Source organism: Candidatus Poribacteria bacterium (genome assembly GCA_021295755.1).
In the GTDB taxonomy this organism is placed as follows: Bacteria; Poribacteria; WGA-4E; order WGA-4E; family PCPOR2b; genus PCPOR2b.
Genome location: JAGWBT010000002.1, coordinates 1 through 93,122, shown reverse-complemented (window position 1 = coordinate 93,122; position 93,122 = coordinate 1). Strand labels below are relative to the sequence as shown.

The window sequence follows — 93,122 nt, the reverse complement described above, 5'->3', positions numbered from 1 at the left end:
CATCGTGGGTCAACAGTAGGAATGCGTTTAGCTGTGAATCAAGTTTATCAATACGATCAAAGTACAGTTCGGTCAGTTCTATCGGGGAAATCTGTTTTGTTGAGATCAGATCCAAGAGATCGGTCGCTGATGCGAAAGCCAATTCCCCGTCTATCATGATATCTCCTTTCTTTGTCACGTCTAACTACTTACCTGATGAGGCGACTCTGAAATAGTACCTCGGTACGTGGCATGATGTAATGCTGCCCCTTAGTGGCTTCAGGAGCACGTCGCTGGAATTCTTTAGTAACTCCATAACCACTGTCCACAGAAAGTGAATGCCCACCTACCCGCGTAAGGCCCCCGACGACGTTGACTTGCGCGCCAGCCTGGTGGCAGACTTCGATCGCCTTTGTAAATGTATATCCTGTGTCTGGCCCACTAGTAGAGGGTTCATCAGTAACGACAAAAAGTACGAGTTTTCGATTGTCAGGCGTTCGGAGTTTGGGTACACCCTCCATAATTGCGTCCAACAGATGTTCATCGCCACGCCTAGGTCTCCGAAATAGTTTTTCGACCTGCTCAGCACTTAACGGCGGTCGTGTTGTTGTAATTGAACTTTCGCCGCCACCCGACTGTGCCCAGAACCGGATGATGCCAAGTCGATAATCTAGACCCTCGCTATCCAGAACCCCGATCAATACATCCAGTGCTGTACAGATTTCATCTACCTTATCATCCATACTTAAGCTAGAGTCATAAACAAACACCAAATCAACTGGTTGCTCTATCGTTGCAACGATATGTTGAGCAACACGTCTGAAAATCCCATCAATTTTGAGTATAGACTTATCTATCATAGGTGCTTGGCCAACCTTACGTTGATATTTGTCGATTGCGTACCATTTGCCGCCGGTGTAGTCGGTTAATTGTACCTGTACCTCTTCGCTGATTCCGATGATGTTAATCCGAATCTTGTCTTGCTTACACCGATCCAGGATCTTCCCGATAACCTGATTTTTTTGGTCACCTAGCCCCCAAGACGTTTTCAGTTTTGAATTTGTCACAACAACGAGGTGCTTGTCGGCATCCGGTCGGAAATGCAAAGTGTCAAGTCCTTCCATCATTGCGTCAAGTCCGTGTCCGGTAGCCTTGCCCTTAAATCTCGGCGGCGGCACCGTGCTAAAGCTTTCTTCAATCTCAGCCAACCCACGCTGCAACCGTTTAACCGTGATCTCTGATGTTTTGCCAGCATTTTGAAACCAAATAAGCCCAAACTGATAATCAACCACCGATTCTTCAAAGGCACTTGCCATATCAACCAGCCGTGCTTCAACTATCTCACCTGGTCCCCTCATCTCCGAGCTTCCATCAATAACAAACACCAAGTCAACCATCTGGATCTTGCTTTGACGGCTTGCGCGTTGTGCAATTTCCACGAGGCTTTTCCCAATATCAACCGTTGGTTCTTCCTTTTTCTTTAAGGCCTCCGGACTGATCATCACGCCTCTTCTTCGGCGGGGAGGTCGGACCTCTGCTTGTGTGATCACTTCCACGCCATCAAGGCAGATCCAAGCTACCAATGTTATCAACGCAATTCGCCATTTCCAAAGGTGCTGATTAGGTAATTTCATCGATTCCCTCCATGTATGCAACATATAGCGCGAAACAACAAACCCGATATTGAACTCATCCGGTATCTTCACTGTTTGTAGTCTATTTCTCAGCCTTTTTCCTCACGGATCAAAAACCAAAAATAAGGCTTGTTTTGTTATGTTGATATGCTATAATTTATTCTTCACCCAATTTCCGATCAGGAGCATTTGAGCACACAATGAATTACAGAGATCTCCTTAAGAACGCCTCCAAAGCGTATTGTCAACGAGTCGCCCGCCGGATAGGATTAACGGATCGACTTCCTGCATCACAGCTGCGCCATCAAATTGTTGAGAGATTTCTTAATTCATCGTCCTTGAAAGACTCCGTGGCACGCCTCAACTCCTACGAGCGTTTATTGCTGATGATCCTTGCCTTCTCCTGTGGGGAAATGGGGGTTCCATTCCATCTGTTCAATCGGAAGGTCAATCAAATGAGCCGCGGTTGGTCTAGCAGAGGCACCGAGATTCTGCATACGCTCGCCGAATCAGGATTTATCTTCACATTCGCAGCAAGCGGCATGCAATATCACTATATCGTCCCAACTGACCTGCGTTTGTTACTACAAGAAATTTTCGCGAACGATATGAGCGCTACCCTTAGGCACCCCAAAGAAACGCCCAAGAATGTTCGCAATGACGGTTTTGCACTGGTCCGAGATACTTTTACCTTCCTCTGCTTTGCTTCCCAATATGGAATACGGCAGACCCAACAAGGCAGCATCTACAAGCACACACAGAAACAGCTGCTCAAACGCTTTGAAGTACCGGACGACACACCAAAAGTCTACGACCGAATCAATCCAGCGGTGGAAAATCCGGATCGTTTAGCTTTGATCTTTCATTTTTGCCGGCACCAAAAGCTAATTCGTCGACAGGATTCTGACCTAGTATGCAGTGAAGCCGGTAAGGAATGGATCCAAAAAACCGATCCAGACAAACTCTTGGACATATACACCTATTGGCTGGGACACGGCGTATCGAAAGACCCATCAGTGTCAATTGCACAATCCATTGCGCGTATTCTCGCCCCAGAACAGTGGGTCCTGCTTTCCTCGATCCAAGAGCAGATCTCTAAATTCGCGGTGAGCGCCACTTGGATGCAAACGCTTTATTCCCAACTTGAACGTTCCTTGGTTAACTATTTAACCTATATGGGTGGGATTACATTTGCTCATTTGGGGGATGATGTTGCGATTCAAGTGACAGATATTGGACGCCGCCTTTTCTATGGGGAGCCGATTGAGAGTTACGAGTTTGAGTCATCGTTTATTGTTCAACCCAATCACGAGGTGCTTGCCTCAAGTTATCTAGCACCCGAACTCCGCTGGAAACTCAATCATATTGCAGAACTCCATCAAGCAGATCAGATGTCCACCTATAAACTCTCCGCCGAATCAATCTACAAAGGTTTGCGTTCGGGCTTCTCCCTTGACGAAATCTTGGTATTTTTGGAAGCCTATTCCAAAACGGGCATTCCACAAAACGTTGAGGTATCAATCAGAGATTGGGCGGAACGGTATGGTCAAATCTATTTAATGGATGTGATGCTGCTACGCTGCAAAAATGCACATATCGCCCAAGAAATCAGAACCTCCAAACAGATTCAGAAATATATTCTCGGCGAGATTTCCCCAACAGATTTCGTGGTATCCCGTCGGCAATCTCAGGAACTGATCACACTCCTTGAAAAACAGAACTATATGCCATTACCCGAGGTTGTTACGCTTGAGAAAGGATAGGACCACATACACACGAAAAAGAAATTGAAAAATAGAAGTGACACGCTACTACACTGACGCGTAAAATCGAGCAGTACTATCAATCCTTTCTAACAGTGTTGGCAACAAAAGCGGAACCAGCTAACAGCAGAGCTATGGCACGCGAGGGCCGACTCTGCTTCATCGAAACCCACCGCACTTATCCGATCTGAGCTGCCCCCAATAGAATCGGTCTGGACCTTTGGTGCTTCACCGGCTGCCTTGACGTTTTATTGGGGCTGTTATCCTTGTGAGTATTATGAACTCAACTACGTCCCTATCTTACCACATCCATAATCAAGTCTCAATTAAATAAGGCGGCGCGTTATGCTCAACAAAAGCGTTATCGGCAATGCCAAAAGGTTGATGTCTGGCAACATCATGATCTTTTCTATCACTGGGCTGCTGGGCAACTTTGCCCGTGCGATGGTTTTTCCTTACGCATCACTGTATGTTCTGGCTCTCGGTGGGGATGCCAGAACTATCGGTTGGGTAAACTTTCTCAGACCACTGGCTGGGTTGATTGTATTTCCCATCGCCGGCTTTCTGTCCGATCGCGCCAGTCGAGTTAAACTCATCGTGCTGAGTAACTATCTCTCCGTCGCCTTCCTTCTAATATATGTCCTTGCGTTTAGATGGGAAGTGGTTGCCATCGCTTCACTGATGAGCGGTTTGGTGGTTTTGGGATTTCCACCCCGGTCCGCGCTGATTGCCGACTCATTGTCCCCAGAAGACCGTGGCAGAGGCATCGCGACGATGGACGTCATTTCGAGCGGTCTTTCCATCTTCGCGCCTTACATCGCTGGTCTCGTTGTAGAGTCCTCTGGTCCAAATACTGGTGTCCGGACGCTGTATGGGGCGATGCTGGTATTGTACTTCGCTTCCGCTGTTATACATGTCCGCTTCCTCAAAGAATCGAGATCGAAGCGCCATACCCGCCTGACGGTTTCTTCCTTCCCAAAGCTGCTTACCGAATCGTATGGTGGAATGCCCACATTGTTGCGGGATTTACCCGCCTCTCTGAAGGCATTAGCCGGCGTCATTATCCTCAGTTTTATGGCCAATGGAGTGGCGAGTCCCTTCTGGGTGGTCTACGCTATAGAGCAAATTGGCTTATCTTCATCGCAGTGGGGACTGATCTTGCTTTGTGAGACAGCATTGCGACTTTTGATACTCATCCCAGCAGGAGTTGGCGTTGACCGTTGGGGCAGGACGACCTCACTGTTGGTAGCCTTGCTCCTTTCAACGGTAGCAGTACCACTGTTCATCCTTGCGAAAGGTTTCACCGCTGTTCTTCTGATACGGTTAGTGATTGCAGTGGCATCTGCCATTACTCTCCCTGCGTGCACTGCGCTAGTGGCAGACATCGCGCCACGAAAGATTCGGGGACAGGTGATGGCAGCGTTGGGACAAGGTGGAGTCATGATTGGTGCCGCAGGGGGCGGAACTGGTGGTCCTGGTACCGGTTTTCTCATCACCCTGCCCTTGATGATAGCATCCCTTGCGGGAGGCTACCTCTACGCCCAAAACCCAACCTATCCATGGATCTTCGTTCTTATCGTCGCTACACTCGCGACCATCTTGACTGCGCTTTTCATCCGCGATCCGAAGCAGGCAGAGATATAATCAGAATATTTGCAATAGATTTTCAACCGACCCTTGCGGTGACCGTACCCACCGTTAAACTAGGGCATATCAATCCCCACAATTAACCACCCGATCCAATTCCCGGAACGCCTTTCATCATGCTCTGAATTCGCGGTCGATCACTATTCACAAACGCCGCATTGGGCTTCAGGGCATAGGGCGACCAACGCCGTAAAGAAGCCATGTGTGCCTCAGTTGTCGGTTTGGCGGCAAATTTCAGAGCGATATAGCGACGACCCGACCAACCACCAAACATCCCGTGCCACAGACAGTGATTGAAGAACACGACATCGCCGGGCTGCGCTTCGAGAGGAAAGCACGGTAATTCTGATCCGGAAACTCCGAAGGTCGTTGGGCTCGAATCCGGTTTCTGGGCGATCAGCGGCTCAAGATCCATGTGGAGGGGCAGCCGGTGTGAACCCGGGATAACGCGTAGGCAACCCCGTTCCTTCGTCACTGGATCGAGATAGATCATCACCTTAATCCGCAGGTAATCAACCTCCGCCACACCTTGCCGATCCGCATGCCATCGGTGCTCGCTATGGGCGGTAAGGTTGCCTTCAGAGCCAGACCAGATGAACTCACCCGGCATCAACTGTCCAATGATCTTGTAGATGCGATCAGCCTCGACAAGTTGTGTGAAAAAGGAATTTTGCTCAACGATGGTTGTCGTATGCTGTTCCTCCCCGGTAAAGGGCTTGCCACCGCTCTCTTCCGTTAGTACCTTGTCGAATTCATAAGTAATCTCGCTCATCTCCTCCGATGAGAAGTAACGCCGCATAAAGAGAAAACCAAAAGTGTCGAAATACGATTCCTGCTCCGCTGTTAACATTGCACGCCTCCTTAGTTTTATTCAACTTCTCGCATTAACCCTTGGCGCGAATTGATGAGGATGTTGTTTCCCCATCGGTTAGCGTCCAAGAGTTCAGAACTTCATTCAATGAATCAATGTACTAATGAACCAATGACCAAACGCGCAAACTACCAGTCGATCACCGACCCATCATCTGGATCATAAGTCTGACCGTTCTGCCAGTCATGGTCGATCTTATCCTCCATCGCATCCTCATCAAGTTCAATCCCCAAACCGGGACCGGTCGGTAACTCCACGAAGCCGTCCTTGAAAACAAATGGGTTCTTGAGGTAACCCTCCCCTAACGTCGTATGCTCCTGCGCGAGGAAGTTGGGAATCGACGCATCCAGCTGAATGCACGCCGCAAGTGAAATCGGGCCCAACGGATTGTGAGGCGCCAGACCAGCGTAGTATGCCTCCGCCATGCCCGCAATGAGTCGGACTTCACTGATTCCACCCGCATGGCACAGATCCGGTTGCAGAATAGAAGCAGCACCCTTCTCCAATATTTCACGGAAGCCCCACTTAGTGAAAATCCGTTCTCCAGTAGCAATCGGCAAATGTGTGCCACGCGCAATTTCCGCCATCACATCTACATTCTGACATTGACACGGTTCCTCGACAAACATCGGCTGGTAAGGTTCTAACGCACGAATCAGTAGTTTTGCTGTCTGCGGACTGATTGCACCGTGGAAGTCAATTCCAATATCGACATCAGGCCCAGCGGCTTCGCGCAATTCGGCAACAAATCCCTTCGATTCAATTAGCCGGGCGGGCCTCCCGCCAGAAACACCTGTCTTAAATGCTGTGAACCCTTTATCGACCCACTCTTTGATCGTCTCAGGATCACCGCCACCTTTGTACAAACGGATGCGATCGCGTGTGGGACCACCCAACAACTGGTAGACAGGAACACCAAGTGATTTCCCAGCAAGATCCCAGAGCGCTTGATCTACGCCACTCAATGCGCTTGTCATGATGGGACCTCCACGGTAGAATGCGTGGCGATACATTGCCTGCCAATGATGGACAACACGCCGTGGATCTTTCCCAATCAGATAGGGCGCCAGCTCATCAACAGCTTGTGCACAGGTCTTGGCGCGTCCTTCGAGGATTGGTTCACCAAGCCCCACCAACCCCTCATCGGTGTGAATCTTCAAAAAGAGCCAACGGGGTTTAACTAAAAATGTCTCGACCTTTGTAATTTTCACTTAATAATTCTCCTCTAAAACATCTGATCTGAATCAAATCTACACTAATGCCTACGTTTCGAGAAACCCATATCGTACGTTAAGTTGAACTCATGACGTGATAAACAACCCTTCAAAATTTTGTGTCGTTATCTCACCAATTTCTTTCTTCTCCGCTGTAGCGCGAACATAAGCCGGCTCGTTACGCTTCCCACGTCGAAATTGTGGCGCTAGCCACGGACAATCCGTTTCCACCAGTAAGGCGTCCGCAGGGACTTTTTGCGCGACCTCCTGCAAAGCGTCTGACTTGCGATAAGTCACCGGACCACCGATGCCGATGTGAAATCCGAGCGCGAGACTCTGGCGCATAATTTCAACATCAGCCGAAAAACAGTGCATTACACCACGCACCCTGCCGCGGCGTGCTTGCAAAATTGGGAGGATGTCGTGGTAGGCTTCACGGTTGTGGATGACAATCGGGAGGTCCAATTCCTCCGCCAGATCTAGCTGACGTTCAAACGCCGCTTTCTGAATCGGACGAGGCGAGAAGTCACGATAGTAATCCAAACCCATCTCACCGAGTGCTAATACCCTCGGATGGGCAGCAAGGTCACGAAAGATGTGTATAGTCTCGTCATGCAAATCCTTCGCATCATGTGGATGCATGCCAACAGTTGCATAGACTTGGTCATGTTTCTCCGCGAGTGCAATCGCCCCACGGCTAGTCTCTATATCAAACCCAATAACTAAAATTGCGTGCACCCCAGCTTCTTGCGCCCGTTCTAAAACAACTTCCCGATCTGCATCAAATCTATCTAATTGAATGTGGGCGTGCGAATCTATGAGCATGATAAACTGTGTAATCTTCCTATCTTAATCTGGATACAAGATGCAAGATTCAGGCCTCAAGTACTTCGCTTTATTCCCCACGCTTACCTTCAGCGAATTGGGTTGATAGAGCTTGCAAAATCCTGTCAACATGCCGACGGTTTTCCCGATCGTTGAACGTCTGTGCCGCCTCCGCTGCGCGATAACGGTTCCCCATATAATAGCGATAAGATAAAAAGAAAAACGAAAGGAGCGCATCGTCATAATCCCGCTCGATTGCAGCGTCAAGGGTAACGTAACCGAGCACTCCATTGAGAAGCAGGGCATTCAACCCATTTTTCCAGTTCCCAGCGTAAGTCTGTCCTAGCCCCGGCAAAAAGGTAGAGAGCAGCCGCGCCACCTTCTCTGATTTCTGTGACCGATAGTGAGCATCTAAAAAGAGTCTGTCAATCTCAGCAGCAGCTCCCGCTGCACTGGGAATTTCATCGAAATACGCGTGAAACACCGATTGCGCCTGTTCCCACTTGAACTGATACAGATAAGCCACTCCCCGTAAGAAACGGGCGCGTTGACGCAACCGATCCGATCGACTGACCAGCGCGAAGTCGTAGGCACCACTGGCAATCAGTGTCACAGCGAGCTCAACTCGCCTTTCCGCCTGCAATTCGGTTTCCGTTGTCAATTGGACAGCCGCAATCATCGCTTCAACCGCTTCTGTCCACCATTCCTGAGCGCGGTATGCCAAGCCGATTTTGAACTGCACCTCACCCGCCTGCGGATGGTCGGCATCGAAAAATAGGAACCGCTTGTATTCCGTAATTGCTGCGTCATAGTCTCCCAACGCAAAGAGGTGATCGCCAAGGTCAAGGGCAAGATCGGAGGCGGAGACAGTGACAGCGGCGAAAAACAGAAGTGTAACCGCTACTGTAGTGAAATGACTCATCGACTAATTTCCTATGTTCCTACAACCCCATGTTATCAAATCATCACCGAAGTCTACACCCTCGATGCGAGAGGGAAAAACTTCTTACAGCCCCATGTTATCAAATCATAACCCCAGATGCAAGCAATAAAAAAAGGGGCGAGCATTTTCAGCCTCGCCCCTCTTAACATCGTTAAGGATGCGTGATATACGCATCACATTTTTTTAGTATACTGGACGGTCTTTAACATGTCCCCACGTTGTTGTCATCTTGCCACCGGGTTCAACAGCGAACGGCTCAAAAGGTTGGTCATCAACTTCTTGGAGTTCAGCTGCCCCTTCAAGCGTAGCATCTGGACACGGGTTAGCATGGCCACCCTCTTTGGCAGCATTTACAATCGAGGCTGCACCTTCAACTTCATTGAGATGATAGATGGCTGTCGTATCTGCATCCGGCACAAACTCGGTTTCAGGCACCTCGTAGTCGCCCTTGTAGCGTTGACCCTTCGAGATACGTACCTCATCAATCAGTCCGAAATAGACAGAGTGGGTCGCGCCACCACGTTCACGCCTACCCATCTTGAAGGTATCCTGATGGTCCCACGTCAGTTCCTTGCCGCCCCATTCGTGTATTGCTCCTTCTTTGCCGTTGAGATACATTTGGACCTTCGGCGGATCCCAGCTCATTGCGCCATGGTTCCAAACATTGACGCCGACACTGAGTTCGCTATTATGCCATGTCCAACCATCATTCCTACCCACATCATTGGCACGTGCCACAGCAGATTGGAAGAGGCCATCTTTGTTAGCGGTTTCCCACGTGTCCTCTTTATTGAGAATCATGCGTTCCCCTTGGGAATCGAACGGCTTGAACCACGCTTCGATGGTGAATGGGCAACAGATATCTTTATCAAAACATGGACCAGCAGGTGCTGACACGTAACTCTCAAAGTCGGCACCATCAATAAACACTGCCATTTGTGCTGCTGCGTAAGCACCTGTAAGGAAAGTTATTGCGAGTGCAACAAATAATAGGCGTTTCACTTTAATTCCTCCTTCATTGAGTTTAATGAGATTCTAGAGTCGAAATGTGAATGCCAATCAACTCCAGACGTTCATGATGATGGAAATCCACCATCATGTGAGAGGGGGTGATCCAATAAGTACAATCATCGGTTAACCCCCTAAAATCCGTGTTGAATCTATTGCTGTATGAGACGCTAGACAGTATATCATAAATGGAAATAAAAAGCAATACTTTTAGGTCTAGATTAAGACGAGCAATCTTGGGAAATTTCTATTCCAATTTGCCCATAACTTTGTAACCATTATTCAATCAAAACCCATAGGTCGCTTCTACGAATAAGGAAGGGTAGCTATTTTAGGATAACCATGCGGCGGGTATCTGAAAACGCGTCCGCTTTGAGCGTATAGAAATAAACACCGCTCGATACCGATTCACCCAATAGGTCCTTACCATTCCAATAGACAGCCGCCTCTCTACTGAGATAGCTGCCTGCAGGCTGTTGACCAACGTCCAACTGACGGATTAGCTTGCCTTGGACATCGTATATACGAACACTCACGTCCGCATCATTGGCTAGGGTGTAAGGTATCCACGTTTCAGGGTTAAACGGGTTCGGAAAGTTTTGAAGTAAGGCAGTCCGTTTGACGTCCCCGAACATCGTCAGTGCTAGGTCACCGCGCGGCTCAACGGATAACGGCAGATTAAGACTCGCTTCATCTTCAGTATCAAAGATATACACGGAACCTGCATCATCGCCATGACCAGTAGCATCCCACTGTACGCCTACGGCAGCGAAGTTGAAGTTTCGGCCGAATTCCCCGTCAATCGCAACGGCACTGCCCATGTTGTCACCGCTGGTCAGACCTGCACCTTCATTCCCTCCCTTTTCAGGTATGATTTCCGCCTGCAATACCCAGTCGGCACCGACCTTCAAAAAGGCGTAAGCCGCACCGGAATCGTCACCCGATTTCGTGTCGGTCGAAGGCGCGCCGACAAGCGCACGATTGACACTAAGCGAAACCGTCAACCCGAAGCCAGCATCTTCCTGAAGCTCTTTAGCGTTCAATTTGGCTTCCTGTGTATAGGTATCCCCAACGCTGCTAAAGATATAGGCAGAGCCGGAACCACGTTTCTTCGCTTCGTTCTCATCTTTGTTTGCTCCGACGATAACACGACTCTTGCTAACGTCAACAGAAACACCAAACGTATCACCACCGTCCCCATCTTCAGGGGTTAACTTTGCCACCTGCACCCAATCATCTCCCTGCCGCTTAAAAACATAAGCAGCACCGGAGTTTCTGTCCGGTGCAGCAGAAAGCGGTGCACCAGCAATGATAGTGCTTCCATCAACACCGACATCCCAGCCCAACCGGGCTCGTGGCGCTGCGTCGTCTGCCTGAAGTTTGGCTGTTTGTTCCCATTTGCCTCCTTCTTGAGTGTAGACATACACAGCACCCTTCTGCTCGTCATGATAGGGAGATCCAATAGCGAGGAGATCTTCTCCACCGAGGTCAACGGCATATCCGAACCGGTCGTCGTTTTGAGCATCAACGGCTTTGAAGTCTTGCACCGGAATAAAACCTTTAGTCCCTTCACGCTTGTAGGTATAGACTTTTCCCGGACCGCCTCCCAAAACATCACCAGCGGTTTTCTTTTTCCCACCAAATTCATAAGCACTAATGACAGCGGTGTTTCCACTGACAGCAACAGCATGCCCGAACCAATCCCTCATATTTCCATCTTGTGTCCTAAATTGATTCAAAACAGCCCACTTCTTCCCCTTCTGTTCAAGGATAAAAACACCGCCACCATTTCCGACATACGAGGTATACCCGGAGATGAGAATTTTTCCACTGATATCAACGGAATGTCCCCAGTTGGTATCTCCGCCTTCCGGGGCAGGAACAATCACCGGTTCAGGGGCTTTGGCATCACTTAGTAAAACCTGTCCAACCAATAGAACTAGACAGGCAAAGATAACTTGCAAGTTTTTCATTAAATAAAGTTCCTTTCAATTGGCTTTTAGGATTCTAACACAAGCTGCAAGTTGAATATCCATGGGATCTCCGGCAGAGTATTTGTCAGCCAAAGCAAAACTCTTAAACAGGAAGATCCCATGGACCTAATCATCGTACTTTATACCCTTTGTGACAATCTTTTCATTCAAAGCAGACATCAAGACAATCCAAAAGCCAAAATGTCCGCCGCTGACCGGATGCAAACCGCATTAATCATCCCCACAAACAGGGGTGATTATTTCAGGATAACCATACGGCGGGTATCTGAAAACGCGTCCGCTTTCAGTGTATAGAAATAAACACCACTCGATACCGACCCGCCCAACCGGTCCTTACCATTCCAATAGACAGCTGTCTCTCTGCTGAGATAGTTGCCCGCTGACTGCTGACCGACGTCCAACTGACGAACTAGCTTGCCTTGGATATCATAGATAACAACGCTCACCTCCGCATCATCAGCTAGGGTGTAAGGTATCCACGTTTCAGGGTTAAACGGATTGGGAAAGTTTTGAAGCAACGCCGTCCGCTTGATATCTCCGAACATCGTCAGTGCTAGGTCACCGCGCGGCTCAACGGATAACGGCAGATTAAGACTGTCTTCATCTTCAGTATCAAAGATATACACAGATCCCTGATCGGCGCCATTATCGGTGGCGTCCCACTGTACGCCGACAGCAGCGAAGTTGAAGTTTCGGCCGAATTCTCCGTCAATTGCAACGGCACTGCCCATGTTGTCACCGCTAGTCAGACCAACAGCTTCGTTCGGTCCTTTTTCAGGTATGATTGTCCCCTGCAACACCCAGTCAGTACCGACCTTCAAAAAGGCGTAAGCCGCACCGGAATCGTCGCCCACTTTCGTGTCGGTTGAAGGCGCACCGACAAGGGCACGGTTGACATCAAGCGCAACTGTCAGCCCGAAACCAGCACCTTCCTGAAGTTCTTCAGCGTTTAATTTCGCTTCCTGTGTATAGGTATCCCCGACGCTGCCAAAGATATACGCGGAACCGGAACCACGCTTATTCTCTGCGTTCTCATCTTTGTTTGCTCCAACAATAACGCGACTCTTGCTGACATCAATAGAAGTGCCAAAAGCATCGCCACCATCTCCGTCTTCAGCGGTCAGCTTTGCTACCTGTACCCAATCGTCTCCCCGACGCTTAAAGACATAAGCGGCACCGGAGTTTCTGTCGGGTGCAGCAGAGAGTGGTGCACCAGCAGCGATAGTGGTTGCATCAACGGCGACATCCCACCCCAACCGGGCTCGTGGCGCTGCGTCGTCTGCCTGGAGTTTGACTTTTTGTACCCAGTTGTCCCCTTCTAACTCGTAGACATATACTGCGCCTTTCTGCTCGTCATGATAAGGGGAACCAACAACAAGGAGTTTCTCTCCACTAAGGTCAATAGCATATCCGAACCGGTCATCGTTTTGAGCATCATCTGCTACAAAGTCTTCCACCGGGTCAAATCCCTTCGGACCTGTGCGCTTGTAGATATAGACCCTTCCCTTACCTGCTCCCAGACACGGACCCGGTCCGCAGTTGCCCGCGGTTTCCTTCTTTCCTCCAAATTCGTAACCACTAACGACAGCAGTGTTGCCGCTGATAGCAACAGCATGCCCAAACCAATCTCTCATTTGCACATTGGGGGTTTGAAAGTGATTCAAAAGGTCCCACTTCTTCCCCTTCTGCTCAAGGATAAAAACACCTCCACCATTTCCGACGTACGAGGTGTACCCGGCGATGAGGGTCGTTCCACTGACATCAACGGAATGACCCCAATTGGTACTTCCGCCCTCCGGAGCAGGAACAATCACCGGTTCAGGGTCTTTGGCGTCACTCAGCACAACCTGTCCAACCAATAAAATCAAACAAGCGAAGGTTATTTGCAAGGTTTTCATTGATAACGCTCCTTTCAGATTGAGAACTCCTTTCAATTGACTTTTACGATTCCAATAATCCTTCTTATCGGACAACCCTCTAGATTATACGCTAATTATTGTAGCACACTTTTACTTTTAGGTCAACAGCCATTTTTTAATTTAATTTGCTAGTAAAGCACATCGGACAAACGCTGCGCTTATCTTTGCGGCATCCCCTGTAAAACCTTCCGCACCCCAGCAAGATTGTGCTTGGCTTCAACGTAGTCAGGATCCAATCGGATTGCCATCTTGAAGTGCTGACGCGCCTCAACGAAATCTCCACGTTTAGCCAAGGCAAGTCCGATGTGATTGTGTGTCTCGGCGTGGTCGGGGCGTAGGCGCAACGAAGCCTGATAGTACGGGATTGCTGCCTCAATTCTATTGAGACGGTAGAGTGTGTGGGCGATGCCGTGCAGCACATGGGGATCCTCCGGACGAATTCGGTTAGCCTCCACATAGTGGCGCCCTGCGGCTTTGTTCTGCCCCTGCCCTATAAGCGCATCGGCAACTGGATTCCAACCTACCGCTTCTGAAAGCAACTTGATAACCTCGTCGGCTGCATCGTCTCTCGAAAGTGTCAGTAGCTCCGCTCGCCGGAGAATGGCTTCTGCGATGATCGTCCCTAGATTTTTCTTTTGGACCTCCTCAATAGCTGCAATCTTTTCGGCAGAAAGTGTGAAATCAATGACCTCCTCTAGGGAACCGGTATGCTTGAGCAGATGATCTTTAACAATCGGAATCTCATTCATCCCGGTGATGTAGTCCAAACTGGTTGCGTAATCAAGCACCGGCAGATCGTCGCGGTAAAGATGAGCTTCCGATGCTAGCGCAGCAAGTTCACGCGGACCTGCCAGATAGCCTCCAAGAAAGACAGGAATCCAGTTAAGCCAATGTTGAGGACCTCCCCAAAAGGTATAACGCAAATCCCGACGCACGGATTCATTGGAGGATAACTGTTCTAGGACAGCGCGACTGATCTTGAAATCTATGTCGTTCACACCAATCAGAAGTAAGTCGGAGGAATTGTACCACAGGAAACTTTGTGGGAAGGCATCAAGGAAGGTTTTAATCACGCCCCGGAATTGGTCCGTTGTGAGCGATGGTATTCCGGGACGGAGTCGTTGCCGGGAGCGGTGGTAGAAATCAGCAGTGTAGAAAAACGCGATACCGGGGCGAAAGATTTGACCGACCTCAATGGCAATCACATCATACATAGCATCACTGTGATTCAGATAGTTGAGTCCATCCTCACTGATCAACTTGACCCGTTCGTCCTCCATCCACTTTGAGTCGAAATGGTCGCGGATAAATTCAAACAACGTCGGCTCGATATCGACACAATCGAGACGGTCAATATCGTACATCAGAAAGCGACTCGGCGTTTGGCCCGTACCGGCACCTACGACGAGAATATTCTTGGGATTCGGGTGCAACAGCGTTGGAATATGCGCCCCAACCACCTGCTGATTTTTTAGATTGCTTCCTTGCCACCATCGGTCAATCTCCAGTTCAATCCACTCCTTGCCTCTCCGGATAACAGCTAAATCCCCGTCAAACCCCTCGCGGAAAGCCACCAGCTGCCGACCAGCCGCAAGAAAGTCAGCAGGAATCCGAGTCCCTGAGGCAAAAGGGATGCAGACCCAGATCAATAATGCTCCAGCGACTGCCCCTCCTCGAAAGAGCGGTGAGAAGGTTCTGTCAATCCAGAACCATGCAGCGAACCCAGTTAATAAGCTAATACCTGTAATAAACAAGAGACTGAACTTTATCCCAAAGATAGGTAGCCCCACAAATCCGATCAGCAGCGAACCGAGAATTCCACCCAGCGTGTTAATCGCTGCCATCCGCCCCGTTCCGATACTTGCCCTTGACGCATCTTCAACAACCATCCGCACCGCAAGTGGAAATGACGCGCCCGAAAGGATCGCGGGAGGCAATAGTAGGAGGAAATACATTCCCAACTCATTCTTGATACCCGCCCAAAAGGTCTGTGGAAGGGTCATAACGGTTACCACCGATAACCCTGTGAGAACTTGAAACAAACCAAAATATCGTGCACGCGGTGTTGACCGATCGAAGAGACGGGAAGCGAGGAAACTACCGAGGACAATACCAACTAGTACCACTGTCAGCGTCAAGGTGTAGGTATAGACGCTATTCTGACGGGTCAAGAGTCGCAGGTAACGTGTCCAAAGCACTTCACTTCCAAGAACGACAAAGCCAACGGAAAAGAACAGGATGGCAATGGGAAGTTGCGTGGCGGTAAATCGTTCTGTAACTATTTTACCCTGACTCGCAGATTGCTCTGAATTTCGATCCAATTGAGAAAGTTGCTTTTTAGTGATGGGTAATAACCAGACGGCAATGCCACACAAGATGTTCAAGGCAGCCCCAAGCTGAACAGTGAGCCGAAGCCCGAGTGTCGGCAGTAAGAAGAGCCCTGCTGCTGCACAGCCCACCGCTGCTCCTAAGGTGTTCACCCCGTAAAGCATTCCAACACAATTAGCAACCCTTGCATCACTGCGAACAAATTGGCGACAAAAGAGGGGAAGTGTGCTGCCCATGAGGATAGTAGGTGGTAGGATAACGAGAGACACTAGCACGCCGCGTGCTACGAATAAAATAGCGGCATGCCCCGCTAGGACGCGATAGATTGGTCCGTAGAGGTTTTCCGTGAAGTCTAGGAGGTAAGGACTTGCCATAGCAAACAGTCCAAGTCCGATTTCGATCAGTGCGTAAAGCCTCAATGGTCGCAACGTTCTTTGACCGATTCGTCCGAACAGGTAACTTCCACAAGCCAGTCCAAGAAAAAAGACCGCTAATACCGTGCTAACGGCAAACGTCGTAGATCCAAAGACTAGGGAAGCCTTGCGTATCCACGACACCTCGTAGACTAGCCCCGCGAAACCAGAGAGGAAGAAACAGATAATTGCAATGCCGTTTTGGATTTTCATAATGAGGTCATCAAATACAAATCAGGTCTTGCAACCAATAGGTTGTTAACTCATCCGTATGGATTGAGCCTATTCAGGACGCAGATATTTTATTTAGTCGCCTTAAGAGAGAATATTTGTGGGACTGAGTCATTGTGCGATGTAAACCGCCACCAGCCATCCTTACCTCTTTCCATGCATGAAAAGGCTTTATAGCCACTGCATGCAAATTCGTGGAAGAATTGGATCCGCAATCCAGCAGCCAAAATGGCATTCAGTATCTCACCGACGCTGTGCTGCCATTCGTAACACCCAGCTTCTATGATGTCCGACCCCGCATAAGTGTGCTGACCACCTTTGTAGAAATCACCTTCGTTTTTTTTGAAGTACGAGTGTCGTACTTGTAGCTCTTGAACTCCATCTGTGTTCTCTTCGGATTCAAATACGTGCGAGAACGGGTGACCATCTAAGATGTAGAAAATGCCGTTGGGTTTGAGAAATCTAGCAATGATATTCGCCCATCCAGACAAATCTGGCAACCAACAAAGCACCCCCATCGCCGTATATACAATATCAAACTTTTCATCCAGCACATCAGGTAGGTCGTAGATGTTGGAACAGATAAATCGGGTATTCAATTGCAGCTCATCATTCAATGCCTTCGCTAGGTCAATTGCAGCATCTGAGATGTCAACCCCTGTCGCCTGCGCACCCAAACGATCCCACGACATAGTGTCCATACCAAAGTGACACTGAAGATGCAGCAAAGACTTGCCTTCGACAGAACCTACCTCAGTTCTTTCTATGTCGTTCAACGTTATCCGACCATTGCGAAATCCCGCCACATCGTAAAACTCAGAGGCTGCATGAACAGGGGTGCGCTCGTTCCAGTTTTTTCGGTTGGCTTCTATGCGATGATTCATAATTGTGTTCCTCTAGTACCACGATTCACTGACGAATCAGCATGAACACGTCGAACACTCTGATAGGGAAAGGGGGCCGCGTCTTCACTGCAACGTTCATGATAGACCGCCGTTGCTAGTACTCGCATCAACGAGTGGAATGCGATCGATTTCTACGTGCAAGGCTAAATTGACATCTCCGACAAGCTATGCTAAAATTAGGCTCTCAGTTGGAAATTATAACGCATTGAAGGTGGGAGTTCAAGGAGGGAAAACAGTTGATGCAAAAACAGGGCAGGGGGCAGATCCTCGCAAAAGGGCTGCGCTTAAGGTGTCCAAGATGCGGTGAAGGTCAAATGTTTGCAGGTATGTTCAAAATGTGTTCGGAGTGCGACAGGTGCCACTTCAGATTTGAACGTGAGGCAGGATACTTCGTCGGGGCAATGTATATTAACTACGGTGTGACTGTTTTTATTGCATTCGCCAGCTATTTTGCATTGGACTATTTCACTTCTATCTCTTTTTTGCCGAACTTCATTCTGTGGGGAGGCTTCAGCGCCCTTTTCCCCATCTTTTTCTTCCGCTATTCTCGCAGCCTGTGGTTGAGCTTCGACTATATTTTCAATCCTTCCGAACCATCAGACTCACAACAGGAAAGGCCGAGGCAACCGCCTTCCTCCTAGGCTATAGGTCTTCAAAATCCCGGAAGTGCTCGCAACGGGCAGGGTGACGTAGTCGATTCAAGGCTCTCATCTCAAGCTGTCGAATTCGTTCTCTGGATAGATTCAGGAGTGAGCCAATTTCCTGTAAGCTGTGCTCCTTCCCATTTTCCAAACCATATCTCAAGGAAACGATTTGCTGTTCGCGCGGTGGTAGCTCGGTCAGCGCTATCTTCACTTGATCCACCAAATTTTGTCGTATGAGTTCTGCTAGCGGATTTGGGCTCTTTTCACACGCGACAAAATCCTCCATCCCACCTTGACCTGAACTAGTATAGCTTTCCAGCGATACGGTATTAGCGGTTAGTTGATCGAGTAGCAGAAGCCGGTCTACAGTGAGTTCTGATGCTTCGGCGACCTCTTTTCGACTCGGTTCACGATTGGTCTGCTGATGCAGGCTTGCTTCCACTCGATTCACCTTCCGAATCTCATTGAGGATATACGCGGGCAAACGAATCGTTCGCCCATAATTGGCAATACTACGCCCAATTGCCTGCTGCATCCACCACGAAGCATACGCTCCAAATTTGACACCACGCTGCCAATCAAAGTGACCAACCGCCTGAAGAAGCCCAATGCCCGCCTCTTGAACCAGATCGAGTAAATCAAGTCCACGCTCCCGATATTTTTTGGCGATGCAAACTGCTAGTCTTAAATTCGCTTCAACAATGCGGTTTTTAGCAGTGTCAATCTCCGCATTGTATAACTTTATGTGTTCTACCAAATCCAAAAGATACGCTTCGGTGGACTGTGGGAAGGATTCAGCGATAATTTTGCGGTTCAGAATAGCACTAGAAAGCAGGTTGTCCAGAGAAAGATCAGGCAGGTAGGTTGCCAACTCCTGGTAGAGTTCATCAACTTGCAACTGACGCTTTTCAATCTTGATGAACAGATTGGTCTCCTCTTCTTGAGTTAAACGTGGGATTTTTCCAATCTGGTGAAGGTAGGTACTTAATAAACCGTCCTCCTGATCTGAATAACGGGTTTCAAATGTTTTGGTGTTATCATTAGCTGCGTCAATTGGAAATTCTTCTGGTGACTCTTGTATCTGTGCATCGGTGGGTACAAAACGCAGCTTCGGGATTGGTAAATCGTTAACGGGCGTTTCAGTAGGACCTTCCAACCGTGTAACTTCATTCGTCTGCAGAGCCATTCTTTCCCCCCAACACTTGAATCTTTGCTTGCACATAAATTGCCTTATTAACCAACTAGGCAATATATGTGCCACATTGTCACAAAATGGAAATTGGGAAGAAATAGGAAAGGGAAATCGGGCATCATCCAACCACGAAAACAGCCAGAGAGAAGATTGGTGACTATTAATTGACAAACATTAATTTTTTAATGATCGTGTTTGATCAACAATTCCAAGTTGGCTTACGCGTCGCACCACCGTCACCTGAATATGACGATGTAACACAAAAGTGACACAAATTGCCATTAATTCTTGCTCAAATCTCGCTGCAACTCCAATTCATTAATCTTACGGTGCAACGACTGGCGCCGAATACCAATTTGCTCCGCCGTTGCCTGAATATTCCAGTGATTCTGCTTGAGTTTGTGCTCCAAGAAAATTCGCTCAAATCCCTGTGAAGCCTCCTTAATCGTTGCGGCATCAAGTAGGCTGCGAAAATCTGTTTCCTGCGAATCTACATTCTCGTCCCCTGCATCCCTTCCCTGATTAAGGAGTTCAGGGACAGACTGAGCGTTCTTTTCAAAGATTTCTGGCGCCAAATCGCGTATGGAAATCCGTGGTCCTGTGCAGGTAAGGATTGCATATTCGATCGCTTTTTCCAATTCCCGCACATTCCCCGGCCAATGATACTGCTCAAATGCTGCGAGCACCACATCGTCAAAACCAAAGGCACGTTTCTGTTCGAGGAGGTGAGAATATTTGTGAAGAAAATGCCACGCCAACAATTCAATATCTCCTTCACGCTCGCGCAATGAAGGCAAAGCAATTATCGGTTTCAAACGATAGTACAGATCGCTGCGAAACTTCCCTGCCTCTACAGCCGCCCCAAGGTCACGATTAGTTGCAGCGATAATCCGAACATCGACCCGTTGCACTCTCACCCCAACACCCTGAATCTCTTTATAATCCAGCACACGCAGTAATTTCGGCTGCATCTCCAGACTCAAATCGCCAATCTCATCGAGAAAAATAGTCCCACCATGTGCCTGCTGAAATTTGCCTGGACGTTGGTCAACTGATGTCGCCACCCGTCTCCCGATTCCGAATAGTTCTGCCTCAATTAACTCTGCTGGAATTGCGCTGCAATTAACGACCTCAAAGGGGCCCTCGGAACGTGGACTATGCTTATGGATGGCGCGTGCGACAAAATCCTTTCCAGTGCCACTTTCGCCGTAGAGCAAGACATCTGTTTCTGATCGCGCAACCCGCCCGACCGTTGTCATCACTTCAATCATGGCAGGACTTTTGCCGATAATTTCATAATCGTCCGCAGAACCTATATTATCATCTTGAGCAGGAGGTTCATGATCGCGCTGGCTCAACACCTCCTTGACGACTTCGATCAGGTGGGTGTAGTTGATTGGCTTGCTAACATAGTCGTAAATCCCCAATCCACTTGCCTCAAGTGCAGTTTCCGAAGAGCTGTTGGCAGTGATAACTATGGCTTGCGGTATCGGCTGTCGTTTCTTGCTCTGCTTAAGAACCTTTAGCCCTGCTTCTCTATCCAATATGCCCTGCGCGTCCGGCATCCAGAGATCAACCAGAATCAAGTCATAAGGCGGATTTTCGTCTAACTGTGCAATTGCCGCATCCCGATTATAAGCAAAGTCAACGGACGCATCAATTGATGTCTCCATCTTGAGTTGGGCATCAATGTATTTACAGGTCGCCTGTTCGTCGTCTGCGATTAAAATTCGTGCGTGTTTCATGATTTGTATCCATTCATGCGTAATTGCCTAAGAAAACAGCGGAAATTGGCTACAGCCGAACGAAAAATGTCGTTCCGATGCCAACCTCGCTTTCCACCCGTACTGTTCCACCATGCGCTTCGACGATGTTCTTTACATTGACCAGACCAAGGCCCAATCCACGTGGTTTAGTTGTATAAAAAGGTTCAAAAATTCGATAGAGTTCATCCGCAGGGATACCCCCTCCCGTGTCCCTGACGATGACAGTAACTCTGTCCTGCTGAAGTATCGACACCTCTACGACGATTTCCAATGTTCCTCCCGACGGCATCGCCTGACAAGCATTTTTAATTAAGTTCGTAAAAACAATACGCATCTTATCATCATCAAGGCGCAGTGGCGGAATTGTCGGTGGCAGATTCATCCGAACTTCAATCTGATTCTCATCAATCACCGGTTGTACCATCTCCACCGCAGATTTCAGGAGGGGTTCAAGCGCCTGTTGCTGAAAATTCATGTGGGAATCTTGGAAAAAACTGAATTCATCTTCAATCATTTCATCCAACTTTGTTACCCACCCAATAATCTGATCCATTTCACTAACAATCTCTTTGGGCTGCTCTCTCAACTTGAGAGGGTCTTGCTTTTGGAAGTTAACCCGGATCATTTCTGCAGGAGCCCGGATCAGGTTCAGGGCATTTCGTAACTCATGGCGAACACGTGCCGACATCACACCAAACACAGCTTCTTTTTCTGATCTGACCAACTGATCTTGCGTCGTTTGTAACTGCCCTAGCAAATGCCGCAGCCGAAGATGCGCTAGGAGTAAGCTGCTGATCCCACTACTAAGCAGCAATGCCAGACTTGATCCGGTAACTTCAATCCAAAGGTCAAAGAGAACAAACATCCCACCAACAAAAAGAAGGTGACATAGTATCAATCCGCTGCCAAAAAGTAGCATAGATCGGTAACTATGTCCGCTCCGGTAGATTAATATTGTTGCTACAGCAGAGAGAATCGCAAGACAAACAATATAGAGCCGATTTCCACCTCGACTAAATTGCCAAACGAAATCTTGATTTAACAGACCGTTGAGAAGATTTGCCCGCAGAGCCAGTGCTGACAGTTCACCCAAAGGTGTCGCCCTTTTGTTGACACCTTCCGTCGTGATACCAATCAACATGCACTTATTGCTAAATTCGTGCCGAAATCGGTCCGTCTCATTATCCGACATTGATAGGGCATCAACAAAAGAAACAGGTTGAAACACCCCCTCATCACCGGCAAATCGAATGAACAATCGCCCCCGTGAGTCAATAGGAATACGAACCACCTCTCCCGCCGGCGAGTTGAATTCCAGATGTTTTCCAATCCAAAATCCCTCCCGCACTTTTACGGCGGTCGGGAAAACACCATAGGTTTGATACAGGATCGACATTACGAGGGAGTAACGATAGGTCCCTGTGGCACGATCTTCGACGACAAGTTGAGCAGAGCGGCAAATGCCATCGGAATCACTCAATGGAAAATAGCTAAAGCCCCAACCCTGCGCTTGTGCTAAACTATCGGGTAAGGTGCGCCAATCGGTGACTTTTGGCAGCACATGACGGTCTACGGTCTTCGGCTTAGGGTAGGGCCGGATAACAAATAGCTTTTTACCGGGAATCCGCTGTGCGTCTGGCCACTCACGATTGAATGATGCAACTAAACCGATTGCCTTCGGATCTACTTGCTGGAGAGTTCTTATCAACGCAGCGTAAAGATCGGAACGCCATGGCATCGGCCCAAGCACCTCCTCACTCTTGGCATCAATCGTAACCAACGCAACTTGAGAGGAAATTGGCGGAACAGGAGGCGCAGTCCACCGTAGTCGGCTATCTAGCGTCTTCAGTTCAATAAACTCAAAAGTACCCAGATCACGTAGAAACCCAACTACTATGAACGGCAGCAGGCTCACGATGCCGATCAGGAGATATACTTTCTGAGATCGCGCTAGTTTTGAGAGCATAAAGTTGGGTGAGGCGTAAAATGTGCAATCAACTTATTTGCTCACGGGCTCACTCCCCTGTTTTCCCTCTACTACTGACTCCCTTGATACCACGCTGTCGTGAAATTCTGTTGAGACGATTGGATCTGCACAGCAATCCAGACCGTATCTTCCCCCTGCCTCTCGTGGATTAACTGCTGATTTGCGGCAATCTGTTTGGCGTTGTTGGAGAGGACCTCACTGTCAAAAACAACGAACAGCTGCCCTTTTTCATTTACGTCGAGATCAACATTAAGACCAGCATGGTGAAGCAGTTGAGCATACAGCAAAGGACGACGTGATATTTTCACCTCAATCTTGTTGAGTATACCGTAGATTTTTCGAGCTAAGTCCAGATTGGGCGCAGGATACACAGGATCTTCCGCATTTTCTCGGACAGAGTTAACGAGGACAGGAGAGACCAACGATGCAATCTCATCGGGAAGCAGATCGATTTTGTGCCGGAGGGTTTCCAGTTCACTCTGGCTTACCTTCACCGCAGGTAGTCCCTCAAGAGCCGAAGCGCGATTCCGTGTTTTTCGCTTATTGCCAACGGGCAGCACATCCGTTGCGGGATCTTCATCAAAATCTTCACTAATCCGCCTCCCTTTTTGGGCTTCCCGGTGCTGAAGTCCTTCATTGATTAACGTACGAACAAGGACCTCACGTCCACCTGACAGGGTCGGTAAGCGGGTGTCATCTTCTATTTTTAATCGCATCAGCGAGAAAGGTGGCATTCGCACTAAATCGTCTGCAGCGAGGACCATGCCTTTCTCCAGAAAACGCCACTCCTGTTCGCCAGTTTTTAGAATTTCTATCTCACCAAATGTAAATGTCGCTGTTGACTCTCCCGATTCGGCATACGAGGTGTACGCCAGCATCATACAGAGTAAACAGATTGTAGAGGTCAAGGTTTTGTGGGCTATCATTGAGTTTCCTCCTAGTGTAACCTATTTTAGTTCATTGGTTCATTCGTTTACAGGTTCATTAATGAATGTACTAATCTACTAATGGACTAACGTCGGAGAGTGCGTTCAAAAATTCCATCAGCCATGGAGTGGCGAGGTCCGCATCGATCCGTTTTTGGGTGAGGTCTTTTGGAATAGAAAACTGGATCGGTTTTCCCGGCAAGGAACTCTCACCATATTTTTCCCAGGCATCCTCAACAGTTTCAGCCCGGATATTTACCGCTTGGAGCGATCGACCCCCTTCCTGCCATGCAGCGGCAAAGCCTTTGTTGATAAGGGTTGTCTCAATCGGAATCCAAGCCTGCCCGTTGACTGTCTCGTAGTAATCGTTGGGCAAGCCTATCTCCTGCGCTTGTTTAACAGAAATATTGCCTAGATTGAATGCCATCAACACATGACTTTGTAATTGAATGAGTGCTGTTTTGATGCCAACTGATTCAAGCAGAGAGCAGTAAAGGACTGTGCTGTCATCACAGTCGCCAAAGGTCGATTTATCGTCATCTCCTGAGTGCTGCCCCATGAGGCTCTCCAGCATTTCATGGGGATACTTAATTTCATCAATTGTCCCCCTCTGCCGTGGTATATTTGGATCCCGCGCATACGATACACCGTGCAGAACATTAAATAACAACATGGCGACATACAAATTCTCTGGCATATCCACAGTATCCATCTCCGTCTGAAATGCAGTACGCACCTGATTGATGAACGCACCAATTGCCGAATCCGCCGCCGAACTTTCCGAGGAAATGAAACAAGCAAGTTTCGCAACATCATCCAACTGGATTGAATGATTATCGTGTAACAAAAATGTTACAGGAAAAGTTCGGTAGGCGGAGCCACCGCTCTCAATCACTTGAATCTGTGCCTCGACAGGTTGATTTTGCGACAATTGCAGCGCCTTCGGTGTTAAGACCAGTTGTTGTATTGGCACCGAAGCGCGTTCTAACGGCTGCATTTCAATAACAGAAGCAACTTCCGTGCCGTTTTTGCTGACAAATTCAGGAATAAAGAGTTTGATATGAACGGTTATCTCTTTGTTGCTCTCGTTTTTGAGCCAAATCCTTCCAATCTGATTCGCTCTCTCAAGTGGATAGTAATACTCTCGATCCGCCTCTGTAATTACGAGCGGCGTAGCACTATCCAAGATCTCCTTCTCTAGATCTCGATTCGATGTAGCATAATACCGACGAAGAACCGGATAGAGATCTCTTATGCGAACATCCTCAATGAGCACCGGCAACTTCCGAAAATCGAAGCTGAGTGAAAGCCCAACATAGGCAGTTGGTGGCAACGTCGGAGGGAGAAGATACGCAACGTTAAAATCCATCCATCTATATCTTATGCTTCCGCCTATCGAATAGGTCGGCGGCTCCGATGTATACAAATCTTTCTGGAATCCTGCACGGAGGGCAAAATTTTGAGTCGGCCCAAATTCTGTGCCGAGCTGCAACCGGTCTGTCAGATCTGCCGAGATTAGCCAATCTGAAACGGGACGATATGCGATACCAAATTTGTATGCAGTTGGAAAGACCTTTTCGCTGACATCTGAATCGTGACGTATCCAAGTGCCGTAGCTCAATCCTTCCCTAGATCCAAAACCGATAAAATCTTGCGCAAGTATCCCCAACTTCCAGCGGGGGTGCGGCTGGTACAGAAGACCAACATCCGTGCCCCAACCTGTTGCTGCCCCTCTTGATCGACCATCCAGTGCAATTGACCACGTAAAGTATTTTAGATTTGCCCCAAGGGATAGTTGAGACAAGGGAGCATAACTATAAGCGAAGTTGAAGCTGCTACGACTTGAATCAAGCTCTTCGTCTTCAATACCAACCTGCAGCCAATCAATGCCGAGCGCCATCTTCTCGGAGGTTGGCAAAACCGCGCTGAGATAGCTTGTTTCCAATGCCTTGAACAACCCAGAGGGCGTCTGTTCAAACCCTACAGCATATCTATCCAAACGGGGCAGTCCGGCGGGGTTTCGACGCACGGCGTTTTCATCGTCCGCAACCCCGATGAATGCCCCTCCCATACCGATGGCACGGGCACCTATTGTCGCCTGCTCCTCAGCACCATATATCGTAGTTGTCACGCATAACATGAAACATACTGAAAGATAGCATCGCACTCCGAATATCACGTGAAGTGCACTCAGTTTTGTTAAGACTATTTCGGTAATCCATATCATTGAGACTGAAGACTCTTTGACGTACTCCCCCACCCTGAGGGGAGGGGATTCTTACACGCTGTGCTAGCCGAGTTTAAATAGGTGTGGATTGAACCGGACACCTATCGGGGACGCCATCGCCCCAACTACGGGACTCAGTATGAATCCCGATACTTTATTCCAGAGGTTGATTGCACCTACACCATCTCGGTGATATTCAAAGCCGCAGTGATTGCACTGATAGTTCCGGCTGGTTGGCTTCTTTCGATTGCCACACTGCGGACAGGTCTGAGAGGTGTATGCCTCAGATACAAGCTGGACTTTGAGTCCTGCAAGTTCTGCTTTGTAGCATATCATGAATTGGAGTCGGGCAAACGCCCACTGGTGCACCTTCTGGTTAGCCTTCTTACTAAACTTCGCTTGGTCACGGATGCCATTTAGGTCTTCCATCACTATCGTATCTGCCTTCGCCTTGATGCAGTCAGATATGAATCGACTCGTGATTTTATGTTCAGCATCATTGATTTGAGCATTCAATTTTGCTAACATCTTCTGCTTAACTCGCTTGAGATGATACCAACGTTTAGACCGTTTCTTGCACTTGTCCATTTTGGATTGGAAAATGGTCTTCACTTTGTTCAGATATTGCTTAATAGCACGTAAAGCGCGCCCGTTGTAGATTATGGTGTGGTCGCCGTCATGAGAAACTATCGGGTGGATTTCACCCATGTCTATAGCAACCACTTTACCCGTCTCACGCTTGGGCGGTGTTTGTGCTTTGTAAACCAATGAAAAGTAGTAACTGCCCCGTTGGAAGTACTTCTACATACACTGGCTTTACATCTGATTTGAGGGGGATAGCCGCATTACCTTTACCATTTGACAGTCGGATAACACCATCTATGAAGGTAATACCATTTTGTATCCAACGCACCTTGTAGAAACGGCGAGTCCGAAACGGTGGTTTGGCATCTCAATTACTCTTGACAGCACGAAAGTAACTCTTGAGTGAGTCAAAATAGGATTGGATTATCGCTTGCACTGTCTGTGAATGAAGATTGCATCCACGCAAGCGCATATACTTTTGGACGGCTCCTTGAGATAGCCAAAACCCTTTTTTCTTTCGGACCTTGTGAATCAGCGAAACTATCTTTGAATAGCAACAACCTGATTCATGGGCAAGCGTATCCAATTCAGGGGTCGGTGACACTTTGAGTTTCTTAGTTGTATACATGAGGATTGTTCTTTCGGTCTTTCATATCCTGTATCAAAGGGTGTGGGAAGCACCACCGAGCGGTGGCGTGATACCTTCCCACCGAAAGACAACACATGTATACCACATTTTACCATTGGAATCAAGGCTAAAGCCTTGAAAGAAACTATGCTAAAGCATGGGTGTATCCCCAACCTAAAGGATGAGGACTTACCCCTAAAGTGATTTTTTGTTAATAGGTAACGAGACGCAAATTCTAAAATCTATGACAATAGAAATTCCCCACGTACCCGCTGGCGAGAAATTTACCCTGTGACAAGAAAAGTTTTGACAGCCGGCAACTTTGATTTTATAATTTTACCATATTTCTAACCGTTTTAGCCATTTGCTTCAGCTTCCAGAATCCCCTCACTCACGTCTTACGTTTCACGCTTCATTCATTAATCATTCTGTACTACAACAACTTTTGTCCCCAACGCTCCCTCGCTCTCAACGGTGACGAAGTAAAAATTGCTGACGACCCGCCGGTTGTCATCATCATGCCCGTCCCACTCGAAAACATGTCCTCCCACCGACAAGGGTTCCGATTCTCTTAGTAAACGTCGCAAGCGTCCGGCTTCATTATAGATTTTAATCGTTATATCATCAGGACGATTCAATCGAAATGAGATCCACGTTGATTCCCGGCTAGGTGAGAATACCCGTGGTTGGCAGGTTAAATCGGAGATAATTGTGTTTTCATCCGTTTCTACAGCAGGTCTTGTTGTGATGGCATATCGTCCAAGGACCGAAACCACCGTTGAGATTGTTCCGCGCTGTGCATTAATTGTCCCACCAATAGGACGCCATGTTTTGCCATCCCAGTGAGTGATTGTCAAGGCCTCTTTTATTTTAGAGCTCGAAAGTAGTGCTGCATCTTCAACGGAAAATTGGAGGGTCGCCGGTTTCAACTGGTGTAGCCGTAAATCCTCAGGCGCAAAATCGTAAGCCTGAAAGGGTATCGGGGAAACAGGGAGCGAAGATTTCTCTGCCACCGGATTTATTGTCACAACAGTTGTCCGTGGCAAGCTGTTCGGCGGAAAAGTGATTTTGGCACGATTGTCATGGCTTGCCACTATGCCACCGATTTCACGATCTATATTCGGATTGAAAAATATATGCACCTGATCAACTTCTCTATGTCCTGCTGTATCTTCCACAATCAACCGCAAGGTATATCGTCCTGATAAGTTCGGTGCATCCCACAGTGCTAGTACATCACGGGTGACAGGGTTGGAAAACGCCGGCGGTTTGGAGATAGGCAACCAAGTATCAGGAGATTCCCCGGCCCCATATTCAAGGATATATTCCTTGAAATTTCGGTCATCTGCGGTGCCACGGATCTCGATTCTCTGTCGCACCTGTTCGTTCTCAGCGGGAGAAAGGATTTCGACCTGCGGGCGGAGTCTATCAACTTCGACCGTAACCGACGTAGTCGCAAGATGCGGTTCCTTATCGTAATCACCATTCGGAGTATCCCTCGCTATCAACTCAATCGTGTATAAACCGGCGGCCGCCGTTCGTGTATCCCAACGATAAAGTGTGTCGTCTGTAACAGGCGCTGTTGAAACAAAAGGAGGCAGGGATTCACCTGAAATAGAATCACCGGGAAAGATACGGATCTGGTAATCCAGAAAATCTGTTGCATCAGTCGCAGTACCTTTGATTTCATAAACGTCGCCAATCACAGCGTTTGCTTTTGGCGCGGTAATGATCACGGTCGGAGCGAGGGAGTCAATCACAAACTCCCTGCTTGCCCCCGTCAAATCCCGGTTGCCTTCCCTATCAATGGCATAAACCGTAAAACGATGCGGTCCCTCTGTGAGACCTGATAATACTGCCCGTTTATCCTCGCCCTCATCGTCAGTGGGGATTAGCGGTCCATCGTCAAGTTGGTAGAGATAACGAAGTTCCCCAGTTGGCGTACTAGCATCGCCTCCTTCAAACTTAAAGACAACACTTGTCTCTCCAACAATCTCGCCGTTTTGCGGACTATCATCGGTAATTCTTGTACGAGGTGGAGCCTTCTCCGGACTGAAGATGCTTAACCCACCGTTATCCCTACTACCAAACCAGAGTAGCCCATCCACTTCGGCGATTGCAGAAATGTTGTTGCTGTTGAGTCCATCATTCGCAGTCAGTGTCCGTTCAAACCGGCCGTTTTGGAATAAACTGACACCATCTGCGGTTCCGATCCAGATTCGATTATCTCCATCGCGGTAAAGTGCCTGCACACGGTTATCTGCCAATCTATCGGTGGTTGTCAGCGAAACAGTGAGATTCAAAGTCTGTTTGTCAAAAATCTGGATGCCGGTATCTGTTCCAACCCAGATTTCGCCGCTAGGCACCTCTAAAATTGTGTGAATCGAGAATGGTTTAGGCAGGCTGTAAAAATTGTGTAAATTTCGTCCATCGTAAACCCACAAATCGCTACCACCTTCTTCGTTGCCAACCGTACCAAAGTAGAGCCGCCCCTGCGAGTCTGTGAACATAACGACGATTGTTCGGTCAATTTCCAGAAATTGATTTCTTTCCCACTGTTGCCCATCATAACGGTCCAAACCGGGGAGGTCATCGGTCGGCAAGAAACCCGTAGCAGCCCAAACATCGCCAACTGAATCGGCAATAATGGATTGAACACTATTGACGTTGATATCTGGAATCCGAAAAACTTCCCACGATACTCCATCGAAAATGCCTATACCAGCGTTCGTACCAACCCAGATTCGATCCCGAAGATCCTCGGCTAACGCCCGAACCTCATTTCCCGGTGTCTCGGTGACCAACTCAATCCTATTCTGCGTATAGTAGCTCAATCCACTGCGTGTTCCGATCCAAAGCCTACCCCGCCGGTCCTTCAGCATCGCTGTCACACTATTGTGACTTAATCCGTCATCTATAGTAATCGATGTCCAAGATCGATCTGAAAAATTGACCCCATTATCGCGTGTCCCAACCCAGATCTCGCCGGTTCGTGTTTCAAACAGGGCTTGAATATTGTTGCTTGCCAAACCGTTCGCTCTGGTCAGATGCCGCCAACGTCCTAAATCACGGAGTGCCGTTGGGGAAAATTGTGCAAGCGGGTAAAATTGGCTGATGCCAGCAGTGGTCCCAATCCAGATTGTTCCTTCCCCATCGCTCATTATGGCTTGCACATTGCTTCCGATCAGAAGCCCATCTTCTGCCGTTACAACATGCCAAGCTGAACCATCGTAAACCGCCGCACCAGCCGTTGTACCGATCCAAAGATTGCCGAATCTGTCCTCCAAAATCGCCTGCACATCACCATTCGGTAAGCCATCGTTCACGCTAAAAATTTCCCAGCCCCCGTTATTGAAACGACTGATAAGATTTCCACTTTGGAGACGGTTGCTCTGTGAAAGACCAAACCAGAGGACCCCAGCCTTATCTTCATAGATAATCTGTACGCCTTGATTGAGTTGTCCAACTTCTGCGCTATCCACAGAGTGCCAAGCCGAACCATCAAACCAGTTGACCCCAATCGGCGTCCCAACCCAGATTTCGCCATTTTGGCGTTGGATCATTGTCACAACACGCTCACCGATACCGATCAATCCCGTTCCCTGGGTATAATGTTGTAACCAATCAACCTGTCCTTGTGAATTGTCCCATACTCCTCGATAAACTCCCGCCTCCGTCGCAACCCAAATGAAGCCCATATTGTCTTCAAATACCTTGAAAATATCAGCACTTTGGGGTCCCCCATTCGACCTACCGGCTTCGTGCCAGAAGCCGTCTAAACGGCTTAATCCCCTGTCTGTTCCTATCCAAATTTGCCCGGACCGATCCTCAACGATAGTTCTCACATTGTTGCTGATTAGATTATTATCGCTGAATCGTGTGAAATTTCGCCATTGAAAGTTTTGCTGGGCAAATGTGGTGTCAGGTACCAGAAGGAAAAGAATAATAGAGAACGCGACAGGTGAAAGGCGAAACGGGAAGTGAAAACTATATTTGGAAAATAAGTCGATGCGTAGATGAAAAGATTGAAAAAAATAGAGAAATGCACTCATTGTGTAGATATCCAAACTAACAATGCTAATTACTTTTAGGACTTACGCAGTTGAACGGTAAAATCCAACCCCTTCGGCTAGTCCCGATACTCGGTTCCGTTTCAATGCCCCACCGGCACGATTCGGCAATTTGGCAGGGCCCTGTTAGGTCCCAGAAAAAAATTCACCCTCCCATCGGGGGTTCATCTTTGGTGGATGTCTCTTTGAACCCTGATGGGGCCTAGCTTCAGGGCGTTTGTAGATTTTTACCACGCAACAGAAGGTGCGTGTAGATGGCTTTTTGAACTGCCAAATACACAATATTTATGAACCGTTTTTCACTGAAATGGCACCATAACCTCGCCAAATGTCAGGGATTTGTCAGGTCCCTTACAGGTCAAAACTCTGAAGTGCGTAAGTCCTAATGTGTAAAAATCATGTAATGATCCGTCCTAGCACCTTGCGTTATTATAACCTATTTTTTGACCATGTGCGTAAGTCCTAACTTTATTACCATTTGTTGTCTTGGTCAACAGTTACTTGAAGCGCGTGTCCGACGAATTTCACAATCAAACCACTGTTCTTGAAAGTTGACGGCTTTGGCGATTTCGCCGTCCGTTAAATCTATGTGGGTTTCAGGAACAACAATTAACTTGTCATCGTCGTCGTTCAACCGATGGATAATGGCAATACATCTACCTTCTGCTACACGTAGAGGTCGGCTGACCCCTAAATAATATGCATCTAATTCTTCACCGTCAGCGGATTGTGTTCCGGGAACATAGCCGTAATTGACCTCATAGACGAAACCGTGTTTAGGATGGTTGCTGCCGAGAGGTCTGTCCATAATAATTGAGACCTCCTTACCGAGATATTGCTCTGCAAGCAATAAAGAACGAGACCTGTTCTTCATTGAAATACTTCTCCTATTTGCCGATAATCATTTTCCGGGTTGCATGGAAGGACGCTGTGGAAAGTGTGTAGAAATAGATCCCGCTGGCGACAGGCTCACCATATACATTCCTTCCATCCCAGTACGCTGCCTTGCCTCGAGTCAGATAGTGTCCGGGCATCAGGTATCCCAAGTCGAGCTGACGGATAAGCGTCGCAGTAGTATCATAGATCCCAATCGTGACCTGACCGGCTGAAGCAAGGTGGAAAGGAATCCACGTTTCTGGATTGAATGGGTTAGGATAGTTTTGCAGCAACTGATTATGCACCGGGACCGGTGGGAAAAGGAGATATTGCAAAACCTGTCTAGCCCGGATAAACTCTGGAGAATTGTTAGGCATCAACAAGAGTTCGCGGTAAATTGATTCAAGCTGCTTGCGTATCGATGGTGGAATTAAGTACAGGGATTCACCGGCGGCTTGCGGAGCAGCACGGGTTTCATCAGTCTGATAGGATTCACCAAAATGTGCACTTACTAGTACAGAATCGTTGATATCGATAACACCGTCACCATTGACATCTGGATAAATATCCAAGTCTGTCGGAATTGGCTGCCCTATGGATCGCACGACAATGCTAAGATCGAAGATGTTCACAACCCCATCGACGTTGACATCCCACGGTTGAACGGGGTCTTCGACAATCACTTTTAACTCGTGAATTTCACAATCGATTCGCTCCTCATTTGAGTCGACAAGAATAAGATTTCGCAACTGAATTTTGCTCAATCCAACGGCTTTTGCCCGAAATGAAGCGCCCAACATGATGCCGCTACCAGTTATTCCGCTAGCGCCTGTTATGGCAGCACTGACATCTTTGTATATCCCATTTATCTGGTCTGGTGGCTCTGTCGGCTGATGTCCAATTCCAGATTCTCCAAAAATAGTTCGGAACTTGGTGACAGTCACAAACGTTAGCGCATCAGGATTGGTCCATTGCAAATCGAACTCAAACCCTCTTAAGTCGATGACGGATTCGACGAAAACGTCAACCGCAAACTCCTCTCCTAAATTGATCCGCCGAACCGAGGGAACTATCCTCACCACACAACCTAGGGCTTGGAAGTCCCGGACCTCAGACCAATCACTGACTCTGCCGAAGCTGCCGGTACGAACGCGCCACCAATAGTGGGAGATATTGTTCTCAGCATCAAAGGATAGCTCGTTGACAGTAGCAGTTATTAATCGTGTGTTCGCAGTAATAAAGTTTGAATCGCTGGAAATTGCAATATCGTAGTAGACTGCATCTTTAACGGCTCCCCATTTCAAGTTGATTTGTGAAGGTTTGACAAACTTGCCTCCTTGTGGTTCAACGAGCACCGGCCTTAAATGACTTGAATTCCAGATAATGATCGTTCCCTCGGCTGCCCCTACGACTGCTAGTTGAGGACTAGTTGGACTGAACGAGAGATCGTGTATGATTTGCGTGTCGAAAGATTGGAGTTCAGAGCGGGTAGAAACATCCCACAGTTTGAGGGTGTTGTCAGCCGGTGAATTTAGTAGCCCCACAGCGAGGAGGCGTCCGTTAGGATTAAAACGAACTGACATCACTTGGCGGTCATAGGTCGCAAACGGTTCCGTCTCCCCGATCCTGTCACCGGGTGCCGCCGTATTGATGTTCCACAGTCGGACAGTTCCATCCCTAGCCCCCGACGCGATGAGATTACCGTCCGGATGGAATGCAACAGAAAGAATCCCTTGCATATGTCCAGTCAAGCTATGAAGTTGTGAACCATCAGAGGCATTCCACAGACGCACAGTGCCATCCTCTGATCCGGAGGCGATTATGCCGCCATCTGGACTAAATGCAACAGACCAGACAACGTCTGTATGCCCTTCAAGAGTTGTTATAAGTGCACCAGTGTCCGCTTCCCACAGTTTGAGCGTCCGATCTCGTGATCCAGAAACGATGCGGCTCCCATCGGAATTAAAATCCACAGACGTGACCTGTCCAACATGTCCCTCAAACGCACGAATCTCTTGTTGCGCCTGTATATTCCACAATCGCACCGTTCCATCAAGGGACGCAGATACAAGATTGCCGTTGGAGCGGAAAGCGAGGTCTTCGACTTTGCCTGTATGTCCAGTCAGGGTATACATTGGTTCACTGACACCGATTTCCCAGATGAGAATTTCATTTGCACCACCAGAAGCGAGCCACCTTCCATCAAGACTAAACGCAACGGAAAGCGCCCGTCCAGTATGTCCAAACAGAAATTGGTGAGAGAACTCAGCATAGCTGTTTACACAGAAAAGGACGGCGAAAAAGACTGAAAATGATGAAATCAAGCGTTTCATGGTATCCCCCGGAAACGTCAAACGTAAAAATACGGTTTGTAAGGCAAGCACAATCTATGCCAACATAAACTGTTAACCGTAAAAATACGCCGAGGAGGTATCAGGAATTTGTAGATCCGAGAGGAGATGCGTCGGTTTGAGCGTGAGAGTCTACCAAGGGCCAAATCTTACGTTACGGGTTCCACCAATAAGTCATCTTTCCGACAAATGTGGATTCCTCCAACTTGGCACCTGCGCCGCTGCCGTCATAGATTTGATTGAAAACAAGGTAGAAGTCGCTGCCGGGGCGGTAGATGTAGTTAAGCAGAAAGTTAGCGGAAATCTCACCGCTATCGCTGTTCCATTGGGCAAACAGTTTAGTAAAGAATCTTGTGGAAAAGGAATAGCTTACACGCGTACCGAAAATGCTCGCATTGAATGAACCCGCAGGAAGGGTAACCCGATTAAATTGGAAACGCGGCTCAAGACTGAAGTGCCCATTTGGCTTGAAATCCGGTCCGATATCAAAACCGACCCTTTCCCCATCGAAGAACCCCCCAAAATTCGTTCCTAATTGGAGAGACACCATCTGTGAGTCATCGGTATTAATCGAAACCCGGAAGGAATTGAAATGATATTCGTCGATCGGAATCGTGATGTCATCTCGAATTTCAAAATCCTCGTCGAGGCGTTCAAAGGTTCGCTGCGCCTGAAAACCAAACCAACCTCCGCCTTCTAGCTCAAACCAGTTCATATATGTAAACTCTCGGGTTGCTAGCTCATTATCTCGATTGAGGATGAAGTCAACTTCAGGGCCCGCCCAAATTTGACGAATCCCAAATTTAGCAAGCATAGGTGTAAATCGCATTTCACCGCGGAAGCGGCGGACATCTTGCCGCCGGACATATCCAACTCCGGGTTGAAAGTTCTCGCCGATATCTATGTATGAACCCTCTAGGCGTAAATTCTCATTCCGCCAATCACCCCCAAAGTACAAAGCATCCCTTTGATCGAACACGCCCTCTTCAAACGTGCGAGCCCATAGCCCACGAAAGTTGATATTATCGGAAGGACGATACGCAACGTCAAATCCACCTGCGCGGTTGTATGTGTCAGCGTTTTGTTTATTGACCGCAATCAATCCAACAGTCGAACCGCTGAAGAGATCTCGCCTCATGCGCAATACCGAGTAGTTCATACGCGGCTCATCAACGATTTCATCAGGGTCAGTAACAGAGGCATCAGTGTGAAATTTATCCGTAAAAACATTTAATAGACCGATGCCGTAAGGTCCCATTTTACCGGTAATCTTGCCACCAGTGATAATCGGGACAGCATGTCCCTCCGCAAGACCGATGCGACGGCTATAAAAGAGGAGTAGTGGCGGTGGGCGGCGGAAACTAGTGCGGGGGATACCGAAATCAAACAGCCCGGCACCTTCTAAGAAGAAAGGACGCTTCTCCGGGAAGAACAGGCTGAAACGGGTTAAGTTAACCTGTTCCTCATCGGCTTCGACCTGCGCGAAATCAGTGTTGAAGGTGAGATCCGCGATAAGATTTGAGGTAATCCCATACTTAGCATCAAGGCCGAGTTCAAGCTCTCCATTCGTATCGTCATCTACCTCGATTCGACTCACCCCCGGCAAAACGTAAGGCAACAACTCGAGATTCCGGGAGGGCGTAATTCCTTTTAAGCCTACCAAACGTCCAATATTAGCAGTGCGATATCTGGCTCGCCAACCATGTGCTCTGGAAACCGGTGCCCACATCCCTTCTTCTTGGTTGCGCATGAGGCTCCGTCCCATATTCATGCCCCATGTCATTACATCACCACGATCAAAACGGAGTTGACTGAACGGAATACCAATCTCTGCTGTCCAGTACTTCTCATTAGCTTTTGTGCGACAGTCCCAGACTGCATCCCAGTTTTCGTTCCGGCTGTCTCCATTGTCCATTATAGCAACATCTTCCATTGCCCCCAATGGATTGACACGGAAGAAAAACCCGCTCCGCTGGTCGTTATAGGTATCTAAAAGTACAAAGACATTGTCGTTGTCCCATAGGTTGCCGTCGCGGCGCATCTCGTTGGCGGCCACTTTAGAAATATCCGAGTCAAAACAGGTAAAACCAAAATAGATGTTTTTGTCATCATAAAGAATGCGAACCTCTGTTGCCTCCGTCATCGGCTTGCCCTCGTCCGGCTCCATCTGGACAAACTGACCAATGCGCTTGGCGTTCTGCCAATCAGGTTCAGTAAGATCGCCATCAATCTCAATGGCTTGAAAGGTCCGGTACGCCTCTGCTTTGTACTCTATCGGGGAGGGATCTGCGCTCACAATTAGCGGAAATGACAAAAAGATGGTCAAACAGATTGCTTTGAATCCCAATCTTATCGCGGGAAATAATCCTCGATTTTGAGCAATTCTACATAGTGAAAGTTGATTCCAAAGACTAAAATAAGCAGTCATTGCTTGTCTCCCGTCTTGATTGTTCAAATTAGTAATCACTGGACCAACCTACAGATGTCGCTGAATTTGATTAAAACTGTTTGAATCGAGTCTGTGATAGTCTGGAATATCGTACCGATTCCCACGGACATCTGTTACAAGCAGTCGCGCAGGTGGAAAATGTCTAACGTTCTGATGAAGCCCCTGCACAGAGAACGTGATTCGTCCACGCGATGTTTCAACCTCCCAGTCATGGATGCCGAATCGCTCCTTGACGCGGTAAACCTTCTGTATGATAGGTGTGAAGTATCGTTTATCGAGCTCCTCGCGCAGGATTTCGAGACTTTCGGAGTCGAGTCGTGATGGGTCTTCAATGATACCGATTTCTACCTCCTCTCCAATCCCAAGCGAGATATAACGATTGGGGTCGCTCAACGGGAGGATGCGGCGCACCGCCACACGAGTGTAGCAGACCTCTTCTAGGATCTCCAGACGCGGAGTTCCCATCGGTGACCGAAATAGGCGTATCTTCTCCGGATCCAAATATCTCGGCGTGAAATCATCATCGTCAAGCGAGAGTGGGAGTGGAGGCCCCGATTCCAAGGCGGCGATACCCTTAGACATCTTTTCTTTTTCTGTGTTCATGTTTATCCCTTGACAATCTGTGCCTCTGCGCGAAGTTCGGAAGCTTGCCGCTGTGTCTCGACGAGGTTGTAGTAAATTCCCTTCTTCTCCATCAATTCTTCATGTGACCCACATTCGACACCTCGGCCCTTGTCTATAACAAAGAGGCGGTCTGCGTTCCGCAGGGTGGAGAGCCGATGGGCAATGGCAAAGGTGGTACGGTTTTGCACAAGTCGATCAATCGCCTGCTGGATTTTGCGCTCCGTCTGAACGTCAACCGACGAGGTCGCTTCATCGAGAATCAGGATGCGCGGATTGTGTAGGATTGCCCGTGCAATTGATATTCGCTGCCGTTCTCCGCCGGACAGCCTACCACCCCGTTCACCAACCTCCGTGTCATATCCATCAGGAAACTTCACAATGAACTCATGGGCGTTGGCAGCTTTTGCGGCGGTAATGACTGCTTCCATCCCCGCGCCCGGTTTTGCGTAGGCGATGTTCTCCGCAATGGTCCCATTGAAAAGGTACGGCTCTTGGAGCACGACACCAATCTGTTGCCGCAGGTCCTCAAGGCGAATTTCCGTTATATCTATACCATCAATGGTGAGACTCCCTGAATCCGGCATGTAAAACCGGCAAATGAGATTAATTAGTGTCGATTTTCCTGCCCCAGAATGCCCAACTAAGCCGATCATCTCACCCGGTTTGACGTGGAGATTGATATCTCGGAGGACAGGCTTATGCGAATCATAACCGAAGGTCATATTGTGGAATTTGACCTCTCCTTGGAGTTTTGATTTCGAGACGAGCCTAGTGTCATCTAATTGCTCTGGCTCAGAGTCGATGACCTCAAAGATCCGTTCCGCTGCTGTCATTGCCCGCGACGCCCAGTTAACCATTGGACTCAGATGTCGTAACGGTCCGTAAAACATCGCCAAATAAAAGTGAAACGCCATCAACGTACCGAACGTCATTCCGTCGATGAGAATCTGCAATCCTCCAGCATACCAGACGATAATCGTTCCTAACTGAACAGCAAACTGCAGCAACGGATAATAGGTTGCCCAAACCTTTTCGGCAACCGTGTCGTAATTGCGGGCATCTTCGTTCGTATAGGAAAACCGTCCAACTTCACTCTTCTGCTGACCGAATGCCCGAACAACACGGATACCGGAGACCGAGTCGTTCACAATATCGTACATCTTCGATCTTCGCCGCCACGCCCGATGCCAGAGTCCACGAACCTTCTTCCAGAACCACCTCGCGCCAAGGACTACCAACGGGATTGGAATTAGGATAAAGCACGCCAATCTCCAGTTCATCGAAAATAGGAAAGCACCAATGCCAAGAAGCATCAACAGGTCAATAACGAGGAACTGAAGCCCATCTAACAGAAACCACTGTAGGCGCGTACTATCCTCTGTGATATGGGAGATAACGGTCCCTGTCTTGCGCTTATCGAAGAACCGAAGCGAAAGCCCGTGCAATCGCTCATAAATCTGGTCACGGATGTCTGCTATCATGCGGAAGGTCAACCACGCAGCCAAACGCCCACGAAAAATATCGAGGATATGGGTGAGGATATGTGCTACCACGAGACAACCGACGGCAACCGTCAAGGCAAGTGCTGCTGTCTCAAACGACCGAAAGAATTGACTCACCGCCGTTTTTGCAGCACCTTGCGCTGCTGCGAGGTCTTCGTTTAGCTTCAACACATCATCAATGAGAATCTTTGTAAAATAGGGCGGCATGAGCGCAATCAGTGTTGAGACAAGCATGAGCAACACCACCACAGCCGCGCGCTTTTTATGTGGCTTGAGATAGGAGAGAATGCGCAACATAACACGATGCTTCTTGGTGCACGCTGGACACGGCAAAAACACATCGGGAAGCGGCAAGCCACACGCCTTGCAGAACTTCTGCTCCTCTTCGTACTCCCACATCGGTGCTTCGTCGCGTTTCCCTTGACGGTGCTCGATCTCTTCACTGAGAAATTTCGCTATATACCCAAACTTCGGCATCAGACCGTTTGAGTAACGGATGAGATCCAGGGCATCTCCCATCATCTCCAGAACGAGAATTCCTCCGTCAACAACTGCTTCCGAACGCACTTCTACCACTTCGCTATATAGCACGCGATGGAGAACAACGCCTCCCGCATCAAGTGCCAAGATCTCTGTATCGGTCAGGACGAACCAGCTTTCACCGAACAGACCGTCGGGATTGAGATCACTCTGTGCGGCGAATCTTACCTTGTCTAAAGAAATGTTCGCTGCCTTTAAAGCTGTTTCTATTGAGGTGGGTAATGTATCTAACATCTCTTGATATGCCAATGGTATTACTTTCTCCTACGGGTAGATTTGTAGCTGCTAAGTAAAAGAAAACCGAAATCTCAAGCCGCTTGCGGCATTTGAACGACGAGTCCACCGAACAACCTCGGATAATCGGCTACCTTTTGCCAATTTAGCCCGTAGTCGTCGGTCTGGTACAGCGTGGTGTCGTCCACAACAACCAGCGCGTTCGCCTTACCAAAGGTAATAATCTGAAAGGTGTCAATATTCTCACCGATCTGTTCCGGTAGACCAGTGACCAACGTCCAGTTTTCGCCTGCGTCATCGCTTCGATAAAGTTGGGCATCTACCCTGCTGTGGGGACCTCGTGAGGTGGAAACTAGATATACATCACTTTCAGGAAAGCAAGCGCATGCCCGTTGATAATAGTAGGGCATACCACTCCGCTGGTGCGCAAACGTATCACCATAATCTCTACTGAGATAGAACCCGTGAGCGGTCGCAGCGAAGACGGTTGCCGGATCGGTTGGGTGCGTAGCGACCTGATGCACATCCATCTCCAACCCTTCCTGAAGATTTTCCCACGTCTTTCCACCGTCACGCGAGCGGACAACCCAACCGACATGAATGTTCGCGTAGATGGTTCCGTCTGTGGAGACAGCCAAAGAGCGTACATCCGGAGGTCCACCCCACGGCGTTTTCCACAGCCTGCGTTCCGGCACAGCGTCAAAACCGTCGATAAAATTCAACTCGCCATCGGCAACCCATGCGAGCCGAGCGCGCTCCGTACCCACGAGTAGCCGATCGTCGGACGTCCAACACACGCAGTTCAGGGTGATATCCGTTGAAACCTGCTGATCCCATACCCCCGAAGCATACGTCCAAACCTCATGGTCGTTGGCAATAACAGATAACCGATCTTGCCCCACATCTCCCGCAATGACCGATGCAGGCTGAAATGGAGCATCGTGAATCGGTTCGCCGTTGAAATCTAATATGCCCGTTTCTGAAAGTAACCAAACTGTTTCTTGATTCATAGGTAATGCTCCTTTCTCGAAATATGTTAGTTCATTAGTACATCCGTTCATTAATGTACCAATTTACGGATTCCACCAATACGTTAGCTTTCCAACAAGTGTGGATTCCTCAAGATTGGCGCCTCCACCGTTGCCGTCATAAATCTGGTTAAAAACAAGGTAGAAGTCACTGCCGGGGCGATAGATATAGTTGAGCAGAAAGTTGGTGGAAACCACATTATCGTCGCTGTTCCACTGGGCGAACAGTTTCGCAAAGAGTTGGGTCGAGAAGGAATAGGCGAAGCGACCTCCAAACACATTTACATTGAAGGGGTCTTCCCCAGGGAGGGTTACCCGGTTAAATTGATATTGGGATTCAAGGGCGAAACGTCCGCTCGGCTTGAAGGTCGCCCCGATGTCAAAGCCGCGCCTATTACCATTGTAGAACTCACCAAAATCCACATCAAATTCCGCAGCAAGCATTTTACTTTCATCGGTCTGAATCCCTGCCCTAGCTGATGTAAAACTATACTCATCAATGGGTATGATGACATCATCTCGGATTTCAAAATCTTCCTCAAGGTGTTCAGCAGTCTGCCGCACCTCAAATTGTAAGCGACCACCTCTTTCCAGTTCAAACCAGTTGCTGTAGCGGATGGAGCGGGTCTCTAAGTCACCGTCCCGATTGAGGACAAGATCAAATTCCGGACCCGTCCAGATGCGGCGAATCCCAAACTTTCTGGGCCAAGGGGTAAAACGCAGGTCACTCCGGATTTGACGCATGCCCTCCCGCCGGATGTATCCAACTTCAGGGTTGAAGTCCTCACCGATGTCCGTGTATGAACCACCTACTCGAAGTAAGTCATTCCGCCAAGTGCTGCCGACATACCACGCATTATCGCTCCCATCTTCCTCATCCGAATCGGAAGTATACGCCCACAGTCCGCGCACATCGAAATTGTCTGCCGGACGGTATGAAAAATCGAATCCGCCAGCACGATTGTAGGCATCTCCATCTTGCTTATTGATCCCGATTAATCCGACACGTGAGCCGCTGAACAGGTCTCGCGTCAACCTCAACACGGAGTAATTGGTGCGTGACACATCAACAATTTCCTCCGGATCTGTATCATCGTGAAATTCATTTGTCAACACATTCAGCATACCGACGCCGTAAGGTCCCATTTTGCCGGTGATCTTACCCCCTGTAATAATCGGGATGGCGCGTCCCTCCTCAAGACCGATGCGGCGGCTATAAAACAGAAGCAGCGGCGGCGGACGGCGGAAACTACTGCGACCAATACCAAAATCAAATAACCCCGCCCCTTCTAAGAAAAAGGGACGCTTCTCAGGAAAGAATAGGCTAAAACGGGTGAGGTTGACCTGTTCTTCATCAGCTTCAACCTGGGCAAAGTCGGTGTTAAAGGTCAAATCCGCAGTAAGATTAGAGTTGATACCGTACTTGAGGTCCAAGCCGATATCAAATACTCCATCGGTGTCCTCATTTTCTTCGGTACGGCTCATCCCCGGCAAGACATAAGGCAGCAGTTCCAGGCGACGAGATGGGGCAATCCCTTCTAAACCAGTAAGGCTGCCGAGGTTGCCGAGGCGGTATTTCGCCATCCCTCCATACTGTCTCGGCACCGGCACCCATATCGCTTCCTCATTGTTCTTACGAACTCCCCGTCCTACATTCATCCCCCAAGTCATCCTGTCACTTTTATCAAAACGGAGTTGGCTGAACGGGATGCCGAGTTCGGCTGTCCAGTGGTCCCCATTGATCTTCGCCTGACATGCGACAACCGCATCCCAACTCCGATTCAAGCTGTCTCCACCATTCGTTACAGCTCTGTCTTGGTATGCCCCCAGCGGATTGATGCGGAAGGAAAACCCGTTGCGCTGATCGTTATAAGTGTCTAATATCAGAAAGACATTGTCATTTTCATGTAGATCTTGTGCGTCATGACGCATGTCGTTGGCAACCAGTTTTGACATCTGTGATTCAAAACAGGTAAAACCGAAGTAGATATTCTTGTCATCGTACAGGATGCGGACTTCCATCGGTTCGCTTATCGACTCGCCTTCATCGGGCTCAATTTGGAAAAACCGATCAATCGGACTCGCGTGCTGCCAATCAGATTCATTGAAATCACCATCAACTTCAATGCTCTGAAACGTTCGGTATGCTTCAATCTTGTACTCTACGGGACCAGGGTCAGCACCCACAGCGAATGGAAATACCAAATAGCAGATAGCTAACAGAAAAAAACATTTTCCATGTCGCAGAATACTACCACTTGACAACTGATACCAAAAATTGAGGTGATAAATCACAAACGGTCTCCTTTCAAAATGGCTCCGGAATTGATTCTAAGGTAAGGATCTGTGGCAATGCGAGTATATCAGTCGTCTCCCCGATTGAATCGGGGGAATGCAGTATACTGATCATACGTTTCACATTTTACGTTTCAAGTTTACGGGTTCCACCAGTAAGTCATTTTTGCAACAACTGTGGATTCGTCAAGTGCTGTTTTTGTACCGCCAGTATTATAAATCTGGTTGAAAACGAGATAAAAATCACTACCAGGACGGTAGATGTAATTCAGCAGAACATTGGTAGCGATTATGTCATCGTCGCTGCTCCATTGGGCGAATATCTTTGCAAAAAGCGTTGTCGAAAAGGAGTAGCCGACACGGGCACCAAAAATGCTTGCATTAAATGCCTCTTGGGGAAGCGTAACACGGTTAAACTGAAATATAGGTTCAACATTCAAACGCCCGTTCGGTTTGAAGCTCGCGTCGAGGGTAAATCCCCACCTGCTTCCATTGTAGAAGTTACCAAAATTCACACTATACTGCCCTGCGAGGGCTTTCGTATCATCGGTGGAACCTCTAATCATCATTTCAGTGAAGCTGTATTCGCCCGGAGGGATAGTAATCCCATCTCGGATTTCAAAATCCTCATCAAGGTGTTCAGTGGTTCGTTTAGGTAGAAACCCAATGTAGGCACCGCTTTCAAACCGAAAATAGTTGGTCAATGTGATTTCTTGAGTTTCCAGTTGGTTGTCTTGATTGAGGATAAAATCAAACTCCGGTCCTGTATAGATTTGGCGAATCCCAAATTTGCCGAGCCGGGGACTATAACGGATTTGACTATTGATTCGGCGGATTCCCTCTCGCCGGATAAATCCGACCTCGGGGTTAAAGTTCTCACCGATGTCCATATATGAACCCTCCAAGCGAAGATCCCTGTTTCGCCAAGTGCTGCCGAGGTACAAAGCGTTGTTCTGACCGGAGACATCCGCTTCAAATGTGCGAGCCCAGAGGCCACGTACATCAAGGCTATCGGTTGGACGATATGTGAAGTCAAGTCCGCTTGCCCGGTTGTATGTGTCAGTATCTTGCTTGTTGATGCCAATTAATCCAATCCGAGAGGTACTGAAAACATCCCGCGTCAACCTCAACACGGAATAATTGGTGCGCTGCACATCAATAATCTCCTCAGGATCGGTCTCATCAAGCAATTTATTCGTGAACACATTCAGCATACCGATGCCGTAAGGCCCTGCTTTGCCTGTAATCTTGCCCCCACCGATAATCGGGATGGCACGTCCCTCCTCAAGACCGATGCGGCGGCTATAAAACAGAAGCAGCGGCGGCGGACGGCGGAAGCTAGTGCGGGGAATGCCGAAATCAAACAGCCCCGCACCTTCTAGGAAGAAGGGACGCTTCTCCGGGAAAAACAGGCTGAAACGGGTGAGGTTGACCTGCTCCTGATCCGCCTCGACTTGCGCAAAATCGGTGTTAAACGTCAGGTCCGCTGTCAGATTGGAGGTCACACCGTACTTAAGGTCCAAGCCGATGTCGAATACTCCATCAGTTGTCTTTTCGGCTTCAATACGATTCACCCCCGGCAAGACATAGGGCAGCAGTTCCAGATTCCGAGGGGGAGTAATCCCTTGCAACCCGACCAAATCACCAATAACATCAGTGCGGTATCTCGCAAAGAATCCATGCGCTTTGGAAAGCGGTGCCCATGTTGCGTCCTCTTGGTCGCGCATAAGGCTTCGTCCCAAATTCAGCCCCCATGTCATATCGTCACTCTTACTGAAACGAAGTTGGCTGAAAGGAATACCTATCTCTGCTGTCCAATGGTTATCATTGATTTTGGTCCGACATTCCCAGATCGCATCCCAAGCCTGATTTCGACTCTCTCCGCTGTTTATTAAAGCGATGTCTTCCTTTGCTCCTAGCGGATTGACACGGAAGTAAAATCCATTGCGCCGATCGTTATAGGTATCCAGAAGGATAGAGACATGGTCATTTTCACGCAATCCGTCCTGACCACTGCCATCGCGGCGCATCTCATTGGCAACCATTTTGGAAATATCGTCGTCAAAACAGGTAAATCCAAAGTAGATTTCCTTCGCGTCATAAAGAATGCGTATCTCTGTAGGTTGCGAAATTAACTCTCCCTCGACAGGTTCATATTGGATGAGTCGAGTGATAGTTTTTGCATTCTGCCAGTCTTCCTCGTTGAATTCTCCGTCAATCTCAATGCTCTGATATGTTCGATATGCTTCAGCGCGGTATTCCATAGAGTCCGCATCTGCATTCACAATGAACGGAAACAACAGACAGCACATAGACAAAATAAGAAAAGATTTTCCACACCTTGACGTTGTAGGTATTCTGTTAAAATGATAAATCATAGACAGTTTCCTTTGCGAAAAAATCAAATATTTAAAAATGTGCTATGTTTCATGCGTTACGGATTCCACCAATAAGTCATCTTTGCAACAACCGTAGATTCCCCAGGTGTCGTTTTCGCGCTACCACTATCATAAATCCGATTGAAAACGAGGTAGAAATCGCTGCCGGGACGGTAGATGTAGTTCAGCAGGAAATTGGCGGAAATCAGTTCATCATCGCTGTTCCATTGGGCGAACAACTTCGCAAAAAGAGTTGTGGTGAAAGAATAAACAATACGGCTCCCGAAAATATTCACATTGAAAGGATCTTCACTCGGGAGATTCACCCGGTTAAATTGATATTGCGTTTCAAAGGCGAGGCGGCCGCTCGGTTTAAAGTTCGCTTGGATATCAAACCCACGATTTGTACCGTTAAAAAAGGTACCGTAATTTGCCCCGAATCGACCCGAAATTTTCCTTCCTTCATCCGTATCGATCATCGTTCTGAGGGTAGTTAAATTGTAATCGTCAACTGGTATGATAACGCCCTCTCGGATTTCAAAATCCTCGTCGAGAAATTCAGAGGTTCGTCGAATCTCAACGTTGATCCAACTGCCCTGCTCAAGTTGAAACCAATTGGTGAGTGAAAACTCCCGCGTTTCCAGTTCATCATCTTGGTTGAGGATATAGTCAACCTCCGGTCCCATGAAAATGCGGCGAACACCGAATTTTCTGGGCCAAGGGGTAAAACGCATCTGTCCACGGAATCGTCGGCTGCCCTGACGACGGACGAATCCGACCTCAGGGTTGAAATCCTCACCGATGAACGTATATGTTCCATTAAATCGAAGTAGACTGTTTCGCCAAGTACCGCCAAAGTACATCGCATCATTCTTGCCAGAAACCTCCTCCTCATAAGTCCGTGCCCACAGTCCACGCACATCAATACTGTCGTTTGGACGATATGCGAAGTCCAATCCTCCCGCGCGGTTGTATGTATCCGTATCCTGTTTATTAATCGCAATCGCCCCGATGCTAGAACCACTGAAGAGATCTCGCGTCACACGCAGCACGGAGTAGTTTGTCCTAGACAGATCAACAATATCGTCTTCATCCGTAACCGATGGATCCGTGTGAAACTCATCTGTCAACACATTCAACAGACCAATGCCGTATGGTCCCATTTTGCCTGTAATCTTGCCCCCACCGAGAATCGGAATGGCGTAACCTTCCTCAAGACCGATGCGACGACTGTAAAAGAGAATTAACGGAGGAGGACTAAAGAAACTGGGGCGAGGAATACCGAAATCAAATAATCCGGCGCCTTCCAAGAAGAAGGGACGCTTCTCCGGGAAATACAAACTGAAGCGCGTCAAGTTGACCTGTTCCTGATCCGCTTCAACTTGCGCAAAGTCGGTGTTAAGAGTCAGATCTGCGGTAAGGTTCGAGGTTAAACCGTACTTGAGATCTAATCCAATGTCGAATACCCCATCGGTGCCCTCCTCGCCCTCGATTCGGCTCACCCCCGGTAAAACATAAGGCAGAACTTCAAGCCGCCTAGACGGAGTTATGCCTGCCAAACCAACTAGGCTGCCGAGGTTAGCGGTTCGATATTTCGATCGACTGCCATACTGTCTCGATACGGGAACCCACGTTGCCTCTTCATTCTTTTGCCGGATGGTTCGTCCAAAATTTATACCCCAGACCATCGACTCGCTTCTGTTGAAACGGAGTTGACTAAAGGGAATAGCAATCTCCGTTGTCCAATGGTCATCATTGATCTTGGAGCGACAGTCCCATACGGCATCCCAACTCCTGTTCTGGCTATCTCCGCTGTTTGTCAACGCTATATCCTGCATCGCACCTAATGGATTGATGCGGAAGAAAACCCCATTACGTTTATCGTTGTAGGTATCCAAAAGGATGAAAACATTATCGTTCTCACGCAAATTTTCTGCATCTCGACGCATTTCGTTGGCAACAATGCTATCACGCCATGAACTTGAACAGGTAAAACCGAAGTAGATGTTTTTCTCATCGTAAAGGATGCGGACCGCTGTCGATTCAGTTATCGGCACGCCTTCATCAGGTTCGGTTTGGACAAACTGATTTATCAGTTTTGCATGCTGCCAATCGGTTTCATTGAAATCCCCGTCAATCTCAATGCTCTGAAAAGTTCGATACGCCTCGGCTCGATATTCTATCGGTTCAGAGGCAGAGCTTATGCAGATCGGAAATAAGAATATAAAACTTAAAAGAAACAGGTATCTTCTAATTTCAGGGAATTGACGCAGATCGAAACTCATACTTTCTTCTTTTGGTGCTTAGGGGTTCGGCTATAGTGTATATTTAGCTATTAGAATGACGAAAAAAGGGAAGAAGGGATTAACTAAAATTGTGTGATAAGAATTCAGGAAGGTTAATCGAATAAACATAGGGAGAGAAAATATTGGAGATTGCTGATTAAATTAGGGCACCCGGCTATAAATCTGTGCCTTCCCCAGAGTATCCTTAAATGGCCCCTGTTTGTCCGTTTGCAATGTGACAATAATCACGCCCCTCCTCGTGTCACGCTGCTCATCTTCTTCAATCAGCCGATGGGGTATTTCTGCAAAAAGGACCCTACGGTTTCCACCGAGTGCCCCCCATCGCAAATCTATGGGACGTCCATCGTAGACTTTTTTGCTTCTAGCATCATTCCGCATTGAGTAGATCTCGACATGTGCTGTGAATTTGGACTCCGAGAGGCTCCTAGGACCAGTTCCCGGTGTCAAGATACTTCCAGTCTGGATCAACGGCCGACCGTTCTCATTCAACAGAAAAATGTCGAAATCAATCCGATCAGGCCGAAAAGTGGTTTCGACCTTGATACCTTCGAAATTGTCTATTACACCGGTCTCACAACCTAAAATTGCGATTAGACATGCCCAAGCGAGCCAAGGCAAGATTTCTCTAGCTGTTTTATCTTTCAAAGAATCCGCGTTCAACTTCATTCTCCTCAGAAGTGTAGTCCAATCCCCACGCCAATCGCTGTGCCGTCAAAATCAAGATCGAAGGGAAGCGCCCCGCTCCCCTTGAACGTCTTAAGGATCCGCTTTGCCTCAAGGGTAAGGGTAAGCCGATCGTCGAGAAGTAGATAGGTTAACCCAATCTGCACATACCCTGTCAAACCAGAATTCCCGTTATCAAGAACGATTCCTTGTTCCGCCAATAGGACAAGACCGCTGCCGTCAACACTCAAGTGTGAATACCCAACGCCACCCCCAACATAAAGCGGCAGAAAGTCATAAAGCATCACCGGACGGTAGAGCAAACTGAACGAAATGGGGATAAAGGTCGCGGAAAGGTCCGCAGCAGTTGGCGGCGGTAGTACCGTTTCATTCGTCCAATACCCAAGTGCTATTTGGGAAGATAGCTCCGTCGTGTGCTTCAGTTTCACCGAAGCAACGGGCATCAACCCGGCGTTGAGCGCTGGCGCACCGAGACTGTTCAGCAACCCTGTGAGCTGCTCTAAGTTTGGCTTGTAGGAAAAGAAAGCGATGTGAAACGATGTGGATTCGACGCCACGCCTCATAAAATCCGGCAATAGGTTCGTCTGTTCGCCTTCAGTTGGCGTCTCTGAGACAACCGCTGATTCAAGTGAGATATTTCCCACGAAACAGCCAATAAGCACTATGAGCAACAATGGAGGTACTGTATAAGATCTGTTCATTTCTTGCGAATTGTCAACGGTCCCATTCTGTTCTTGGTTGTCACTACATTGCACATATCAACGTCATCTCGGTTGGCATCGGTAGATGGCTCTACCTTTTGTTCCACCGAGCGGCGTCACCATAAAGTACGTCTCCAACAACCTGCGAATTGGCTGATCGACTCGGTAACAGATTAGGAGCGTAGCCACATTTGGCGCTTCTGCAATCTGTTGAAGAAACGGCTCAAGAGGACCAAAATCCGCTGATTCAGGTCCATCTTTTGGATGCCAATGGTCATTGTGAGCGTAAGGCGGATCCGTGACGAGCGCGACCTTGCCATCAATCAAAGCCAGATGATCCTGAATCCGAGTTGCATCATGTTGCAAGAGTTCCACCTCAAGGTGAATCTGTTGCGCGTGATTGAAGATTAATCGGCACCGCTTCTGATAGGACCTTTTCAGTTCATCATTCTCGGTTTTGTACGCCTGGATTGCGTGTAACCGTTGCTCAAGGGCGTTCTGCTCCTTCATCCACTGAAAATTTTGCTGCGCTGTTTCTAACACAACTGGATGCAGGTCTGCCCCGATCAATTTTTTTATTTTCCGCCAAAAAAGAAGGTATGCTGTGCAGAGGATGACGCCGTTACCGCAGAACGGATCATACACCGTGATTGGCTCCCGCTCTTCCTCAAATAGCGAGTTAAGCATCACATACGCAACACGAGGCGGAAATCGCGGTGTCCGCGTTGACACCGCTTGATAGAGTGTCTTACCAACCTCTACATATTTATAAGTGACAGGACCCTGTGGGAGGTGCATGGTGCGCGAAACGGCAATCGATCAGTCTGGCACTGGATTGACCAAAATCTCCTCAAACGATGATTAAGATGACGCTGACCGCCACGGGATACAGTGTGCAGCAAAACGTTTGAGCGCGCCACTTTTAACGATAATTGCTTCGGGCCGCAGCACAGTCGCATACATCATGAGTAAAGAAATTGTATCAAGCAGAGACCGGTAGCCGGATAAACCGGATATATCAATATAAATCTTGTTAAACTGTTCACCAAACTCAAGCGCTGCTTTAACATCGAATCCATCTAGGACCTCAAAGTGCAGGTCAGGATGCATTTCCCGTGCACGCTCGATACACTTAGAACTGATGTCAGTACCAATGACCTTCTTACAATGTGGCGCAATCAACGCAGTTGTTGTGCCCCACTCACAACCGATTTCTAGCACAACATCACTTGTATTCACCCAAACAGGGATGGTCTCACGGTACTCTCTAACGCCGCGTGTGCCGATAAATTCTGTTTTTGTTTCAAATAGTTGGTTCTTACTTGCCATGTGCTTTCCAGACGGTAACTTACAATTGGTACTCTATATGCCACTGAGTGTTGGCAGCGCAGGTTTCCTAGTCTGACTCTTAAAGTTCCAGCAGAACAACAGATATATATTATTCGGATGACGTATGATAAGCCCGGAAAAACAATGTTCCTTGCACAGCAACTCTTCTAGTCACTATTGAGTATAGAAACTCGATCTACGAACTTTTTAGCACCTTAATTACCATAAAAAAAGGGAAATTGGGATGAAGCAGATTCCATCCAATTTCCCTTAAAGCTAGATACAGTGTGAAGTGCTACATCATCGAACCAGCTGGCAAGATAATGACTTCTGCTCGCCGGTTCTGGGCGCGCCCCTCTCTCGTCTTAACTGGAGCGATAGGTTCCGTATGTCCAAGTCCACGAGATTGAATTGTATTCGTTACGCCTTTGCTCTGGAGATATTGCACAACCGAATCTGCGCGGGCTTGAGAAAGATCCCAGTTGCTGCGGTATCTTCCCCTTAGTACAGGGCTGCCATCCGCGTGCCCTTTGACGAGTACCGATGCCTCAGCATCTGCTTGAATCTTTGCTACTGCTTTATCAAGGGTTTCCATGGCAGCCGCAGTCAAGCCGATTTTCCCACTGGGGAACTGAACTGTAGCCACCATCATTGGTTTGGCAGCAGCCATCTCTTTAGTTGCAGTGAGAGCCTTTTTTGTCTCCATGAGTGCAGCTTCCAAATCGGATATCTTTTGGGCTTGCATTTTGGTTGTATCCTCAACTGCAGCAATCTGGTCTTGGAGTTTCTGATCTCCAGATGCGGCGGCCTGTTGCGCCTTTTCGCTAACCATATCTGCGGTCTGCATGAGTTCCTCACGCAGTTTGGCATCCCCACTTTCAGCTACCTCTTTGGCGGCTGAAATTGTATCCGCATCACCTTGTTGAGAGGCGGTAATAGCGGCTTCTTTTGCCATAGACACCTCCGACCTCAAAGCATCCCCTTGAGCATCAACCTTGCCACTAAGCTCAGAGACTTGGTTGCCCAAATCGGTGTGTGCCGATGCATTTTCTTGGTTGTATTTATCCATCTCCATGGCAAACTCTTCTTTGCTCAATTTGCCGCAGCCACTGAGGATAATACTAAAAACAAAAATGCTAACAATTGTTATTCCTGCTATACTTCTCATTGTTACCTCCTCGAAGAGATAATTCATTCTAAAGTGAATGAATATGGTTTATGGTATGACAATTTGTATGGATAGGTAGGATAAATCGTTTTATCTTTCTCCCTATCAGAACCGTGCGTGCGACTTTCACCGCACACGGTTCGCCGATTTATAAATGATGATTGGCGGCAATCAACCCATTGGTTGTGTTCAGATATTCGATATTGAAGAATCGAAAATGTCGAATTGTAGGAATACCCAAAGGACACTGTTTGCCCTCGGATTTGGGTATGTATACCCGCCTTATGGGGTCGGATTCTTTGGTTATATCAAGATTATAGAACAATTCTGTCATAAAGTCAAGGCGTTCTGCTTTTGTTCACGGAGTAGAAACTCCATCAACTCCAGCAGTATACTTGCCAGTGTTCACTCGACAGATTCGGTCTATAGCCAAAACCCTCAATGCTGATAACTGCATATTGGAAACATCAACCTAGGTTCAATACCTTATTGGTTACAAACTTATTATTGTGGATTCACCTGTTCGGTATTTATGAGGCTTCCGACATCAGTTCATCTTTCAATTTAGTCATGCCACTCTAACCTGATGTGCATGAAAGAGTCTACATTCTCTCGTTGTATTCACCGTTTCCCCCTGCTTCCCACGATGACTTTTCAGTTGGTAATATGATGATCCAAGTGATCGATGTGGGCTTTATTCAGAGCTGCAATACTATCGGACAATTCTGATAGCCTCTTTTCGATATTGTTGAATCTAACTTCGATATGTTCAAACCTTGTGTCAACTTGTTCAAACCTTATGTCAACTTGTTCAAACTTGGCATCAAAATATCTCGTTGTTGATTTGTGCAGACTGAATAGCAAAACCCCCAAACCAGTGAATCCACCTAAGACTGCAAATAGCCCTATAGACAGGGCTATCCAGTGAGATGTCTGCATGATATATTTCCTACTGAAACATTCAAGTTGTAGAATCATGGGTTCTACTAAACCATCAACCAATCGTGTATCAATACACAAACATCACAGTTGAGGTTAGGTTTGCTGGTGCAAGTTACTAGAGCAGGAATCTAACCTGCAATACAGCATGATACGCTAAAGCGCACCCAAAGATTTGTCATATTGTAGCACAAACCGAATTTTTATACAAGCAAAATTCTATTGTTCGATATAATTGCTTCAGTAGCCTTGCGTTTTCCCTAAAAATCCATTAAAGTTAACCCAAGTCGCTGGTATTAGGCATACTTCGTATGCCGTAACTTCCGCCCCATGAAATCATTGAGTTTAAGAGTTCATTAGTTCAAAAATTCATTAATTGCATCGAAACAGGAAGGATAGCAACATGGAAAAAATTGGCGTCGGTATTATTGGATTGGGAATGGGGAAGTCAATGTTTGGGATTCGACAGATTCCCGATACTGATCTGGAAATCCGAGGGATTTGTGATACAGATGCGAATCGGCTCGAAAGTATCCGTACCGAACATAACGTCCCGTTCGCAACGATAGATTATCGGGAACTCCTCCAGCGGGATGAAATTGACATCGTAGGCATCTACACACCGGATCCGCTCCATGCACAGCACTGCCTTGATGCCCTCAATTGTGGTAGACATATAATCTGTACAAAAGGCTTCGTTGACAGCCTCGACGATGCGGTTCGTGTATTACAGAAGACGCGTGAGACCGGTTTGAAACTCATGGTGGGACAGACCTGTCGCTTCCGACCAGACTTCATGCACACGCACCGATTAATGGAGTCTGGAAAACTTGGCAATATCGTCGCAGCCGAAGCCCATTATGTACATGATATGCGCAGTGTGCTTACAGCGACACCTTGGAGACACCAGATGCCTCAGAAAACGCTCTACGGTGGTGTGTGCCATCCGATGGATCTCATTATCTGGTTTCTCGGTTTCCCTAGTGCCGTACAGGCAATTGCCCACGAAAGCGGAATTGATGAGCGATATCCGTCAGGCGAGGGACATTTCAACGACAACTGGATGGTCAATCTGATCTATGAGGATGGACGGCTCGGACGTGTGCTTGGGCTTTACGGTATCTGCCATGCACCGATGCCAATGCTAGGGCTATCGGTCTACGGAACTGCCGGCAGTGTTGTCAATGGACAGGCAATTTTCGATGATGACCATCGCAGCGTCATCCCCGTCGAAGATGCTGTTGCTATGGAGACAGATGAGATTGCCGATGTCGGACATATCGGCGAAGTGGTGCGCTATATGCTACATTTTGAAGACTGTCTCAAGCACGACAAACAGCCACTAATCAACGCAGAGGTCGGTACGAAGGTCATCGCTGTGTTAGATGCGTGCGAGCGGTCTGCAAGGAGTGGCAAGACGGAAAGGGTGCAATCCGCTTTTTAGCCAACCCGTGAACACAAATCGTAGTTGTGTGAAATGAGAGAATAAACAAGCTACAATAGAAAAAATTACCCACGCGAAGGTTCGCTCATTGTTTCCTGCGCTTTACGAGAAAGTTCAGCGAGATGCCCATCGTTAGCCATCACCTGTTCTAGGTGCACCAACCGTTCTGGTCCCGCAGTACCTACCATCTTCGGACCATATTTGCGGTCAATCCAGAACCGCGCTGAGTTACCAATGTAGGTGCGTAGATCCTCCAAACGGTCTTCAGGGTAACGTTCACAGAGATTCATGGTAAACATCCGTCGGCGTGTACCACCGCCAAACGCAGCATGCTTGGTATTGTGATTGAAACAAACCACATCCCCCGGCTGTGTCTCGAATGCGATTGCTGGTACGTCCCTGCCATGAACACCCCAGTCTGTCTCACTCTCCCGAATCTCTTCCTGAAGCCGATCTGCGTAACCATCCCCAAAGAGATGGCTGCCTGGAATAACTCGCAGCGCACCGGTGTCGCGGTTTAAATGGTCAAGGTAAAATGCAATTTTGAGGTGGGTAGGATCCTCCGGTTTGTGTCCCCCATCGGAATGCCAGCGTGTATCGCCGACGTAGTAGTTTCCATCGCTACCCATATAGTTGAAATCGTCGCCGAGAAGAGTGGTCGTTATCCCCAATATACGGGGGTCGTCCAACAGAGAAGATAAGTATTCGCTCTGATCAATGAACGGAACAATACAGGAGCGTGCTGTCCCCTCGTGAGGTTTTCCGTTATGACCGCCTCCACGTTCCCCCCAAACCGCCTCAAACGCATCAACGATTTCCTCGCTACGGTCTGCTAGAAGTCCGGGAAAACTTAGATAACCAAAGGTCTGAAAAAAATTGATTTGCTGATCCGTCAGTTTGAAATCTTGATTTTTCATGTGAACTCCTTTCCAAGTTTCGACACAACTTAACTGATATACCTAAAAACTGAATTGGAACTCTAACCAAGCGGGTCATGCGTAACAAATCGAGACGTCGCAAACGGCATATGTGTCGTCCCACGCGCAAGAATATGATTGTGATTGCCTTCGCCCCATTCGGTATAAGATCGGGCGTTGGCATAGTGGCAGACGTACGATCGCCGAAATCGGTTGTTTGACCGGTTCTGCTTAGATCTGTGGATGAGGTGACCGTGGAAAAAGATAACATCTCCAGCATTAGCAGTTGCCGCTACCTCGCTATTTTCTTTCACACCTACAATTTCGGTCAACCTTTCCTGAAAATCCTCGGTATTGTCCGGTAGTGCTACCTCTTCATAGATTGGGTGCAAGTGGGAGCCGGGAACAACATACATGCAGCCGTTTTCCTCATCACAATCATCAATGGCTATCCAAGCTCCGCACAGCGTGTCCGGGGCAGTTTTGATGTAAAAGGAATCCTGATGATAAGCCTGACCGGATTTCTTCGGTGGCTTAAGGAAAAGCATTGACTGCATTGCCATTACATCGGGCCCAATCAAGGTTTCCAACACATCGAGGATGCGGAGGTGTAACAGAAACCGCTCATGGATCTCCAGATGACGGTGGAATTGGATGAAGCGGAAAAACTTGTCCTCCATCTCCGCGGGGGTGTTACCCTCACTTCTCGGTGTAACCCCTTCCAGTTGGCTGAAGTCAACCTTCCCCAGCGCCATATCCATCGAATGGCGATCAAGCTCGCGAAGATCTTCTGCACTCAACAATCCTTCGACTTTGAGATAGCCTTGTGTGCCAAAGAAGTGCCGCTGATCAAGGGTGAGTTGATATTTATCTCGTAGTTGCTGTTCCATCAGCAATCTCCTGTTGTTCTGACTAGAAAGTTTCTCATTCCATACGGCAACTATCCTGTTACCATCAGTATCGAAACTGAAAATTAACATTACAAAACATAAATTCTAGAATATTTTCTTAACACAGCAAATAGAACTATTAAATGTTAGCAAATTCTCCGTAGATACTATGCAGACGATGTCCAGTGCATCTTCTCATCAATAGGCCAGATCGGACGGCGCAGATAACGATAAGGAAGACTGGCGTAGTTCACGGTACTGACACCCGGGGTGTTTAGTTCAATCGTACCAGCGACGACCGGATCAAAGGAGGCACGATGTGCTTGATTGGATTTGACAACAAGGATCTGTTTCTCTTCCAATAGGATACCGGCACTCTTAAAAAAATCTCGGTCTTTGCCGGTCCCCCGTTGAGAAAAGATAACGTCGATTTTATTCCCGGTGCGCAGCACAACCCGCTTACCGACATTCGCTTCACGAAATGTTTCCTCGTTGACTTCACGCCCCCAACCACCATGGGTGGGACCGCAGATCATGTATCTGCCATCGTCAATGGATTTGACCTGAGCCGTTATTTCCAGCGGTTGGTAGAAGCGTTGATCTATCTTGCCTCCCACCCTGATGTTGAGTTCTGCGCCCACTCCGGCTGCTATACCTGAGCGCACCACCTCCGCATCACGGATAGTGAGCGCGCAATCCTGTGCTCCACAGCGGAGGAGACTTTCGAGCACCGCCGGACTATCGGCAGGACAGGCGCTGCCGGGGTCGTCACCTAGATCAACCAAGAGAATCGGTTTTTGCGAGTCAACCATCGCCATTTTCACCCCTTCGTCAATGGACTGTACCGGTCGCACCGTTTTCAGTTGCTTGCGTTGCTCCCACAGATCCTCTGCCAACTCTTGAGCCAACCGCTTGGCGAGTTCAGGTTCGCCGTCAGTCGTCGCTATGATTGACATACCGGCATCCGGGGAATCACCATACCCATAGCCGCCGAGAATGGTGATATTGATAACCTTGGGAGTCTTCTCCATCTCCGCGCGCTTTTCGTTCAACTGATAGAGCAGCAGTCCCTGTTCCTCTTGCGGCAGGTGTGACCAAGTGCTCTGACCGATATTGGGACCGATGATCGGCACAAACACCCGATGGGTAACCGGATTGATTTTTCCGTCTAACATTTGTAGGAGACATTCTGCCGCCTCCACTCCCCGCTCGTAACCATCGATATGGGGATTGGTGTTATTGGGAAACGGAACTAGTGCTTCAGCCTCTTGATCGCTCATGATAGTGTGAAAGTCGTAAGTGCCGACCATAGGGATATTCCCTAGGACCCGGCGCGCTTCCTGCACCAATTCGCCTTCGGCATCGGTATAGGGCGTCTCGGCGACCATCGCTCCATGAAGTGCAAAGTAGACGCCATCTAACGGTTGCGCCTCCTGCAGGCCTGTCACAATCATATCACGACACCGTTCGTAAACTTCGGCATGGATAATGCCGCCGTGCGCAAAGCCAATTCCGACGGTCGGAACCAATTCTACATCGCGTCGCTTGGCACCTTCCACAAAGCCACCGATAAAATTCATAGGTTGTGCGCGCCTAAGCGACTCTCCGCGTTGGATATGAACAGTGTCCATACTATCGTTCTGCTCTACAGCAAAGGTGTTAGTCTCGTGCCAGAGACTCGCGATACCAATCCTCATTTTTCCCTTCCTTAACTAAAAACGAATCTCTGCAATCGTTTTACCGTTTAGTACCTGTTCGGTTATCCGAAGCGTTTTCTGGTAAGCGGCATTAATCTGCTCCTGCCGCGAATGGATCTGGTTGTCGATTTCGTCTAGCTTTGCCTCAAACTCACCCGCCATTCGTTTCACCTCCGTAGGCGATGTACCACCACGGCTCTGGTTATTGTGGAGAGAAAGTTTCGGATTAAGAATGCGTTGGAGTTGTGGGATAGCTAGGTCAATACCTTCGGCATGCAACAGTTCTTGCGTTTCCTTCCAAGCTCCAAAGGTTTTCCTCTGCTTCGCCAAGCCTCCTACAATGTTCCCAACTATCTCATGACATTTGCGGAATGGCAATCCCCGTTCACTAACGAGGAAATTGGCTAATTCTGTTGCCGTTGCAAAGTTCGCATTGGCGAGCAGTTCCAACCGGTCCGCGTTAAAGTTAAGTGTTTTGAGAAGACCGGGCAGAATCCCCAAACAGGATTGAACCACATCAAACGCACCCCACAGTGGCGGTTTGTCCTCTTGAAGATCGCGGTTATATCCTGTAGGCAGCCCTTTGAGATTCGTCAAGAGATCCATAAGCGCTGCATAAACCTTCCCCGTCCGTCCACGTGTCAATTCCGCGATGTCCGCGTTCTTTTTCTGGGGCATGATCGAGCTGCCCGTCGCATACGCATCATCAAGCGTTGCGATGTTAAATTCATAAGTTGTCCAGTAAACAATCTCCTCACCGAGCCTTGAGAGGGTGGTCATCAGCAGCGTCAGCGCAAAAAGCGGTTCAGCGATAAAATCGCGGGAGCTAATTACATCCAACGCATGTTCATGCGTCCTATCAAAACCGAGTAACTCGGTCGTCAATTTTCGATCGATTGGGAAAGAGGTCCCCGCAAGCGCACAAGCACCGAGTGGATTGAGATTGGCAAGTTCGTAAGCAGCGTTCAATCGCTTCTGATCACGGAGGAACATGCTGACGTAGGCTGTCGCCCAAAACCCAAGGCTGATTGGCTGTGCGTGTTGTGTGTGCGTGTAGCCCGGCATTACTGTTTCGGTGTGCTCCTGCGCGATAGAGAGAAACGCACGGCACAAGCGCGATACGCCCTTCTGTGTGTCGAGAAGCTGTTCGCGGATGTAGAGATGCGCATCGACGAGCACCTGATCGTTTCGAGACCGCGCAGTGTGCAGCTTTCCACCATACTCACTTCCGGCACCTTCGATAAGGTAGGACTCCACATTCATGTGGACATCTTCCTTTTCGGGTTTGAGGACAAACTTCCCATCACGAAAATCCGATTCCGCTTTGCCCAGCCAGTGCAAGATCTGCCGAAGATCCTCATCGGAGATGATACCCTGCCGCGCCAACATGATCGCGTGGACTTGACTTCCCCAGATGTCATGTGCGATCAAGCGGGAATCAACCTCAATGGATTGTGTGAAGTCTTCGGTTTCAGTTGACAGATCGGAGCGAAATCGACCGCCCCAGAGCTTGGTAGAAGTGTTCATTGTTGACTGTACCTGAAAATAGGGAGTTGCGGTAGCCTGTTAAATCTCTGCTATCAAAACATCGGATTGGGCGGTATTATAGCACGAAGCAGGTTGGGTTGACAAGCGGCGATTGTACTAACGTCTACAATACAATCGCGAGCGTATCATTACCCAGCGAGAACAAAACAAGCCCACACCAATTCATTGGTAATGGGCTTGTTTCGTGAATATATTCAAGTTGGCAACAGACTACTCCATCGAACTTTTGAGACATTCTATTTGAGACGCTTTAGAAGTATTGCCGTCTGTTCACGAATTTCTTCATTTTTAGCATCAGTCAACTTCTCAAGCGTTGCAATTGCCAATTCGGATTTTTCTTGAATTGCGTAGGTAATCCCCAAGTAATATTGTGCATCCTCGTAAAACTTGCTGTCGGGATAGGTGTCAATGACCTTCTGGAAAAACGCTTCCGCCTTCTGGAAATAGTCCTGCGCATTGTCGCCAGCAGCGCTATTCCCATAATGGAGCCCAAAATTCACATACAACTCCGGTAAAAGCCCCGTTGCATTTCTTGGATCCTGTTTTGTAACCTTATCAAATAGCGGTTTTCCCAGCTCAAATTCGCCGCGCTTGATGTAAATTAGCGCGAGTCCAGCGTTAGCCTTTACGTCACCCGGATTCTTCTGAACCGCCACCTTCAACGCCTTAAATGCCTCCTCCTCTTTGAAGATGCCTTCCATCACTCCGAAAAATTCCTCTGGAGGGCTATAGCCAGGATTGAGACCAATTAATTCTCCCTCGGAATTGACAAATGCAACCGTTGGATATCCACTGACACCGTATTTGATACGGACCTCCTCGTTTTCGGGATGGTCTGTATCTTCAGGATTGACCTTGAGGTTGACAAAGTTTTTCGATAGAGCAACAACTTTTTCATCCGTAAATGTTTCGGCATCCAGCCGCTTACAAAAGCCTCACCATTCGGTGTAGAAATCCATCATGATTGGTTTGCCCGTTTTTTTGGCTTCTGCAAATCCTTTCTCGACTGATTCCACCCACTGAATCTTCTCCTTTGCCAGTGCCATCGGACTTGCACAAACAACCAATAGCAGAGTGACAAGCACGATAGACTGTCTGTGTTTCCAAACAAAACTTAACATCGTTTTTCTCCTTTGTAAGGAATTTAGGGATAAAAATAAAAAATCCAAGTAAAGTCTATTACTATCTTAAACGAATGGAGACCCAAAAAGTGTGACTTGCATTGCAAATTAGTTGCTAATTATTCTTCAGAGGTCGACTGGCTAGCAGCAGATTCTATTTGCGTCTGTTCAAGAGTTGCAGCACTAACTGTTTTGCTAGTCAGTGTTATTCGACACTTTTGGCAGGTTGTGACAAGTTGCACTAGATTGCCGCGCCTACCCAATTTATTCTGCTTCTGTTCCGTCTCAACATAGCGTTTGCAGCGAGGACACCACTGCTGTTGCTGTGTCAACATTTCATATCCCTCCTTCACTATTCTTAATATGTTGATTTTCTACCGCTTCATTTTACTTTCCAACACAGAATTGGGAAAAAATTCTACCCAGAATATCTTCCGTCGTTGTTTTGCCAACAATTTCACCGAGACAATCTAAACTGCTGTGCAGATCGACCGCTACAAGGTCTGGAGGCATATGTTGGGCAACGCTCTCTATTGCGTGTCCAAGCGCAAGTCTTCCGCGACGCAGCGCATCATGGTGACGGACATTGGTAACAATCGGAGAATCACCCCATACCGCATCTCCTTCAAGGAGTTCTTGATGAACTGCCGATTTCAACTCTTCAACCCCTTTGCCATTGAGAAGAGAGATCTGGACCACCGGCTTCTGAGCCGCATCGGCGTGTAGGTCTACGGGAGTTGTAACGATAGGTAGATCGATTTTGTTTAGAATCAGGATTGATTTACGGACTTTCGCCGCACGGAGTAACTCTCGATCTTCCTCAGTTAAGGCCCGAGACGAATCAAACATGATCAAAAGCAAGTCGGCTCGGTCAAGATAGGCTTTGCTCCGCATTACCCCTTGCTGCTCAACAACATCTGTGGTTTGATGTATCCCAGCGGTGTCTATTAAATTGAGTGGAATCCCACCAAGATTCAGTGGCGCTTCAATTGTATCGCGTGTCGTCCCCGGTATTTCTGTAACTATCGCTCGATCTTCCTGTAACAAAGCATTTAGTAAACTCGATTTTCCAACGTTCGGTCGTCCGAGTATTGCGATGTTCACACCTTCCCGCAGGAGTTTGCCCTCCGATGCGGTCGCAATTAACCGGTCTAAGTCATCGAGGATGTCTTGAGCAGTCTGCCTCATTACCGTTAAACCCATGAAATCGAGCTCTTCTTCAGGAAAATCGATAGATGCTTCGACTTCTGCAAGCAGATTCGCAAGCCGATCGTTGAGTGCGTTAATCGTTTGAGACAACTTGCCGGACAACTGATCTATCGCAATTCGACGGGTGAGGTCAGTCTTTGAGCGAATGAGATCTATGACCGCTTCTGCCTGCGCTAGATCTAGCCGACCATTGAGAAAAGCGCGTTTGGTAAATTCACCCGGTGCCGCGAGACGCGCTCCGGCTTTCACCGTTAGCTCAAGCACACCTCTGAGGGGGACAATACCGCCATGGCAGTTAAATTCAACTACATCCTCTGCCGTATACGATTTTGGAGCCCGCATGATACCGAGCACTACTTCATCAATAACTTCTCCTGATAATGGTTGGACAACATGCCCGTAGTTCAGTGTGTGGCTCGGCAACTCAGCCGCGGAAACGCGACGAGACGAACGAAAAATCTGGCAGGCAATGGGAATAGCAAGACTACCACTCACTCGGACAATACCGACACCACCTTCGCCCCGCGGTGTCGCAATGGCTGCAATTGTATCCCATTCAATCATACTGCTTTGAGTTTGACTCATACCTTTCGCGTGTGGTGACAGCAACGCGCCGCATCATCCCCTCACCCCGGCTGTACGTGCGAATATCCTCATCTGATTGTAAGGTGACGTGAATAATTCGGCGGTCACGAGGCGGCATCGGGTCTAGGACGATTTCTTGATGGGTCTGCTTGACCTTTGCAGCAGCACGATAAGCCAGATCTATCAGCATCTGCTCACGGCGTTCACGGTATCCCTCCGCATCAACGAAGACTTTTTTCTTCACAAGAGATGATCTATTTAATATACAATTCAACAAATATTCGACAGCGTTTAGCGTCTGACCATGTTTGCCGATTAGTATGCCGGGGTTATCAGAACTCACCGTAAGATGTACACTTCCATTGATGATTTGAGATTCAATCTCCGCCTCAAGCCCCATATGACTTAGAATTTCATGAAGCACCACCTCTGGCGTCGAAGAAATATCCTCTTTTAACGTTACACGGATTTTAGCAAGTTTTGCCCCTAAGCCAAGGATGCCTTTTGTGGGTTCATGTATAACCTTCACACTAACCTGTTCACGATTAACACCAAGCTCTTTAAGGGCAACCTCCAACGCTTCTTCTGTCGTATCTTCTTCAACTTCAATATATTGGTGCACGATTCAGTGTCCTCCCGAATAACCGCATAATATCTATAGTTATTTGAATGGTGTTATTGGAATCGATGATGCGCGTTCCGCATCTCATGTTTTACGGTTCGCGTTTGGGAACTGTCGTTTCTTGGATTGAGGTTGTTTTTTTCTGGATGAGGTATTAACAGAGGTGACTTCCTCTGCTTCATCGGACTGCCATAATTTGGGTAAGTATTGTTGACCGATGGTAAAAATATTGTTACATAGCCAATAGAGCGCCAACCCCGACGCAAAATTATACAGGATAAAAACAAAAATCAAAGGCATAAATTGCATAATCTTTGCTTGTACATTATCGGTCGTAGGTGCCATACCGCCTGACGTTTTCTGTTGTAACCAAGTAGTAAAACCGTTGACAATCGGTAGAAATCGAAATGCATTTCCAATGAATGGAATCGTAAAGGGAAGCGTAAATAGGACATCAGGGGCAGCAAGATCATCTATCCATAAACAGAAAGGTGCCCCTCGTAATTCAACTGCGTTACCGAGAAGTGCAAATAGTGCAATGAAGACCGGAATCTGTGGAATCCAAGGGATACAACCACCGAATGGATTCACGCCGTGTTCTTTGTATAATTGCATCGTCGCCTTATTGAGTTTCTGCGGATCATCTCGATGCTTTTCACGGATCTCCGTAAGCAAGGGTTGGAGTTTCTGCATCGCCTGCATCGACTTGTAACCCTTACGGGTCAGCGGGTATGAAACCACTTTTACTAACAAGGTCAGGAGAATAATGGCAACTCCATAGTTTTTGATGATACCATAGAAGAAATTCAGAAGCCAAAGCATTACCCAAGCAATATACCAAAAGAAACCGAAGTCGATAATATCGGCGAGTTGGAGGTCTTCCTCCTGAGTGCCCGGTGGCACGATTGCCTTGAGAACTTTGTACTCCTTTGGACCAACATAAATGCGGAATTGATCTGCCCGGCTGTTGTTGGAATCTAATGAAAACCCAGGAACAATGAGGCTTGCAGCTTCAGATGGGGCGGTAATAACTGCCGGCGCCGTTGCTCCGTTGTCTGAGAGAGTTTCCAGTTCGTATGTCGCGTTAATCACTCCATCTGGAATCATGAGCACAGCAAAATACTTATTATTCATGCCTGCCCACAAGACCGAATCCATATTTTGAGAATCATCAAGTTCTTTAACAGGTTTGCTAGCCCCACTGCTCAAGGCTCTGGCACCCTCGTTTTTGGAATGGTGTCTCCCACGTTTGCCATCTTTGCGTTCATGTGCAAGAAGATCCGCATTAATCCCAGGACCCCAACGAAGTTTATATCCGTTACGGTTATCGCTCATCGAATCAAGAGAAATTAACGGTTGATTCGATAAATTTTGGAACGTTAATTCAAGGTCAACGTAATACCCATCATGATAAAATGTAAATTGCTTGAGGACCCTGAGGTGTTCTCCAATCTGCTTGGTAAACGTAAGGGTGTCTTGCGGATTTTGATCTGTAAGAATTAGCTCCGTTTTGTCCGCTGCCCAGAAGCTGTCCATTGCATCAACCGTCAGGCTCTGATTAAAAAAGTGGACTGACAAGCAGTTTTGGGCTGTTTCTGGAATCAGGTTAAACAATGATTGATCCACACCGGATCTGTCTGGATATTCTTTTAGTGCCCATTCATGTGCATAAGCGAATCGTCCAACCGAAAATATAATATGATATTTCCCAGTTTCAACTTGAACCGTTTGACTCTCTCTAACCGGTTGTCGGGGACGCGATGGGGAATCTACTTGCGCTGATTGGACTGTATCAACTGTGGATTCACTAGAAAATGACGATGAATCTGGTGAGAGGGGTGAGGCTTCCCTCGATTGCTCAGTCACTTGCTCAGTTGTTTGTTCAGGCTTGGGGAGTTTTCGACCATAAAACCAACTCCAACCAAACATGACAGCAACCATGAGTACAAGGGCTAAGACATAACGTTTCTCCATTTAACGAATCTCCTCGGGGCGATCTTTTTGACAATAGAATTTTACTTCAAGGGATGGTAACCACCAGGGTGATAAGGGTGACACTTAGATAGCCGTTTAAGCGCAAGCCACCCTCCTCTTATAGCTCCATACTTTGTAACTGCTTCAAGGGCATATTGCGAGCATGTGGGATAAAACCGGCAGGTTGGCGGAAAGAGAGGTGAAATCAGTTTGCGATAGCAGCGTATGGCGTAGATGAGTAAGATCTTCATGGTATTGACAAGGTTTACAGAGTTGAACAGGTTTACATAAGTATGGAACTACTCGGATCTGCAAACCTTGGCTTGTTGTAGCAGTTGCAAGAAGGACGCTTGAATTTGCTGACATTTTACACCGACCGCCGCAGACCGACCAACAACAACAATATCATACCCTTGAGGTATTTGCTGTTGTGATAGCCTAAACGATTCCCGGATCAGACGTTTAAGGCGGTTCCGTTTAACACTGTTTCCAATCTTTTTACTGACGGTAATACCCAAACGGGTGGAGGAGAGAGATTGTCTGAAAACATAGATAACAAGATGGCGATTCCAGTACTTTTTCCCCTTTTTATACCCCCGTTGAAATTCCAACTTTACGCGCCATATTAAAATCTCTGGAGTCGAAGTCGCTGCTCCCACTGCTGTCCGTCAATTTTCCCTTGCAAATAGGCAGTATAATTTACAACTTGAGCCTCCAAACTCATCTGCGGTGTGCCGTTTTCGTCCTCTGCCATCACCCGTATGACATCAATTGTGTCCGCCTCTGTTTGTGCCGCATGCACAAGCGCAAAAATCATGAGGAACTCTTCCTTGATCACGCGTTCGGAAAATGCGCGTGGAATAAAGTTAAGCAGCACAACGTTCTGATCGTCCCTCAGACGACCATTCCTCAGCCGCCAATGAACAACCCGAATCTGTTTCTCATTAAAGAGTTGCTGCAATACTTCACCCCGTAATGAAATTGGCACTTTCGGAGTCGCAATAGTAGATGGTTGATCCACCTCCGGTAAATCTGAAACATCATACGGAATAAAACCGAGTAACGCTGCAGGTGGTTTACCAACTTCAAATGCAATAACAAGCGGTTCGCTGTTTTCTGGATGACGTATGACTTCATGAAGCTCTCGTCCAGTTTTCTGTCGGTTCGTTTTTCCCCACCCTTCCATCAGGGCGAATTCATAGTAATAGTCTTCCGGAGCGTGTAGCGTACAACCCAGCAGTAGGAATGAAAGGCTCAATATCAACGCATTAGAAATACACATACGAGCACACGAATACATAACCAAAGGAACAGAAAAGCATTGGCGACTTTTTGCGATTTTTCTCAATAGGTACAATATTGGCCCCCGCTGAGATAGCATCTGCCGTTTTCGGCCCACTTTGTTGATTTCCATCAAGACAAAACCTTAGTTGATGTATAGGTACTTTTTCCAAGATTCGTCATAGGACCGACCATTCCGGCTCAGGTGCAGATAGGAAATAATTGAGGGTGCCTTGGGCGAACGCTTGGGGAACATACCCGCTTCATGGGGCGTGCGATCGCCCTTCTTGGCGTTACACCTTTTACACGCGGTCGCCACATTTTCCCACACGGTCGTTCCACCTCTCGAACGAGGTTTGACATGATCAATTGTTAGCGTTGACGGTGGAAAATGTTCATCGCAATATTGACATGTGTATTGATCTCGAGTCAAGACATTCTTACGTGAAAACTTCACGACGCAATGAGGGATATGGACATAGTTCACCAGACGAATTACCAACGGTATCTTCATCGACATGGTCGGCGAACGAATCTCAAGATCAGAAACTTTGACAAGCATCTTCATTGCACGTCTTAGGTTGCAAACGTTAATTGCTTCATAGCTTGCATTTAATACCAGTACATTTGCTTCCATGGTTCCCGTTCCAATTATGAAGCCTAAATTACCGAAAACATGAAAATTGAGATTATTGTAACACACCCCTCTTTGAACCTGCAAGCAAAAATCTCTATTCTCCATCCCTTAGCTGACTTGATCTCAAGCGGGATTTCCTTTGACAGACAGAACGCTTGGTGATAAAATCGCAGCGCGCAAATTGGCGAGTGAGGAATCCAATGAATTGGCGAACCATATTTACCCGTCGCATATCGCGATTTAGATTTTATAGAGGCAGTGCCCTGGTTGACTTTCAACGCTCTGCGTCGCACGCTTCTCGCCCCACGCCCGAAAATCTCCGATGGCCACCGATGTCCAATCGAGCCAGAGCGAATCGTCGCACACGTTTCTCGTTTTTTACCTCCTTGCTGCTGCACCTGATTGCGGTCCTTATGGTTAGCGTCAATTTGCCGCGATGGTATCGACCACCTCCGCCACCAGATTCGATTATTGCAGAACTTATTGAGGTCGAATTTCATTCCCAACGTCTCCATCCCGTAGAAATCAAAAAGCCAATCTTTCATGCTGACATCCCTAACCAACTTTACGCAAACAGTGTGCATTCTACACCAACAATGTCCCCAAAGGATTTAGCAGTGCAGGTAAACCAAGTAACCCCGCCGGTTCAGTCAACCGCTAAACCGCTGAGTACAACGGCTCACCTACTCCCCACATCAGATACGCCGTTTGCAGAAGCCTCCGAAGACGATTGGCATTTACAAGAATCAATTGCCGAACCACTAGAAACCGTGGCCGAAATTCCTCAATCAACCTCCACTGAAGTTGAGCAAGATCTGTCGCAAATAGAAAGACCGCAAACTGACAGTGCTAAGACACCATCGCTTGATCGCGATGCACAGATTGGCTCGCTTCTTCAGACAATTGCCAGCGGTATCGCGAGCGGGAAAGATACACCAACCGTAGATATCGTCTTTTTGTTAGATACTAGCGGAAGTATGGAAGATAATATTCGCGCAGTGGGAAGGCGTTTGGTTGATATGGTGGAAATCTTCCAAGCAGAACAGCTAGATTTCACAATGGCAATGGTGCCGTTTAAGTATCTGGCACAGCATTTTCATCAACCAACAAAGGATTATCAGAGGTATGAACGTCTTCTAGAAAATCTCGAATGCAGTGGGGCTGAACGGGCTTATGAGGCGATTGTCAAATCGATCACGAGGATAAAATTCCGTCCGGGGGCACGACGGCGTTTTATCCTCATCACCGATGCACCGTGCACAGGTCCCTATACAATTCAAGAGGTGCTACAACGATGCTGGGCAGCAGAAATCACATTGGATATAATTGGGGGCGTAACTGATAGAACCGAAGCCGACGATCCGCTCAAAGCTGAACGTGAGCAAAAGGCGCTAGCGAGAAAAACTGGTGGGATGTGGTTGCCAATACCAAGTAATTAATATTCCTTCAATCCCCCATCTGGCGTAATGAGTGGTGGACGCACATACGGCTCCGGAGGGTAATGCTTGAACGCCTCTTCGTTGAGTTCAATTCCAATTCCGGGGGTGTCCGGAGGAATTAAATATCCACCTTCGCGCTTAATCGGTTCTTTGACAAGATCGTCCTTGGGGGATTTATCTTCACCCAGCGGATACTCTTGCATAGCAAGATTGTGAATAGCTGCATCAATCTGCACACACGCGGCAGTGAGGACACAACTCAACGGGTTGTGCGGCACCACACCGATGTAACTCGCCTCTGCAAGGGTCGCGATTTTCTTGACATTTGTGATGCCCCCGGCGAGCGACAGGTCGGGACGGACGAATGCAGCGCCGTTGTGGTTCAGCAGGTCCCGGAACTGGTAAATTGTGTAGAGCCGTTCCCCCATCGCAAGCGGCATAGGAACGCTAGCCGCAACGTACTCCCATGCGTCCATATTTTCAGGTTCAATCGGATCCTCGAAAAAGTATAGGTTATACGGCTCAAGTGCACGTCCCACAGCGATGGCTTCCGCTGGGGTAAGTCGGTTGACAACATCAATCATGACATCTACATCCGGACCCACCGCGTCTCGAACCGCTCCGACCCGCTGTTCAGCGTTACGAACCATCGCGGTATAGCTCATGCTTTCCAGACCGCGTCCCTCCTCGAAATCAAACACGCCAAAATCACCAAACGGATACAACCTCACAGCAGTGAACCCCTCTTCAACCCGCGCGGCAGCTTGCTCTGCCAATTCTTCGGGTGTGTTTCCGCCCAGATGTGTATAAAGACGAATTTTCTCTCGTGTGGGTCCCCCAATTAGTTCATAAACCGGTGCATCGAGCACCTTGCCCTTGATGTCCCACAACGCGATGTCAATCGCACCGATGGCAGACATCACGTCTGCGCCGCCACGGAATAAACAGCGACGGAATGTATGCTGCCAGTGCCGTTCGATGTGTAATGGGTCCTTGCCAACGAGGTATTCGGCGCAATATTCAACCCCTGCGATCGGCAAAAATGGAGTGCCACCAGTACCACTAGCAGGATGAAGCTCACCAACCCCTGTGATGCCTTCATCTGTTTCAACTTTGACGTACATGAATCGGCTCGCCCGAAGTGTATCAACTTTAGTGATTTTCACGCGCTTACACCTTTCCTGAATCAGTTTTTACGTCGAACTGACTGTATTCTAACGCGATTAAATCTCAATAACAACAAGATTCACGCATTTCACAAAAATTCTCATAGCGGTTAACTTGGTTGTGGAAATGTGTACCCTGATTGACGATGCAGTGGTTGTATGCTATCATAATTATTAGAATACTACCTATCGGAAATTAAGATATTTTGCATCTTTTTTTACCCTTTTGCGTTGTATGCTATAGCCTTGTTCAGCCTAGATAGAAAGATCTAATCCAGCCGAGGGTGGTGGAAGTAAAATTGCTTATCCAGCGAACCCTTGTGTGTATTGTTTTTTGCTTAGATTCTCTTTCGTCTAACTGCGGCATATCCTATGCGTAGCAAGCCACGTTATTCAATCTTTAGTTTTACGGCGTAATTAACAACCAATGAAATAAATTTGACGTCGTTTAGCCTTACTTTATCAATTCAAACAAAAATGGGTATTAGAAGACATTTCAGAAGTACACTAATCACAGGAATTTTAACGCTGATACCGTTGGGTGTCACCATCTTTGTACTGAAGTTCCTTTTCACTACAATTGATGGCTGGCTTAAGCCGGTAATGTCGCCGATATTGTCACAGGTCTTGGAGGAAAGATATCACATCGGTATGGGAGTGCTAGCGACGCTCCTGCTCGTCTACCTAGTGGGTTTAATCGTCTCCAATTTTTTGGGACAAAAGCTACTTGGGGCAGGAGAGAAAATTTTAACAAAGATTCCGCTCGTGCGTGAAGTCTACGCCCCTGTCAAACAGGTGGTGCAAATGGCTTTGATGACCTCAAGCTCAAGCGAATTCTCACGAGCGGTTGCGGTTAAGACTCCCGGATCGACGATACGTGTTATCGGCTTCGTTACAGGAGAGTTCCACGAAGAAGGGAATCCCGTTCCAGTTGCTTCTGTTTTTGTCCCAACCAGTCCAAACCCGACAACAGGCGTTTTGCTCTTCTGTGATCCAGAAATCATCTATGAGACAAACATGAAGGTTGAAACTGCCATGAAAATGCTAATTTCAGGTGGAATTGTTGCCCCCGACGACTTCATGATTCGGCAGCAGATGCAACAACAAATCAACCCAAATCGCGAATCCGAATGAACATACTGTCTGTCAACTCACAAATCAATTCGTGAATTCATACAACTTGATTTTGGCAGATTACCCTCACTGTTATCCAAGCAACACCAATACGGAGAAATCAATGGCTGGCATAGATCTACGCAATAAATTAGAAAATGGTGGCATCGTATACGGCACAATGCTGAGTCTATCGCGGAATCCCCGGTGGGCAAGAGCTATTGGCCAACTCAACTTCGATTATGTAATTATTGATAATGAACATTCAGCATATAGTCGGGGTGAGGTAGCGGATTTCATCGCGGCAATTAACACAACAGGAACAACCTCAATTATCCGCGTCCCAATCCCCTCATCTCACTATGTAACCATGGCGCTTGATGCCGGTGCACACGGTGTCTTAGTTCCATACTGCGAAACTGTTGAAGAAGTTAAGGAAGTGGTCGCGGCAGCGAGATGGCGTCCGTTAAAAGGCGCACTCGTGGACCGCGTGATGGAAACGGGGGAATTCCCAAGCGAGGCATCGAAAGAGTATTTGCAGGAAAGAAATCGCAATACGGTTGTCATGATTGGGATTGAGAGCGTGCCTGCCGCCGATAATTTGGAAGAGATCTTAAAAATCGGTGGGATTGATGCAGTTTTTGTCGGACCGAATGACATGAGTATCACAATGGGCATCCCAGATCAGTACGATCATCCGGATTTCGAGGAGATGCTCCGCTTTGTTATTCGCACGTCCGGTGAGCGCAATATACCTGTCGCTATCCATCTGCAATCTGTCGAGTTGTCAACAAAGTGGATTCAAGAAGGGGTTCGATTTGTCCTGCACAAGACCGACGTGGGGGCATTACATGAAGGCTTCCAACGCGACTTTAATCAACTTCGACAAGTTGGTGACGAGATTTCCGGTCAAACAACGGAAAAGGCAAAAAAATCCGACGTGGTCATTTAACCGAGGAAACTGATTCGAGAGAAAGCATCACGGCGAAATCCGTTCAATCCGCCAATCATTATTGGGTTGGCGGGTATAGCGAAGACGGTCATGCAGGCGGCTTGGACGCCCGCTCCAGAATTCAATCATGTCAGGAGATAAACGATAACCACCCCAATCCGCCGGCAGCGGAATCTCTTCGTCTTGATATTGCGCTGCTAACTGATTGAATCGATCTTCCAGTACCCGTCGGTCAGGGATAACCTCGCTTTGTTTTGAAGCCAATGCAGCCAAACGACTGCCGATAGGCCGACTCTGAAAATAGTGTTGGGAATTTTCACGAGAAACCTTGCTTACCTGCCCGGTGATACGCACCTGCCGATCCAGTTCACGCCAGTAAAAAACCAACGCTGCCTTCGGATTCTCTGCGAGTTCTTTCCCCTTTTGGCTTTCGTAGTCCGTATAAAAAACAAAACCCCGCTCATCATGTCCTCTGAGCAGCACAATCCTCGCCGAAGGTATACCATCCTGCGTTGCTGTTGCCAGCGTCATCGCGTCCGGCAGATCAATTTTCGCATCGATCGCCTCCTGAAACCATTGGTCAAATTGATTAAAGGGATTTGCATCTAAGTCTTGCTCATTCAAGCCGGCATCGGTATATTCTCTGCGAAGTTTTGTCATACCCAAAAAAATCTCCTTGCAACTAACATTTCTTGAAAACTAACAAATCAATTGCTTCAGTTACCGGCGATGGCTCTTTTTCATTATCCACAGCTTTTTTCATTGCAAGCAACCCCGCTTGAAATTCTTCGTCTGACATAAATTCAAACGTTGAGTACGACCTCATTTTGATACGCTGGTAGTATGCCTGCAAACTGTCGTCAATTTTCTGCAGAATGGTTTCCAAAGCAACCTTCTCAAACCCGTTTGCGGAAAATAAATCCTCAACTGCTTCCAAGCATAAAAGATTCTGGTTATCAATCCCTTTGGCGGTTGGAAAGAATTCATAGTGTATCACTGTATCCAATCGGTCGGGGAAGGTACTTTGCAAGGGCATCCATCCAGAGACGAATCGTTTCCGCAGAATGTGCGCGTCCTTGCTGATAATTCTTGTACTGATTCTGATCATAATCAACTTTTTTCATGATCTTACTACGCTTCACGAATCGGATCGAATCTCGGCAATAATAGCGTCTGTCATTTCAACAGTGCCGACCGTTTTCAGCCCAGGCTGCTGAATATCGATTGTGCGAAATCCTTTGTCGATTGCGTGGTCAACGGCGTTTTCAATATCCGCAGCCTCCGTATCAAGATTGAAGGAGTGTTGAAGCAAAAGGGCAGCGGACAGAATCTCCCCAATCGGGTTAGCAACCCCTTGCCCGGTGATATCGGGCGCGGTGCCGTGAATTGGCTCGTAGAAGCCTTGCTTGGTATATCCGTAGCTCGCTGACGGGCACATGCCGAGTGAACCAACCAACACGGCCGCTTCGTCGGTGAGGATATCTCCGAAAATATTTCCCGTCACCATAACATCAAATTGGCTCGGGTTTCGGATGAGGTGATAGGCACACGCATCAACTAGGATATGGTCCAATTCGACATCGGGATAATCCTGACTAACCTTTGTCGCAACTTCTCGCCAGAGTTTTGAGCTTTCCAGCATGTTCTCCTTCGCCACAGAGGTTAGTTTTTTAGTGCGTTTTCGTGCAAGTTCAAAGCCAGCGCGCACCACACGGTCAATCTCGCGCGTCGTGTAAGCAAGCGTATTGCAGCCACGTTCTCCATCTGCGTGTGGTTCGATGCCGCGTGGTTCACCATAATATAAACCACCAGCCAACTCACGAATCACGATAAAGTCTAGCCCCTCACCGATGATCTCGTCCTTCACCGGCATGACGGGTGCCAACGCCTTTCTCCCACGAATCGGGCGAAGGTTCACAAAAAGGTCTAATTCTTTGCGCACTGTTCCGACAGCGCGTTCGGGGCGCTCTGCGCTTGGAACATCCTCCCACTCTGGTCCTCCGGCCGCACCGAATAGGATTGCGTCAGACCTTCGGCACAAGTCTAACGTTTCTTGCGGCAAAGCTGTGCCCGTTTCATCGATCGCGCAACCGCCGAGAAGTCCGTATTCGTACTCAAGTCGATGTCCATATTTGTCTTGAATCGTATCCAATACCCGAATAGCCTCAGCTGTAACTTCTTGACCGATTCCATCTCCGGGTATTACGGTAATTGTTGCATTCATTAATTTCTCCTTCAAAACCTTCCATAAATAGGTATAGCCCCGATAAGTTGGGGTACGATTTGCCAAATTAGAATTCGCGTCAATTTGTTGCTCGTTCCATAATCTCCGTCATCCGAGCGACAAACGTGGGTGGGTCCACGGTATTTCCGTCAACTAGCAACGCGCCCTCGTAAAGCTGTAAAATACAGTTCTTGATAAGGGTTTCATCGCCCTGGTTCTGGTTGAGTTGTGCGAGATTCTTTATCAACGGATGGGAAAAGTTGAGTTCCAAGATGCGCTTGGATCCAGTGAAATCCTGATTCATCATTTTCATCATCCGCTCCATGTGGGCATCCATACCCTCTGCCCCGACAACCAAGGTTGCTGCTGAATCAACCAATCTTTTGGAAGCCACCACATCCTCCACCTTATCGCCGAGAATCTCCTTGAAAACAGAAATCAGGTTGGTATCCTCGGTTAAGGTTTCATCTTGGCTTTCTTCGTCTGCTTTGAGATCTATATCCGCCTTTTCGATGCTTTTCAGCGGTTTCTCGTCATATTCAAGCAGATGGGGAATATTGAACAGATCAACGGGATCGATGAAGAACAACACCTCAATCCCTTGTTTCTTGAAATATTCCAAATTGGGATTCCGTTCTACCACATCTCTGCTGTCACCTGACAAGTAATAGATCTCCTCCTGATCCTCCGACATCCCAGCGACATAATCCTTCAGCGAGGTAAACTTGCCACTTTCGGTTTTGGTCGACTCAAATCGCAAGAGCTGAAGCAGTCGATCTTTGTTGACGAAATCTGAACTCAGTCCTGTTTTGAAGAGCAAGCCGAAATTCCTGAAGAATTTCTCATACTTCTCTGCGTCATCTTTCGCCCAATCTTCCAGCAGAGAGAGTATCCTGCCCGTTAAGGTTTCTCGGATACGTGCCATGATAGGACTCGATTGTGTCACCTCGCGGGATACATTCAAGGGCAGATCTTCGGTATCCACCACCCCTGATATAAATCGAAGGTATTCAGGCAGGAGTTCTTTGCAATCGTCCTGAATAAAGACCTTGCTCGAATACAGGTGCAGCGAACTCAGGTCTTCCTCCCTGAGAAATCTGAGCGGTTGCGTTTCCGGTATAAACATCAACGCTTTGAAATTCACGCGACCTTCGAGAGAAAGGTGTAGGTGACCGAGCGGCGGATTGAGGTCGTTTGATATGAATTTATAGAACTCATTCCGCTCCTCCTCCGTCACTTCATTCCTATTCTTATGCCACAAGGCACTGACAGTGTTCACCTGCTTCCCATTGACTGAAACAGGAAAATCGACAAAATTAGAGTATTTCTGGATGACCTGCTCAACACGATACGACTGGCTAAATTCCTTGGATTCGTCTTTCAACTTAAAGGAGATTTGGGTGCCTCTCTGCGGACGTTCAATCTCCTTGATGGTGAATTTGCCCTCACCTGTTGACTGCCATCGGAACCCCTTTGAGTCGGTATCAGCGTGGCGCGTTTCAATTGTAATTTCGTCCGTAAGCATAAACACCGAATAAAAACCGATACCGAACTGACCGATCAGGTTGGCGTCGAAGGGTGTGTCTCCCTCCTTCATTTGCTCCAGAAATTCTAGCGTTCCCGAACTCGCAACGGTACCGATTCTTTCGGTCAAATCGTCCCTAGTCATGCCGACGCCTGTATCCGTAATCGAGAATGTTTGTGCATCGGAATCAACCGCGATGTCAATCCTTAAAGGCACTTCAGGATTTAGGATATTCTTATCCGTCAACTGTCTGAAGCGGATTTTATGCAACGCATCGGAAGCGTTAGAAATTAATTCGCGGATGGCAACCTCGGGATGAGTATAAAGCGAATGAACAATGAGATGCAGAAGTTGTTTCATCTCTGCTTTATACTCAAATTCTTGGATTTCTTCGGTGTTGTTGCTATCAGCCATGATTCAGAATTCTCCTTTCACCGTAGTTTTGTCAAACTATCGAATATAAAAAAATCAGTTGTTTGTCGTATCTAAGATCCCTCAGACTTATTCGCCATAACGATATACACAGGATCCGTGTATTCATCGGTCTGTGGGGTGCAATCCAAAAATGTGACTTCCGCATAGCCGCCCGCCAAACGGAAGTAATGCTGCACCAATTCGGCGTGCTCACCGTCAGAGGTTACACGCCAGATGTAGACTGCTTTCGTTGGGAACAGACGATTGGAAAAAATGACGATGAACGGAGCATCTGGCTGAAGAATGCGATGCACCTCACGAAAAACCTTGACTGGCTTTGTCAGATACTGCATCGAAACAGTCATGATTACCGCTGCAAATTCCCTATCGTCAAAAGGGAGGGTTGGATCGGCATTGAGATCATGAATTACATATTCGTCAAGGACAGGATTGACTTGAAGTTCTACTGCATTCAATCCCAATCCGACTATACGTTGAGCGGGGAACCCTTCGGGTAGGTGGGAGAAGGCACTGCTCATCAGGTCTAATATGACGGTATTTCTCGGTAAGGTTTGATCGAAAAATTCCTTAATTACAGCGATTGCGTTGTCGTCAATATGGGTCACGATACGGGGTTCGGTGTAAAACAGGCGATCATCGGTTTCATCAATTCGTGCAAAGGCTGCAGGGGGTAGTGCTGTTTTCATTTGCAAATCATCAGAAAATTTAGCGCAGATTGCCAATAATTTTATAGTTTCCTAGTCTTACCGCATACTCAATTGAATTTTTAGCAGCCGATGCAACTCTTTAATTGGCTGCTTATGGTCATCAACTCGTAGATCGATATACCGATCATTAAAACCACCCTCTCCACCGTTCTCACGTACGACGAGCAACGCTGCCGCCTGCTGTCCACGCCGATCCCCACCTTTTTCCTGCCCCGCAATCAGTGCCGCCATCAGTTTTTCTGCCAGTTCTCCCTCTGTTTCCTCGAACGTCTTACCCATCGCATCGACCACCGCTTTGCCCGCCAGTAGGTTGCCCTGTGCGGAGTAATTCTCTCCGCTGCGCGCGCCCGCCCAGTCAAGACATTCATCGCCGGTGTAGTTAGCGACGTTACCGTCTGAATCAACAATGCCGACCTGACGCTGCGATTTGCCATCATCCCCGGCAACTAGCTGGTCCAACGCTTGTTGGGACGTGAGTCCGTTTTCCAGAAGTACCAAACCTTTTGCTCCATAGGTCGTATTTGTCCACGATTGGGTCGCCACCGCCCCCACACCCGCCTTTGCCCACGGCACAACGGCTCCAACGGCAAAAAACTTGGATTGAACAGCAACACCAAGATCGCCATTCTCCGGATCGCGCCCAACGATTGAAAAGGTTGTGATGAGGCGGTCATGCACTTTAGAATTAGACGGATGAGATTCTGTGCCGGCGAAAGTAAGGATGCCGGTATAGATTGTCGCACAGACCAACCGGAGAGGTGACATGCAGAAAAACCTCCTTTGCATGAAATGGGAAATAGGGAATTGGAGGGGCAAAAAAGGATCGGCAGGTTGCTCTCCCTTCTTCTCTTCCAATCGTTCGTATTTGACGTTGATCCGGTTCTAATGTTTATTGGATCGGATCTTCATCGCTTCCGCGTGTCCCTGAAGCCCCTCAATTTGAGCAAGTTTGACAACAGCCGGCGTGACCTTTTCTAAGGCGGTTTTGGTATAGGAGATAATACTTGTTTTTTTTAGGAAGTCATCAACACTCAGCGGCGATGCGTATTTCGCCGCCCCACCGGTAGGCAGGATGTGATTGGGACCGGCGATGTAGTCGCCAACGGATTCGGGGGTGTAGGGTCCCAGCATAATTGCTCCCGCATTACGGATGGAACCAACCCATTCGATTGGATTTTCTACCTCTAATTCGACATGTTCAGGTGCGATTTCGTTGGCAATCTCTACTGCTTCGGCTAAATCTGCAACAACGAACGCTACACCGTAGTTTTCAAAAGCACCGGTCAGTTCAGATTGGCGGGGCAGCTTTTGAGCCTGTCGTTCAATCTCAGCACAAACTTGCTCTGCAATTTCTCTTGATGTTGTAATGAGAATGGCGGAACATTCCACGCTGTGTTCTGCTTGCGAAATTAGGTCTGCTGCAACATAGGCGGGATTTGCGGTGTGATCAGCGATAATCAGGACTTCACTGGGGCCCGCCAACTTGTCAATATCGACAGGACCATAGACCTCTTTCTTCGCAAGTTGGACATATAAATTACCCGGACCGACGATTTTATCCACCTTCGGAACGGTGTCTGTCCCGTAAGCCATCGCACCAACTGCTTGTGCACCGCCACACTTGTAAATCTCACGGACATCACATGATGCCGCAGCGACCAGCATGTGTGGGTCAATTTTCCGATTTCGCATCGGTCCCATGAAGACCGCAATCTCCTCAACACCCGCGACCTTCGCAGGAACCAGATTCATTATCAGCGAAGAAACCAACAACTGACTTACGGACGGAACACATACACCGATACGTCTTAACGGACGGATGAGGTGTCCTAAAACGACGCCATCTGCTTCTGTGGACAACCATGAATTTCGTAGCTGCTTCTGATGAAATCGCTCAATGTTCGTCCGCGCAAGCCTGACCGCATCGTGGAATTCTGAATCGACCTGCGCAGATGCATCATCAATCTCTGCGTCTGTGACTCGCATCTCTTTGACAGTGATTCGTGGAGCGTCAAGCTTGCGTGTATATTTAATAACAGCTCGATCGCCCTCCCTTTGGACATCTTGCAAAGTTTTACGGACAGTCCTCAGAATGTTTGGATCTTCTAATCCTCCACGCAGATTAAGTTTTTCGATGAAAGCCGCTGCTTCGTCCGAGTGGGCATCAAGAATGGCGATCACAGAAAATTCCTCATTTCTTGTCAACGTTCGTATAGATTTTTAGTCACTCACCCGGGTAATATCCGCGCCAATACCCGCCAGTTTCTGCTCAATATTTTCATATCCACGGTCAATATGATAGATACGGGAAACAACCGTTTCGCCTACCGCTGCCATGCCAGCGAGAACAAGCACCGCACCCGCACGGAGGTCTGACGCCATGACAGGCGCACCACTAAGTCTGAGCTTACCACGTACCATCGCACGGTTTCCTTCGACGCGAATATCCGCTCCCATTCGATTGAGTTCGCTCGCGTGCATGAAGCGATCTAAGTAAATGCCTTCCGTAATAGTGCTAATACCCGGTGCGATACTGAGGAGGCCCATCATCTGCGCCTGCATGTCTGTGGGAAAGCCCGGATATGTATCAGTGGCGATATTGATTGCACGAAGTTCTCGTGGTGCCCTCACGCGGACGCCATTATCCGTCCAATCCAACTCAACACCTGTCTCAACTAATTTTTCGGAGGTAGCACCAAGGTGTTCTACAGGGGCATCCTTCACAAAAACGTCTCCTTTCGTAATAGCGCCCGCAACCATGAACGTTCCTGCTTCGATGCGATCTGGAATGACAGTATATTCCGTACCGTGAAGCTGTTTGACACCATCTATTGTCAAGGTAGAGGTGCCAACCCCTTTGATCTCTGCCCCCATCGCATTGAGGAAATTTGCTAGATCAGCGACCTCCGGTTCGCAGGCAGCTCCACGAATAGTCGTTGTACCGTCTGCCAACGATGCAGCCATCATGACGTTTGCAGTTGCTCCAACGCTTGAGCCGTGCGGTCCTCTCAAATACATCTCCGCACCGACCAACCCATTCGTCCGTGCTATGATATAGCCACTGTCAATCTCAACCTCTGCACTGAGCTGCTGCAACCCTTTCAGGTGCAAGTCTACCGGACGTGGACCGATAGCACAGCCACCAGGGAAAGAGACTTTTGCGATACCTAAACGTGCGACGAGGGGACCCAGTACATAAATTGATGCTCGCATCTTCCGGACCAGGTCATAGGGTGCTTCGTAAGCAATTCGGTTCCCCGGTTCAATATAGAGTGTTGAATTCTCTAACTTCGTCGTCGCCCCCAGCACTTCAAGTACCGCACAGAGGCTATCAATATCCCTCAGACTGGGAACGTTATGAATAACGCTAGAACCATCTGCTAGAATCGCCGCTGCAACGGCAATAGGAAGCGTTGCGTTTTTAGAGCCACTGACTGGAATTGTACCTTTAAGCTGCTTACCACCGTTGATGATGAGTCTATCCATGATGAATTCTCCTAACGTAAGAATCTGTGTTTCACTTCGGCTTGGATTGGGAGCCAATCTCTGAATCCCGTTTAACCCTATACCGAAGTTATAAAAAAATAGCTCAGAATAGATTGATGATGTCTATATGCATCAACGATGCCAAGTTAAAAACCGTTTCGTTGTGGGCTTTGTGGGGTAGTTTACCCTAAAATTAGTGTGTCGGGATAACCACATGTCATCGTGTTACCCCGCTCATTTCAACTGCATATTTCTAGCTGCGCCCGTCTTCTCCATCCTGTTTTTCGGGTTTCCGCCATAACTGCCACTCTTCCCTCACCTCAACAAGTTGTTCCGCCGGTGCATCTCGGACCTCCAAAACGGTTAGCGTATCTTGTGGAATCTGCGCCAAGATCTCTTCAAAGTCAAGGTCCCCAGATCCCGGCGGGTGATAAGCCTCAAGGTCCTTGAGGTCGTGCAAATTCACGCCGATCAGGTTTTCTGTGTATCTCTCCAGCCAACGATGTGACCAACAAAGTCCCACCCGCTCCTGAAGCATGGCGTGTCCGACATCGTGCCAATACCGCATATTGCTTCCCTTGAACTTTTCTAAGAACAACCCAACCTCGTCAAAATTGGGGATCTGATAGTAGCGTGGGCGATTCTCAATAGCTAAGTAGACCTTCATCCGCAAAGCCATTTCATTCAACGCATCAAGGCTAAACAGCACAGCATCCTGATGCTTCGCCTCCTTGCGTTTACGCCACTCGGTCGCTTCCTCCACCTTCGTCCTAAATGCCTCAAATTCCCGCTCGCCATATTCGTAGAAATCATACATCAGGTAGGAACGATCGTAGGTGTCTACCTTACCCAAGTGAAGCACAACGATTGGGACTTCGATCTCGACCGCCAACTCCATCGTCCGAATCGTCTGTTTAACCGCTTCGTTCCGCGTATCCGCATCAAGACTTGCCAAGTGAATCGGATCACTCTCCGCTTCGGATTGTGGGAGACCATGCAAAACAGGACAAAAGTTGTGAATAGAACAGATCTGTGTCGTCGCTAGGTGAGGCTTAATCTGCTCAATCTGTGCTCGTGTCAGGTGTCGGCTGAGTTCAATCGCATCAAATCCAAGTTCCTTGAGTTCGTCAAGCAGCGCTGCCCCATCCGGTTGTCTCAAAGCGTTCCACATGGTCGAAATAGCCAACATTTTACGACTCCCTCACAAGGACTTTTCTGCCAACAATTTCAAGGGCACCAGCCGCATACCATCGAACAACCTGTGGATACAGTTTATGCTCTTCAATATGAATCCGCTTGAGCAGGCTTTCTTCATCATCATCGTCGAATACGGGCACCGAAGCCTGTGCGATGATAGGTCCAGCATCAACCCCTTCATCTACAAAGAAAACGCTTACGCCGCTGACCTTAACGCCATACGCCAGCGTATCTCGCACAGGGTACGCCCCCGGAAACGCGGGCAGTAGGGACGGATGGATATTGATGATACGGTTGTGGTACTTCCGCACAAACGCTGGTTGGAACAGCTTCATAAAGCCCGCCAGAACAATTAGCTCTACTTCGTACTTGTCAAGAATTCTCGAAATTCCTGCATCAAACGCATCTCGATCCGGAAAATCCCGTACCCTCACCACATAGGTAGGAATACCCGCTTCCTTGGCACGAGTGAGCGCGTAAGCTTTTCTCCGATCACTAATCACCGCAGCGATTTTAACCCCACTATTTTTCTCGTGGTGGAGCTGATCAATTAACGCCTGCAAATTGGTTCCGCTGCCGGAAGCTAAAACTGCAATTTTCATATTCGCTGAACTAATATCCCTTAAATTGAATAAATCATACTCAACAAAATACCCAGAATTTTACCGATCACGAATGGAGCCAAGTGGTCTGACTATGGACATTGCACGCCACCACGATTCAGCGGTTTGGCAGGGCACTGACAGGTAAAAAAAATATTTTCAATGCCCTATACGGGTATTTATAGATTGTCGGGTGTGCCGAGAATCCTGATGGCCACTATACTTGAGCGGTTTTACAGATGGGCGCTATGCTAAAGCGGTTGCCTGTGAACGGTTTGCTGACCTGCCATATTAGCTCGATGAAGGTTTGCTGATGCCATATTCACCTCGATTTATGAGTAAGATTCCACATAAATGTCAATACGGTCTAGCAACTTGCGTTATTATAACCTATTTTCTGACCATGTGCGTAACTCCTATCTCTGTCTGAATCGCTGATTATCGCGGATTCAGGGATTACACGGATTAAAAAATCAGCGCAATCTGTGTAATCTGTCTAATCCGTGATTCAGACATTTTTCTGTTCCCTCTACAATTTTAATTTCTTCAGGGGTGAGATCGTACAACAAGTATACTATCTGATCAATCTCATTTTCAAGGTCGGATACATCGGCGTCTGGATTAGCGCGTTTGGTGGCGAGGATCTGATTGACAATTTTGCTGATAGATGCTTTCTGCGCTGGCTTGATAGGAGGAATAGGGATTTGAGATACATATTGAGCGATAAATCTCACGAACCCACCCCGAATCTGTGTGCTTGTCTTTGTGTAAAACCAGAAAATGGCTTTGCTGTTGAGTAAACCGAGAAGCCACATTTCCTTCGTTGGTAAGAGATACGAAGTATTTCCCCAAAAATAACCGCTATCATCAAAGGCAAACGCCGTACCTTGCGCTATATCAGGATAAACAATCTTTGGTTGCTGAAATTCCTCCCAATATGCACACGCTCGCAACTCCCAGAAGTATTTCCCCTGATCGTATCGGTTAATCAGTTTCTCTCGAAAGGACTCAAAGTGTGCGTGGATGGCAGGATAAGTACTAGCAAAAATATCTTCTGCTTCTGCAAACCTCTCCCCGATACCAAACATCCACTCCGGATCAAACCAATCTGCACTTGCATTTTGGTCGTAGGGGTCCCAACGGGCAATTTTTTCCGCATCATCAAGAGGCCTCCCGATATGCTTTAATTTTGTCGCCAAGGCTCGACGCAATTTTTTGTCCGCTCGCTTACACGCCAGCTTCTGCGGGCGTGTTGTGGCGTGGAAATGCCGCTCGCGGTTATCAGCCAATTCCCGCTCTAAAGCTTTCGCTTTGGTACTTGTCAGGTTTCGCTCCTCTTCAAGACCGATGAGCGTGTTTGCTGCGATAAAGGGTGTCTCCAGATTCGGCAGCGGCTTAATCCCAAAGTTGTCTGCGGTACTATCCGGCTCCTGCTCAATGGCAAGGGAGATGAAAAAGCGGAGTGCAATTACGATGAACGCGTTAAGGGCGAGGAAACCAGATGCCCCGCCTACGGTTTTTGAGGTAGGTCAATGCTGTTACACTAATTCTTAACATGAGTCTTAACATGAGTGTTTTTATTTAACCCCCTAAATCCCCCTTATCAGGGGGACTTATGAAACTGCGTAAGTCCTCAACTGTTTCATGATTTCGCGATCTATCGCCCACGCACCAGCTGACGTATTAGAGATTACTATTATAATTGTATCCCTTGCAAGGCATGTGCTCTTGAAAGAAACGCCGGCATCCCAACCTATGAGATAATGAACTGGAGCTTTACTCTGCTCATGGTAAATCCAGACACCGTGACCGTAAAATCTATTATCTCTGTCTTTGACCGCCTTTTCCAAAAATAGGTTCGTCAACCGTTTAGAAAGGATTTTTTCCTCAAAAAAGCCCCCCCACAACTTGTCCATATCTTTTACTGTTGTGAAAGCCCCTGCATCAGATGATCCGATAATTGGTAAGGTAAAAATGTTGGTTCTCCACCCCTCTTCCCCGTCAATATATCCGCTAGCCGTACGTTCTGGCAAACGGTCCATCGCAAAAAATCCCGAATCGCTCATTTCGCATAACTCAAAGATATTTTCTTGTATAAAGTCGATATAGGGAGTTTCTGAGATTTCCTCAATGACGATTCCCAGTAGAATAAACCCTCCGTTTGAGTAGGAAAACCTTTCCCCTGGGTTAAACTTCATGTTCCCGTCACGAAATAGCGGTATGTAATCCTTGAGACCTTTTAGTTCAAAGCAGGGGATATCCAATTGAAAATTATCGACATCCTCAATAAGTTCCTCATCATAATAGTCATAAACCCCAGAAGTATGGGTTAAGAGATGGTGGATAGTGACATCTTCTGATATATTCGGAAAATCAATATTTACACAGTCACACAACCTTGAAGCTAAAGAGAGTTCGCCACGATCAACCAGTTTTCCTATGCCAAGCGCAGTCAAGAACTTGGTTCCTGACGCTATTCCGAAACGGGTGTCAACCGTATTCGGAATTTTATTGCTCCTATCTGCATAGTTGTAGGCATTTTCAAATTCTACGGTTCCATTGAGTTTAACAAAAATCACGCCTGAAAAACTCGTTTCACTGACAGTCTGCTCTATCACCTGATTTAACTGGCTCATCCTCATGCCTTCGACTATTCCACCGGGCGCCAGCGTATAGCGTAAAAATCGGTGTTATCCCGCACTGCCTCCCAGCTGTTGCCCGCCTGACTAGAGCCGACCACGGATAGGATGCAGTCGTCCGCAAGCGTAACACTGTCGGCATAACTGCCGGTGAATGTGGTGTAATCTAGGTAGTACACCTCGTCCTCCCATGTGCTGCCCTCATCACGGCTGATCATCGCCCGGCTACCCGGCGGTCCGGGGCCGTAGCGTGTGTCGTGAACAACAATCACGGTGCTATCACCTAACGCTACGGGATCGCCGCGCGTTTGCCCGAACACCGTTGCGAGTTGACGAAAGTCCCTCCATGTGCGACCCCAATCATCGGATTCGACCACACACACATGCTTATAGGGCCAACCGGGATTTGCGCTGCCAGTCCGCTGCTCCAGATCGGGTGGATCATCGGGCAGCATGGGTCGTTGGTAACGTTGCGCCGCGACCAATTTGCCCGACGGAGTCAGCGTAACACCACCTTCGCTTGTCCAATCATGCACACGGACTGGATCCATCCACGTCTGTCCGCTATCAGTTGAACGATATACGAACAGGTCGCCCCCGCCCGATTTGTAGACCAATCTCGTCCCCGCTTGCTCAAAGACGTGATTTACATGACCAATTGCCGCTAGTAGCGTCTCATCCGGCAGACGAAAAATCCACGATCCACTGCCCCAGTGTCCCGCCGGGTTCGGAACTTCGCCGATCTTCCGCCACGTCCGCCCTTCGTCCGCCGATGAGTGGATGACCACCTTCGTGTTCGGATGTTCACCTTCACTCCCTAAGCCGATGAATGTACCGTCCTTGAGGACTTCAAAAACCCCGCGGACAGGACCTTTATCATATGCTGCCCACGTCCTTCCCCCATCGCTGCTCTTGCAAATAATGTTACCGAGATTGGCATATACTGTGCCGTTAGGTGCTTTAACAAGCTGAATTGCCTGCGGACTTGTTTCCCGATCTGGCGGCAGCAGCACCTTTTCGACCGGAACCTCGCTCAACTTCCCGGCACGAGCATGGAGAATGTAGGAACTGTGGTGCATCGTTTTGAGAGTATCAGCGGAGGGTACATCCACGCCACCAAGGCGAGCGGTCTTGAGGTTTGGTTCAGCCATGATGGGCATCGGTATTTCTCGCTTTCTGCGTATGCGGGAATGCGGAAATCGATAAAACTATATCACGCCCCCTAAACTGCGTCAAGGTTAAATCTATCGTTGAAAAAAACATCGATTTTTTCGACTTGACCGCGCTCCGCGGGTTTGGTACAGTAACTTGAAATCTTCGATCCTCGCCGAAACGGGTGAGAATCATGCAATCCTCGAAAGCCAATCCCTTGAACAGATCCAATAGACCGAGGTAAAAAACGATGATGCCCAAACTCCGCATTGCTGTCATCGGCGTGGGAGCCAATCACGGTTCTCGCGCTCGCCAGTATCTGGAAACAATCACACGCTTGACCGAGCACTACGAACTCGCTGCTGTCTGTGATCGCAATCCTACGGCGCTTCAGGAGGTAGTAATCCAATATGGAATACAAGCACACTACGAAAGTGTGTCTGCGCTTTTTGATGCCGAGAAGCCAGATGTCATACTCAGCTTGGCACCAAAGGATTCCCATATCGTCATTGCCCTTACTGCAGCGCGGCACGGCGCCCACATCATCACAGAAATACCAGTGGCGTTGACACGACGCTACGCCGCAGCAATTGCCGAAACGTGCCGGTCAACAGGGGTGCTGTGGGAGGTGGGAGAGCAGGTCTGGCTTTGGCCCGCTGAACGTCTCAAGAGGCAGATTATTGAAGCCGGGGGGATCGGTAAACTTACCCATGCCCGGCTGTGGTATCTGACCGGACAGTATCACGGTTTCAATGGAGTCCGGTCGCTGCTGGGGGCAAGAGTAACCCGCGTTCTCGGCTACTGCGGCGAGGTGGAAACCGAACCATATATTGCCTACGGCGGAGAACCGGAGTCAACGGTGAAATGGGACCAAGCGGTAATTGAGTTTGATAACGGTGTGACCTGCTTGTTTGAGAAACCACCGCGTGCCTTTCCGTTACGTGAACAGACCTTTTCAACAGGCTGGCAGGTCGAGGGTACAAAGGGGCACTTCGATCGGAACCGGCTTATGCTGTACGGGGAATCGCAGCCCTACGATCTTACAGAGCAATACACCCAAATGGAGGGAGAACGTATACTTGAGGCGGTCCGGGTGGACACTGTCCCGCCGATGGTCTGGGAAAATCCTTTCAAATCGTTCCGCATCGGCTCGCCGGATGACGTCGCGAAGGCGAGCATCCTTGTCAGTTTCCATCGTGCAATTACACAAGGAGGGACGCCACAGTACGGTGCCGAAAATGCACTACATGATTGGGAGATTTGTCTTGCTGTCCGTGAAAGTGCGCGTTTAGGAAACGCTTGGGTGACGCTCCCCTTGGAAGGTCCAACTGAGTTAGAGGGTCAGATCGAGGCGGAGTTTGTCCGACGCTATGGACACGATCCGATTGAAGAGACCGAAGCCCTTCTGGACACTTCTTTTAGCCGGTCAGCTACACTCTGGCCCTTCGCGCATTGGCTTTGAAGTTGTCGAAAAATCGGAAAGAAGGCAAAAGTCAATCCTTAAACATCCGGATGCCTATTGCGCCACTCGGTGGCTCCTTCATAGGCGTGACCAACCCGACACAACAGCGGTTCTGACAGATGCTTGCCCACCCACTGAATGCTTAGAGGAAGCCCCTCACTGTTAAATCCACATGGCACTGATAATGTTGGTGCCCCGTTATAATCGAACGGTGCGGTAAACCGTTGGAATTTCGGTTCTCGGTTTTCCGGCAGCGGTCCATATAGCTCTTCTGGCTTGACTGGATGTGGTGGTGCGGCTGTTGATGGACATACAAGTACATCAATCTGCTCGAACACGCGACGGAGATATCCTGTACAGGCAGCGCGCAAATTGTTGGCTTTGGCATACTCCGCCCCTGTCACCTTCGCTCCTTTATCCAGCCAGCCACGAAACCAAGGACCGTAGTCGTCTGTTCGGGAGGGATAGGTCGCTTCGTGGGCGGCGACCGCTTCAGCGGAACACAAAATTGGCCACGCAGCGACGTACGGATCCATATCCGGCAGTTGCACCTCGACAATATCAGCACCCAAATCTTCCAGAACTGTTACACCAGCTAGCACCGCCTCTGCGAGTTCAGGGTCAATGTCTTGGGTAGCGTATTGCAAGTCCAATCCGATACGAACACCTTCCACGCCCCTGTCTATACCTTCGAGCATATTTGGTACAGGTGCCGGTAAGGAGGTGGGATCATTGGGATCGAAGCCAGAGATGACCTCAAGCACGATGCCTGCGTCGGCGGTGCTTCGCGTCAGGGGTCCAACATGATCAAGTGATTCAGCCAAAGCCAATACGCCGTAGCGACTGACTCGCCCCCATGTGGGTTTGAGACCGACCGTGCTACATGCTGCGGCGGGGAAGCGAATCGAACCACCGGTATCGCTGCCCAGAGAACCGAAACACAGACCGGCGGCTGTTGCAACACCGGATCCACTAGACGAAGCCCCTGCAAATCGTTCGGCGTTCCATGGGTTAATGGGAATCTGGAATTTGGGATTGTAGCCGCCCATCGCACCCTCTGTGAGATTGAGCTTGCCGAGCAGCACCGCGCCAGCCGACTCCAACTTTGCAACAACGGTAGAATCGAAGTTAGGAACATGCTCGGCGAGTGCCTGTGTTCCTCCCATCGTGCGGACTCCTTCGGTGAAGCATAGATCTTTTACGGCTACCGGTACTCCATGGAGTGGCCCCCGATATGTGCCGGTTGTGATTTCTGCCTCAGCTTTCTGAGCCGCTATAATCGCGTGGTCTGCCATAACGGTGGCGTAGCTTTTGAGGTGGTTATCGAGTTGATCAATGCGATCCAGTATTGCGGCGGTAACCTCTACAGGTGATATATGTTTCGACCTTATCAGTTCGGAAACTTCGGTAATCGTTTTAAAGTGAAGCGGCACTTTGCTCATTTTTTTGCTCCTAACAGAAATCCATCGCCAGACGCTGCGCCTTCCATGTGCAGCCTTTGATTAAAGGTCAAGATGCGAATGCTGAAATCACACATGAATTTTACACGAAAATGGGAATAATGACGAGAAAAAACAGTTTTGCAATGACCTCAACGTGATCGGACTGAAGCACTTGTAATTGAGTTTTTGCGCCTAACATGATATACTAAACATATCATAACAAATAAGCAATCAAAGGCTTATTCTAAAGACGGAGCAATATATGCCACGGGAATATGGGATTGAACAGGTACGAAACATCGGCATTATGGCGCATATCGATGCCGGCAAAACAACGACCACTGAACGCATCCTATTCTATACCGGCAAGAAGCATAAAATCGGTGACATCGACGATGGTACAACGGATATGGATTGGATGGTTCAGGAACGTGAGCGCGGTGTGACCATCACTGCGGCAGCGACGACCTGCTTTTGGCGTGATCACGCGATTCATCTAATCGATACACCAGGACATGTTGATTTTACTGTCGAAGTTGAACGTTCCCTGCGTGTACTTGATGGAACGGTCGCGCTATTTTGTGCTGTCGGTGGCGTTGAACCCCAATCCGAAACAGTATGGCATCAAGCAGAGCGGTATCACATTCCGCGAATCGCTTTCGTAAACAAGATGGATCGGTTGGGTGCGGATTTCCCGCGTGTTGTCGAAATGATGAAAGCACGATTGGGAGCTAACCCGTTGATCCTCCAACTGCCAATCGGTGCCGAAAGCCAGTTTTCAGGTGTCGTGGACCTTATTCGTATGAAAGCCCTCCGTTGGCATCAAGAGGACCAAGGACAGACCTTTGATGTGACGGGGATCCCTGCGGAATTGGGTGCAGCAGCGGAGGAAGCACGCGAGGAGTTGGTCGAAACCGTTGTGAGCGAAGATGATGACCTACTAGAAAAGTATCTCGAAGGCGAGGAGATTACGGAAGCAGAACTTCTGCATGGAATTCGTCTAGCAACGTTAAAAAACAGACTCGTCCCGGTGTTATGTGGAACGGCTCTGAAGAATCAAGGAGTCCAACCATTACTTGATGCTGTTATTGATTTCCTTCCGGCGCCGACTGATGTGCCCCCGATTGAGGGCGTCGTTCCGCGCAAAGACCGCAAGGAAGCACGGGAGTCGAAAGATGACGCGCCGTTTGCTGCGTTAGCATTCAAGATTGCCAGAGATCCGAATGTAGCTAAAATTGTTTACTGCCGCATCTACTCCGGGACGCTCAAACGTGGGGAGGTCGTTTACAATGTAACGAAAGATACAAAAGAGCGGGTAACACGAATCTTGCAGATGCACGCCAACAAACGGGAAACCTGTGATGAAGCTTATGCAGGAGACATCGTTGCACTTGTTGGGTTGAAAAATACTGCCACTGGGGATACGTTGACACCCGCCTCGCAGCCAATTCTGTTGGAATCAATGGTATTTCCAGAGCCGGTTATCTCTGTCGCGATTGAACCGAGGTCTGAAAGGGACAAAGATGCACTTGAAGAAACGCTTGATTTCATGATGGAAGAGGATCCAACTTTTACTGTGCAGATCGACGATGAGACCGGGCAGCGTGTGATCTCAGGTATGGGAGAACTTCATCTGGAGATCTTGACAGATCGGATGCTGCGCGAATTCCAAGTCAATGCGCGTGTCAGCAAATTGCAGGTTGCCTACCGTGAAACAATCAACAAAGTCGCCGAAGCCCAGGGCAAATATATTCATAAGATTGATGACGAGGGTATTTACGGAGATGTCATACTCAGACTAGAGCCGCTACCACGGGGGACGGGGTTTGAATTCGTAGATGAAAGCAACGAGCTAGATATTCCCTGCCAATACGTCGCAGCCATTGAGCAAGGGGCACGAAACGCAATGTCGAATGGGGTGTTAAGTGGTTTCCCCATGCAAGACATTAAAGTGGTTCTCATCAGTGGTTCACACCATGAAACAGATTCATCAGAAACCGCCTTTGAAGCTGCCACTGTTATTGCTGTTGAGCAGGCTGCCCAAAAGGCAGCGCCTGTCCTGTTAGAACCGATTATGAAAATTCAGGTGATTGCGCCAACTGAACATATTGGTAAGGTGATTGGCGACCTCAATTCACGCCGTGCGCAGATCCACGAAACCGGGGCGGTGGGAACAGCGGAATCTATTGATGCCCATGTTCCGTTAGCACAGATGTTCCAATATACAACGGAATTGCGTTCATTGACTCAAGGACGCGGGCTGTTCACGATGGAATTCTCTCATCACGACGTTGCTCCCGCCAGCACACGAGATGCTGTTGTGAATAGACCACTGTTTTAGGGCCAAAGCACCAAATTAATGAAAGGATCATTGATGAACAAACCTAAAATCTTATACCTGCCTACATCAGGACATACTGAAGAGGTCTTCTCTCCAGAAATTTTCGCCCGATTTCAAGAGCAATTTGATGTAACGTTGAATGAAACCGGTTCAAGCTATACAAGCGACCAAATTGCCGAGCGTGTTGCTGGGGTTGAAGGGGTAGTTACCGGTTGGGGCGTGTCACCAATAACCGAAAAGGTGATGGCTAACGCAGACGCACTCCGAATCATCGCCCATTCAGCAGGTTCTATAAAGCGTCTTGTCGGTGAGGTCCTTGCTAAATACATCCTGCCGCGCCAGATCTGTGTGTTCAGTGCCAACGAAGCAATCGCCTACAATGTCGCTGAATACACGATTGGTGCAATGATTATGACCACCCGCCGATGGGTTGACTTTATCCTACACACCCGATCAGGGAAATGGAATCGGAGTGAAGTCGCTTCCAGCGCGCCCTCTTTACGTGGAAGTACTGTTGGTATAGTCTCGGCAAGCAAAGTTGGGCGACAGGTGATTAAGCTTTTGCAATCTTTCGAGGTCAGAAAACTGATCTACGATCCGTACCTCTCAGATTGGGAGGCGGGCACCCTCGGTGTGGAGAAAGTTGCGCTCAACGATCTTTTTGCCACAGCCGATATTGTGACCGTTCACACACCAAGTATCCCGGAAACAGATAAAATGATTGGTGAGGAGCAGCTAAAACTACTTCGGGACGGAACCACATTGGTCAACACCTCACGGGGCAGCGTCATCGACCACGATGCCTTACTGACTGAAGCGCGGATTGGCCGTATTTTTATCACACTTGATGTCACAACCCCGGAGCCATTGCCGCCGGATAGCCCGTTCTTGGGGCTACCAAATGTTTTTGTCACGCCCCATGTCTCTGGAACAGGCGCTTACGGCTACGCCAAAATCGGTGAGTCAACACTTGCAGCGCTGGAGGATTTTTTCGCAAATAGACCCGTTGTCGGTGCAGTCGATTTCAATCGGTTCGATTTGATCGGATAATCCCTTTTTACAACTCTGTTCAATTGAGAATGTATGAGTAAATTCACTCATATCTGCGGGATTAACAAGAAAATTGCACCATTTGGTGCAATTTCAACAGTCCATTCTACACCATTTGGTGCATAAAATTGATTAATCGGCGACAGAAATCCTGCTTTCTGTGGGCATCCTTGAGTTTATTAGACATGGCATACTAATTGCTATCATCCGAACATAACAGATTACTTTTGCATCACGCATGATGTGAAGGTTTGCGCAAATCTTTATACACAAACAACAAATTTTTTGGAGGAAAAATATGAGTGCCAAGAAGACCTCAGGGGCTTTAATGACCTCGTTGATTGTTCACGGAGTTGCCTTCGTTATTGCTGGTATCTATCTCGTCACCCAAACCCAGCAGTTCAAAGACTTAGTCGGTGCCGAAGTGCTACAAGCCAAAGAGCCCCCCAAACCTCAAGTTCGTAAACCGGTCATCAAACCGGTGGTGAAACCAACCGTTCCAACCACAAATACAGTGGTTGTTGAGCAGATTCAGGTCCAACCCAGAGTGACGACAGCAGCAGTCGTACGTCCAACCTCTGTACAGCCACAAACCGTTTTGGAATTTTCCAATAAAGTGGTGAAGTTGGATGCTCCCATCAACCCCAACGTGCCTAAAGTAGTCAGTGCCAATGCACCAGTACCGCAAGTTGTGACCCATGCTGACTTGCCCGTTTCTGACGCACCCGGCGCATTGGCGTTTAGCGCTCCAGTAGCAACGGCTCCAAGCGCCGCACCCGCCAACATTGGTCGTGGTATCGGCGGTATCGTGCAGGTGAAAGTCGCTTTTGAGCGTCCGGCTGGACTCGCTATGGTCGAACACGTTGGTGCAACCCGCGATGCCTTGGGTGATGTCGTTGAGAACATTACTCTGGGTAATGTAGAAGTACCGCCGCTACCTCGTGGTGAACCCGGTGGTCGTGTCATTGGTCGCGGTGCCGATATTCGCGGTGTATTCCGGTTTACCCGTGTCCGTCACAGCCTCTCCGACTGGTGGGCTGATGCCTCCTCGCTGAACGCGTGGACGAAGTGGATGAACGAACGGACAAAGATTAAAACAGACATGAACGTCGAAGGTGGCGCACTCAAGTTCACCGATGCGAACTTGCAAAAAGCCCCCATG

Annotated in this window: 72 protein-coding genes and 1 pseudogene; 11 read left to right on the top strand and 62 right to left on the bottom strand. The window is 48.2% G+C overall.

Annotation, left to right across the window (positions count from 1 at the left end; genetic code table 11):
• Window positions 1–188 precede the first annotated feature (188 nt).
• Window positions 189–1,613 carry a VWA domain-containing protein gene (locus J4G02_00745; protein MCE2393123.1) on the bottom strand — a complete coding sequence of 475 codons (1,425 nt, stop codon included), beginning with the start codon at window positions 1,611–1,613 and terminating at the stop codon, window positions 189–191.
• A gap of 200 nt (window positions 1,614–1,813) precedes the next feature.
• On the opposite strand from J4G02_00745, the gene J4G02_00740 reads away from it, so the two are divergent.
• Both J4G02_00740 and J4G02_00735 read left to right on the top strand, forming a co-directional pair.
• On the top strand, window positions 1,814–3,376 hold the full coding sequence (locus tag J4G02_00740; protein MCE2393122.1) for a helicase-associated domain-containing protein: 1,563 nt from the start codon (window positions 1,814–1,816) through the stop codon (window positions 3,374–3,376).
• A gap of 345 nt (window positions 3,377–3,721) precedes the next feature.
• Window positions 3,722–5,020 carry an MFS transporter gene (locus J4G02_00735; protein ID MCE2393121.1) on the top strand — a complete coding sequence of 433 codons (1,299 nt, stop codon included), beginning with the start codon at window positions 3,722–3,724 and terminating at the stop codon, window positions 5,018–5,020.
• A gap of 82 nt (window positions 5,021–5,102) precedes the next feature.
• Here the strand turns inward: J4G02_00735 and J4G02_00730 are convergent, their stop codons facing one another.
• The 9 genes from J4G02_00730 to J4G02_00690 form a co-directional block, all read right to left on the bottom strand.
• Window positions 5,103–5,873: a phytanoyl-CoA dioxygenase family protein gene (locus J4G02_00730; protein ID MCE2393120.1), complete on the bottom strand. Its 771-nt coding sequence runs from the start codon at window positions 5,871–5,873 to the stop codon at window positions 5,103–5,105.
• Window positions 5,874–6,022: 149 nt separating this feature from the next.
• Entirely contained in the window at window positions 6,023–7,105 is a 1,083-nt protein-coding gene (gene dgoD / locus J4G02_00725; protein MCE2393119.1) for a galactonate dehydratase, read from the bottom strand.
• Between the two features lie 90 nt (window positions 7,106–7,195).
• Entirely contained in the window at window positions 7,196–7,933 is a 738-nt protein-coding gene (locus J4G02_00720) for a TatD family hydrolase (protein MCE2393118.1), read from the bottom strand.
• 70 nt (window positions 7,934–8,003) lie between these two features.
• Complete coding sequence (locus tag J4G02_00715; GenBank protein ID MCE2393117.1) at window positions 8,004–8,855, bottom strand: hypothetical protein; 852 nt, start codon at window positions 8,853–8,855, stop codon at window positions 8,004–8,006.
• Window positions 8,856–9,059: 204 nt separating this feature from the next.
• Complete coding sequence (locus J4G02_00710; GenBank protein MCE2393116.1) at window positions 9,060–9,878, bottom strand: LamG domain-containing protein; 819 nt, start codon at window positions 9,876–9,878, stop codon at window positions 9,060–9,062.
• A 332-nt stretch (window positions 9,879–10,210) separates the two neighbouring features.
• Window positions 10,211–11,857 carry a T9SS type A sorting domain-containing protein gene (locus tag J4G02_00705; GenBank protein ID MCE2393115.1) on the bottom strand — a complete coding sequence of 549 codons (1,647 nt, stop codon included), beginning with the start codon at window positions 11,855–11,857 and terminating at the stop codon, window positions 10,211–10,213.
• Between the two features lie 257 nt (window positions 11,858–12,114).
• Complete coding sequence (locus tag J4G02_00700) at window positions 12,115–13,776, bottom strand: T9SS type A sorting domain-containing protein (protein MCE2393114.1); 1,662 nt, start codon at window positions 13,774–13,776, stop codon at window positions 12,115–12,117.
• A 179-nt stretch (window positions 13,777–13,955) separates the two neighbouring features.
• On the bottom strand, window positions 13,956–16,751 hold the full coding sequence (locus tag J4G02_00695) for a fused MFS/spermidine synthase (GenBank protein ID MCE2393113.1): 2,796 nt from the start codon (window positions 16,749–16,751) through the stop codon (window positions 13,956–13,958).
• Between the two features lie 89 nt (window positions 16,752–16,840).
• Entirely contained in the window at window positions 16,841–17,653 is an 813-nt protein-coding gene (locus tag J4G02_00690) for a class I SAM-dependent methyltransferase (GenBank protein ID MCE2393112.1), read from the bottom strand.
• A gap of 260 nt (window positions 17,654–17,913) precedes the next feature.
• Between J4G02_00690 and J4G02_00685 the strand changes: the two genes are divergently transcribed.
• Window positions 17,914–18,315, top strand: a complete 402-nt coding sequence (locus J4G02_00685) for a DUF983 domain-containing protein (protein MCE2393111.1) — start codon at window positions 17,914–17,916, stop codon at window positions 18,313–18,315.
• A gap of 1 nt (window position 18,316) precedes the next feature.
• Here J4G02_00685 and J4G02_00680 read toward each other — a convergent pair whose 3' ends face one another.
• The 22 genes and pseudogenes from J4G02_00680 to J4G02_00575 form a co-directional block, all read right to left on the bottom strand.
• Complete coding sequence (locus J4G02_00680; protein ID MCE2393110.1) at window positions 18,317–19,504, bottom strand: sigma-70 family RNA polymerase sigma factor; 1,188 nt, start codon at window positions 19,502–19,504, stop codon at window positions 18,317–18,319.
• Window positions 19,505–19,791: 287 nt separating this feature from the next.
• Complete coding sequence (locus J4G02_00675; protein MCE2393109.1) at window positions 19,792–21,255, bottom strand: sigma-54-dependent Fis family transcriptional regulator; 1,464 nt, start codon at window positions 21,253–21,255, stop codon at window positions 19,792–19,794.
• Between the two features lie 49 nt (window positions 21,256–21,304).
• On the bottom strand, window positions 21,305–23,242 hold the full coding sequence (locus tag J4G02_00670; GenBank protein ID MCE2393108.1) for a CHASE2 domain-containing protein: 1,938 nt from the start codon (window positions 23,240–23,242) through the stop codon (window positions 21,305–21,307).
• 71 nt (window positions 23,243–23,313) lie between these two features.
• Window positions 23,314–24,189 carry a hypothetical protein gene (locus J4G02_00665; protein MCE2393107.1) on the bottom strand — a complete coding sequence of 292 codons (876 nt, stop codon included), beginning with the start codon at window positions 24,187–24,189 and terminating at the stop codon, window positions 23,314–23,316.
• A 70-nt stretch (window positions 24,190–24,259) separates the two neighbouring features.
• Window positions 24,260–26,320 (bottom strand): hypothetical protein, encoded by a 2,061-nt coding sequence (locus tag J4G02_00660; GenBank protein ID MCE2393106.1) that lies wholly within the window; start codon window positions 26,318–26,320, stop codon window positions 24,260–24,262.
• Between the two features lie 159 nt (window positions 26,321–26,479).
• A pseudogene (locus J4G02_00655) lies at window positions 26,480–27,629 on the bottom strand (transposase).
• A 419-nt stretch (window positions 27,630–28,048) separates the two neighbouring features.
• Window positions 28,049–31,474, bottom strand: coding sequence for a hypothetical protein (locus J4G02_00650; GenBank protein MCE2393105.1), 3,426 nt, complete (start codon window positions 31,472–31,474; stop codon window positions 28,049–28,051).
• 715 nt (window positions 31,475–32,189) lie between these two features.
• Window positions 32,190–32,549, bottom strand: coding sequence for an inorganic diphosphatase (locus J4G02_00645; GenBank protein MCE2393104.1), 360 nt, complete (start codon window positions 32,547–32,549; stop codon window positions 32,190–32,192).
• 37 nt (window positions 32,550–32,586) lie between these two features.
• The gene (locus tag J4G02_00640) at window positions 32,587–34,908 is read right to left on the bottom strand and encodes a hypothetical protein (GenBank protein MCE2393103.1); all 2,322 of its coding nucleotides are present in this window, start codon (window positions 34,906–34,908) and stop codon (window positions 32,587–32,589) included.
• A 172-nt stretch (window positions 34,909–35,080) separates the two neighbouring features.
• Complete coding sequence (locus J4G02_00635) at window positions 35,081–37,354, bottom strand: carbohydrate binding family 9 domain-containing protein (protein ID MCE2393102.1); 2,274 nt, start codon at window positions 37,352–37,354, stop codon at window positions 35,081–35,083.
• A gap of 48 nt (window positions 37,355–37,402) precedes the next feature.
• On the bottom strand, window positions 37,403–37,978 hold the full coding sequence (locus J4G02_00630; GenBank protein MCE2393101.1) for a DUF1854 domain-containing protein: 576 nt from the start codon (window positions 37,976–37,978) through the stop codon (window positions 37,403–37,405).
• Between the two features lie 2 nt (window positions 37,979–37,980).
• Entirely contained in the window at window positions 37,981–39,735 is a 1,755-nt protein-coding gene (locus J4G02_00625) for an ABC transporter ATP-binding protein (protein ID MCE2393100.1), read from the bottom strand.
• Window positions 39,736–40,349: 614 nt separating this feature from the next.
• Window positions 40,350–41,285 carry a hypothetical protein gene (locus tag J4G02_00620; GenBank protein MCE2393099.1) on the bottom strand — a complete coding sequence of 312 codons (936 nt, stop codon included), beginning with the start codon at window positions 41,283–41,285 and terminating at the stop codon, window positions 40,350–40,352.
• Window positions 41,286–41,348: 63 nt separating this feature from the next.
• Window positions 41,349–43,598: a carbohydrate binding family 9 domain-containing protein gene (locus tag J4G02_00615; GenBank protein ID MCE2393098.1), complete on the bottom strand. Its 2,250-nt coding sequence runs from the start codon at window positions 43,596–43,598 to the stop codon at window positions 41,349–41,351.
• A gap of 140 nt (window positions 43,599–43,738) precedes the next feature.
• On the bottom strand, window positions 43,739–45,976 hold the full coding sequence (locus J4G02_00610; GenBank protein MCE2393097.1) for a carbohydrate binding family 9 domain-containing protein: 2,238 nt from the start codon (window positions 45,974–45,976) through the stop codon (window positions 43,739–43,741).
• A 56-nt stretch (window positions 45,977–46,032) separates the two neighbouring features.
• Window positions 46,033–48,261, bottom strand: coding sequence for a carbohydrate binding family 9 domain-containing protein (locus J4G02_00605; GenBank protein MCE2393096.1), 2,229 nt, complete (start codon window positions 48,259–48,261; stop codon window positions 46,033–46,035).
• A 162-nt stretch (window positions 48,262–48,423) separates the two neighbouring features.
• Window positions 48,424–48,942: a hypothetical protein gene (locus J4G02_00600; protein MCE2393095.1), complete on the bottom strand. Its 519-nt coding sequence runs from the start codon at window positions 48,940–48,942 to the stop codon at window positions 48,424–48,426.
• Window positions 48,943–48,953: 11 nt separating this feature from the next.
• Complete coding sequence (locus J4G02_00595) at window positions 48,954–49,667, bottom strand: hypothetical protein (GenBank protein ID MCE2393094.1); 714 nt, start codon at window positions 49,665–49,667, stop codon at window positions 48,954–48,956.
• Between the two features lie 63 nt (window positions 49,668–49,730).
• The gene (locus tag J4G02_00590) at window positions 49,731–50,465 is read right to left on the bottom strand and encodes a hypothetical protein (protein MCE2393093.1); all 735 of its coding nucleotides are present in this window, start codon (window positions 50,463–50,465) and stop codon (window positions 49,731–49,733) included.
• 63 nt (window positions 50,466–50,528) lie between these two features.
• Window positions 50,529–50,996 carry a class I SAM-dependent methyltransferase gene (locus J4G02_00585; protein MCE2393092.1) on the bottom strand — a complete coding sequence of 156 codons (468 nt, stop codon included), beginning with the start codon at window positions 50,994–50,996 and terminating at the stop codon, window positions 50,529–50,531.
• Window positions 50,997–51,291: 295 nt separating this feature from the next.
• Window positions 51,292–52,164 carry an OmpA family protein gene (locus J4G02_00580; protein ID MCE2393091.1) on the bottom strand — a complete coding sequence of 291 codons (873 nt, stop codon included), beginning with the start codon at window positions 52,162–52,164 and terminating at the stop codon, window positions 51,292–51,294.
• Between the two features lie 654 nt (window positions 52,165–52,818).
• On the bottom strand, window positions 52,819–53,103 hold the full coding sequence (locus tag J4G02_00575; GenBank protein MCE2393090.1) for a hypothetical protein: 285 nt from the start codon (window positions 53,101–53,103) through the stop codon (window positions 52,819–52,821).
• A 403-nt stretch (window positions 53,104–53,506) separates the two neighbouring features.
• On the opposite strand from J4G02_00575, the gene J4G02_00570 reads away from it, so the two are divergent.
• Window positions 53,507–54,547: a Gfo/Idh/MocA family oxidoreductase gene (locus J4G02_00570; protein MCE2393089.1), complete on the top strand. Its 1,041-nt coding sequence runs from the start codon at window positions 53,507–53,509 to the stop codon at window positions 54,545–54,547.
• Between the two features lie 65 nt (window positions 54,548–54,612).
• Here J4G02_00570 and J4G02_00565 read toward each other — a convergent pair whose 3' ends face one another.
• From J4G02_00565 to J4G02_00500, 14 genes are all read right to left on the bottom strand, one after another.
• Complete coding sequence (locus J4G02_00565) at window positions 54,613–55,464, bottom strand: phytanoyl-CoA dioxygenase family protein (protein ID MCE2393088.1); 852 nt, start codon at window positions 55,462–55,464, stop codon at window positions 54,613–54,615.
• A 62-nt stretch (window positions 55,465–55,526) separates the two neighbouring features.
• Entirely contained in the window at window positions 55,527–56,354 is an 828-nt protein-coding gene (locus J4G02_00560; GenBank protein ID MCE2393087.1) for a phytanoyl-CoA dioxygenase family protein, read from the bottom strand.
• Window positions 56,355–56,521: 167 nt separating this feature from the next.
• A complete protein-coding gene (locus tag J4G02_00555) occupies window positions 56,522–58,051 on the bottom strand; it encodes a M81 family metallopeptidase (protein MCE2393086.1) in 1,530 nt (509 codons plus the stop codon).
• Window positions 58,052–58,066: 15 nt separating this feature from the next.
• A complete protein-coding gene (argH, locus tag J4G02_00550) occupies window positions 58,067–59,578 on the bottom strand; it encodes an argininosuccinate lyase (GenBank protein MCE2393085.1) in 1,512 nt (503 codons plus the stop codon).
• A 257-nt stretch (window positions 59,579–59,835) separates the two neighbouring features.
• A complete protein-coding gene (locus tag J4G02_00545; protein MCE2393084.1) occupies window positions 59,836–60,303 on the bottom strand; it encodes a tetratricopeptide repeat protein in 468 nt (155 codons plus the stop codon).
• Window positions 60,304–60,534: 231 nt separating this feature from the next.
• On the bottom strand, window positions 60,535–60,720 hold the full coding sequence (locus J4G02_00540) for a hypothetical protein (GenBank protein MCE2393083.1): 186 nt from the start codon (window positions 60,718–60,720) through the stop codon (window positions 60,535–60,537).
• Window positions 60,721–60,839: 119 nt separating this feature from the next.
• A complete protein-coding gene (locus J4G02_00535; GenBank protein ID MCE2393082.1) occupies window positions 60,840–61,055 on the bottom strand; it encodes a hypothetical protein in 216 nt (71 codons plus the stop codon).
• Between the two features lie 52 nt (window positions 61,056–61,107).
• Window positions 61,108–62,493 carry a tRNA uridine-5-carboxymethylaminomethyl(34) synthesis GTPase MnmE gene (gene mnmE, locus J4G02_00530; GenBank protein MCE2393081.1) on the bottom strand — a complete coding sequence of 462 codons (1,386 nt, stop codon included), beginning with the start codon at window positions 62,491–62,493 and terminating at the stop codon, window positions 61,108–61,110.
• Window positions 62,486–63,136 carry a protein jag gene (locus J4G02_00525; protein ID MCE2393080.1) on the bottom strand — a complete coding sequence of 217 codons (651 nt, stop codon included), beginning with the start codon at window positions 63,134–63,136 and terminating at the stop codon, window positions 62,486–62,488. Before J4G02_00525 ends, mnmE begins: the two co-directional genes overlap by 8 nt.
• 84 nt (window positions 63,137–63,220) lie before the next feature.
• Complete coding sequence (gene yidC / locus J4G02_00520) at window positions 63,221–65,110, bottom strand: membrane protein insertase YidC (protein MCE2393079.1); 1,890 nt, start codon at window positions 65,108–65,110, stop codon at window positions 63,221–63,223.
• Between the two features lie 41 nt (window positions 65,111–65,151).
• Window positions 65,152–65,361 carry a membrane protein insertion efficiency factor YidD gene (yidD, locus tag J4G02_00515; protein MCE2393078.1) on the bottom strand — a complete coding sequence of 70 codons (210 nt, stop codon included), beginning with the start codon at window positions 65,359–65,361 and terminating at the stop codon, window positions 65,152–65,154.
• A 48-nt stretch (window positions 65,362–65,409) separates the two neighbouring features.
• The gene (gene rnpA / locus J4G02_00510) at window positions 65,410–65,742 is read right to left on the bottom strand and encodes a ribonuclease P protein component (protein MCE2393077.1); all 333 of its coding nucleotides are present in this window, start codon (window positions 65,740–65,742) and stop codon (window positions 65,410–65,412) included.
• A complete protein-coding gene (locus J4G02_00505) occupies window positions 65,736–66,392 on the bottom strand; it encodes a hypothetical protein (protein MCE2393076.1) in 657 nt (218 codons plus the stop codon). Before J4G02_00505 ends, rnpA begins: the two co-directional genes overlap by 7 nt.
• Window positions 66,393–66,536: 144 nt before the next feature.
• On the bottom strand, window positions 66,537–67,028 hold the full coding sequence (locus J4G02_00500) for an HNH endonuclease (protein ID MCE2393075.1): 492 nt from the start codon (window positions 67,026–67,028) through the stop codon (window positions 66,537–66,539).
• A gap of 332 nt (window positions 67,029–67,360) precedes the next feature.
• Between J4G02_00500 and J4G02_00495 the strand changes: the two genes are divergently transcribed.
• The gene (locus J4G02_00495; protein MCE2393074.1) at window positions 67,361–68,467 is read left to right on the top strand and encodes a VWA domain-containing protein; all 1,107 of its coding nucleotides are present in this window, start codon (window positions 67,361–67,363) and stop codon (window positions 68,465–68,467) included.
• On the opposite strand, the gene dgoD (J4G02_00490) is transcribed toward J4G02_00495, so the two are convergent.
• On the bottom strand, window positions 68,464–69,633 hold the full coding sequence (gene dgoD / locus J4G02_00490; protein ID MCE2393073.1) for a galactonate dehydratase: 1,170 nt from the start codon (window positions 69,631–69,633) through the stop codon (window positions 68,464–68,466). The two genes, J4G02_00495 and dgoD (J4G02_00490), sit on opposite strands and share 4 nt — an antisense overlap.
• A 477-nt stretch (window positions 69,634–70,110) precedes the next feature.
• On the opposite strand from dgoD (J4G02_00490), the gene J4G02_00485 reads away from it, so the two are divergent.
• Window positions 70,111–70,767, top strand: coding sequence for a DUF502 domain-containing protein (locus tag J4G02_00485; protein MCE2393072.1), 657 nt, complete (start codon window positions 70,111–70,113; stop codon window positions 70,765–70,767).
• A 103-nt stretch (window positions 70,768–70,870) separates the two neighbouring features.
• Entirely contained in the window at window positions 70,871–71,698 is an 828-nt protein-coding gene (locus J4G02_00480) for a hypothetical protein (protein MCE2393071.1), read from the top strand.
• A 27-nt stretch (window positions 71,699–71,725) separates the two neighbouring features.
• Here the strand turns inward: J4G02_00480 and pdxH are convergent, their stop codons facing one another.
• From pdxH to J4G02_00410, 14 genes are all read right to left on the bottom strand, one after another.
• Window positions 71,726–72,358 carry a pyridoxamine 5'-phosphate oxidase gene (gene pdxH, locus J4G02_00475; protein ID MCE2393070.1) on the bottom strand — a complete coding sequence of 211 codons (633 nt, stop codon included), beginning with the start codon at window positions 72,356–72,358 and terminating at the stop codon, window positions 71,726–71,728.
• Window positions 72,359–72,380: 22 nt separating this feature from the next.
• Window positions 72,381–72,695: a hypothetical protein gene (locus J4G02_00470; GenBank protein MCE2393069.1), complete on the bottom strand. Its 315-nt coding sequence runs from the start codon at window positions 72,693–72,695 to the stop codon at window positions 72,381–72,383.
• Entirely contained in the window at window positions 72,682–72,822 is a 141-nt protein-coding gene (locus J4G02_00465) for a hypothetical protein (GenBank protein ID MCE2393068.1), read from the bottom strand. Before J4G02_00465 ends, J4G02_00470 begins: the two co-directional genes overlap by 14 nt.
• A 14-nt stretch (window positions 72,823–72,836) precedes the next feature.
• On the bottom strand, window positions 72,837–73,922 hold the full coding sequence (leuB, locus tag J4G02_00460; GenBank protein ID MCE2393067.1) for a 3-isopropylmalate dehydrogenase: 1,086 nt from the start codon (window positions 73,920–73,922) through the stop codon (window positions 72,837–72,839).
• 79 nt (window positions 73,923–74,001) lie between these two features.
• Window positions 74,002–75,861, bottom strand: coding sequence for a molecular chaperone HtpG (gene htpG / locus J4G02_00455; protein MCE2393066.1), 1,860 nt, complete (start codon window positions 75,859–75,861; stop codon window positions 74,002–74,004).
• A 71-nt stretch (window positions 75,862–75,932) separates the two neighbouring features.
• The gene (locus J4G02_00450; protein MCE2393065.1) at window positions 75,933–76,568 is read right to left on the bottom strand and encodes a class I SAM-dependent methyltransferase; all 636 of its coding nucleotides are present in this window, start codon (window positions 76,566–76,568) and stop codon (window positions 75,933–75,935) included.
• A 57-nt stretch (window positions 76,569–76,625) separates the two neighbouring features.
• Window positions 76,626–77,354: a DUF1028 domain-containing protein gene (locus tag J4G02_00445; GenBank protein MCE2393064.1), complete on the bottom strand. Its 729-nt coding sequence runs from the start codon at window positions 77,352–77,354 to the stop codon at window positions 76,626–76,628.
• Window positions 77,355–77,471: 117 nt separating this feature from the next.
• Window positions 77,472–78,770, bottom strand: coding sequence for a histidinol dehydrogenase (gene hisD / locus J4G02_00440; protein MCE2393063.1), 1,299 nt, complete (start codon window positions 78,768–78,770; stop codon window positions 77,472–77,474).
• Between the two features lie 39 nt (window positions 78,771–78,809).
• Window positions 78,810–80,075 carry a UDP-N-acetylglucosamine 1-carboxyvinyltransferase gene (murA, locus tag J4G02_00435; GenBank protein ID MCE2393062.1) on the bottom strand — a complete coding sequence of 422 codons (1,266 nt, stop codon included), beginning with the start codon at window positions 80,073–80,075 and terminating at the stop codon, window positions 78,810–78,812.
• 253 nt (window positions 80,076–80,328) lie between these two features.
• Window positions 80,329–81,264, bottom strand: coding sequence for a TIM barrel protein (locus J4G02_00430; GenBank protein ID MCE2393061.1), 936 nt, complete (start codon window positions 81,262–81,264; stop codon window positions 80,329–80,331).
• A 1-nt stretch (window position 81,265) separates the two neighbouring features.
• Window positions 81,266–81,874, bottom strand: a complete 609-nt coding sequence (locus J4G02_00425) for a phosphoribosylglycinamide formyltransferase (protein MCE2393060.1) — start codon at window positions 81,872–81,874, stop codon at window positions 81,266–81,268.
• Window positions 81,875–82,347: 473 nt separating this feature from the next.
• A complete protein-coding gene (locus J4G02_00420) occupies window positions 82,348–83,163 on the bottom strand; it encodes a hypothetical protein (protein MCE2393059.1) in 816 nt (271 codons plus the stop codon).
• 324 nt (window positions 83,164–83,487) lie between these two features.
• A complete protein-coding gene (locus J4G02_00415) occupies window positions 83,488–84,510 on the bottom strand; it encodes a beta-lactamase family protein (protein ID MCE2393058.1) in 1,023 nt (340 codons plus the stop codon).
• A 14-nt stretch (window positions 84,511–84,524) separates the two neighbouring features.
• Window positions 84,525–85,664: an exo-alpha-sialidase gene (locus J4G02_00410; GenBank protein MCE2393057.1), complete on the bottom strand. Its 1,140-nt coding sequence runs from the start codon at window positions 85,662–85,664 to the stop codon at window positions 84,525–84,527.
• Between the two features lie 251 nt (window positions 85,665–85,915).
• On the opposite strand from J4G02_00410, the gene J4G02_00405 reads away from it, so the two are divergent.
• Window positions 85,916–87,127 (top strand): Gfo/Idh/MocA family oxidoreductase, encoded by a 1,212-nt coding sequence (locus tag J4G02_00405; protein MCE2393056.1) that lies wholly within the window; start codon window positions 85,916–85,918, stop codon window positions 87,125–87,127.
• Window positions 87,128–87,165: 38 nt separating this feature from the next.
• Here the strand turns inward: J4G02_00405 and J4G02_00400 are convergent, their stop codons facing one another.
• Window positions 87,166–88,569 carry an amidase gene (locus J4G02_00400; GenBank protein ID MCE2393055.1) on the bottom strand — a complete coding sequence of 468 codons (1,404 nt, stop codon included), beginning with the start codon at window positions 88,567–88,569 and terminating at the stop codon, window positions 87,166–87,168.
• A gap of 262 nt (window positions 88,570–88,831) precedes the next feature.
• Here J4G02_00400 and fusA point away from each other — a divergent pair, with 262 nt between their 5' ends.
• The 3 genes from fusA to J4G02_00385 all read left to right on the top strand — a co-directional run.
• A complete protein-coding gene (gene fusA / locus J4G02_00395; protein ID MCE2393054.1) occupies window positions 88,832–90,910 on the top strand; it encodes an elongation factor G in 2,079 nt (692 codons plus the stop codon).
• 33 nt (window positions 90,911–90,943) lie between these two features.
• Complete coding sequence (locus tag J4G02_00390) at window positions 90,944–91,960, top strand: hydroxyacid dehydrogenase (protein MCE2393053.1); 1,017 nt, start codon at window positions 90,944–90,946, stop codon at window positions 91,958–91,960.
• Window positions 91,961–92,258: 298 nt separating this feature from the next.
• Window positions 92,259–93,122: hypothetical protein (locus J4G02_00385; protein MCE2393052.1), on the top strand; the 864-nt coding region annotated here is incomplete at its 3' end.

Bases quoted from the DNA above. Each gene is read 5' to 3' on its own strand.
- J4G02_00745 (MCE2393123.1), bottom strand. From the start codon at position 1,613: ATGAAATTACCTAATCAGCACCTTTGGAAATGGCGAATTGCGTTGATA.
- J4G02_00740 (MCE2393122.1), top strand. From the start codon at position 1,814: ATGAATTACAGAGATCTCCTTAAGAACGCCTCCAAAGCGTATTGTCAA.
- J4G02_00735 (MCE2393121.1), top strand. From the start codon at position 3,722: ATGCTCAACAAAAGCGTTATCGGCAATGCCAAAAGGTTGATGTCTGGC.
- J4G02_00730 (MCE2393120.1), bottom strand. From the start codon at position 5,873: ATGTTAACAGCGGAGCAGGAATCGTATTTCGACACTTTTGGTTTTCTC.
- J4G02_00720 (MCE2393118.1), bottom strand. From the start codon at position 7,933: ATGCTCATAGATTCGCACGCCCACATTCAATTAGATAGATTTGATGCA.
- J4G02_00715 (MCE2393117.1), bottom strand. From the start codon at position 8,855: ATGAGTCATTTCACTACAGTAGCGGTTACACTTCTGTTTTTCGCCGCT.
- J4G02_00705 (MCE2393115.1), bottom strand. From the start codon at position 11,857: ATGAAAAACTTGCAAGTTATCTTTGCCTGTCTAGTTCTATTGGTTGGA.
- J4G02_00700 (MCE2393114.1), bottom strand. From the start codon at position 13,776: ATGAAAACCTTGCAAATAACCTTCGCTTGTTTGATTTTATTGGTTGGA.
- J4G02_00695 (MCE2393113.1), bottom strand. From the start codon at position 16,751: ATGAAAATCCAAAACGGCATTGCAATTATCTGTTTCTTCCTCTCTGGT.
- J4G02_00690 (MCE2393112.1), bottom strand. From the start codon at position 17,653: ATGAATCATCGCATAGAAGCCAACCGAAAAAACTGGAACGAGCGCACC.
- J4G02_00685 (MCE2393111.1), top strand. From the start codon at position 17,914: ATGCAAAAACAGGGCAGGGGGCAGATCCTCGCAAAAGGGCTGCGCTTA.
- J4G02_00680 (MCE2393110.1), bottom strand. From the start codon at position 19,504: ATGGCTCTGCAGACGAATGAAGTTACACGGTTGGAAGGTCCTACTGAA.
- J4G02_00675 (MCE2393109.1), bottom strand. From the start codon at position 21,255: ATGAAACACGCACGAATTTTAATCGCAGACGACGAACAGGCGACCTGT.
- J4G02_00670 (MCE2393108.1), bottom strand. From the start codon at position 23,242: ATGCTCTCAAAACTAGCGCGATCTCAGAAAGTATATCTCCTGATCGGC.
- J4G02_00665 (MCE2393107.1), bottom strand. From the start codon at position 24,189: ATGATAGCCCACAAAACCTTGACCTCTACAATCTGTTTACTCTGTATG.
- J4G02_00640 (MCE2393103.1), bottom strand. From the start codon at position 34,908: ATGAAACGCTTGATTTCATCATTTTCAGTCTTTTTCGCCGTCCTTTTC.
- J4G02_00635 (MCE2393102.1), bottom strand. From the start codon at position 37,354: ATGACTGCTTATTTTAGTCTTTGGAATCAACTTTCACTATGTAGAATT.
- J4G02_00630 (MCE2393101.1), bottom strand. From the start codon at position 37,978: ATGAACACAGAAAAAGAAAAGATGTCTAAGGGTATCGCCGCCTTGGAA.
- J4G02_00625 (MCE2393100.1), bottom strand. From the start codon at position 39,735: ATGCTTGTCTCAACACTGATTGCGCTCATGCCGCCCTATTTTACAAAG.
- J4G02_00620 (MCE2393099.1), bottom strand. From the start codon at position 41,285: ATGAATCAAGAAACAGTTTGGTTACTTTCAGAAACGGGCATATTAGAT.
- J4G02_00610 (MCE2393097.1), bottom strand. From the start codon at position 45,976: ATGATTTATCATTTTAACAGAATACCTACAACGTCAAGGTGTGGAAAA.
- J4G02_00605 (MCE2393096.1), bottom strand. From the start codon at position 48,261: ATGAGTTTCGATCTGCGTCAATTCCCTGAAATTAGAAGATACCTGTTT.
- J4G02_00595 (MCE2393094.1), bottom strand. From the start codon at position 49,667: ATGAACAGATCTTATACAGTACCTCCATTGTTGCTCATAGTGCTTATT.
- J4G02_00590 (MCE2393093.1), bottom strand. From the start codon at position 50,465: ATGCACCTCCCACAGGGTCCTGTCACTTATAAATATGTAGAGGTTGGT.
- J4G02_00585 (MCE2393092.1), bottom strand. From the start codon at position 50,996: ATGGCAAGTAAGAACCAACTATTTGAAACAAAAACAGAATTTATCGGC.
- J4G02_00580 (MCE2393091.1), bottom strand. From the start codon at position 52,164: ATGAGAAGTATAGCAGGAATAACAATTGTTAGCATTTTTGTTTTTAGT.
- J4G02_00575 (MCE2393090.1), bottom strand. From the start codon at position 53,103: ATGCAGACATCTCACTGGATAGCCCTGTCTATAGGGCTATTTGCAGTC.
- J4G02_00570 (MCE2393089.1), top strand. From the start codon at position 53,507: ATGGAAAAAATTGGCGTCGGTATTATTGGATTGGGAATGGGGAAGTCA.
- J4G02_00565 (MCE2393088.1), bottom strand. From the start codon at position 55,464: ATGAAAAATCAAGATTTCAAACTGACGGATCAGCAAATCAATTTTTTT.
- J4G02_00560 (MCE2393087.1), bottom strand. From the start codon at position 56,354: ATGGAACAGCAACTACGAGATAAATATCAACTCACCCTTGATCAGCGG.
- J4G02_00555 (MCE2393086.1), bottom strand. From the start codon at position 58,051: ATGAGGATTGGTATCGCGAGTCTCTGGCACGAGACTAACACCTTTGCT.
- argH (MCE2393085.1), bottom strand. From the start codon at position 59,578: ATGAACACTTCTACCAAGCTCTGGGGCGGTCGATTTCGCTCCGATCTG.
- J4G02_00540 (MCE2393083.1), bottom strand. From the start codon at position 60,720: ATGTTAAGTTTTGTTTGGAAACACAGACAGTCTATCGTGCTTGTCACT.
- J4G02_00535 (MCE2393082.1), bottom strand. From the start codon at position 61,055: ATGTTGACACAGCAACAGCAGTGGTGTCCTCGCTGCAAACGCTATGTT.
- mnmE (MCE2393081.1), bottom strand. From the start codon at position 62,493: ATGATTGAATGGGATACAATTGCAGCCATTGCGACACCGCGGGGCGAA.
- yidC (MCE2393079.1), bottom strand. From the start codon at position 65,110: ATGGAGAAACGTTATGTCTTAGCCCTTGTACTCATGGTTGCTGTCATG.
- yidD (MCE2393078.1), bottom strand. From the start codon at position 65,361: ATGAAGATCTTACTCATCTACGCCATACGCTGCTATCGCAAACTGATT.
- J4G02_00505 (MCE2393076.1), bottom strand. From the start codon at position 66,392: ATGTGTATTTCTAATGCGTTGATATTGAGCCTTTCATTCCTACTGCTG.
- J4G02_00500 (MCE2393075.1), bottom strand. From the start codon at position 67,028: ATGGAAGCAAATGTACTGGTATTAAATGCAAGCTATGAAGCAATTAAC.
- J4G02_00495 (MCE2393074.1), top strand. From the start codon at position 67,361: ATGTCCAATCGAGCCAGAGCGAATCGTCGCACACGTTTCTCGTTTTTT.
- J4G02_00485 (MCE2393072.1), top strand. From the start codon at position 70,111: ATGGGTATTAGAAGACATTTCAGAAGTACACTAATCACAGGAATTTTA.
- J4G02_00480 (MCE2393071.1), top strand. From the start codon at position 70,871: ATGGCTGGCATAGATCTACGCAATAAATTAGAAAATGGTGGCATCGTA.
- pdxH (MCE2393070.1), bottom strand. From the start codon at position 72,358: ATGACAAAACTTCGCAGAGAATATACCGATGCCGGCTTGAATGAGCAA.
- J4G02_00465 (MCE2393068.1), bottom strand. From the start codon at position 72,822: ATGAAAAAAGTTGATTATGATCAGAATCAGTACAAGAATTATCAGCAA.
- leuB (MCE2393067.1), bottom strand. From the start codon at position 73,922: ATGAATGCAACAATTACCGTAATACCCGGAGATGGAATCGGTCAAGAA.
- htpG (MCE2393066.1), bottom strand. From the start codon at position 75,861: ATGGCTGATAGCAACAACACCGAAGAAATCCAAGAATTTGAGTATAAA.
- J4G02_00450 (MCE2393065.1), bottom strand. From the start codon at position 76,568: ATGAAAACAGCACTACCCCCTGCAGCCTTTGCACGAATTGATGAAACC.
- J4G02_00445 (MCE2393064.1), bottom strand. From the start codon at position 77,354: ATGTCACCTCTCCGGTTGGTCTGTGCGACAATCTATACCGGCATCCTT.
- murA (MCE2393062.1), bottom strand. From the start codon at position 80,075: ATGGATAGACTCATCATCAACGGTGGTAAGCAGCTTAAAGGTACAATT.
- J4G02_00430 (MCE2393061.1), bottom strand. From the start codon at position 81,264: ATGTTGGCTATTTCGACCATGTGGAACGCTTTGAGACAACCGGATGGG.
- J4G02_00425 (MCE2393060.1), bottom strand. From the start codon at position 81,874: ATGAAAATTGCAGTTTTAGCTTCCGGCAGCGGAACCAATTTGCAGGCG.
- J4G02_00415 (MCE2393058.1), bottom strand. From the start codon at position 84,510: ATGAGCCAGTTAAATCAGGTGATAGAGCAGACTGTCAGTGAAACGAGT.
- J4G02_00410 (MCE2393057.1), bottom strand. From the start codon at position 85,664: ATGGCTGAACCAAACCTCAAGACCGCTCGCCTTGGTGGCGTGGATGTA.
- J4G02_00405 (MCE2393056.1), top strand. From the start codon at position 85,916: ATGATGCCCAAACTCCGCATTGCTGTCATCGGCGTGGGAGCCAATCAC.
- J4G02_00400 (MCE2393055.1), bottom strand. From the start codon at position 88,569: ATGAGCAAAGTGCCGCTTCACTTTAAAACGATTACCGAAGTTTCCGAA.
- fusA (MCE2393054.1), top strand. From the start codon at position 88,832: ATGCCACGGGAATATGGGATTGAACAGGTACGAAACATCGGCATTATG.
- J4G02_00390 (MCE2393053.1), top strand. From the start codon at position 90,944: ATGAACAAACCTAAAATCTTATACCTGCCTACATCAGGACATACTGAA.